The following is a 94,544-nucleotide window of genomic DNA, read 5'->3' as shown; positions in this document are numbered from 1 at the left end:
ACACTTTCAGGCCATTTTTCGGGCCATTTTGGACATAAACGCAGTCAGTAACTCGCATCGCCCCCACCGCCGCCAGCCATAAACGCAGTCAGTAACTCGCATTGGATCAACACAGCACCGCGGGAGCCGAGCTGGCGTGAAGTCTTCTTACGCAGATGCGCGCATATTAAACTCCGCCTGAGAGTTCAACCAGTACTCCGGCTCGGTGTCAAAGTAGTCGGACAGTCGATTTGCGAGGTCAGTGGTGACCGCAGTGCGGCCGGTGCGAAAGCGCTCCAGAGTTGAGCTTGGCACGCCGATGGCAAGAGCCAGTCGGTAGATAGAGAGGTGTCGCGGCTCGAGGAAATTATCGTTCAAGATAGAACCAGGGTGCACAGGATGCGTGCTCAAAATGTTTACTCCTTATTTCATCGCTTCACTGGCATACGTTGTTTCCGCTTTGCCCTTCGCTTGAGCTCGAAAGCTCGAACGACCAGTTACCGCCGTTCGTCGAAAAGTATAAGGAGCGCCCGCTCAAAATGCATCCGGACATTTAACCTCCCAAAACATGTGGTTTTCAGGGGTACAGACACCCCCACTGTCCGAACACTCCATAAATATTCCTATTTCTGTGGACATTTCCACATTGTCGGAAGCCACATGTACTCGGCTAGAACCGCAGGTACCGCAGCCTCTATGGAGCTCAATCCGCCATCGGCGCTACCATCTAGTGCATGACTACGACCACGCCATCCTCCGAGCCCGCTGTCGTCTTCGAGCTCACCGGCGACACGGTGACTATTACCGCAGATGGGCTCCACCTTACCCACACCATCAACACGGCTAGCACCGCCCCCGCGAAGCCCCTCCCGCTTGCCGACGTTGCCGAGGTCGCATCGGCAAGTAAAAACGGTGTCTACACTCCGGCCAACCGCTTCTTCCCCGGCACGGTAGACCTCGGAGTAGCTTTGCCAAAGGCCCGTGTGATGTCTCATCGCCAGGCAGCAGCGCAGTTGCTGGCAGATCTCATGGCGGAGATGGCCAAGAATCCGGAGTTCTACAGTTCAGCTGATGCTTTTACTTCCACGTTGATGCCGTGGGTGGCACAGCGCGCGGCGGTCACCGAAGGCGTGAGTGTGGTTGAGGGCGCGGGCGACGTCGTAAAGCGCTCTGTGCCTTTTGCGCCGCTTCCTTCGGGGGATGCGGTTGCGGTGTCGGACATCGCACCGTTTGCGGCGTTCGATGTAGAGACAGCGAACGAAGACACCGGTTCGATTGTTCAGCTTGGCGTTGCGGTCGTGCGTGGCGGGAAGGTGACGGAGCGTTATTCCTGGATGTGCCGTCCGCCAAAGGGGTTGGAGTATTTTGATGAAGCCAATGTCGCGATTCATGGCATCACGGCGGCAGATGTGGCCGGTGATCCGTCATTTCCGGAGCAGCTGGCGAAGTTTGTTGACGTCGTCGGGGATTTGGACGTAGTTGCTCACAATGCGCGGTTTGATTTCACAGCCCTGTCGCGAGCGTGCCGGGCGGAAGGCATTCCAGCACCGAAGTTGAATTTTGCGTGTACTTATATGTGGGCTCGGCAGATGCAGTTGGGGCTGCCCAACTTGAAGCTGCCGACGTTGGCGGAGGCCGCGGGAGCGTCACTGGAGAATCATCATGATGCGACGGCGGATGCGGTCGCATGTGCTGAGGTAGCGCTGTGGTTGATGGAGCAGCAGCGCGCGACATCGGTGGCTGATTTGAGCAAGAAGGTCTCGCTGAGCTTGGGCCAGATTGGCAGTGGACGAGTACGGATGGTGCGCTATGACCCGTCTGGTGTCGCCAGCGCTGGAGCCGGAACCAACGCGGGCACTGGTGCTAGTGCTGGTGCGCAGTCCGGCAGTTCCGCGCCGTCACGTCGGCCGCGTCGCAATGCGAAATGGGATGCAGCCAAGACACCGGACACCATTCCAGACCCGAATCCGGACGCGGATCCAAGCGGCCTTCTGTACCAGCAGCGTGTGACGCTGACGGGCGATTTTGCACCGTATGACAAGGGTTTTCTGTGGGACAAGATTGCCTTTGCAGGTGCGAATATCAATAAGGGTGTTACGAAGAAAACAACCATATTGGTCGCCGGTCCGTGGGATTCGGTGACGTCGAAGGAGAAGAGGGCTCGACAGCTGCAGGCCGAAGGCCAGGAAATCCAGATTTGGAGCGAGAAGGAGCTCTTTACTGCACTCGGGCTGAATCCGGAAGAGGATGGCGCGTCCGAAACAGGAGACACTGCGGAAGGGACACCTAGCGCCAGCGACGGAAACAACTCCAGTGAGTCGGTTCCGTTGTTTGGTTCCACTTCCCTGCCCGGCGATGACGGAATGCCGCCCTTCTAGGCCACGTTCACGGAAAGAAATTCGCATTCGGACGGCGGGCGCAGGCTCTGGGTCTAGCTGCTGCCACAGCGGTCAGGCAGCAGCTTTTCCTGGTGGGCGGTATAAAGGGGAACATGAGTCGCCGACCAATTACGTCCACCTACCGTCTCCAACTCCGTGGCCCCAAGGCCGATCCAAACGGGCGCGCTTTCACGTTCGCTGACGCGGCTGAACAGGTCGGCTACTTGGCAGACCTCGGAATTTCACACCTGTATCTGTCGCCTATCCTCACTTCCGTGCCGGAGTCGAACCATGGCTACGATGTCATCGATCCGACGACTGTGAACCCGGAGCTCGGCGGCATGGAAGAGCTGCAGAAGCTCGCGCAGGTGGCGCACAAGGCCGGTCTGGGCATCATTATCGACCTGGTACCGAACCACCTCGGTGTGGAGGAGCCCAAGCTCAATGCCTGGTGGTGGGACGTTCTGACCTATGGCAAGGATTCTCAGTTCGAGCCCTACTTCGACATCGACTGGCACGAGGACAACGGTGCCAACGGCAAGATGGGGTTGCCGATTCTGGGCTCCCCGGAAGATATCGACAAGCTGGAGCTCGACACCTCTGGCGACGAGCCACTTCTGCGCTACTACGACAACACATTCCCGGTGCGCCCTGGCACCGAGGACGGCACCCCGCAGGAAGTACATGATCGCCAGGCCTATCGTCTGATGTACTGGAAGGACGGGGTCATTGGCTACCGTCGATTCTTCAGCGTCAACGGTCTGGCCGGCATCCGCCAGGAAAACCCGGTGGTATTCGAGCACACACACCGCATCATCCGCGAGCTGCTAGCTGCGGACATCATTGACGGTGTCCGCATTGACCACCCGGATGGCCTCAGCAACCCATTCGGATACCTCAGTGAGCTGCGCCGTCTACTCGGCGATGACAAGTGGCTGGTTATCGAGAAGATTCTGGGTGCCGAAGAGCCACTGGATCCGAGGCTCCAGGTTGACGGCACCACGGGTTACGACGCCCTGCGTGAGTTCGACAATGTCTTCGTCAACCGCGACTCCCGAGACGCCATGAGCATGTTGGCTCTGCAGCAGTCCGGCTCAACCTGGGACAAGACTGCCGTGCAAGCAACCGCACAGGCTCTCAAGCACGATGTCGCTGCTCACGAGCTGGCTGCGGAGGTCCGTCGTCTAGCGCGTGCCCTGCGCCGCGATAACTGGTCTATCAGCGGTACCAGCGTCAGCGATGAGGTACTTATCGACACCATCTGCAAGCTGGTCGCGGCCATGCCTGTCTACCGTTCGGACTATGTCTCCCTGTCGCGAGTGGCTTCCACGGTCATTGGCGAAATGGCAGCGCGTTTCCCCTCGCGTGTCTTTGCTCTCGACCTCATTTCGGCAGGTTTGGTAGCCGGTGGTGAGGCCGCCACGCGGTTCGCGCAGGTCTGTGGCGCGGTCATGGCAAAGGGTGTCGAAGACACCACCTTCTACCGCGCCTGTCGCCTGATCAGCCTAAACGAAGTTGGCGGTGATCTCGGTCGCTACGGTATGTCGGCAGCGGAATTCCACCTGTTGCAGTCGGAACGTGCTCGCCTCTGGCCACGAACCATGACCACGCTGTCCACGCACGACACCAAGCGCGGCGAAGATGTCCGAGCCCGCATTCTCCAGCTCTCCGATGTCTCCGGCGACTGGGCTGAAAATGTTCGCAACTGGATGGCCATCACCCCCGCCCCGGACGATGCCACCGGCTACTTCCTGCTGCAGAACATCATCGGAGTCTGGCCGACCGACGGCGTAATTACCGATGAACTGCGCGAACGCCTCCACGACTACGCCATCAAGGCTATCCGCGAGGCAGATGTGCACACCTCCTGGACGGAGCCGGTCGAGGAGTTCGAACTCGGCATCCGCAGCTGGATTGACGCGCTTCTCGACGGCCCCCTGACCGACTCCATCACAGAGTTCGTCCGCTCCATTGCGCCAGCTGCCCTGACCACGTCTCTGTCGCGCAAGCTCCTCCAGCTTGTCGGCCCCGGCATCCCCGATACCTACCAGGGGACGGAGTTCACCGAGGACTCCCTGGTTGATCCCGACAACCGCCGCTTCGTCGACTACGATGCGCGCGTCGCGGCGCTGGATAAGGTTGCCCGCGATGAGGTCACGTCGGTGACTAAGAGTCCAGAGCACCCAGCTGAGCTGCCGGAGGACTTTACGGATGCCGATGCGGACGTCGCAAAGCTGATGGTGACTCACCACGGCGTGAAGCTGCGTGCGGAGCGCCCGGAGTCCTTCGTCGGCGGTGCCTACCAGCCAGTATTCGCCGTTGGTGTGGGCGAGCGTCACCTGGTCGGTGCAGCACGTGGACCGAAGGGCGAGCCGGAAGATGTTATCGCGCTGGTGACGCGCCGTCCGCTGGGGCTGCAGCGCGAAGGCGGTTGGGGCGACACTACAGTGACACTTCCCAAGGGATTCTGGACCGACCGTTTCACCGGCCATACCTGGTCGGGCACCATCGCCGTGGCTTCTCTGTTCAGCTCCTTCCCAGTAGCACTGCTGGTACGCGAGGACGATGACGACTAATCGGATGAAGGATTCGCTTGCCGACGATTCCCGCGAGCAGACCCGCAAGGCTCAGTTGGCGGAGGATCGAGAGGTTACACGTGCGCTGCAGTCGAAGTACGACTCGTGGGCAACTCGGCACCCCACTGCCGCACAGGACTTTGTCGATGCGATTAAAGAGATTCTCTCCGATGCCGGTTTGGCCTTTGACAATGTCACGGCGCGGGTGAAGTCTTTCCGCTCATTGCGGCAGAAGGCCCTGCGTCGTGAAGCGGACGGCAGCTACGTCTACCCTGACCCGTGGCACGATATCCACGACATCATCGGCGTGCGTGTAACCACGTACCATTCGACGGAGATTCCCGCGATTATGGATGCGCTGGGAGATTCGCTGACTGTGCTGCGCACGATCGACAAGACCGCGGAGACACGAATCAGCGGCCGGTTGGGATACGGCTCCCAGCACTTGATCTGCAAGGTGTCGACGGCGGCGCCGTCAGAGCTAGCTCCATATGCGGATATGCAGTTTGAGGTGCAACTGCGCACTGTGCTGCAGCATGCGTGGGCGGAGTTTGAGCACGATATTCGTTACAAGGCCCCTGAGGGAGCGACAGACCCGCGGATTGATAGAGCTTTTGCGCTGGCCGCTGGCCTTATTGAGCTCGCGGATCAGCAGTTCGACCAAGTCGTTGCCGTGCTGGAGGAATCTACGCCAGACGATTCCGCGCAAGGAGAGGGCGAACAGCCCTCAGTTCCGGCAAAGACCACAGCCGATGACATTGTGGTGACTGAGGAAACCCTACCCGGAGTGCTGACGATGTTGCTTCCCGATGCACCCCGCTCGAAATCAGAGCATTACGGCTGGGCAGAAGAACTGCTGGAGCGCAATGGCATTCGCACTGTCGGGCAGCTGCGAGAGCTACTTAATCCGCAGCGTCTCAGCGCGGTAAGCAAGGCCATGAAGTACCGCTTTAACCCAGGTCATGTGCGTGTTATCGATGACCTGCTACTAGCGGCTCGCGGCGACAAGCACATCAAGGCCACTGCGGATACCAGCCATAACCCGAAGCGCCGACCAGCTCGTTTGCGCGCACGATTGCAGCAACTAGCTGAGGCCGGGATGCCTATGAGCGACGTCCCCGGAGACGATCGAGCTGACGGCGATCGCGCTTCGTAGGCCGCCCGGCACCGCGGTCGCGCATCGGCATCGATGCGAGAATCTCCCTCGGAGGCGGTGGCGGAGAGTGGTCGATATAGCACTGCCTGGACACCGGAGCTCCGACCCGCTTCTTCACAGTCTTGGTGACCTCAACAATGTGTTCGCGGTGGTTTGCCCACAATCGCACTCTGTCCCCTGGGACGACTAGAACTGAGGGCTTTACGGCCTCGCCGTTGACTTTGACGTGGCCGCCACGGCACGCATCTGCGGCCAATGAGCGAGTTTTCAGCAACCTGACCGCCCAAATCCAGGCATCGATACGCACTGGTTCGGTAGACAATTGCTGCTGAGCAGGCATTTACTGCGGATCCTTGTAGTTGACAATCCGCTGAACCTTTTGCCAATTGAGAAAACCACCGACCAGGCCGACTACTGCCAGGATGAGGAATAGCGACATGCTTCCGGCTAGAAGTCCGAGCACTGCACCGCCGACGACACCGCTGCCTGCCCATACAACGGCATTGCGGGAGTACTTTCGCACCGCGTTCTTGCGGAGCTCAATGGGGTTCTGAGGTTGGGGCTGAAGATAGCTCATGGAGTACATATTAGAGCGTTCTGGTCGCCCTGACGCATCGCATAGGTCGATAGGGCGTACAATTCGGGAAAAATCCCGACAGATATAGCAAGCCTGCTAAATATTCCTATTTGAGTAGGTAATTAATACAATGGCGTAGCTAGGTTGCTAGAGTTAGCGCTATGACAGAAACTGTCCGCCCCCGCCACCGTATGGTCGACCGCGTTGCGGCGATCCTCGAACTCGTTGCGCGCTCTAACGAAGGTCTAACCCTCACAGACATCGCCCACACGTTGAACTATCCGCTCAGTACCACGCAGGGCCTTGTCAACGGTCTGACTGTGACAGGTTACCTTGACGAGTCCAACAAGCGTTACACGCTCGGCATGGCACCGTTTCTGCTCAATGTCATGGCCGGTCGTCGCATGGTCCATGTTCCGACGGCCGAGCTTGAGGCGATTCACAACGAAACTGGCTTGATTACCGTGCTGGCACTGCCGGTTGGTGGCAAGCTTTTCTACCTCAAAACCGTCGGTGAATCCATGCGCTACCAGTACCTGACGGAGAACTTCCTGCCACGCTCGCTGCTGCGCACCTCTGCAGGTTGGGTTTTGATGAGTCGGTTTGAAAAGCGCGAACTGTGGTCCTACCTGAACTCCGCGCGACCGGAAGACCAGGTTTATGTGGATGATTTCCTCCGCCAGGCCGGGGAAATCGCAGAGACCGGCGTCTGTGCTGCCCCGGGTATTGCCGAAGGCGGTGGCGTCGATGGTGTCTCTATCGCAGTGGAGGAAGACGGCGCTACTGTGGCTGCGGTCTGTGTCTTCGGTCGGCCGGAAAAGATTGCGGAAAACAAGGACGAACTGGTGGAAATTCTCAAGCGTCATCGCGGCGCACACAACGGCGAGGAGTCCCCGAACCAGGGTTAGTGGCTGTTAGGCGCGCAGCTCCCACCAGATTTCGCCACCGTCCGTAGACGGCTCGCTAGCTCCCTTAGTCAGCGCCTGCATTTCGCCGTCAAGCTGGGCAATCCCATCGGCAGTCACTGCGATGGAAAACTCCACGTTCTGCCCCCACCGCGTATCCACAATCTCATAGCCGCGAGCACGCAATTCCGCCTCGATGCGACCGGCATCTGCTGCGGAGACACTCACTACTCTTAAGGCTCTTTGCACTCGACGCATGCGCGTGACTTTTTCTAGACACTCTGAGACCGAATCCGAATAAGCCCTTACAAGCCCGCCCGTGCCCAATTTGATGCCGCCAAAATAGCGGATTACTACGGCGGTGACATTCGTCATTCCAGAGCCTTGGAGCACATCGAGCATCGGGCGCCCTGCCGTGCCACCAGGTTCACCGTCATCTGAGGATCGCTCCACCCGATTTCCTCCGACGACCTCATGAATGTATGCGCTGCAGTGGTGGCGAGCATCCGGGTACTCCGCCTTGGCCAAATTAATGACCTCTCGGGCGCTATCTTCGTCGTCGGCACGCGCAATCCACGTAATGAAGCGCGATTTCTTAATCTCGATTTCATTCGTGACGATGTCACCGTCGGCGGGGACAATCAGCTCGATGTCACGCTGATTCTGCGTCGCTTCGGTCGAAGTGGATGGCTCGGTGGTCATAGTGTCCATTGTTGCGTATGGGCTTCGTGCACACCCAATCACCGTCCCTCGCTACTGTCTCGACCTCGCCCTACTATTTCGACCTCACCTTGGGCTCACCTCAAATCCGCAGTGTTCGAAAAAGTTTCACTGTGCCAATCCGCTGACTGACCTACCATGGTGCTCATGAGCAACTACCGAGTCTGGGCCCCGTACGCTTCCGAAGTCCGTCTGTTGTTGGGCAATCCTGACGCTCCTGCGATTTTTGATATGCATCCAATCGCTGATGCCACCCATGGCTACGGCGCCAACTCTGGTTGGTTCGAAGCTGATGTGGCTCGAACACCGGGGGATCGCTACGCCTTCTCGCTGCGGGCACATGCGGGATACGGCGCGCCTGATGGCGAATCGGGGGACGGCTCCTCCCCCGCTGTCGGTGACTGGACAATACCGCTGCCGGATCCGCGTTCACAGTCCCAGCCGGATGGTCCGCATGGTTTCTCCGAGGTCGTTGACTTGAGTGCCTATAAGTGGAAGGACTCGGCCTGGTCGGGTCGGATTCTGCCAGGAGGTCTGATTTATGAGCTGCATGTGGGTACCTTCAGCGATTCTGGCGATTTCGAAGGTTTGGTGGAACATCTAGACCATCTGATTGAGCTGGGAGTGACACACATTGAGCTGATGCCAGTACAGCCTTTCGGCGGTGACCGTAATTGGGGCTATGACGGTGTGTCCTGGCACAGTGTGCACGAGGGCTACGGTGGCCCGCGGGGCCTACAAAAGCTGATTGATACGTGCCATCGCAAGGGGTTGGCCGTCATTTTGGATGTGGTCTATAACCACTTCGGTCCAGACGGCAACTATGTGGGATTTTTCGGGCCCTACACCGCTGGTGGTTCGACGGGTTGGGGTGAGGTTGTCAATCTCACCGGCGACAACTCTGATGAGGTGCGTGCGTACATTTTGGATGCAGTGCGCCAATGGTTGGTGGATTACCACGTCGACGGTCTGCGCCTGGACGCAGTCCATGCTCTGCATGATGAGGGGGCATTCCACATTCTGGAGCAGATGCAGGTTGTCGCAGACACTGTCGCAGCCGAGACTGGTATTCCGCGTTCCTTGATTGCAGAGTCCGATCAAAATGATCCGCGCTTGGTCCGCCCGCGGGCTGCCGGTGGCTTTGGCCTCAACGCTCAGTGGGATGATGACGTCCACCATGCGCTGCACACGTTGATCTCTGGCGAAGACCACGCCTACTACTCGGACTTTGGTTCGGTGGAAGCGCTGGCTAGCGCTTTGGAAACCGGCTTCTGGCACACGGGCACAATGTCGACATTCCGCGGTCGTACTCACGGCCGCCCCTTTAACCTGTCTGTCCAGCCCATGCATGCTTTTGTGACGTACACAACCACGCATGATCAAACGGGTAACCGCGCTGTCGGTGACCGTCCGTCGATGAACCTCACCCCGGCGCAGCAGGTTTTAAAGGCAGCAGTTATCGCATGCAGTCCTTTCACCCCGATGCTCTTCCAAGGTGAGGAGTGGGGTGCCTCTACCCCATTTGCTTTCTTCTGCTCCCATGAAGATCCGGAGCTGCAGCGGCTCACGCGCGAGGGACGCCTACGTGAGTTTGCCCGTGCCGGGTGGGATCCGAAGGAGGTATTCGATCCATCGGATCCAGAGACCTTTAATCGCTCGAAGCTCAATTGGCAGGAGGTCTCGGAGGGCTCGCACGCCACTATTCTGTCGGCCTACCGCGATCTCTTCGCGCTGCGGAAGTCTCACCCGTCGCTTCGCACTCCGTGGTCAGCATCTGTAGTGACCGAGTATGACGAGGACAATCGGTGCCTTGTTGTTGTGCGCAGTCAGGATGAGCGCGAAATGGGTGCCCGAGGCTCAGATGCCTTTGAAACTGTCGCTTTGGTCGCGAACTTCTCAGACGCCGAAACCAGCGTCAACTTGGATTCCGAGTTCGGTTCCGCCCACCTGCTGCACACTTTTGAAGACGCAGCAGCCAGCATCGTCAATGACGAAGCTGCTGGTCCCGAAATCTCGCTTCCAGCGTGGGGCTACGCTGTCGTCTCGCTCAGCTAGTCAAACAGGCTAGTCCTCCGCGTCAGCCGTGCCTTCAGGATTCGCGTCGGCCGCAGCGTCAGCATCAGCTTCGACATCAGCACCCGACTCGGATGCTGGCCACGGCAGCTCGGTGACATCACCGTGGAGGGCGTGAGCCACCAACGCGTCTGCGATGAGAATATCGCTCATCACCAACGTCGGAACCAGGTCCGCCAGCTGAGCCCACATCGGAATCAGCTCACGGACAGCGGCGACACTGGCATCAGAATTCTCAGCCTGAGTGCGGGCCAATACGCGGGCAGCCACTGCAATAAGCAGTGACGTTCCCGGCACCAGAGTCCAGTGCAGCGAAGGATCATCCGCATCGATGCCATCGAGCTTGTGGAAGCGCACATTGACCGCCTTGCGCAGTCGTGGAGACGCCTTCGACACCGTCTTAAACAACACCCGAGAGGCAGCGGCAAGCTGGGTCATCACACCGGGTTCCACAATCTCAGCGCGATTGCGTACCACTTCGTAAATTGCGGTGAAGCGAGCGTCATCGTCGGTCAGCGGACCCGGGACCATGCGGTAGGAATCAAAGACCTGCGATAAAATAGCGCTGGCCTGCGCTTCCGGCAGCGAGGTAATCTGCACCGAGCTCTGGTCGATAGTGGCGGACTCCAGAGTGGTGTCCTGGCCGCTGGCGGCAATGTCCAGCAGTCCCTGGCCACCAGTCGTACGTAGGTAATCCAGCTGACGAGAACGGTCCACGCTCTCATCAGTGAGATCCGCCAATGCTGCCAAGGCACCGAGCCACGGCACACGGCGACGCCCCGGCACTGGCTTAGTAGCGCTGAAGTCTCCCAGAACGAGTCCGGAGGCGATAAACATACCCGGCTGATCGTCCAACGCGATGACTGAGCGGTTCAACGCTGCCAGACCAGCGCGTGGTTCAGCACACAAGATCGCACCCAACCTAGGCGCGGCCAGCAGCGGATTCGCCTGCGCCATGTCGGTTGCACGACCGGCGCGCAAGGTCGCCAGTAGCGTCCACAAACGTGCGAGCTGATCCTGATTTAGCTCGCCCCACAGTTCCTGCGCGCGAGCAACGGAATCGGTGTCCTCGCCATCAAGGTCGACAGCCTCGGCATCATCAACATGATGCAAAATGGTCGACCCGGCCGCCGGCCACTGCGGGTGGCGTTCCTTCTCCACACCGAAAGTCACCTGCGCGACGAATGGGCCAAGGCCGCGGAGCTCGTCGGGAAGCTCGCATTCACCCTCCACGACTTCCAGGGCGACGGGTTCGCGCCACGGCTGACCGGCGGCCCAGAGCCACAGGGTCATCGGCAAATGCGAAACATCGTCAGCGACATCAACCTCGATGATGTCAGTGGCTTCATCGTTGAAGGCAATCTGACGGATGGCATCGCGGGAGGAAGCCTCCACCAGCGGTACAGACAGGCGCTTACGTCCCGTCACACGAGTCCAGTCCAAGCTGATACGCAAGGCCTTCAGCAGAGAGATACGGTCGGCAAACTTGCCGAACTCCGCGTAGCCAGTATCGCCGAAACGCTTGATGGGGACGCGACAGATGTCGCGCTCACCGCTGGAAACTGCAACATGCGCATGGCGCAGCTCGCCCGGGGCATTGACGACAATCTTGCCGAAGGCATCGACACGCTTCGGGCGGGTGACCAAGGTAGTGGTGCGGCGGGCGACGGATTCGTCGGCAAGCGGAACCTCAAACTGCAGAGTGCCTGGCGTGACCTGCAACTGCAGCCATGCGCCCTCGTCGGTGGAAAGCTCGACGGTACCTGTGACTTCGTCCGCCCCGAGGCGCACGATAGCGGGCTCGGCGTCGAGCGGCTTGTCACCGGAGACAACGCGAATGTCAGCGGGGCTCAGACCATCGATGGTCGGGATGCGGAAGCCGTCACCACCACCGCTGTAAGTGATAGTGAGGTCAGCCTGCTCCGCAATGGCGAAGTGCTTCTGGAAGCTGCGGCCACGCGGATTGACCAGGCGAACCACGAACTCGCCGACCCACGGGTAATCATCATCGGTAAGGATCTCAACCTCGCCACCCGCGGCGGGTACCTCGAGGTCATAGACCATGACGGAATCCGTGGTAAACGCACCGTAACCGCCAAAATCGGTGACGATGGCACGCCAGGACTCATCCTTCCCGGACAGCGTCGGCGGAAACACGGCAACCGGACCGCCAGCGTAAACCGGGGTGCCGTAGGCAGACACCGTGCCGTCGAGTCGCGCGTGGGGCATGGTCATTCGCGGTTGACGCTGCGGTGACGCCGACCGAACCTCGCCAGCCGCCCCGGACCGACGAACCTGAACTGCATGAACATCGCGAAGATCGATCTCAGCGACTTGCCACAGCTCCCAGTTGAATGGGCGTGGGTCCGATAGCAATGGCACCTCAGCACCGGTGACGGGGTCAACGAGTGTGGCATCAACCGGGTAGACCACCGTGGCGGAAGTCGAGTGCAGCGAGACCTTGTCTGTGACCGACTGACCGTCGGCACCGAAAATGAGAATCGGGTCCTCAGTGCTAATCGCCGGGACTCGCCAGTGCTTCTCATCGCCGATTTCCACCAGCACATCGCGCACCGGCTCATCAATGGTCACCACCGGACGTGGCAGCGAATCCTGCAGGCCCACCACCGGCGTCGTTGCTACCGTGCCGCCGAAGGTGACGCGCCAGGTCCGCCCCGCCGGGTCCAGCGGCGTCGGTAGCTGTACGCCAACGGTCTGTGTCAGCTCATCGAAGTACAGCTGTGGGCGACCGGTCGTTGCCACCACGCCCACGGCTTCACGACGGTTCGCAGTACCCGCCGGACGCATACGCAGCTCTTCACGCGCAGCGGCCACCAGTATGGGCGGCAGCCCCGCGTCGAGCTGGCCCAGCTCTTCCCGAGCTTCCCAGTTGGCCGGATCAGCGGCGGTGGCAATGGCGTAACCGAGGGTTGCCTTAAACAACTTGTGTGCCTGGCGGGGTGCCGTCCTGGCCAACTGACGCAGCGCCAGCGGGTAGGCACCATCTTCCGCCTCCGCGATTTCGGTCAGCAGCCCCTCGAGCAGCGGATGTACCTTCGACAACGCCTGTACCAGGTCATTGGCCGAAGGATTGGTCAGCTCCGATACGCCCGCAAGCTCCTCACAGCGCTCGATAATCAATGGCATCACTGACAGCTGAACTCCCGCGTGCAGCAAAAGCACCTGTGCCGCTTGCTGCAGCTCATCCGAGTCGGCCTGGTTGCTGTCGACGTCGTTAGGCAAACCGGCATTGGCTAGCATTGTCGGCACTGCGGCGGCGAGGTGCGAGATGAGCGCGCCGGTGGCATCGGCGTCTGGATTCAGCTGCAGAGCCGCCGGCCAGTCCAGCCACATTTCGCTTGCCGACGCAACACGCGCGGCGCGCCCTACCAGCGAGGCGAGGGTGACCAGCGGGTGATTGTCAACGACGCTCTTCGCAGCATCAATATCGGCAGCGGTACCACCAGCCAGATGATGGGCCAGGAGCGTTCCCAAGAAGCGGTCGATACGCTCAACCTCGTCCATCGACAGCCCTGACCAGACAAACAATGGCTCAACTTTGGCCTGTGTGGCAGATTCCAGCAGCCCTGGAATCCGGGTGGCCAGATCCTGCTCTGCGGCAGCCAGCCACATTTCGACAATCACGGTATTTTCCACTCGGACACCCTGGTCGACACTGCTTGCCCCAGTCATTATGGGTGGACGCTCCCTTTCGCTACAAAGCTTGCTCGAAAAGATTCATTTAATTAATGGACCTGGGAGGACTCCCTCGGAAGTTTCCCAGCTGGACCCAGCAAGTCTAGGTCAAAAAGTCATACTCTGGTGTGCCGGGCACTAGTCGGCGGCACTTCAGCGGCGAGGCATCCATGCGTGCCAGCAATTCCTCGAGGTCAGAAGCATGACGCAGCTCAATACCGACGAGCGCCGCGCCAGTTTCGCGGTTGTTCCGCTTGAGGTACTCGAACTGCGAGATGTCGTCATCCGGGCCGAGAACCTCGCTGAGGAACATACGCAGCTGGCCGGGCTTCTGCGGGAAGTTCACCAGGAAGTAGTGCTTGAGGCCGCGGTAGACCAGCGAGCGCTCCATGATCTCGGCATAGCGCAGCACGTCGTTGTTGCCACCCGAGATGATGCAGACAACAACCTCGTCTGGCTCGAACTGCATCTGCTCCAGAGCTGCCACAGACAGCGCACCGGCCGGCTCAGCGATAATCCCTTCGTTCTGGTAGAGATCCAGCTGCGCCTCACAGACCGCGCCCTCTGGCGCAATCATCGGATGGACACGATTGCGGTTGGCCTCCAGGATGTGCCATGGCAGATCACCAAAGCGGGCCACCGCGGCGCCATCGACGAACGGGTCGGTGTGCCCCAGCGTGATCGGGCCGTTGTTCTCCAGGGCTGCTCGCATACAAGCTGCGCCCGCAGGTTCCACGCCCATGACCTGGGTGTTCGGCGACATATCCGACAGGTACGAGGTGACACCGCTGAGCAGACCACCGCCGCCGACCGGTACGCAGATGGTATCCAGAGTCAACCCCTGACCGGAGAGCTGCGCAATGATTTCAGCTGCGACAGTGCCTTGTCCGACGATGGTGTTGAAAGAGTCGAATGGCTCCACCATGGTGGCACCAGTGCGCTGTGCGTCGGCACGAGCAGCAGCGGCGGCCTCATCGAAGGAGTCTCCGACAACGACAATCTCAACGGCATCGCGGCCGTGGTATGCGATACGGTCGCGCTTCTGCTTCGGCGTGGCATTGGGCACATAGATGCGCCCCTTAATACCCAGCTGACGGCATGCGTAGGCCACGCCTTGAGCGTGGTTTCCTGCAGATGCCGCAACGACGCCTGCTGCCCGCTCTTCGTCGGTGACTTGGACCATGGCGTTGTAGGCACCGCGAATCTTGTACGAGCGCACGTCCTGGAGGTCTTCCCGCTTGAGGAATACCTTAGCGCCGGTAATTTCGGAAAGACGTGGGCTGAACTGCAGCGGAGTGGCCGCAATAACCGAAGAAATTCGTGCCTGCGCAATCTGAATATCGGCCGCGTGGACAAGTCGGCGTTCGGTCTGGGAAGCAGGCACAGAATTCTCACTCATGAGCTATGACTCTACTCGGTCATACAATCGGTTGCGACAATCAGGGCCGCGATAAGCTACCCCAAAATACTGGCCCCAATCGTCGCCTTCAAATCACCAATCAAGCTGGCGTCCCGGTCGACCCGCAAGTGCTCGCCGAGAACCAAAGTGGTGTGGGAATCGCCGTCGACAAGCTTGAGATAAACGTCGGAGTCGCCGGGGTTATCCAACAGGACTGACTTCAGCTTGGCAATCATCTCCGGCGTGCACTGATCAGTGCGCATGGTCAGACGCAGCGGCGCCGAAGTGGAGCCATTGCGGCCAAGATCCGGCAGCTTCAGGTCATCACAGACCACACTCATGCGGTCATCGCGGTACTGAACGCGAGCACGAATAAGCACGATGGCATCTTCAGCAATGCTGGTGGCAATCATCGCGTAGGTTCTCGCAAAAGCCATAACCTCCACGCGCGCGCCGTTGTGGTCCTCAATACCGATAATCGCCCAGGGCTGACCGTTCTTATTCACGCGACGGTCAACGCTGGAGACAATGCCACCAATAGTGATTTCGGTGTTGTTAGCGACCTCCCCACCGACGACCGTGGTCAAAGCGGTATCGGTCTGCGCGGCCAGCGATTCTTCGAACCCATCGAGTGGATGACCGGAGACATAGAGGCCCAGCATTTCTCGTTCCAGGGTCAGCTCGTGCTTGCGATCCCAATTTTCATCCGGCACACGGATTTCAAAGATGCTCTCCGAACCGGTGTCCTCTTCCCCACCGAAGCCCGCAAACAGGTCGAACTGTCCCTTGTCTGCAGCCTTCTTGGTCGACAGCACCGAGTCAATGGCTTCTTCGTGAATGAGCGCAAGGCCCTTTCGTGGGTGCCCAAGCGAGTCGAAAGCGCCAGCCTTAATCAGCGACTCGGTGATGCGCTTGTTACATGGCAGCGTTTCAATCTTGTCCAGGTAGTCCGAGAACGACGTGAACTTGCCCTTCTCCTCGCGCGTCTTCACAATCGACGCGACCACATCATGGCCAACGTTACGGATAGCGCCGAGGCCGAAGCGAATATCTTCACCGACCGGCTCAAAATCCATACCCGACTCATTGACATCCGGCGGCAGCACCTTAATGCCAAGGTGGCGACAGTCCGACAGATAAATAGCCAGCTTGTTCTTATCATCCGCCACCGAGGTCAACAGCGCCGCCATGTACTCAGCGGTGTAGTTGGCCTTCAGATACGCGGTCCAGTAGGACACTAGGCCATAGCCCGCCGCGTGGGACTTGTTAAACGCGTACGAGGCGAAGGGCAGAATAATGTCCCACAGCTTCTGGACAGCATCCTTGGAGAAACCATTTTCCAACATGCCGCCTTCGAAGTTCACGAACTCCTTGGCCAACACCTCGGGCTTCTTCTTACCCATGGCCTTACGGAAACCATCTGCTTGACCCGCCGTGTAGTTCGCCAGCTTCTGCGAGATCTTCATGATCTGCTCCTGGTACACGATCAGGCCGTGCGTTTCTTCCAGGATGTCCTTCAGCTGCTCATCCAGCTCCGGATGGATGGCGTTGTAGGGCTTGCGGCCATTCTTAATATCTGCGTAGTCAAAGTGCGCGTTCACGCCCATCGGACCCGGACGGTATAGCGCCAGCGATGCCACGATGTCGTCGAAGCCCGTTGGCTGCATTCGTTTAAGCAGCTCACGCATGCCGCCACCATCGAGCTGGAACACACCGAGGGTGTCACCGCGCGACAGCAGCTCATAAACCTTCGGATCATCGGTCTGAAGATCATCGAGCATAATTGTCTCGTCCCGGTTGGACTTGATGTGCTCAATGCAGTCACCGATAACCGTCAGGTTTCGAAGACCCAGGAAGTCCATCTTCAACAGACCAATGGCTTCACATGCCGGGTAGTCCCAGCCAGTGATGATCGCGCCGTCAGCCTGTCGCTTCCACATCGGGATGTGATCCAAGAGCGGCACCGACGCCATCACCACGGCACACGCGTGCACGCCGGTCTGCCTAACGACGCCTTCGAGACCACGAGCTGTCTCGTAAATTCGAGCCACATCCGGGTCGGTTTCAATAAGCTGTCGGACCTCGGCTGCCTCGCCGTAGCGTGGATGCTCCGGGTCGACGATGCCGCTCAGCGGAATGTCCTTAGCCATAATCGCAGGTGGCAGCGCCTTAGTAATGCGGTCTGCAATCTGGTAACCCGGCTGACCGAACTGCACACGCGCCGAGTCCTTCAGAGCCTGCTTGGTCTTCACCGTACCGAAGGTGACCACCTGCGCCACCTTATCTTCGCCCCAGCGATCGGCAGCGTAGCGAATCATTTCATCGCGGCGGCGGTCATCGAAGTCGATATCGATATCCGGCGCGGACGGACGTTCTGGGTTCAGGAATCGCTCGAAGAGCAAACCGTGTTCAATCGGGTCAATATTCGTAATCCACGTCGCATACGCGACCAGGGAACCGGCAGCGGAACCACGCCCCGGACCGACCTTGATGCCCACCTCGCGGGCATGACGAATCAGCTCCGCCACGATGAGGAAGTACGACGGGTATCCCTTACCGTCAATGACCTCAATCTCATACTCCGCGCGCCGGATGTACTCCTCCGGTACTTCGCGCCCCTCAAAGCGCTTGCGCAGCCCCTCCATCACGTTGTGATGCAGCCATGTCGTCGGCGTTTCCCCTTCCGGAACGTCCGCCTTCGGCATGCGGTCGTGCGGGTGCTCTTCCCACAGCTCGTCGTAATCCTCGACGCGCTCGGCGATGAGCAGCGTGTTATCACAGGCACCCGGGACTAGATGATCCCAGGTCGCGCGCATTTCTTCAGCGGACTTAATAAAGTAGCCATCACCGTCGAACTTAAAACGGTCCGGGTCATTGAGCGTCTTACCCGTCTGCACGCAGAGCATAGCCTCGTGAGCCTTGGCCTGGTCACGGGTGACATAGTGGCAGTCATTCGTAACCAACGGCGGCAGGTTCAGCTTCCGCCCAATCTCCAGCAGCTCACTGCGCACACGGGTCTCAATATCCAACCCGTGATCCATCAGCTCAAGGAAGTAGTTTTCCTTGCCGTAGATGTCCTGCCACATACCGGCGGCCTGCAGAGCCTCGTCGAACTGCCCCAGGCGCAGACGAGTCTGCACATCACCCGACGGGCACCCAGTGGTGGCGATAATGCCCTCGGCGCGTTCCGCCACTAACTCGGCATCCATACGCGGGTACTTACTAATCTGCCCCTCATACGACGCCATCGACGACAGGTAGAACAGGTTCCGCAGACCCTGCGCATTCGCTGCCAACATGGTCTGGTGCAAGTAGGAACCGCGACCCGAGACGTCATCGCGACGCTGATGCGGTTCACCCCACTGAATGCGCTTTTTATTAAAACGACTCTCCGGTGCCATATAGGCCTCAATGCCGATAATCGGCTTGATGCCCTTGGACTTCATCTGCCGATAGAAAGCATTTGAGCCAAACATATTGCCGTGGTCGGTGACACCGACCGCAGGCATTCCCTGTCGCGCAACCTCGTCGGCAAGCAAATCAATCTTCGCCATACCGTCGAGCATGGAGTACTCGGTGTGATTGTGGAGGTGCACGAAGGAGGAGTTAGCCATGAGTCCAGATTGTAGACAATCGCCCGGACTGAACACGATTCCTTCGAACACTCAAAATGAAGCAGCCCCTTATGTCTGCACAGTTATGGCTAAAGATGTGTTTAACATCACCGCAGCACTTCCTTTACTTTTCAAAACCAGTTGACAATACTCGACACCACGGTTTGTGAGGAAGTCCTCATATTTCCTCGCGACCATAGAGAAACGCACTGCCCTCGAGCAAAGAACCAAAGGAGCAATACAGTGTTCGCACCACTTTCCGATGGCCACTTCACCTACTTCCCCAAGCCCGAGCTTGACGAGGTTCTTGCAACCATCGACCGCCGCCCCGTTGCTGCCGGCTACCTCGTCGATGGCGATGTCATCACCTCCAACATGGATGCCGCCCGCTACAGCTGGCTGGTCTAATAAAGCACAGACCCGGGAAATTCTGACTTTCTTTTCAAAATCAAAGACAGTACAGGTTTCCAATGATTACGTTTTAGGGCATGAAACTTTCTCGAGCTTCTGCCCCGGAGTCCTCAGGCACATCCCGCCCGGCTCCGACATCGATGTCTCACCTGCCTGAGGCGCTGCCGCCGCAGATGCCCCAGACAGCCCGCCCGCCACTAGCTACCGACACGCTGCTTAACTGCACTTCCCTTCCTGCAGTCGTCGTCGACCTCGCGGCGGTCGAAGCCAATGCCCGCGATTTGCTCCGCCGTGCAAACGGGATGCCTATCCGCGTGGCCTCGAAATCGATTCGCATTCCACAGCTTATTTCGCACGTCCTGGCCTTCCCCGGTTTCCAGGGCGTGCTGGCATATTCGCTGGCAGAGGCGCTGTACCTATTTCGAGAAGGCATTAGTGACGACATCGTCGTCGCCTACCCAACGCTTGACGCCCGCGCTATCTCAGAGCTTGCCGACGATGATGCAGCGCGTGCCGCCATCTGCGTAATGGTTGACCGTCCCGAGCATCTGGAGGCGCTGGCGTCGTCGGCAAGCGAAAATGCGCCAATCCGCGTGTGCATGGACGTCGATGCGTCCTTTCGCCCCCTCCCCGGCGTGCATATCGGTACGCTGCGCTCCAGCCTGTTCTCGCCGAAGCAGGCAGCGGCGTTTGCCAAGCAGATCATTGCCCGTCCGGAGCTGCAGCTGGCGGGAATCATGATGTATGAGGGGCACATTGCCGGGGTGGGCGATGCCGGAAACTCGCCGCGTGCGCGCGCAATTCGAGTGATGCAGGCCGTCTCAAAGAAGGAGTTGGCGAAGCGCCGCGCGAAGGTTGTCGCTGCAGTCGAGAAAGTGGCGGGACCACTGGAGTTTGTCAACGGCGGTGGCACGGGGTCGTTGGAGTCGACGTGCGCCGAAGCCGCAGTAACCGAGGCAGCGGCGGGGTCGGGATTCCTGGCACCAACACTGTTCGATAACTATCGCGCATTCAATCTGCGCCCGGCGTCCTGGTTTGTGTTGCCGGCGACGCGACGCCCTAAGAAGGGCGTGGTCACGGTGTCCGGCGGTGGTCGAATTGCCTCTGGGCCGGCGGGAGATGACCGGCTGCCAATTCCCTGGTACCCCACTGGCTTGCGCTACGCGACAGAGGAAGGCCCCGGTGAGGTGCAGACTCCGTTGCTCGGCAAGAGCGCCGATGCACTTTCGCTGGGAGATCCCGTGTGGTTCCGCCACGCCAAGGCCGGCGAAATAGCCGAGCACGCACAAGAAGTCATTGCAGTTCGAGATGGCGCCATCATCGCCCACTGGCCCACGTACCGAGGAAAGGGATTGATCTTCACATGAGCAATTCACGCAACAACGCCCGCTTCACAGTCTCCACAGTTGAGTCCCGCGTACCACGCGTACGTCGGCGTGCGCAGGCGAAAGCTGCTGCCAACTCGCGGTGGAACAATTGGGCTCACACTCAGTCGTGCACCCCGTCCTATATGCATCAGCCGCACGATGACGAGGGCGTCATCTCGGTAATTAAGGCAGCGAAGACCGACGGCACTACGGTGCGTCCGCTGGGAGCCGGTCATTCCTTTACGTCCGTGGCCACCACCGATGGGCATCGCATTCAACTCGACCGCTGCGCTGGCCTGGTCGAACTGGACGCGGCCAACCAAACCGCCACGCTGCGTGCCGGCACTCGCCTGCGCGACACTCCAGGTATTCTGCGCCCACTCGGTTGGGCGCTTCCCAACCAGGGCGACGTCGATCCACAGTCGCTGGCCGGCGCTATCTCTACTGGCACGCACGGCACCGGCCTTGGGTTCACCGGCTTCGCAGGCACCGTTAAGGGATTCAAGATTGTCACCGCGGATGGCGTCGTCAGGCACTGTCATCCGGACGCTGAGGGAATCGACGGCGAGCTCTACCGCCTCGGACGGCTGGGGCTGGGTGTCTTCGGCGTGCTCACGGAGGTCACGATGTCCGTTGTACCGGCGTTTGATCTGCATGCCGACGAGCATCGCGAAGAGTTTGACTCCCTGCGCAAGAGCTTCGCCGAGCGTTGCAAAGAAGCTGACCACCTGGAGTTTTTCTGGTTCCCGGGACAGCGCGAGACGCTGGTCAAGCACAATACTCGCATCGAACCGCAGCGCCACCGCCGCCCGAGCCGCAATAGCCTGAAGCAGCGCCTGGGCAGCGCGCGCACGTATCTTAACGACGAAGTCGTCAACAACATGGGGCTTTTGGCATGCTGCGAAATTGCCAAGGCCATTCCCGCCACGACGAATACGATCAACCGCATTGCCACCAACACCGTGCCCGAGCGCCGCTACTCCAATGAGGCACACAAGGTCTTTGTCTCGCCGCGCCGCGTGCGTTTCTCCGAGATGGAGTACTCCGTCCCGCTCGAAGCCGCTTCCGATGTCCTCGGGGAGATTCGCGACGCAATTGCCCGCAAGAGAATGAAGATCTCCTTCCCCATCGAGGTGCGCTCCGCCAAGGCCGATGATGTCGCTCTGTCCACGGCGTACGGTCGCGACAGCGCCTACATCGCCATCCACCGCTACTGGAAGGAAAACTACCGAGAGTACTTCAACCTCATTGAGCCGATTTTCAAGGCCCACGAAGGTCGCCCGCACTGGGGCAAATTGCACACGCTCCGCGCGGAGGATTTCGCAGAACGCTATCCACTCTTCGGCGAGGTCCAGGCGTTACGCGAAAAGGTCGACCCGCAGGGAATCTTCCTCAACGAGCACCTGCGCGACCTTTTCTGCTAACTGTCTGCCGGCTTTACGACGTCCCGGGTAACCGCCCCATCCGTCTGGTCGGCGACATCGCCGGGAACCGTGGCCGATTCAATGCCAGCCTTGCGGAGTTCTCGGCGTACCCGACGCTGACGGCGCATCTTCAGGATGAGGTCGCAGATGAACAGCGCGACGGCACCCCAGATGATGAAGAAGCCAATCCAGCGCTCCGGCTCGAGCTCCTCGCCGAGCACGGTGACTGCCAAAGTGATCTGGAGAACCGGCGTGATGTACTGCATCAGGCCCAAGGTGGCTAGTGGCAGGCGCTTGGCACCTTCGCCGAAGAGCAGCAACGGAATGGCGGTAGCAACACCGGCGCTCATCATGAGCAGCGTGTGGCCGGTTCCTTCGGAGGTAAAGGTGCTCTGCCCGTTGGAGCTCAACCAGAAGATGTAGGCCAGCGCGATCGGTGTGATTACAGCGGACTCGGCCGTCAGCGACGCTGCCGAGGAAAGCGATACCCGCTTCTTCATTAGTCCGTAAAAACCGAAACTGAACGCCAGCGCCAGCGCACCCAACGGCGGATGTCCCACACCGATAGTGAGAACAATGACCGCAATGGTTGCCAAGATGACACTGCCGAGCTGCAACCGCGAGATGCTTTCACGGAAGAAAATCATCGCCAACAAAACGCTGACCAGCGGGTTAATGAAGTAGCCGAGTGCGGCCTCCGCCACCTGCCCATTGTTGACCAGGTAGACGTACACGCCCCAGTTGACGGAGATCAACAGTGCGGCAATAAAAATAGTGCCCCACGTCTTGGCGCTCGCGGCCTTCAGCTCTGGCCATGCGCGCATGAAGCTGAGGGCAATGGCCATAAAGACAAGCGTCCAGACGAATCGATGCACCAAAATCTCCACGGCCCCCGCCGGCTCCAGCAGCGGAAAGTAGAGCGGAAACAGCGCCCACAAAAGGTACGCACCGAATGCCTGAATCACTGTTGACTGACTCCTTTTCGTTCTCGTTGAAACTGACTGCGTACTGGCGGCGTACTGACGGCAGAGTTCTAGCCGCTTCACCCTAGTCTTTTGGATTTGGGCACTTAGTTCTGGCTTCTATTAGTTCTGGCTCAGCCCCGGCGCAAAAAGCGGATCTTTATCCGTGAAACCGGAACTCAGCACCGGTCGGATACCAAAACGGCCGCGTGCCGCATCTGATGGCAGCGCCTCGACTGCTTTAACAGCAGGCAGTTTCTTGACATTCATCAACGCCTCAGCGTCTCCATAGACCAGTAAACCGTTGAAGCCGAGCCGTTCGTCGTCAATCGCGACGTCTGCGTAGGCAGCCGCTAACTCCAGTTGATCTTGCAGCAGCTTTTCTTCACTCGCCGTTTTGCTCGGCTGCGGCAAATACCGGGTACTCACGCCACCGATGATTGCAGTCGATACTCGCAGAGAGGGCTCTTTTTCATAGACCTGTGCCGCTTCTTGCGCATCGAGCAGCCGGTCAAAAGTCACCATCGCCCAGAACTTCGGGTCCTCCACGACTGGCTGGCCGTTCTTTAGCTGATAGTCTTCCTTCTTCATATTCTCGAGGGACTCGTCGGCACGCTCTACGTACTGCTCGGTTGCTTCCCACGGGTCTGGACCGAGCGCATCGCCGTTGATATTCTGCGGCTTGCTCACGCGATCGGATGTCGAAGCGACTGCTAAAACAATCACCAATACGACAACACAGAAACCTGAGATTAGTGCCATCACTGGCGAAATACTGCCGTCACCGGTGCTTTTCGCACGAGTTTCGGGGCGCGCTCGATTCTTGGATCCCAATGGAGTCTGCGTCATGCGCCCTGCCTCAAAACTTCCAATGCGTGGTTCAAATCATCTGGGTATGGACATTCGATTTCCATCCAGCGACCATCTGCCGGATGGTGGAAACCAAGCGAGACAGCATGAAGCCACTGGCGGTTGAGCCCAAGCCGCTGGGCCAATGCCGGATCGGAACCGTACATGGGATCGCCACAACATGGGTGATTCAGCGCAGAGAAGTGCACACGAATCTGGTGCGTGCGCCCAGTTTCTAGATTCACCTTCAACAGCGTTGCTGGGGCGAAGGCCTCAAGCGTTTCGTAGTGCGTCACAGCATTTTTGCCATCCTGACGGACGGCAAAGCGCCACCCCGCCGAAGGATGACGGCCAATCGGAGCATCAATTGTCCCCGACAGCGGATCCGGATGCCCCTGAACCAGAGCGTGATAGGTCTTCGACACCTCACGGTTTTTGAACGCCCGCTTGAGCACGGAGTAGCCCCGCTCTGAGCAGGCGACAACCATCACGCCAGAGGTGCCAACATCCAAGCGATGCACGATACCTTTTCGCTCGGGCGGACCGGAGGTAGAAATGCGGAAACCAGCAGCCGCCAGCCCGCCGATAACCGTTGGACCTTCCCAACCGACCGACGGATGCGCAGCCACGCCAACAGGCTTGTGAACAGCTACCAAATCGGAGTCGTGGTAGAGCACGTCCATGCCCTCGACGAGTTCCTCTTTGGGAACCAATGGCTTTTCCACCGGCGGTAACAACACGGAGAGGAAAGCGTTTTCTTCCAGGCGGTCAGACTTGCCAACGCTCACACCATCAACCGTGATGTCCCCAGCCGCTGCCAAATCAGCCACCGCTGTGCGCGAGAGCCCCAGCAACTTAGCCACACCGGCATCTACCCGCATTCCGGCTAAGCCCGGTGGAACGGGCATCTGCCGGGTTTCTCGGTCGGGCTGGTGCGCTCCCCCGAGTGCTGCACCGCTATTTAGTGCATTGTCGTTCACTGCTGTCCTCCCTCCGCCAACTGCTTCTGATTCTTCTGAGCAGATTTCTTCTCCGCTGCAATCTGATCAGCGAAGAGATCCGGCTCCTTGGAAAAAACCATCCAGATAACGAGGATAATAACGCCCACAGTAATCGCGGAGTCCGCGATATTAAATACGGCAAAACCCTTCACCGACAGGAAATCGACAACGTGGCCGACATAGAAACCGGGCTCCCGAAATAGCCTATCGATGAGGTTGCCCAGCGCACCACCAGCAATAAGCCCCGCCACAGTCGCCGATATAGGACTGCGCAGCCAATGGGAAAAGCACATCACAGCCAGGATGTAAACCAGCTGCAACGTGGTAAAAACCCAGGTGGCGTTCGTGCCAAAGGAGAAGGCTGCACCGGGGTTAAAAACGAGCCGCAACTCGAAGAGATCGCCAAGCACCTGCACCGCAGGACGGCCATCGAGAGTCTTCAAAGCGATAATCTTGGTCAGCTGATCAATAATCGCAACTGACACAATAACCGCGGCGAGAATCCCCCGCCGTGGGAAATATGTCCTCGTTTTCTTCTTAGTCACTGTCCCATAATGGCCTAACAAACCCATATTCAGCCAACTGACACCGCCCGGGTGGTTCCTATCCACCAAGAAACCGGTACGCTAACCGGTGTGACTCGACGTTTCCAATCTCAGTTTGTTCCGGCCCCTTCCGCTTTACGACGTGTAGGAGACACAACCCCCTCGTGGTTCCGTCGACCTAGCTACAGCGACCGAGCTGGTCACACCAAGCGTGGCCTGCTGGCAAGGGTCGGCACCGCAGTTGTTGCCGCTACTACTGTGGTGTCACTGGCCGCGTGCTCGTCGGAAAGCTCGGTGGAAACACAACCCGTGGACGTTGCACAACCCAAGATCGAATTGACCAGTGCTGGCAGCGGTGAGCTGGCGAGTGTGCGCTGGAAGGACGACGGTGCAGAGCAGGAGTCGACCGCGGCGGTGACACAGGGCTTCGCACAGCGTGGCGGAAACGCCGATAGCGACCAGACTTTCCCAGACACCCGCCTGGAAATCCCCCTGACCAGCACTGTTACCAGTGATAACGATACTCGTGCGGTGACGTCAGAGGTGGGTAAACCCCACGGCTCCAACGATGAGCTGAATGAGGATATCGCTACCGCGCAGGGATTTATCTCTGATTCGTCAACAACAGCCACAGGTGAGGTCAAGGAACTCAAGCTGGGAGCGCCGGAGAAGGCCACCGACACCGCTCGCGCTGGTGTGGAGATGGCGCTGCAGCAGCTGCATTCCGTACCTATCGTCTTCCCCTCCGAGGACATCGGAAAGGATGCGACCTGGACGGTCGAAAGCGAGGTCGAAGGCCAGACCAAGATGACGCAGAAGGTGACCTATACCCTGCTCAGCCGTGCGGGCGACATTGTTAATTTGAAGGTCGATGTCAAGCAGGTGCCGACCGTTACGGAGTTGGACACTGGCGGCGAGGGTGCACTGAAGGTTGTCGAGGCCACGACTGAAATGCTTGCCGACCGCGTCACCATCGACCTGACCAAGCCCCTTCCGGTGAAGGGCAACATCGATTTTGTTACCTCGGTGACCTACGGCGACGGCAACTCCGATGTGCGCATCACTCAGCAGACGCATCGCGGGCTGGAGTTTAAGGACGGCGACGGCTCGAGGAAGTAGCCCAGAAGATTAGCTCGTACCACCGCAAGGTTAGAAGACGAGAAAGTGTCTAGGTTTATGTCACTTTTCTGCCCAAAAAATGGGCGGAACTGTCATAAACCTAGACACTTTCTTTTGTGTGGCCAGTGCACCCGACCGGACTAGGCCGTAACGCCTGGTCCGACGGCACCTAAGCCGGTGGTGGCGGAGGCGGTGCATCCTCAGCCGGCGGCGGCGGTGGCGGTGGCGGAGCCTCTTCAGCCGGTGGTTCAGGCGCGGGAGGCGGCGGAGGCGGCACTTCCTCGACCGGCGCTTCGGGCTCCGCAGCCGGAGCTGGCTCCTCGACCGGAGCTGGGGCCTCCTCAACCGGGGTTTCTTCAACCGGGGTTTCTTCCTCTTCTGGCTCAGGTGGCGGCGGAGGAGTCTCGCCGGGCGCGAGGCAGAATCCAGGCTTGTGCTCCGGATCAAGTGTCGATGCCAGGTTGCAGGCCCATTCCTTGCTCAGCATCCAACGACCATCCCGGTGGATAAAGTCCACCTGCTCCACGAGCATCGGATCTTCCTCCGGACGGAGGATATTGACACCGGCTACGGCCTGCTTAGTAGTAAATCCAGGCGTGACCGGGTCAATGACATCAAAGCTGATTTCCTGCTCATTGGCACTGTGGGTGACAATGTCGAAGAAATCGCCGGCAGTATCGCCGTCCTCGATGGTCAGCGCCTTTTCCTCGATAGGTAGATCGGGGTTGATGAGGCGTGCGAGGACGTCGTTAAGCTCTGCGCGCGTCGGCAGCATGATGACGGGTTCCGCCGAGCTGGATGTCTTCGATTCGGTCGTCGGCGCTGCAGTATTGCCACCACCGCAGGCAGCGAGCCCAAGTGCGCTGACCGAGACCATCGCCGCTACTGTCACACCACGCGCTGTGCGCCAACGCATTCCGCTAACGCGCTGGTTGCAGGGGACTTTCATATGTGCACTACTCCAATAAAATCTGCATGAAGATTCGCTGGCTTCACGCCTTCCATAATCCTACACAAGGCCAAAACATCGCCTGGGTAAGATGGTGGACATGTCGACTCAGGATCATTCCCCGGCTAGCTCGGCCTCGTCTACTCCGGCCTCCCCTCGCCGAATCGTTGTCATCACCACCGGCGGCACCATCGCCTGCACCACGGATCGCAGCGGTGCACTAAGCCCGACCATCTCGGGCGCGGAGCTCGTCGCGGCGGTCGCGCAGCGTTATCCAGAGGGCATGTTAGAGCTGGAAGTTCGTGAGCTCGGGATGCTGGACTCGTCGAATCTCGCGTTCACCGATGTTGACCGTATTCTCGCCGCTATTCACGAAGTGCTTGACGACGACTCCGTGGACGGTGTCGTCGTAACTCATGGCACGGACACGATGGAAGAAACGGCCATGGCTGCCGATATTTTCCATGCTGACTCGCGTCCGGTTGTCTTTACTGGTGCACAGCTTCCCTATGATCATCCCGAAACCGACGGACCGGGGAACCTCTTTGAGGCCGTGACCATTGCTTCCGATGCCTCTGCGCAGGGAATTGGCGTTCTTATTGTCTTTGGCCACGCAGTCTTGCCGGTGCGAGGTGCGACAAAGTGGCACACGACCGATCCTTTGGCTTTTGCCACTAACGCCCCGGAGGAGCCGGTTCGTCCAGATCCGCTGCCGCTGGCCGCCTTGGCGGGCTCGAAGGTAGAGATTATCCCCGCCTACTTAGGTGCAGATGGATCACAGCTGGATTCGGCCGTCGCCGCCGGTGCACACGGCATTGTCGTAGAAGGCCTGGGGTCAGGCAATGTCTCCGATGAGTTTGCCGCCGCCATTGACCGGGCCATTGCCGCTGATGTGACCGTCGTGATGGCAACGCGCGTCCCGCGTGGTGATGTCCACGCCGCCTACGGTGGTGCCGGTGGCGGTGCGACGCTGGCTCGGCACGGTGTGATTAGCGCTGGTTGCGTGCATGCACCGCAGGCGCGCATCATTCTCGCTGCCGCGCTGGCTGCGAATGTGCACCCGCAGACGCTGTTCTAATTCACGCCTCGATGATGCGGATGATTTTCGCCGGATTTCCAGCCACGACTACGCCCGCGGGAACGTCCTTAGTCACCACCGCACCCGCGGCGACCACGGAATCGTCGCCGACATAAACACCGCCCAGGATGATGGCTCCACCACCGATCCAAGCATTGCGCCCGATGATGATTTCATCACCGGACTCTAGATAAGCGGCGCGGGCCTCAGCTCCCAGTGGGTGTACTGGTGGAAGCAGCTGCACATTGGGCCCGAGCTGCGCGTAGTCGCAGATTGTCACCTTCACCACGTCAAGTGCGGTGAGCCCAAAGTTGATGAAAACGTTGTCGCCGATGTGGATGTTATCGCCGTAGTCCAGGTAGATCGGCGGGCGGACGGTGCTGTCCTCTCCGAAAGACCCCAGTGCCGGTGCCAGCACTTGCTGTGCTGCCTGCTGGTCTTCGCGAAATGCGACCTCAAATTCCGCGGCCACCTGGCCAATTCGCGCGTTCAGAGCCTGCGATTCCGGATGATCGGCGATATACCACTGACCGTTCAGCATGCGCTGGCGGTTATCCAGACCGTCGTCAGGAAGTGTGGTCGACGGATTCGGATCTCGATCGGTGTTGCGCAACGAGGCGCGGCGAGCTGCCTCGAGCTCTGCAATGCGGGATTCGGTAGTCATAGTGGCCCAGTTTACGGTCAGCGCATAAACAGGGAGCCGCGAACGGCACCGAGGATAACGGCCACGTCAGGCAGCCGCATCAAGCATCCGCATCGGGGCCAACCTCATCTTCACTTTCCCGCTCAGGTTGCGGCAAGTCAAGAGCTGCAGCTTCGTCGGAAGCCAGCCACTCCGGCCAGTCCAAACTGCACACCGCAGAGCACGGGCGCAGCTCCGGGTCGTCTTCCTTCAGCGTGATCATGCGCCCGGGGCCACTGGTGCGGCTTTCAAAACGGACAGTCACAATCCCGTGCCCCGACCCCTGTACCCAACCATGTCCATACTCGCTGTGGTGTACGTCCGAGGTGGGTGCCCACTTGGAGTCGGAAAGCCGAACGGTCGGCAACGCACCGGTTCCAGATAGCTCGACCAGGCCGGCGGGAGCGTCGGAAAGCGTAGGGGCCGGCACTCGATCTTCGACGGTGATAGCGCGGTCGAGCTCAGGAAACAGGACTTCTTGTATGTGCGAATCCAGCCCGGAGAAACCGACGCCCACCAGTCGCACTGGGCCAACCTCCGCGGGTGTGAACGCGATTCGGTGAGCGACAGCCATGAGGGTGTCGAAGTCCTGTGTGGCGTAGGCGAGCGTCTCAGATCGGGTATGGATGCTCAAGTCGGACAGACGCACCTTGCAAGTGATGGTGCGGGCACCACGGCCATCTTTTTTGAGCCGTCGAAAAGCGGACTCACCTGCGCGATCGATGGCGGCGTGGAGTTGGGCCTGCGACTCCAGATCCTCGGGATAGGTGTACTCCGCCGATACAGACTTGGCGACATCGCGTTCCTTAACCGGCCGGTCATCTGTCCCCTGCGCCAGCTGCCACAGCATCACACCGGTTTTGGATGTCAGCGAAACCTCGACATCGCGCTGGGACATGGCGGCGAAATCGCCGATTGTCTCCACGCCCATCGTGTGCAGCTTCGCAGCGGTGACAGGGCCAATGCCCCAGAGCTTCTCTACCGGCAATGGGTGTAGTAGCTCGTGATTGCGTGCGGGGTCCAGCACATACACGCCGTCGGGTTTCGCCAGGCCGGACGCAATTTTCGCGTACTGCTTGCCCGCACCCGCGCCTATCGACGAGGCCAAACCGGTCTCCCGCCGAATATCTGCCCGCAGTTGCTCCGCCCAGGCAATGACCTGCTCCTTCGAGGCTCCCTGAAGCTCTTCGGGTTCCATGAAAGCCTCGTCGACACTGAGCTGCTCGACCACGGGCACGCGCTCGCGGATTACAGAGAACACGCGGCGCGACACCGGCCCGTAGATGCCCTTGCGCGCGCTGACCGTCACTGCGTTCGGTGGCATGAGCCGACGTGCGCGGGCCATCGGCATAGCCGAGTGCGCGCCGTACGCGCGGGCCTCATAGGAGGCACCGGCGACCACACCTCGACCACCCAGTCCGCCGACGAGAACTGGCCGCCCGCGCAGAGTCGGGCGGGTGAGCTGCTCGACGGACGCGAAGAACGCGTCCATGTCGATGTGCAGGACCCACCGCCCGGAAGTCGGCATTGAGATTACTCTCCCCTACTGCTTGGCAATATCCGCCGAGCAGCCGTCCGCCACGTCGTAGCTCAGTGGCTCTCCGCCAGCGACGACGTCGAAGGCGGTTGCGAGAACCTCGCGGGCGATGAGGTCAGCGTGGCGGTTGGCCCATTCCTCACGCTCGGCCGGCACCTGCAACTTCACCGAAATGCGATCGGTGACCTCGAGGCCAGCGTTCTTGCGGGCATCCTGCAGACCACGGATACGGTCAGCGGCCCAGCCACGGGACTCCAGGTCCTCGTCGAGCTCGGTGTCGAGCACAACCAGACCATTGACACCGTCGACCTCAGCGGTGGAATCCGGCGAGATCGCGACCAGGTTGCGGGTGTACTCGCCCTCCTGCAGCGGAATGCCATCGGCGACAACCGCGCCGTCGACAACCTCGTAGTTGCCAGACTTCACAGCCTTGATGACCTTCTGGACATCCTTACCCAGGCGCGGACCGGCCACGCGAGCGTTGACGGAGACCTCGAAACGTCCCACCGAGTCCACGTCGGAGGTGAATTCCACCTTGTCGACGTTGACCTCAGAGGAAACGATGTCGGTGTAATCACGCAGACGTTCGGCATCCGGGAATGCCAGGGTTAGCTTCTTCAGCGGCAGGCGGTTACGCAGCTGGTTGGCCTTGCGGATGCGCGATGTTGCCGAGCAGACATTGCGGACAATGTCCATGGACTCAACGAGTTCGTCATCGGTCGGCAGCTTGTCGACGTCCGGCCAATCCTCCAGGTGCACCGAGCGGCCGCCAGTGAGCGAGCGCCAGATGACCTCGGTGGCCATCGGCAGCAGCGGAGCAGCCACGCGGGTGAGAACCTCCAGCACCGTGTACAGGGTGTTGAACGCCTCTGGGTGCTTAACGTCGCCGGCCCAGAAGCGGTCGCGGGAGCGGCGCACGTACCAGTTGGTCAGTGCGTCACAGAACTGACGGACCTCATCGGTGGCAGCAGCAATGTCGGTGTTGTCCAGGCACTCAGTGACAGCACGGACAGTTGCTGCAAGCTTGGCCAGGATGTACTTGTCCAGGATGTTGTCGGAGTCCACCGACCACTCGGCCGGCTTGGAGGCGTAGAGCTGCAGGAACGAGTATGCGTTCCACATTGGCAGCAGCGCCTGGCGCACGCCCTCGCGAATACCCTGCTCGGTGACAATCAGATTGCCACCGCGCAGAATCGGGCTGGACATGAGGAACCAGCGCATGGCGTCGGAGCCGTCGCGGTCGAAGACCTCGTTGACATCCGGGTAGTTGCGCTTGGACTTACTCATCTTGTTGCCGTCATCACCCAGCACGATGCCGTGGGCGACGACCTTCTTGAACGCCGGGCGGTCAAACAGTGCAACCGACAGGACGTGAAGCAGGTAGAACCAGCCGCGGGACTGGCCGATGTACTCCACAATGAAGTCGGCCGGTGCGTGGGACTCGAACCACTCCTTGTTCTCGAACGGGTAGTGGAACTGCGCAAACGGCATGGAACCGGAGTCGAACCAGACATCCAGGACGTCCGGGACGCGGCGCATCATGGACTTGCCGGTCGGGTCGTCCGGGTTCGGGCGCACCAGCTCGTCAATCTCCGGGCGGTGCAGTGTGGTCGGGCGAACGCCGAAGTCCGCCTCCAGCTCATCGAGGGAACCGTAGACGTCGACACGCGGGTACTCGTCGTTGTCGGAAACCCACACCGGAATAGGCGAACCCCAGTAGCGGGTACGGGAGATATTCCAGTCACGTGCACCCTCGAGCCACTTGCCGAACTGACCGTCGCGGACGTGCTCCGGCATCCACTCAATCTCGTTGTGGTTGAGCTCCACCATGCGCTCGCGGATCTTGGTAACGGACACGAACCAACTTGGCAGTGCCATGTAGATTAGCGGCTCGCCCGAACGCCAGGAGTGCGGGTAGGAGTGCTCGATGGTGCGGTGCTGGACGACGCGGCCAGCGGCCTTCAGGTCACGGATAATGTCCTTGTTAGCGTCGAAGACCAACTTGCCCTGGTACTCCGGCACCTGGGAAGTGAACTTACCGTCCATGTCCACCGGAATGATGACATCGATGCCGTATTCATTACAGGTGTTCATATCGTCTTCACCGAATGCCGGTGCCTGGTGGACCACACCAGTACCGTCCTCGGTGGTGACATAGTCGGCCACCATGATCTGGAAAGCGTTCGGGTGATCTGCGAAGTAGTCGAAGATCGGCTGGTAGGTCAGACCTTCCAGGTCAGCACCAGCGAAGGTAGCCACGATCTCGTGTTCCTTGCCCAATTCCTTGGCGTAGGCGCCAATCAGTGCTTCTGCCAGCAGGAAGGTCTTACCTGCAAACTCCGGCACGGAGGAATCCTCGCCGACCTTAACTACGGCGTAGGTGACCTTCGGGTTCACGGCCAGACCAAGGTTGGACGGCAGCGTCCACGGCGTGGTGGTCCAAGCGATAGCCGCAGTATCAGCAAGCACCGGGTTGTCCGCTAGCGTCTTCTCCGCTGCAGAGCCGGCCTTGGCGCCGGTGAACGGGAAGGTCACGGTCAGGGTCGGGTCCTGCCGCATCTTGTAGGAGTCATCCAGGCGGGTCTCCTGGTTGGACAGCGGGGTGTGCTCTGCCCAGGAGTACGGCAGCACGCGGAACCCCTGATATACCAGGCCCTTGTTATAGAGCTCCTTGAAGGCCCAGATCACGGACTCCATGTAACTCATGTCCATGGTCTTGTATCCGCCGTCAAAATCAACCCAACGAGCTTGACGAGTGACATATTCCTTCCACTCGCCCGCATACCGCAGCACCGACTCGGCGCAGTACTTGTTGAAGTTAGCCAGACCCATTTCCTCGATCTGACCCTTGTCCTTAATACCGAGCTGCTTCTCTGCCTCCAGCTCAGCCGGCAGACCATGGCAGTCCCAGCCAAAGACACGGCCAACCTGGTAGCCACGCATGGTCTTGTAACGCGGAACGATGTCCTTGACGTAACCGGTCAGCAGGTGACCGTAGTGCGGTAGACCGTTGGCGAACGGAGGGCCGTCATAAAAGACGTATTCGTCAGCACCATCACGCTGATCGATAGAGGCCTGGAAAGTGCTGTCCTTACCCCAGTAGTCCAGGACCTTTTCTTCCAGTTCCGGGAACTTCGGGCTCGAGGTGTACTTACCAAAGTCAGCAGTGCGCGGATATGCGCCACCTGCCGGAGTGGCCTCAGCAGAGGCATTTACATCGTTCGAATTAGACACCGTTTTTACGTCGCTTCCGTGGTCGAACATCATTAATACTCACCACGGGGACGCGTGCCTAGCCCCTTCGGCGTTGTTACTGGTGACGCTGAAAAGGAGTCTCGCGCGGTACCACCCCGCTTGGCATCACGCTTTACGACGGTTCTTGCGACCAAGAACCATGCGGTTTCACGCGATAGCCCGCTTATTTGATAAGGCTTTGTAACGGTGCCAAACCGTTCGGTTCTACTGGGCCCATTTTCTGCTGAACCGTTCTTCCGAAACGCTCCCCGGTGATGGCCGGCTCATTGCGCGTATGGGTGTCAGTATAGCAGTGTCTCAGGCAACTACTACAACCCTGACCGGAACAAAGAATGCGCTTGGTTCGCAGGGAACGATAACAGAAAACCACCGCACTCTGCCTCCCCTCCCTGGGGAGCCGAGCGTGGTGGTTTTCTACGTGCTGGCTACGTAATTAGTTGTTGTAGCCGTCGGCCGGGGCAGCCGACTCGCGAGAGTTCAGGTCGTCCAGCTGGGACTCCAGGAAGGTCTTCAGGCGGGTGCGGTACTCGCGCTCGAAGATGTGCAGCTCCTCGATGCGACCCTCCAGAGCGGTCTGCTGCTCCTTGACGGTGGTCATGATCTCGTGGTGCTTGCGCTCTGCATCATCCTGCAGCGCGGTTGCCTTCTGCTGCGCTGCGGTGATGGTGGCGTTAGAGCGAGCGTCTGCGTCGCTGATCATCTGCTCGCTGCGCTGGCGAGCGTCAGTGAGGGTCGACTCAGACTCGTTGCGGGCATCAGCCAGCAGCTGCTCACTGCGCTCCTTGGCATCAGCCAAAGTTGCGTCTGCCTCGTTGCGAGCGTTGGTGATAGTGCGCTCGGCCTCTTCATTGGCCTCTGCCACGGTGCGGTCAGCGTTCTCACGAGCCTCGGTGACAAGCTTGTTGGCCTCAGCGTAGGCGTCAGTGGTGACGCGATCAGCGGTGTCCTGAGCAGCCTGCAGGATACGAGCAGCGCGGAGGCTAACTTCCTGCGACTCAGTGCCGGTGCTTGCTGCAACTGCCTGCGGCTGCTCCGCAGATGCGGAGGAAGCCTGCTGTGCAGAAGCCTCTGCCTCAGAAGCACGCTTCTCGAGAGCATCCAGACGATCCTGGTAGTGAGCCTCAATCTCCTGCTGCTGAGCGCTCAGGCGCTCGTTGTACTCAGCGCGCAGTTCCTGCTCAATTTCCTTGCGCAGCTTGTCCTCATCGACAGCCGGTGTCGCAGCGACAGCACCGGAAGCGGCATAGTCTGCGCCGCCACCCTGCTCTAGCTGACCTTCAAGGTCCTCAACGCGCTGGCGCAGCTCAGCGTTTTCATCCTGGAGCTCACCCAGTGCGTCCTCCACGAGGTCGAGGAACTGATCGACCTCGTCCTCGTTGTAACCACGCTTGCCAATCGGAGGCTTGCTGAAAGCCACATTATGCACATCAGCCGGAGTCAACGGCATGGTGAGTTCCCCTAACACTTTGAGCGGACAGTTCTTAAGAAATCTTAAGAGAATTATTTCCAGTAGTACTGTTTACCCGGCCAATCCTACCTGCTCTAGTCACAGTCCTCACCCCATTTATTTTGGGCAGGACTCTATCCCCCACGTTCTAACCAGTGGCAAAGTTCTAGTAAAACATTAAACCTCGCCCTTACCCTGCACCTTTAGCCACAGAACTTTACCCCCGACACAACAAAAACCCGTTGGGGATTACATTCCCCAACGGGTTCCTATTATTGCCCCCGATTAACACCCCCGGCAGCAATTCAATGCCCGAGAACATCACATTCGGGACAGCCAAAACAACACAGCTCCACCGAAATCCACATTGTGGACACCAAGCAAACAGTTAGCGATATTTACGCCACTGCGCCGAGAGCTACCTGCAGCACCATTCGCAGAATCATAAGGATGAAGAACAAAACAAGCACAGACATGTCCACCATCACGTTGCCCATCGGCATAGGCGGGATGAGTCGGCGCAACAGCTTCACCGGCGGGGCGGTGATGACAAAGACAATTTCGCCAATCGACGAAAACACCCTGCCTGGTCGCCAGGAGCGAGAAAATGACTGAATCATTTCAATCACAATGCGAGCCAACAGCAGATAGGTGAAAAGCTTCAGCAGGATTAGCAGAACTAGCAGTAGTGAAGACACGAATAAACAGTCTAGCTAATTGATCGAAATACGAAACACTAACAAGTCATGCGAGCCGGCTGACTAGCCGGACATCCGGTCGAACTGCCCCTCGTTGACATCGCAGCCGTGCGGGTACAGGGTAAACACGGAGCCGTCAGCCTTGATCCGGCCGCGCAGACCGAAAACCAGTCCAGCAACGAAGTCGACGTAGCGCTTAGCCTCAGATGGGTCGAGCCCACTCAGATCGAAGGTGACGATGTCACCGTCGCGGAAGTGTGAACCGATGTCCGGAGCCTTGGAGTACTTGTCCTGGAAACCACTTTCCGGCTTGATAAAGACCTGCTCTGGTTCCTTGGTCTCAGCAACGGAGTGCAGGTTGCCATAGCGGTAGTCCTCCTCGCGGGAGTTCACACTTGCAGCCTCACGTGGAGCCTCTTCACGCAGCTCGTAGCGGTGGCGCTCTGCACGACGCGAGTCGGCATAGGAGTCATCAAAACGCTCCTCGTCACGGCGGTCAAACTCGTCGTAGTGCTCGTCGTAAGCCGCGTCATCAGTCGGGGTAAGACCGAAGAAATTTGAAACCCCACGGAAGAAATCAGCCATCTTCTGCTACGTCCTTCTTAGTGTGCGAATTTAAGTCTGTGCTACCCACAACCTACCGGCTGGGTCAGCAATATCGCATAGACACGCGCAAATTTGGCGAGCCAAAATTACAACTTTGAAACTTAGCCCCGCTCAGGCAGGATCACGATGCCCGCCTGACGGCCAGTTTTCCCCTCCCGCCGGTAGGAAAAGTACTGCTCATTGTCAATAGTGCAGTTGGGCTCGACGTTGACATGCCGCACACCGAGGCTATAAAGCTGCCTCATCAAGCCGGCGCGCACGTCAACACCGGCAGTCCCCTGCTTCGTTCGCGTCTTCGCTCCGGGCAAGTGCTTATCGACGTCATCGGCCATCGACTCAGGCACCTCGTAATTGTGACCAGAAGCCGCTGCACCGAGAAGCGCATGGATATTCTCGGGCGTGGCACCGAGCTCAATCATCTTTTCGACAGATTTACGAACGATCCCGTTGCGGGCACCGGTCCGCCCCGCGTGTACCGCAGCGGCGACACCCGCATGATCGTCGGAAAGCAAGACCGGAACGCAATCGGCAACGAGCACTACCAGCGCGAGACCCGGCGTGGTCGTGACGATGGCGTCAGTAGCCGGGACAGGCTCGGTTTGTGGTTCGTTGACGACGGTGACCGTGTTGGTGTGAAGCTGCTCCATGTAGACGAAGCGGGCGCGGTCGATTCCCAGAGAATCGGCCAACCGCTGGCGGTTGCGTTCGACTGCGGACGGGTCATCGCCGACATGATCTCCAAGATTGAAGGAATCATATGGTGGCAGCGAAAACCCGCCGCGCCGATTCGTCAGAATTTTTCGGCTGCGGCGGGATTCAGTCATGATTTCTTAGAAGCCCCACTCCGGCAGGTCACTGGAGGCCTGGTAGCCGCCACGACGATCATCGTGGTCATCGCGATCCTTGTAACGGTGAGCACCACGGTAATTGCGGCTTTCCTGCGTACGCGGTGTCGGGTTGTCGGTGAACAGACCACCGCTGTTCGGATTGGTGCGCGGGACAAAGCGGTCGCGGTCCTCACGCTCGCGCGGCTGTGCGACCGGACGCTCTTCCTCCGCACGCGGAGCCGGAGTGCCGAGGTTGTCACCGCCCGGCAGTGCGCTGCCCTGGCGCGGCGCCTGCTCAGCGGCCGAACGTGCCTCGGCATCCTGTGCAGCCGGACGTGCAGCGGCACCTGCAGCTGGCTTATCCAGCGGGTTGCCATTACCCTGCTCAAAACCGGTAGCAATCACAGTGACACGAACTTCGTCACCGAGGTTGTCGTCGATAATGGTACCGAAGATGATGTTGGCATCCGGGTCAGCCTTTTCCTCCACGATGGACGCGGCAGCGTTGACCTCCATCAGGCCGAGGTCGGAGCCACCGGCGACGGAAATAAGCACACCCTGTGCACCATCCATGGTGGACTCCAGCAGCGGGGAGTTAATGGCCTGAGTAGCGGCGTTCATCACACGGTCATCGCCACGTGCGGAGCCAACGCCCATCAGAGCCGAGCCAGCCTCCGCCATTACCGAGCGGACGTCGGCGAAGTCGACGTTAATCATGCCCGGAATGGTAATCAGGTCAGTAATACCCTGGACACCGTTGTACAGAATCTCGTCGGCAAAGCGGAACGCGTCCATCATGGACAGATCCTGCTCACCAATCTGCAGCAGACGCTGGTTCGGAATGGTGATAAGGGTGTCACAGACCTCCTTGAGGGTTTCAATGCCCTCGGCGGCCTGGCGCGCACGGCGCTTGCCCTCGAAGTCGAACGGCTTGGTTACTACGCCGACGGTCAGGGCGCCGGACTTCTTGGCGATGCTCGCGACAACCGGAGCTGCACCAGTACCGGTGCCACCGCCCTCACCTGCGGTAACGAAGACCATATCGGCGCCCTTGAGGGTCTCTTCAATCTCATCCTTGTGGTCTTCCGCAGAAGTGCGGCCAACCTCGGGGTTAGCGCCAGCTCCCAGACCACGAGTTGCCTCACGCCCGATGTCGAGCTTGACATCAGCGTCGGAGAACATCAGGGCCTGCGAGTCGGTGTTGACTGCGATAAATTCGACACCCTTCAGCCCCTCCTCGATCATGCGGTTGACAGCATTGACGCCACCGCCGCCGACACCGACGACTTTGATAACGGCGAGGTAGTTATTCGGGGAGGTCATTGCGCGTTTCTCGCCCTTTCCTATAGGTCCTAAATAATTTCATCTAGCCACGTTGCACATGGGCCGCACGACAGCATTGGCACCGCCGGGCAGTACAGCTCTCCATGACACCGCACGGAAGAAGTGCATCATGGCCGAAAAGCTGTTGACCCCATTGTGGTCGAAAACTGCAAATAATTCAGCGACCTTTTAGCGCGTGTCGCTACCTTAAACCTGCACTTGAGGGATAGTGTTTAGCCACAGAAATCACTCCAGACACCACCATTCTCTACTCTCCCTTTGCAGCGGGTAGTCGGGGGTTGGAGACATTCCAAATCTTCTCGCCACGGTTCAGGACAATCTCCGTCGCACGCGCTTTTTCTGCCGCATTATCCGAGGACCCGAAGTACACCTCGTATCCATCGGTCAGAAATAGCTTGATTTCTGCCTCGGAAGGCGCGCTAATCCGCTCCACACGGTGTGCGACGGGCTCCGGCAACGCCTTGACGACGTTCAAAACCGCCTTGATAACGCGCGGTTCGGGGTCAACTTTGCCGTCTGTTGGCTCATCCACGCGAGGTGCATCAACAACTTCGATGACACCCGGAGGCGGGGCTGCCGTGACGAACTCCTGCCCATTTGCGGAAAACAGATGCTCTCCGTCAGTGGCACGGACAAACACCACTGGGGTGAATTCCCGTACCGAAATAGTCACGCTCTGCGGCCATGAACGACTGACGGTCACGCTATCGACCCACGGCTGCCCCGCCACGGAGCGCGCTGAGGCATCCGTGTCCAAGCGAATGAGCTTTTGATTCTCGGAGATACCACTGGCGTCGACAATCGCGTCTTTATCACCGTGGACGACGCCTTCAACATCAATGTTTTTCACAACCAGCCACGGCGAAAACCACACCACCGCTGCAACGATGGCGATAATCGCGACCAGGCCACCGCCGATGAGCCAGCCGCGTCGCGGGGCGCGCGCTGAACGCTGTCGCCGCGACACGGCTGTGCCCTGGTCTGCACCGTCGGTCTGCTGAGATTGCTTTCGGCTGGTTTTCACAGTGCTACGACTCCACCTGTTCGTCGTTGTCTCCGCTGAGCTCGCGCACGATTTCGTCGGCAAGCATCGTCACAGAGCCAGCACCGATGGTCAAGATGACATCGTGCGGTTCGGCGATTTCGCGGACGCGAGCCGGGACGCTGGTGAAATGCGGCTCATACGTCACAGGGATGGTCATTTTGTTGGCGATGAGCGCACCGTCGACGCCCGGCAGTGGCTCCTCGCGGGCACCGAAGACATCGAGCAAAACAGCCTTGTCCGCCAGCGACAGGGCTGCAGCGAACTCGTCGGCAAAGTTGCGAGTACGCGAGTACAAGTGCGGCTGGAAAACAGCGATGACATTGCCACGACCGGCCTCGGTGACCAATTCCCGAGCTGCGCCGAGAACTGCGGAGACCTCGGTCGGGTGATGCGCGTAGTCGTCGTAGATACGAGCGCCAACAAATGGCCCCTCGCCGATACTGCCGTGATAGTCGAAGCGACGACGGACACCGGTGAATTCACCAAGACCGCGCGCCATACGCCCCAGATCTGCCCCGACGCAGTCGCCACCAACCATTGCGGCCAGCGCGTTGAGCGCCATGTGACGGCCGGGCTGATGCAGTTCAAACCTCACCGATGTCGAGCCAACGGTGGCCTCCACACGGGCGCCACCACCGACGGGAGTCCAGCCGTGCAAAACGGCACCAACCGGCAGCGTCGGGTGTTTAGCCAAGGCTTCTTCCCCACCATAAGCCAGCACGTTAATGCCGCGTTCCACCGCGCGCTCGCCCAATGCGGCCGCATGCGGATCCTCAGCACAGACGACCAGATGACCGCTGTCTTTAATGCGCTCTGCAAAAGCGTCAAAGACGGCGTAGTAGGTCTCGTCGTCCCCGAAAAAGTCAAGGTGATCGGGCTCGATGTTGGTAATTACGGCCACTTCCGGCTGGTAAGTCAACAACGAGGCATCCGACTCATCGGCCTCAGCAACAAAGACGTCACCACTGCCCTGGTGAGCATTGACGCCGGCCTTGCTCATTAGACCGCCAACAGCAAAAGACGGATCCAAACCAGCTGCCTGCAAAGCGGCGACGGTCATCGACGTAGTAGAGGTTTTGCCGTGAGTACCGGCAATCAGAAGGGCCCTGGAGTCCTGCATCAACAGCGCTAGCACATCGGAACGCTTGAGCACCGGAATGTCCAGCCCATGTGCACCGGCCAGCTCCGGATTCGTCTTCGGAATAGCTGCGAAGGAAATGACCACTGCCTCCGGGAACTCTCCCTCACCGGCCAGCTCGAGATTCGCACGGTCATGGCCAATGGCGATGGTGGCTCCCATCGCACGCAGTCCCACCACCGCGCGGGACTCCTTGACATCGGAACCGGTAACACGAATGCCACGCGCCAACAGGATGCGAGCGATACCGGACATGCCGGCACCGCCAATGCCAATCATGTGGACACTTGCGGGCAGCTCTCCCGTTACCGGCTGAAAGCCATCGAAATTAACGTTCATGTTTATGCTCGCTTTACTTCTTAGAGTTCACAGCCGCAGACAGCACCCGACGGGCGATGTTCTCCGCAGCGTTACCATGTCCGATATTGGCCAGGGCGCGGCGCCCGTCGGCAAGCTTTTCAGGGGACGTGACCAGCGGAATTACGATATCCGAAACTGATGCCGCAGTCAGCGACTCGTCGGCGATGAGAATGCCGCCGCCAGCATCGATGACATCGGTGGCGTTGAGTGCCTGTTCCCCATTTCCGTGTGGCAGCGGTACATACACCGCAGGCAGGCCGACAGCTGAGACTTCAGCTACCGTCATCGCACCGGAACGGCACAAAATCAGGTCAGCGGCGGAGTACGCCAGATCCATCCGGTCGATGTACGGGACAGCGACATAGGGGGCGTCCTCGCGGATGGACTCGACCTCGACGTGATTCTTCTTTCCGTAGGCATGCAGTACGGATACACCGGCCTGGGCGAGCTCTGCGGCTGCACCGCTGACAGCTTCGTTGATGGAACGCGCCCCCTGCGAACCACCGGTGACAAAGAGCACCGGTCCCTCCTGCGGTAAACCGAAGAACTCGCGGGCTTCGGCACGCTTGGCGTCGCGGTCCAGCGCCGCGAGGCTGGCACGCACGGGATTGCCGACGACCTCGGCCTTCAGACCTGAACCGGTCACAGCGGCCAGGCCGACGCCGCCGAGTGCGACACCGAGCTTATTGGCCAGACCCGCACGGGCGTTGGCCTCGTGAACCAGGAACGGAATCTTCTTCCCCGCACGACACGCCATGTAGGCAGGTGCCGATACGTAGCCGCCAAAACCGATGACCGCATCAGCGTCAATACGCTTGAAAACCTTGCGGGTCTCACGCACCGCGCGAGCGACGTTGAGAGGCAGCTTGAACAAATCCGCAGTCGGCTTGCGCGGCACCGGCACTGGCGGAATCAGTTCCAGGTCATAGCCTCGCGCCGGTACGAGGGTCGACTCCAACCCCCGATTCGTACCGAGTGCAATGACGCGGGCCTCCGGCTGCAGGTTCAAAATCGCATCCGCCACTGCCAGTGCGGGTTCGATATGGCCAGCCGTACCACCGCCGGCCACCACAATGGTCGGAGCAGAGCCATCTTCCTTGAGAAACTGCTCAGACTCCGAAGCGCCTTTCGCCCCAGCGGCTGCGCCCAGATTCTTGTCTGCCATGGTGTTATCGATTCCTCCTCCGCGGTGCTGAACCGCCATTCCTATTGTTTCGGCCCGGGCGCTGGCGCGAACGCGACTGTCCGCCACGGCCTTCGCCCCGAATCCTACTGCCCCGACCTGAGCTTGACGACGACCAGGAGCCCTGTGACCGTCCAGCCCGCGGCGACCTCGCTGTAAATCCCCAAGCCCGTCCGTTGTCACTACGAGAGGAATAATCCACTTCGCGGCCACGAACGCTGCCCGAGTTTCCGGAGCTGCCGGAGGTTCGGGAGCCACGCTGCGGAGCTGCACCTCGACCACTGCGGCTGCCTCCACTACGGCCGGCCCGATTGAATCGGTCAGCTCGACCGCTGTAGGTTTCCCGCACCTGCGCCCCCTCGCCGCGTGGAGTACGCGCACCACTGGTCACCACGGGAGGGCCGAAGCGTTGCGGATCGCGATGGGCACGCACCTTCGGCGCGTGGCGACGCGATTCGTCATACGGAATCGGCTCCGGAATACCCAGGAACCTATCCAGCGCCGGACGGCCCGAAGTCTGCATTGCAGAGACTGCTTCCGATTCGTGGCGGGCACATGTGGCCAGCAGCCCCATCGAGAACAACGTCACCATCGCCGATGTACCACCGGCGGAAATCAGCGGCAGCTGCAGACCAGTCACTGGCAACGCACCAACGACGTAGCCAATGTTGATGAAAGCCTGCACCACGGTTGCAGCAGTAATCGTGCCCGCGAGCAAACGGAGAAACGGATCGTTCTGGCGACCGGCGATACGAAGTCCCACCCAGCCGAGCGCTGCATAGAGCAAAATAACCATCAGCGCGCCGAGGAAACCAGTCTCCTCACCGATAATGGCAAAAATGAAGTCATTCTTCGCCTCCGGTAGGTATCCCCACTTCGCGCTCGACTGACCGAGACCGACACCGGTGAGAGATCCGTCGGCAAGCGAAAGAAAGCCCTGGTAAGACTGGTAGGCATCGCCCTGCACGTCGTTGAAGTTACCGAGCAGCGAGTCCAAGTAGACCCTGATTCGCGCCGAACGGAAACCCGCGGTGACGGTGAAAATCACCATGGCAAAAGCCGCTGCAGCAAGAAGCCCGGTGATAAAGACTCGCGGCAAGCCAGCAAACCACGCCAACGCCACCACGACGAACGCCATGGAAGCAACCATGCCGAGGTCACGCTGTAGCATCACCAGTGCCAATATCACGAAGCTGACCGCGCCAAACAGCCCAAACAAATCGGTGTAGGACACAGCAGTGCGGACCTTCTCAGCCAGTAGCTTCGAGCCCCACAATGCCAGCGCAATTTTCGCGATTTCTGATGGCTGCATGGTGATACCACCAATACTCAGCCACGAACGCGCACCGGTTTCCTCCAGGCCAATGCCGATGCCAGGAATAATCACCAAAACCAGAAGCACAAAGGACAGAATCAGCGCTGCCGTCGATAGCGAGCGAATCAGCTCCACCCGCATTCGCAGCACGATCCACATGGAGATGAGACCCGCCACCACCATGACCAGCTGGCGGATAAACACCGACCACACGTTGCCCGAGTCGTTACCCGCGCTGGCCATGGATGCCGACAGCACCATCACCAGGCCGATAGACGTCAGCAGTGCGACGATAATCATCAGCAGGTGGTAGTCGAACAGCGGGCGCGACTTCCAGTCGTTAAAACGCTCCACCCACGCCGGCCGCTCTCGAGCACTAGTGCTTGACGACGAGGGCTGTTGTGACTTGGTAGCCTTCGTCCCCTTTTGTGCTGTCGCGGCGCTAGCGCTTAAATTACGAGCCTTGCGGGAGTTATCCATCAGTTGATGTCACCTTCTGCGCCCATTGCGCGAACAAGTCGCCGCGTTCAGCCATACCGGAGTACATGTCCAAGCTGGCGGCAGCTGGTGCCAATAGCACCACGTCCCCCGGATTGGCATATTCACTAGCTGCCATACAGACCTTCGCCATGGCATCGACCTTGTCGGTGTCATCGATGACAACGACCGGCACAGCAGGTGCGATGCGGGAGAGCGCATCGCTGACTAGTTGCCTATCGACGCCCAGAACCACGGCGGCCTGCAGGCGATGAGCATGCTTTGCCACTAGCGGCGAGATTTCCGCGCCCTTGAGCTGGCCACCGACAATCCAAACAACACGTTCATGGCCGGACAGTGCCGCGTCGGCAGCGTGGGGATTGGTGGCCTTGGAGTCATCAATCCACACGACATCATTTGTCTTATGGACGATCTGACCGCGGTGTGCGCGGACTTCGAAAGTCTCCAGCGCCGCTGCAATTTGCTCCGGTGATGTACCGATACTGCGCGCCATCGCGGTGGCGGCCACCGCATCGAGAACACCTGCCCGGCCGGGAGGAGAAATTCCCGCTACCGGTGCGATGACAATGCCCGGCTCAGAGTCGTCATCTGCGGCATCGCCACCGCCAAAAGCGCGGTCGACAATCATGCCATCGCGAACTCCGACCTGGTGTGCCTCCGGGGGACCATCGGTGAAGCCCACGACGGAGTTGCCGAGCTCATCGTTTTTCAGCATCTTTTCCACGTGCTCGACGACATCGGCGTCATCCGCGCCGTAGATTGCGACAGCACCACGCAGCGCACGGGTCTTGTCCAGACCGTAGTTTTCGTAAGAACCGTGCCAGTCGATGTGGTCTTCCGCCAGGTTCAGCAGTACTCCCGCATCTGGGCGAATATTCGGCGCCCAGTGCAGTTGGAAGCTGGACAGCTCTGCGGCCAACACCTCGATACGAGGCTCAGCGGTCAGTGCATCGTACAGAGCCACGCCAATGTTGCCCACAGCAGCGCCCTGCTCCCCGAGCATGGCGGCCAGCATGGAGGTAGTTGTGGTCTTGCCATTAGTGCCGGTGACTACCAACCAGGTACGTTTCGGCCCCCACAGCTGGGCACAGTCACCAGCGAAAGCCAGCGCCACATCACCGAATACCGGGACACCGGCCTCAGCGGCAGCGTCGAACAGCGGACTGGTCGGACGCCACCCCGGGGAGGTCACAATCGCAACCGCGTCGGCAAGCTCGTCGCGAGCGTCTGCAGTCGTGACATGCCGAACCGAAAAGTCAGCGGCAACCAGTGCGCCGAGAGCGGAGTCGTCTACGACGACAACTTCCGGACAGCCGTTGTCCTTGAGCATCGCAATGGCACCGCGACCGGAAACCCCGGCTCCTGCCACCAGAACTCGACCAGAGCGCACCGTAGCGACTAAGTCGAGGTTTCGGATATCGGTGAGGTTGGTCGGGTCTGGTGAGTTAATCATTGAAATACGCCTACCTGAGAGAGCCAGTCACTGTAGAAGATGGCTGCACCAATCATGTTGAAAATGCCTGCGAGTAGCCAGAAGCGAACGACAACAGTTGTCTCTGCCCAACCTCCGTTTTCGAAGTGGTGATGGAGAGGAGCCATGCGGAATACGCGCTTGCCAGTCGTCTGGAAAACCGCAATCTGGATTGCCACGGAAGCAACTTCCATCACGAAGATGAAGCCAATGATAACCATCAGCAGCTCAGTCTTGGTGACAAATGACAGACCCGCTACCAAACCGCCAAGAGCCAACGAACCGGTATCTCCCATGAAGATCTTTGCCGGCGCTGCATTCCACCACAGGAAGCCCAAGCAGGCGCCCAGACCCGCGACGGAAATAACGGCGATATCCAGTGGATCGCGAACGTCATAGCAGCCGCTACCCAGCGAAGCCTCGCAGGAGTTACGGAACTGCCAGAAGGAAATCAGCGTGTAGGTGGCCAGCAGCAGCGCGGTGGCACCAGCGGCCAGGCCGTCAAGGCCATCAGTGAGATTGACGGCATTTGTCCATGCGGCAATGACAATGAAGACAAATACCAGGAAGACAATCATGCCGAACCACACCGGCCCCGGAGCCAGATTCAGGAACGGAATATCTCGAATCAGCGACAAGTTCGTCGTACCCGGCGTCAAGCCTGACGCATCCGGGAACTGCAGCAACAGCACGCCAAAAATCAACGCTGCCGCCAGCTGCCCCACTAGCTTCGCTGTCTTGTTCAACCCCAGGTTGCGGCCCTTATAGAGTTTGATGAAGTCATCGGCAAAACCCAATGCGCCCATCGCCAGAACCAGGAACATGACCAACAGACCGGAGGCGGACGGCCCCACGCCAGTCTGGATATACGTAACGAGGTGAGAGAGGAAATAGCCAGCGACGATTGCGGCGATGATGGCGATGCCGCCCATGGTCGGAGTTCCCCGCTTGCGCAGGTGGCTCTTCGGCCCTTCTTCACGAATCTCCTGGCCAAGACCTTCAGCAGAGAATTTGCGAATAAGCACTGGTGTTAAAAAGACACTCACCAGGAATGCAATCGCACCACTGAGAATAAGTTGAATCACTTACTTTTCCTCTCCGCTTTCACTTTCGGGCGCAGTTCCAACCTTGGCAGCTAGCGAGTCCGCGACCCGCCACATACCGTCCGCGTAGGAGGCCTTGACTAACACAACATCGTTCGGACGCACCTCAGCCGCCACCAACTCCGCGGCAGCGGATGTATCCGGCACCCTAGAAGTATTTAACCCCAACTCTTCCGCTTTGTCGGCCAAGGCATGCACATTAGAACTCTCTCCGACTGCAATTAGTCGATCGATGCCGCGGCCCACAAGGTACTCGCCCAGTGACGAGTGCTCATTCTCAGCGGAATCGCCAAGCTCACCCATCTGTCCCAGCACCGCCCACGATGAGGCGTCCTGGTGCGTTGGGCCAGCTGCTGTACGAGCCAGAGCATCAATCCCCGCACGCATCGAATCAGGGTTGGCATTGTAGGAGTCGTTAATAACGACGATATTGCCAGTGAGCTGCTGGACATCCATGCGCCGCTCCGAGGCTGCCACATGCGCGGCCATCGCCTTTGCGACTTGCTCAGCATCAATACCGGACTCCACTGCCACCGCAATCGCCGCCAGGGCATTGGCCACTTGGTGCGCACCATAGACCTGCAGTTGGATCGGGAATGTACGCCCATCCGGTATATGCAGGTCGAAGGACGCACGAGCAAAATCGTCGAGCTGCACATTCGTGGCGCGGTAATCCGCGGTTGCGTGGCGTTCGGAGTTCTCATCGGCAGAGAAGAACACCACCTTCGCCTGGGTACGCGGAGCCATGCCAGTGACGTAGTCATCGTCGGCATTGAGTACGGCCACGCCGCCCTGCTCCGCAGCCGGCAGCGCTTCCACGAGCTCGCCCTTAGCCTGCGCGATTGCCTCGCGCGAGCCAAACTCGCCAAGGTGCGCCGTACCAACATTGAGCACCGCACCGATCGTCGGTGGTGCGATGCGCGCCAGGTGAGCCACATGCCCAATTCCGCGCGCACTCATCTCCGCCACCAGGTACTTCGTCTCCGGAGTACACTGCAGCACCGTGTACGGATGCCCAATTTCGTTATTAAACGACCCCTTCGGTGCCACCGTCGGACCGTCGGTACGCAGCAGCGTCGCCATCATGTCCTTCGTCGACGTCTTTCCCGCTGACCCCGTGACACCGACGACATGCAGCTGATCCTTCTTCAGCTCGTCGACGACGTAACGCGCCAACTTACCAAGCGCTTCCAGCACCGCCGCCCCGGACCCATCCGGATCGTGTGCAAATGCGTCGGCATTGGAGTCCTGCTTACCAAGGGGCTTGACGACGACCGCAGGTTGCCCAACATCTCGTGCCGCCAGTGCCATCGTCGCTCCAGCTGCAACAGCCTGATCGATGAAGTCGTGGCCGTCGACCCGCGCGCCCGGCAGGGCTAGGAAGAGCGAGCCTTCGCGGATCTTTCGGGAGTCGAATTCTGCGGGTTGAGTCACTGTGGCGTCATCATCGACGTGGACGAGTTCACCTCCCACGATGTGAGCGATTTCCGCAGCGGTCAGGGCAATCATGATGTCTATAGTCCTTGTTGGTTAGAGTTCCAGGCGCCTAGTAAAGGATGATTTCTTGATTTTATTCGCCTACCGCGAGTGGTTCGCGGTAGGCATGTCAGGTGGTGCGCTTCCTCAGCGATTTCGGCAATCTCAATCAGCGAATCCTTCCAGTCGCTGTGTGAGTGCTTCGGCCAGCTGTTCACGGTCATCGAACGGGTGAATCACGCCACCGATATCCTGGCCGGTTTCGTGTCCCTTGCCTGCCACCACGATGCTGTCGCCGCTGCGGGCGAGCTCGACGACACGGCGAATTGCCTGGCCACGACCGCCAATTTCCTCAACAACCGTGTCAGAACTGGCCTTGCCGCTGGCAACGGCTTCCTTCGCACCAGCGACCACGGCCGCACGGATTTCAGAGGGTACCTCAGAGCGTGGATTGTCATCGGTGATGATGACGACATCGGCACCGCAAGCAGCCTCAGCTCCCATAATTGGACGCTTGGCGCTATCGCGGTCGCCACCGGCGCCGACGACAACCAACACGCGACCTTCGGTCTGTGCACGCAATGTGGCCAACACCTCAGCTACTGCGGCTGGCTTGTGGGCATAGTCCACTACAGCCAGGAAGTCCTGTCCGCGATCGATGCGCTCCATCCGACCCGGCACACGAACCTGTGCCAGGCCGCTCTTGGCCGCGTCATTGGCATGCCCAATCGCATCGAGAACAGACCACGCAACTGCGGCATTGGCAACGTTAAAGGCGCCAGGAAGAGGAACTTCCACCTCAACTGTGTCAGTGTTATTTCGCGTTAGCTCCACATGCTGGACACCGTTAGTGGTGACGGTCGCTGCAGCGGCGTGCCATTCTGCAAAGACCTCGGCAGCTGGCATCTTGTCGGTTACGCGATGCTGAGTATGGACAGTGGTGACTTGGACATCCGGGTCGCCGGCAGCGATATCCGCCATGCGGACACCCCAGTCGTCGTCGATGCACACGACAGCCTTCGGTGCATGTGTCGGACCTGCGGGATCAAAGAGCTTGGCCTTGGCTTGGAAATACTCTTCCAAGGTCTTGTGGAAGTCCAGATGATCCTGCGAGAGGTTGAGGAAACATCCGACGTTGAAACTGACGCCGTCGACACGCCCCAACGACAGTGCGTGAGAAGAAACCTCCATGACAACGTGCGTCACGCCTTCAGAGAGCATCTGGTGGAACAGGCGCTGGAGGGCCGGAGCCTCTGGGGTAGTCAGGCTCGACGGAACGGCACGGCCATTGATGCGCGTGCCGGTAGTACCAATGATGCCTGTCGAGCATCCAGCTGCCAGCAGCGCGCCCTCCAGCATGTAGGTCGTGGTGGTCTTGCCAGAGGTGCCGGTAACTCCAATGATGGTCAGTGAATCCGAGGGGTGATCGTAGATTTCTGCAGCAACGTGCCCCATGACAGCCCGGACATCGTCGACGACCAGGACTGGGCGAGTCTCCCCGGCTTCCCGCAGGATTTTCAGACCTTCCTCATCAGTCAGAATCGCTGTAGCAGCCGACTGCTGCGCGTAACGCGCACCGTGCGTGCGAGTACCTGGGACGGCAGCAAACATTCCGCCTTCAGGTACGTCGGCAGCGTTGAGTTCGATTGCGGCGATATCCGTTCCTGCCGCCGCGGATTCGGTAATGCCGTCAAGTCGGCCATGCGCGAGGTTACACAATTTCGCAAGGGTGGCGGTCATTGGCTGTTCCCTCTTTCAAGTCAGTCGTTGGTGTACAACAGGTTGGAAAAATTCAAGAGATTCACTTTGCAGAAACCAAAGTAATAAAAGTCTGTGTATTAGTGCTGTCGCTGTAACTTCATTGTGGTGGTGACCTCGTTACGGCTGCAGCAACAACTTGCCCTCGCGGGGTGGCGACGGCGGTACGTTGTAGCGATTGAGCGCCCAGGCGGCAATGTCCTTAAACAGTGGGGCTGCCGACTGGCCACCTTCGCCATGGACACCGCGCTGGGGTTCATCAAGCATGATGCCAATGACAAAACGGGGATCGTCGGCAGGCGCGATACCTGCAAATGTGATGTGGTACTTGGAATTCGAGTACGCGCCGGTGTCGGGGTCGACCTTCTGCGCCGTACCTGTCTTGCCTGTGAGCGAGTATCCCTCAATACTATTGCCGGCAGCGGTACCCGACTGCTGCCCCGTGGGATCAGACTGCATAACGCCTTCAAACATGGCGCGCACAGTTTGGGCCGTCTCCGGGCTAACCACACGCACTGTTTCCGGGCGCTCTGTTGCCGTCTTCGTGCCGTCCGGGGAAATTGTCGAGCGAATCATACGCGGCGGGATGCGCTCGCCATCGTTGGCGATAGCCTGGAAAACTCCTGTCATCTGCAGCAGTGTCATGGCCATACCCTGACCAATGGGCAGGTTCGCAAACGTACCGCCGGACCACTGCGGACGCTGCGGCACCAAGCCGGAAGATTCACTGGGCAACTCGATACCCGTGGACTGCCCCAGCCCGAAGAGGTGCAGCATCTCAGCGAAGCGGTCCTGACCCAAACGCTCTGCCAGCATTAGGGTGCCGACGTTGGAAGACTTGCCGAATACACCGGTCGTCGTGAAAGCTTCCGTTCCGTGGTCCCATGCATCGCGCACCGTGACACCCGCCATATCAATAGTGCCCGGGACCTGCAGAACCTCATCGGGTGTGGTCTTGCCGTCTTCGATAGCGGCCGCGGCGGTAATGATCTTTGCTACAGAGCCGGGCTCAAATGGGTTCGATACCGCGGAGTTTCCGATAGTGCGACCCTCTTCGAGCTCGGCCCCCATATCCTTATTCGGGTTAGCCGTGTCCGCCTGCGCCATTGCTAGCACTTCGCCGGTCTTCGCGTCGAGCACAACTGCCGACGCATCTTTCGCTCCCGAGTTGGCCTTCGCCTGGTTGACCTGCTGCTGGACAAAGTACTGCATGTCTAGGTCCAGGGTCAGCTCGTATGTCGTACCGTCCACAGCCGCGTGAACATCGCGCGTGGATCCCGGGATTGCCACGCCGTTGGAGGCGATATCAATGGTCTTGCCACCGTTAATACCCTGCAAAGTGGCATCACGAGAGGCTTCAAAGCCGAACTGGCCGACGCCATCCATGCCAATCTTGCCGATGACGTTAGCCGCCGTCGCCCCATTCGGGTACTGGCGAATATCCTGACGCTCCGCCACCAGTTCCGGATACTTTTCCACGATGGCGGCGGCCTTGTCCGGATCGACATTACGCACGAGCACCTCGTAGGTGCTGTCCTCATTGCGCAGCTTCTCTAGAATGTCCTTCGAGCTCACCCGGGACGGCGCGCTCATCACCGAGTTCTCCTCGGTTTCGGGTTCCGCTTGACGACGGCGACTGCTTCCCGACTTCTCCGCGTCGATGTCGGCCACGTCGAGTAGCTTCGGCAAATCCTTGGCGATCTGCTCGAGGCGTTCATCGTAGGCAGCGACATCATCCGGGCGCTGCTTATGTGCGTCCCCAATCCACTTGCGCAAAGTGTTCGGGTGCACGGTAATACTGCGTGCCTCCATCGTGAAGGCAAGCTGAGCTCCATTACGGTCGAGAATCGCACCGCGCCGAGCTGCATCAACAACTTCCACCGTGCGCTGATTCTGTGCCGCCGCAGAAAGGTCAGGACCTGCGACGAGCTGCACCCAAGCCAAACGGGAGACCAGCACTACGACTGCGATAGCGCCTATAAACTGCAGCCAGTTGCGACGCCGGATGAAGTCCTTATTACTAATGCGCATTTTTTCGCGCGGGGGCACGCTTCGGTTGGTATTAGCATCGAGCCTCCGGCTGCGCTGACCATCCCGAACTCGACTTTGGTCTCTGCGCTCACGGGATGTAATTCGGTAAGCACGTTCGCCGAAGTCATACCCCCCTCCACGGTTGGGGTAGTCGTCTTCAGATCGAATCATGCGCTAGTGCTTTCTACTAAGTCGATTCTCCCGCGCGCGATAACGTTAGGCGGTATTCCCTGCCATCGCGAGTACTGAATTAATTAGTCTACAGTCGCCTGACCAGAAACAGTGGAACCGCCAGAATATCGGACAGTTGGCCAGTTTGGCCGTGTTTAGTTTCTAAGTTCCTACGGTGCTGGAGCTGGCTCGGGTGCCGGTGCTTCCGGTACTTCCGGCACCGAGGCTGGCGCTTCGGGCGCTTCCGGAGCTGGCGCTGGAGCTTCAGCCTCAGGCGCGGGTGCCGGAGCCGGAGCCGGAGCCGGCGCAGGTGCTGGTGCGGGTGCGGGTGCGGGTGCGTGGTTCTGCGGCGCATACGGAGCAGTAGCCGGCAACCCGTTCGGACGTGGATGCGCTTCCTCAATAGCCGGTGCCTGCATCCCCGGAACATTCTCGGTGTCCTTCGGGTTCGACGACGGCGCATGCGGATTATTCGGCGACTCACTGTTGAGGTCGATAATCTTCTGCTGCTTCTCATCGCCCGGTCGCACTTCCACGACCTTGCCTTCCGGGTCAGTAGTTAAAACGGCAGGCTGCTCCGGATTAACCATGCCCTCTTCCACGGCGCGCTGAGCGATAGCTCCAGTGGACTTCATGTACGCCACGTCGCGCTCGAGCACCTCCAGCTGGTTACGCAGCTCCTTTTCCTTGGTCTGCGCAGCATCCAGCTGCAAGGATGTCGAGGTCGAAATACCAGACAGGAACATTGCCATCACGATGCCCGCGACAACGAGAAAAATCATTAGAGCCGCACCGGCAAACTTGTGGCTATCCCTCGAGGACGTCGTAACGCGACGCCCCCGCACCGAGATGACCTGCTGAGAACCTGTGCGCCCAAACCGCCGACGCTGATAAAGATCCTTTTCCGTGCGGGCGCTGCGACCGCGCTGACGAGTCTTCGTCTTGGCACCGGCGACGGTTGCAGACGCGCCGCGGGAGGTGCGCCGGGTGGGGGCGTGCTCCGTGATTGTCGTTGCCATGCTCGAAAGTTCTCCCAGTACTTAGATTGTGAAGGGTTCGTTTGGTGCGGTTGGAAAGGGTTGGGTCAGTCGGCTCGAATTCGCTCGATACAGCGAACTCGTACCGGCGCGGCTCGGGGGTTGTCTTCGATCTCGCTTGCCGACGCCTTCTCCGCACCTCTCGTGATGAGAGCGAAGTGCGGTTCATGCCCCGGAAGCTCCATCGGGAGCCCCGGTGGGGTTGTCGACTTCACACGCTCCGCAAAGTCCTTCTTAACGATGCGGTCTTCCAGACTCTGGTAGCTCATGAACACTGCACGCCCATCGACTGCGAGTGCATCGCAGACCTGCGGCAGCACATTTTCTAGAGCTTCAAGCTCACGATTTACCTCGATACGAAGAGCCTGGAACGTACGTTTGGCCGGGTGTCCGCCCTTACGGCGAGATGCCGCCGGAATGGTTTCATAGAGCAGCTCAACCAGACGGCCGGAGGTGGTAAACGGTTCCTTTTCCCGCTCACGCAGGATTGCCGAGGCAATCTTGCCGGCGAAGCGCTCGTCGCCGTAAGTCGATAGGATGCGCGCGATATCACCGTGCGAATAGGTATTGAGCACATCCGCTGCGGTAATCCCCTGGCTTGCATCCATGCGCATGTCCAGCGGGGCGTCGACTCGGTAGGCGAATCCACGATTGACCTGATCAAGCTGCATCGAGGAAACACCGAGATCGAAAAGCGCACCTGCGATACCCTTCTCAGCGGCGCGGGCAAGAATGTTCTCCGCGCCACTTCCACCAGCGGCTGCAGGAATCTCACCACTGAGCACCTCGGCGAGCGAATCGAAACGCACACGGAACCCTGCAAAGCGATCACCGAAACGCGCGAGACGCTCTTCTGCCCCGCGCAATGCATTGCCATCGCGATCGAGTCCAACAACGCAGAGCTTCGGGAACTGCTCCAACAGATATTCCGTGTGCCCACCGGCACCAAGAGTGCCGTCGACAACTACTGCGTCGTCACCCAGCGCCTCGATGCCCGGGCGCAACAAATCAGTTACTCGATGAAGCAAAACGGGGACATGACCAAACTCGCCGGACTTGCGATCATCCGCAGGCGTCGATCCGTTCATTTCCCCTCCTCACCGGGTATGTTTGCACTGGTCAGAGAATCTATCGAGTGTATTCCCGGTTTGCTTGACGACGAGTGCCGCGCCAGCAACCAGACCGCACCTCATGTGCACTACTGGGAATGCTGCTATCGGTGCTTAAACAAAAAGCGGGGATGTTCACAGGGCCCCGCCTGACAGAACCTGGTATCGGGGAAGTACACCAGGGGCTATCAGGCAGAGTCCATGCGGACATTCCCTCTTTTCGGTTATTCCAAGCGGTTTATAAAACGCCGAACAGCGAGTCATCCTCACCTTCGGAGAAATCAGCTTCATGCTCCGCTTGGTAGGCCTCCCAGGACTCTTTGTCCCAGATCTCCAGAAAGTCAATAGAACCGATAACCACACACTCTTTGGAGAGATTCGCGTACCGACGGTGATCCATCGATAACGTGATTCGCCCGGAACCATCGGGGCGCTGCTCATCGGTGCTCGCCGCAAGATTTCGAATGAAAGCTCGCGCCTTGGCATTCGTACGAGAGGCCTTAGTGGCCCGCTGAGCTAGTTTGACGAACTCCTCTTTCGGATACACCGCCAGAGAATGATCCTGCCCTTTAGTGACCATCAGGCCACCTGCGAGATCCTCGCGGAACTTCGCCGGCAACGTCAGGCGCCCTTTGTCATCAAGTTTCGGAGTATAGGTGCCCAGAAACATGCGTCACTGGCCTCCTATCCCCGTGTCAACCTCAATGTCAACGCACAAACGCTTACCGAATCCGGGGATTTAGGCATTGCCTTCAAGCAGAGCCGGAGGGCCGTGCTTTTCCCGCCGTGCCAAAATCTCGCCAAACTTTAAGCGCAAATCGGATATTCACTTCTGCAATGTTGACCAACCTCAATCAACATCACGCCCCACTTTACCCCACTATCTGCCACTATCAACATAAGAAGGAGAAAAATAGCCACAATATCAGCGCAACCCCACCGCTGCGACATCTGATTTAACCCAGTTGACATGGGCTTTTAAAGAAAATCGTCGACAATTAAAGTGTGAACAAAAAGTGGGGCACCCACCCGCAACCCCACAGATAACGACGCCACACCAACCACATAGTTAACAACAGGCGCCCTGCACCCCAATACACACCACTTACCTACTAAAAACTATCCAGATTCAACCTGGTCGCCGGACTTAGCCCGCTGAACTGCAACTTTGTTTCGCCGGAGCCAAACTTTCAGGAATGCCGGCAACGACTGCAGATAAGAATTCCTCCATCCCAATGGCTAAGTGGGGGAAAGTGGGGACTCGTGGTGGGGCAAAGTGGGTGAGATCTTGTGGAGACGATTCGCGTCTAGAAAAACAAAAAAGTGAGGGCAAGCCACCGCTGGCTTGCCCTCACTTTTTATCTTTAAGGCCTGTCCCCTAACGCCCCTCGAAGCGGCCACGGAAACGCGATTCCAACGTGGAGTCACCAGAGGAACCACGACCACCCGAGGCTCCTCGACGACTCTTTGCCGCCCCGGACTTAGACTTTCCAAAGTTCAGCCCCGAAGCAGAACTAGACTTCTCCTGCCTACCGGCGCCAGTCAGAGCCCAAACGCCGGAACCGAACATAAGACCAAAGCCGGCTACCGACAACACAATGAACCAATTGCTCACAGAGAAAAGAGCGACGCCGCCAATCAGCATCAGCAGACCAAGGAGCATGAGCGCAAAAACCTGGATCGAAAACCCACGGGGGGCGCTGTTTTTCTCCGGAAAGCTGAACGCATTTCCGGCCATCGTCGAACTAAATTTAGGATCCTCAGCGTAGAGTGCAGACTCGATTTCGTCGAGCATCCGCTGTTCGTGCTCAGATAGTCCCACAATTCCTCCATCGCCTACTTGAGCATTGCCCACCGCGATACTGGCGAGCCTCGACCCTTCAACTAACAGTGCCGGTACAGCAAAGTTAATCACAGGCCACCTGCTGCTAACGCGGCGTCCGTTAGCTTCATTCTTACCCCTTCAACGGGTGACTCACCCCTATTGTTCCATGAATCCCAACAATCCCCCATTTATTTAGGAAAGCAACGCTCTAACACGCTCCCACCGGCTTACGCAGCCGCGGGCAGAACACCCAGCTCGGCCCGGACAGCCCCCAAGAATGCACAACTTAAATCCCACAACTCCTGTGCCCGCCGCGAGTCAATGCGACGCGAAATACCTAACCGGACTTCCTCACGCAGCGCGGTGAACTGCTCGAATTTGGTGACCCAGCTATCAAATTCGGGCTGCTCTTTCCTTAAACGCAACCAGGCACTCTGTGTTGCCGAACGACGACGCCTAACTGCTGAGCCCGAACGAGAGCCCGAGCCAGAACCCCCAGCCACCGATGCATCGTCGCGATTCAACAGCGCGCCTGCGCAGCGCAGTGCCGCACAGTAGGAAAGCTCCAGCATCTCATCAGAGCCAGCATTCCGAGCATTCACTAGCAGAGCCTCTGCCCGCCCCAGCAGCTCCAGCGATTGCTTTGAGACACCGACCGGGGCGACCGAACCCGACTGCGAAATCGCCCTAAACTCCACCACGTTCGACCTTGCCACCGCCCTGCTTCTCCTTTCACACAGCATTCACATGAGCACAGATTTTCCGCTTCTCCTTAGCGGGATTGACTGCAATTTATCCCCAACCCCGGACTGCGCCAGACACAGTTTCGAACACCTGTTCGACCCGATGTTATTGCAGTAATCTCACAACTAAGTTCGTCTAAGTCGCTAATCTGGTCACTGTGAAATACAGCGTGGTTCCGATGACAGCAGGAGACTTCAATCTCCGCCTGCAAGAAGCAGTGGCTCTCTACATCACCGCGATGCAGTACAACCCCGCAATCTTGCCCGGTCGTCTCCATGAATGGCAGAAGCAAACCACTCAACCCGGCTTCATGGCTGCTGCAGCCATAGCTCACCCCGAAGAGCTCTCCCCTGCCCAGGCTCTCCGCGACCCGCGCTGCAGGTTGGTTGGCATCGGCTACTGCCGCACAGGATTGGACACGCACTGGTGGTATCGCCAGGTAAGAGATGGACTGCTCATGGACGGGCGCTCGCTACCGGACGTCGTCAAGCTCTTGGGAAACTACGCCGAACTGTCTGAGATTCACATACATCCCAGCTTTCAGGGACGGGGACTCGGTAAACGGCTGCTCCGCGAGTTGGTCGATTCCCGCCCAGAGACGCGAGTTCTGTTGTCAACGCCGGAATACCCGAATGAGGCCAATAGGGCATGGCAGCTCTACCGCCAATTTGGTTTCAAGGATGTTTTAAGGAACTTTTATTTCACAGGGGACTCCCGTCCCTTTGCAGTTCTAGGAGTAGATCTTCCCCGTGACATCATTACCGAGTGAACCTTCCACACCACGTCGACGGCTTTCGCCTCTGCGCATTGCCACAGCAATGGCAGGGATTGCCGCCGTCCTGCCGCTCAGCGGCTGCTTTGACGCGCAGGCTGGCATTACCATTTCCGGCGATGACAGGGTCTCGGGCACAATTCACGTAACGCCCACGGAGGAAGTCCGTTCCCAATTTGAGCAGTGGCAAGTGCCGGAAGATCTCTCCGACCGCGTCTCACAGGGAGAAATCGACTCCTCCACGGGAAAGATGGAAGTCTCATTCAACGAGCTGCACTTCATTGAACTCACCGATACGCTCCGACAGCTTTCCGACGATCGCATAGACATCGACCTAGACCGTACCGGTGGCGGCAAGATTTCGATGAACGGTCACATGGATTTGACTCACCTGCCCGGCGCGAAGGTTGATTTCGTCGTCGCGTTCCCGGAGCAGGTTACTGACTCCAATGGCCGCCAGACCGAACCGAACAAGGTGGAGTGGCAGCTCGCCAGTGGCGAGAACCATAATGTATGGGCTTCGTCGCCGGCTGGATCCACCAAGCGGAATCAATTCCTCTTGTTTGCCGGTGTGACCACAGCCGCCGGTGTCCTGGCTTCAGTACTAGGCGTCCTGTGGGCGCGAAGAATCCGCGACATGCAGGACTTTTAGCAATTAAAAACCGCCGCGCAGCATATCCTGGCCGGTGCCCCATGCGGGTGCCATGCCGAGGTTGTGCAAAACCTCCTGGGAGGCGCGGGCGAAGTTCATAGTCATAAAGTGCAGCCCCGGCACGCCTTCGGCGATGAGACGCTCTGCCATGTTGGTCGAAAACTCGATACCAATCTTGCGAATCTCATCCTTATTGGCCTGCTCGTCACCATCTGCTGCCTTAATCAGGCGTTCCTCCAAATCGGATGGCAACTGAGCCCCTGAGAGCTCAACCTGCCTGCGCACTGAGCGCAGCGACGTAATCGGCATCAGCCCCGGAATGATGGGCTTGGCACCGTGCACTGGGTCGGCTTCCACCAGGCGGTCTCGAAGGCGCAAGTAGTGCTCAATATCGAAGAACATCTGAGTAATCGAGTATTCGGCTCCCGCGCGCAGCTTGGCCAGCGTGTACTGCGTGTCATGGTCCAAATCTGGCGAGCGGTAGTGTCCTTCCGGGAACGACGCAATGCCGATTTCAAATTTTTCGAACTCCGGCTCGGCCTTAATCAGCTCAATCAGCTCGCTGGCGTAGTGCAGACCACCCTCGGTCTCCATCCAAGGACCGAGGGGGTCTCCCGGCGGATCGCCACGCAGAACGAGCAGATTCGTCAGCCCCGCGCTGAGGTAAGAACGCAGGATTTCTCGCAGCTCGTCGACGGTGTGCTCTACCAATGTCAGGTGCACAAGCGTTGTAAGCGGCTGCTTCGAAACGCGCTGGGCGATTCGCAGGGTGCGGTCGCGGCTAGAACCACCGGCGCCGTATGTCACCGATGCAAAGGAGGCGCCAAGATCATGGAAAGCCTCAGCTGCTCGGAGAAGACGTTCCTCGGCCGCGTCGTCACGCGGAGGCATGAACTCGACCGAGAAGGGAATACTGCCCGCGCTCGGCATTGAAAGAGCCTGGCGGATCGTCACTTGGCGGCCTGGCGACAGTGGCATTGTTGAGGACATAGTCACTCATACTAAGCGGTGTCCTATTCTTGAGTCAGCATTACCCGTCATCGACGAGAGGCTCACATGAGCGAAGAACTGGATTTGGCCGCGCTGCAGCCCCGCGAAGTACCAGCTGCTGTTACCAAAACGCTGGAGAATTACCTCAAAAGCCGTGGCGACGATGTCGCGTCGGTCGATGCGGTGTACACCGAGGCCATAGATTCGCTCCACTCCTTCGTCCTCAATGGGGGCAAGCGCGTGCGTCCAGCCTTCGCCTGGCAGGGGTGGTTGGGAGCAGGCGGACTCGAAGGCCGTTTCTCCCCAGCAGAGGATTCCCAGGCTGTGATGAACGCGGTGAGTGCCCTGGAGCTCATTCAAGCCTGCGCACTCATTCATGACGACATCATCGATGACGCTGATACGCGCCGTGGCGCACCGACTATCCACAAGGTATTCGAGGCCAAGCACGAGGCCAATAGCTGGAATGGAGCCGCCGACCGCTTCGGTATTTCGGCCGCAATTCTCATTGGCGATGTCGCTTTGACCTGGGCTGATGACATGATGCACTCTTCAGGTCTCAGCTCGGAGGCACTAACCCGCGCACTTGTCCCCTGGCGGGCTATGCGCACTGAAGTACTTGGCGGCCAACTGCTCGATATCACGGCCGAAGCCAGCCGGGACAGTCGCGTCGAGACCGCTGAGAAAATCAATCTGTTCAAGACCGCCGCCTACACCATCGAGCGGCCTCTCCACATTGGTGCCGCGATTGCCGGCGCGCCAGCGGAATTGGTTGAGGCCTACCGCAGCTTCGGCCGCGATATCGGCGTGGCATTCCAGCTCCGCGACGATCAGCTTGGCGTTTTCGGTGATCCCGAAGTCACGGGCAAGCCCGCCGGCGATGACCTCCGCGAGGGCAAGCGAACCGTCCTGGTCGGCCAGGCTTTGAGCCTCTACCGCGATTCCGCACCTGAAAAGGCCCGCTTTATCGATGAACGCCTGGGAACAGTCTCGTCTGCTGCAGAAATCGATGAGCTACGCAATCTTATCGCTGAATCCGGAGCTGCCGATGCCGTCGAACGTGAAATTGACCGCCTGACCAGCCGCGCTTTCTCCACTATCGAGAATGCAGACCTGCCTGCAACCTCGCGCGAGAACCTCATTGCTATGGGCGTTCGCGCCACCGCTCGTCAGCATTAGACCAGGTGTTGCGTAGTCATGCCCGCTGCTTCCCCCACTCGTGCCCTCAGTAATTCCCCGCGTCTGCGACGTGCGATCACTCGTCCTCATAAGGGCGCCAAACCACGACTGACCATCATCGGCGCAGGCCTGTCCGGACTTACCGCCGCGCTCTACGCCATCGCCGATGGCTACGATGTCACCGTTGTCGAGCGGGAAAGTTTCGTCGGCGGACGCTGCGCCAGTGAACCCGTCACCGTCGACATCGACGAGCAATCGCTCATCGCAGTCTTCGACACTGGCGCAACTGTATGGACCATGCCCTCGCTTGTCGACGATGCCCTCGCCGCCGTCGGCCTCTACGCGCGCGATATCGACCCGGGTTTTTCGGCCTCCCCAATCACGCCCACCTACCGTGCGGAATTTGCCACCCGCGGCGGGCTCGACGTGTTTTCCAACGAAGACATGATGGCCGATGAGCTCGCCCGCTTCGGCGCCTCTGACTCCACCGTCACCGGCTACCGCAAACTCCGCGCATGGCTGCAAAGTCTCTTCAATGCCTGCTTCGACAACTTCATGTCCCGCAGCTTTGACCGCGTTACGGACCTATTCACCGGGCCCGGCGCGCTTCGCGACCTCACTACGCTCCTCCGACTCGGTGCCTTCGGCGCCCTCGAACCTAAGATTCGTGCCTTCCTCGGAGATAATGATCTCGCTCGCGTTTTCAGCTTCCAGGCGCTTTACGCAGGTGTACCTCCTGCTAAGGCCCGTGCGGTCTACGGCTGCATTTCCCACATGGATACCTCGATGGGGGTTTACTATCCGCACTCCCCCGCATTTGGTTCGGGTATAGGCGCCGTCAGCGAGTTGCTCGCCGAGGCCGTCCGTCGAGCTGGCGGCACCATCGACTTCGGCGTTGATGTCACTGGGCTGAAGCTCGACGAGGCAGGCTTTGTCTCCGCCGTCACCACGGCAACTGGCGAGCGTCCCGCCGATGCCGTCATCGCTACTACCGATTTACCTGTGGTGCAGAGCTGGCTTCACGACGCGACTACCTCTGCCGCCAGTAGCTCATCGAAGTGGCGAGGCCTTCGGAGCGTCGTAAAGCGGACAGGAGCGCGGCGGCTGTTCCCGGTTCGATTTTCCCCATCGGCGGTGGTGGCGCACGGACTGATTCCGGTTTCGGAGACGACGACGTGGCCGAAACGGCATCACCTGATTTCGTTTGGCGAAAAGTGGAACGAGACCTTTGAAGAAATCTCGTCACCGCGTCATGGAAAGCTAATGTCGGACCCGTCATTGCTGGTCACCCGGCCTGCGGTGAGCGCGCCGGAGCGTATCGTCACAGATGCGAACGGCGTGCAGTGGGAGCCTGTCAGCGTGCTCGCGCCGTGCCCCAACTTGCAGTCGGCCAATCTGATTTGGTCGCGAATCGGTGGGGACTACGTCGCGAAAATAACCGCTGAGCTGGAGCGGCGCGGACTGACCGGGATCTCTACGAAGTGGCGAGTCGGTCGGATCGATACCCCTCAACAGTGGCAAGAACGTGACATGGGCGTTGGCTCGCCGTTTGGGCTGGCGCATCTGTTCCGACAGACGGGGCCATTCCGTCCCCGCAACTTCTCTCCGAAGATGCCAAAGAATCTGACGCTGGCGGGATCGACGACGGTGCCGGGAGTTGGCGTGCCGACGGTCATGATTTCTGGACGACTTGCGGCACAGCGGTTTGAAACGCCTTAGCTCCTGAATGTCTCCCGGATGTCTGCCGGTGGTCACTGACCAACTAGGATTAATGCATCAGCAATGTATCGATTGTTTAGGTTGACATGAATTTATCGCGGAGTGCTCAGCTGGGTGTCTACGGTGGCATCCTCATTGCTCTGGGCTCCTACGGTTCCGGTGCGAACCGCTACCGTGGCGGCCTTGTCCACGCTCTGGGACTCGACTGGATCACCTACGGTCACGGTCAGATTTTCTGTGAGATTGTGATTTGGGTAGGTATCGCCCTGCTGCTTATTTCGTGGCTGCGCATCGGGCGGAAACTGCTGTTCTCGAAGGGGACTATCCGGGACATTGTGGCCGGTTCTGCCCATTCTGGAGCCACAGCAGATGCTATGGCGTCAGCGCACGCTGGCGGCGATGAGTCCACGTTGCGTCGGTTTAATTCAATCCTGTTGGCCTGGGCAATTCCCCTCGCGCTGGCCGCACCGCTGTTCTCTCGCGATGTCTATTCGTATCTCATGCAGGGTGCGATGGTCCGCGATGGGTTTGATCCCTACACCGAGGGAGCTGCAGCTAATCCAGGGCCGATGCTGCTGGAGGTATCCGCAGACTGGCGGAACACCACCACCCCGTATGGCCCGCTGCATCTGGGAATTGGAGAGGTCATCACGCGGATTGTCGGCGACAACATCACCGTCGGCGTGATTCTCTACCGCATTGTGTGCCTGCTGGGCTTCGCCGCCATTGTCTGGTCGATCCCGCGAATCGCCCGGGAGCTTGGAGCAAATCCGGCTTTCGCACAGTGGCTCGGAGTACTCAATCCACTGGTGCTACTGCATCTGATTGCGGGTATGCACAACGAAGCACTGATGGTCGGCTTGGTCAGCTTGGCGCTCGTCGCCGCACTGCGCATGGAGCACATGCGGGGTGGCCTGGTCGCCGCTGTCCTCATCGGAATCGGCGTCGCGCTGAAGGCCACCGCCATCCTGGCGCTGCCCTTCGTCGTGTGGATTGTGTTGACCAGGCGCGAGCCCATCGCCACAGTTCAAGAAATGCTGCGCAAGATTCCGGCGATTGCCGGTGTGGGCATCGCGTTGGTCGCAGTCTGCGTCGGCACGCTTGCAGTGGTGACGTGGCTGACCGGCTCGAGCTGGGGCTGGATCTCTGAGATCAGTGGCAACACCAAGGTGATTAACCCCCTGGCAGCACCGTCAGCGGTAGCTGGTGTGGTCTCCGGTGTCATGGCGTGGTTCAACGACGACATCGGTTTCAACGTCATCGTCAGCCACACACGCGTGGTCTCCTCCGTCATCATGCTGGTGGGGCTCGTTATTTCCTGGTTCTACTTCCGAGCCACCCCTCGTAACAATGTCGCTGGCATGATTGCCGCATATGTGGTGGCCTGCGTCTTTAATGCCGTGGCACTGCCCTGGTACTACGCCAGCTTGCTGACTCCCATGGGAACGATTCGCCCGCCACGATGGGTGATTCAAGGCACCGTGTTGTTCACATTCATCCTGTCGCTGTCGTTCGCCGGCGGCGGCAACCACCGCTTCTACGACGTGCCCTGGATGGCCATCATCACCGTTCTCGGCTGGTTGGCCGTCAGCTGGCTGACCACTGGAAAATTCAGCTGGAAATACCCGTGGCGCGACGATAAAACCACCGCAGACACGGATTCCACGGTAGCGCCCCTGCCGCGGTCGACCGAGGTCGCATAGTTGTCCATGCCCACCCCACAGCCTCTCTCGACCATCGCGCTGCCACAGTCCTACGAGCTCTGCCGCGATATTATGACCTCCCACGGTCGCACGTATTCCCTGGCCACGAGGCTTTTGACACCCCGCCAACAGCGTGCGGTGTGGTCCCTCTACGCCTGGGCCCGCATCGTCGATGACTACGTCGACTGCCCCGCCGATGCCGACCGCTCGCCCACGCACATCGAAGCCACGGTCACACGCTTAAGCGAGCTTTTCCACTCAGCTGTCGTCATCGGTTCGCTTGACGACGTCCACCGCGACCGCGACCGTGCCGTCATCTCGGCGGCCGCACAGACTTTTCGCGACTACGACATCGATCCACAGCTCTCTGCGGATTTTGTTCACTCCATGCTGATGGACGTGCCCGACACATCCTGCCATATTGCGCATTTTGAAACATGGGAGCAGCTCGACTCGTATATGTGGGGCTCCGCAGCAGTCATCGGCCTTGAGATGATGCCCATCCTAGGCACCCGCACAGGGGTCTCCTGTGAGGAAGCCACCCCCTACGCAGAGTGCCTGGGAAAAGCCTTTCAGGTGACAAATTTCCTCCGCGACATCGCCGAGGATTTTCGCCGTGGCCGTATTTACCTACCGCTGAATGAGTGGGAGGCCTTCGGAGTGGGTACCGAGGAAATCGGCTACTGCGCCGCCACGGGACAGACGACCCCGGCGGTACGTCAGGCATTGGCCTACTTCATCGCTCGCAACCGCGCGCTCTATGCCGAAGCCAGCAGCGGCGTGGACATGTTGGGGGTGCCAGGGCGTCAGGCTATCCGTGCCGCGGAGATTCTCTACTCTGATATTCTCGGCGAAATTGAGCGCATGAACTACAACGTCTTTGCGCAACGCGCTCACGTGGGACGCGCTCGAAAAGCAAAAATCGCCCTCCCACTGCTTTTCACAGCAGTGGCCGGGCGATTACGACAGGAGCTATCGGGGGCGTAGGGCGCGGGCGTAGGACGCCGTCCGGGTTTTACAACGCCATAGCCTGTGCGCGGCGCATTACTTCGCGTGCGAGGTGACCGTGCAAGGCATCCACCGGACGCCCAGGCAGAGATTCATCTTCGGTGAATAGCCACTCCAGCGTTTCTTCTCGCGTATAGCCGCCGTCGGCAAGCAATGCGAGTGCGCCGGGAACAAAACGAGCGACTTCGTCGCCCTCGAAGAAGCGAGCGGGAATTTGTGGGATGCCATCGCGGTTGACTGCAATAAGGCGCCCCTCCTGCAGCAATGCGTGAATACGGGTGACAGCGACACCAATGAGGTCGGCGGCATCGGGCAGCGCAAGAGTGGGTTCGTCGGCGCTGAGGACATCGTGGCAAGTTGGAATCTTTCTCACACTGGTCACTTTAGCGCGTTGGCTTCGCGGTAGGTACGTCCCCATATACTTGTTGGAAACAACTGATTGGAATAGGGAAGGCTGGTTTATGTCGCAGCTTGTCGAGGGGCAGATTCTCGATGGTCGCTACCGTATTGGAGCCACCATCGCACACGGTGGGATGAGCACCGTGTACTGCGCCACCGATTTGCGGCTCGATCGCAGGGTGGCCGCGAAGGTCATGGATCCGCGCTTTGTCAACGACGAGTCCTTCCGTATCCGCTTCGAACGCGAGGCCCGCGCGGTTGCGCACCTCGATGATGAGTCACTGGTCAATGTCTACGACCAGGGCACAGACCCGGCTGGACACGTATTCCTCATTATGGAGTTCATCGACGGCGGCACACTGCGCGAGCTGCTCCGTGAGCGCGGCCCAATGCCACCGCATGCAGCTGCCGTCGTGATGCGCTCAGTTCTGCGTGCCCTGTCGGTGGCACATTCCCGTGGTATGGTGCACCGCGATATCAAGCCGGAAAACGTTTTAATTTCCTTCTACGGTCGCGTGAAGCTGGCGGACTTCGGTCTGGTACGCGCGGCTGCTGATGCCAAGGTGACCTCTAACTCGGTCATCGTCGGTACCGTGGCTTATCTCGCCCCAGAGCAGGTCACGGGCGAATCCATCTCCCCCGCCTCCGACGTGTACTCCGCCGGTATCTTGCTCTTTGAGCTGCTGACCGGCACTACCCCGTTTATCGCCGATACTTCACTCGGTGTCGCTATGAAGCGCCTGAACGAAGATGTCCCTCCGCCTTCCGAACTCATCGACGGCGTTCCAGAGGAGTTCGACGAGTTGGTCGCCCGAGCCTGTGCTCGCAGGCCGGAGGACCGCTTTGAAAGCGCCGAGGAATTCGCCGATGCGCTCGAAGATATTGTGTACGAATTGGACTTGCCGCCGTTCCGAGTACCTTCCCCTGTGAATTCGGCTGCCGCCAACGCCGTCGCTATCGAGGACCCCATCCCGGACATTCGCCGTCCAGTCCCCCGGGACAACGACCAGGTGGATGACCACCACGACACCGCAGAGACGACACCCGAGCGCTTCGGTCACGTTGATTATGCTGGCTACGGCTTGTCGACGGACACCCCCGGCTACCCAGAAGCTCCTCCGCCACCGGGACCACCGAACATCTTCGCCGATTTCGACGACCCAGATGCGGGGCGGACACGCACTTTTGACCGCCATGATGGGTACAACCCCACTGGTTGGGAATCCCCGGAGCCGTCTGGTGGAGCTCTCGTACCAGCCGACGTCCCGGGTGCTCCGGAATATCCGCTGCCGCCGGACACTCAGGGCGCACAGCACCCGCAGCATCCGCAGCCGCGATCTGCTCAGACTCAGACGCCGAAGAGCCGTCGAGCTACCCGACAGCGGACGCGCCGTGGATGTGCATTGTGGCTGATTATCGCCCTGGTTGCCACGTTGGGCATGGGGCTTGGCGCATGGTGGCTGGGCTCTGGCCGTTACGGCGAAGTGCCTTCTATCACTGGGCTGTCACAACCACAGGCGATGACCGCAATCAGTGAGGCGGGCTTTGAACCGGTGGTTGATGAGCGCTACGACAACGATGTCGCAGTGTCCCAGATTATTGGCTCGGACCCTCTGGCTGGAGCGCGGGTTGTCCGAGGTGATGATGTTCGCGTACTGGTCAGCCTTGGCCGCCCGACTGTGCCCGCATATCCCGCGAACCACTCAAAGGAAGTGTTCAGCGCTGCCCTAGCTAAGCGGACGTTGAAAGAAGAGGTCGGAGACCCCGTCTTTTCCGATGATGTCTCCACGGGCGGCTTGGTCTTTGCGGTTCCTGCTCCAGGACAGACCGTCGAAGTTGGCTCAGTTGTGACTGTGCATTACTCCAAGGGGCCAGCACCGGTGAAGGTGCCAAAGATCGTGGGGCTTCAAGAGGATGAAGCTCGTGAGCTGTTGAGCAAGGCCGGGCTGGAAGTCCGGGAGGTATCGGCGGAGTTTTCCTCCTCTGCTGAGCCGGACGAGGTTCTTTCCGTGTCTCCTGAGGAAGGCACTGGCCTCGAACGCGGTAGTTCTGTGACGTTGACCATTAACAACGGCATCGAAGTGCCCAATGTAGTGGGCAAGTCGGAGGATACTGCTCGTCAAATTCTGCAGCGTGAGGGCATTGAGGTAAGCGAAGTAAAGGACGCGTCCTCCTCCTCGCGCGACTACGGCCGTGTTGACGCAGTCTCACCGAGTGCAGGTCGTCTGGTTAACCCTAATGATGCGACTGTCACGCTGACCGTGTCCAGAGCAGTGAAGGTTCCGCAGCTGCTAGGTAAAACTGTTGCGCAGGCACGTCGTGAAGCGGAGAAACAGCATCTTCAGCTCGACATCGACGGCTCTGCGAACGATGACGATCGCATCGTATTGCAGTCACCCCGACCGGGCGCTAAGGCCACGGCGGGTGACAGCATTTCGGTCAGCACTCTGTAAAAAATGCGGCGCTCTACTGAGTGCGGTGCTGCACTAGCTGGGCTAGTTGTACCTAGCTGAGCTGGTTGCAACTAGTTGCGCAGCATCTCGGCAACCAGGAAGGCCAGCTCCAGCGACTGCTGAGTGTTCAAACGCGGATCACAGGCAGATGCGTAACGGCCTGGCAGATCGACATCGGAAATGTCCTGCGCGCCACCGAGGCACTCAGTGACGTCTTCTCCGGTCAGCTCCACGTGGATACCACCCGGGTGCGAGCCGATCGAGCGGTGCACCTCGAAGAAGCCCTGAACCTCGTCGACAATGCGGTCGAAGTGGCGGGTCTTGTAACCATTGGAGGCCGAGTAAGTGTTGCCGTGCATCGGATCGCACTGCCAAATGACCTTGTGACCAGAAGCTTCGACAGCCTCAACGATGGGAGGCAGCACGGAGCGAACCTTGTCATTGCCCAGACGCGAAGTCAGGGTCAGGCGACCAGGCTGGAAGAACGGGTCGAGCTTGTCGGCGTAAGCGACAGCCTCCTCCGGCGTGGTGGTCGGGCCAATCTTCACACCGACGGGGTTGCCAATCATGGCAGCCAGGTTGATGTGGAAGTCCTCAATACCACGGGTGCGCTCACCAATCCACAGCTGATGCGCGGAGAGGTTGAACAGCTCCTGATTGCCATCGTTTTCAGACAGGCGCAGCATAGCGCGCTCGTAGTCAACAACCAGTGCCTCATGCGAGCAGTAAATCTGCGCGGTCTGCAGGTTCGAGTCCGCAACACCACAGGCAGCCATGAACTGCAGTGCGTGATCAATCTCGCGTGCCAGGTCCTCGTAGCGGGCACCAGCCGGCGAGTTGCTGACGAACTCACGGTTCCACTCGTGCAGACGATGTAGGTCAGCGGTGCCCGAACCTGTCAGTGCACGTACCAGGTTCATCGCCGCAGAGGCATTGGCGTAAGCACGCACCATTCGAGCTGGGTCGTGAACTCGAGCTTCTTCAGTCGGCTCAACGCCGTTGACCATGTCGCCGCGGTAGCTAAGCAAGCCGTCGCCGTCGATGTCCTTCGAGCGCGGCTTGGCGTACTGGCCAGCGATACGAGCCATCTTTACGACCGGGGTGGATGCGCCGTAGGTCAGCACAACGGCCATCTGCAGCAAGGTCTTCACATTGGCGCGAATGTGCGGCTCAGTATTGGACTCAAAGGTCTCCGCACAATCACCGCCCTGCAGCAGGAAGGCCTTACCATTAGCGACGTCGGCAAGCTCCTGACGAAGCTTACGAACCTCAGGCGCGACCACAATTGGAGGCACCGATTCGAGAATGCGACGCACGTTAGCAGCGGCGCGGGCATCCCAGCTTGGCTGCTGTAGGGCTTGGCGGGATACGACATCAGCAAAGCGCTCAGCCATGTCGCCGGGAAGCGGTGGCAGATCGGGCAGGTCATCTACAGGGAGATCAATAGTCCAACTCACAGAAGTTCATTGTAGTGCCCCTGCCAGAAGGGTGTTAGTCAGGTCACCAAATATTCGCATTCCGCTGCTTAATCAAGCGGCAACTTCTGGGCAATCTTTTGAAACTTCAGCAGATTGTGCTGGGCATCTGCCAGCGCATCGTGCTTACCTGCAGTCTGTTTTGGCAACCGTGGCTTGCCCGCCATCTCCCAGTACTGCTTGAGTTCACGGGTATAGCGCGGCATGAACTGCGGCAGCTTGGTCATATCGCCCCAAAGCTGCACCAACGCAATGTGGTCGTAGGCGCCTACCCAGGCCCACAGCTCTGGACTGCCCGTACCGGGTTCGGTGAAAAATGCCAGCAGTTCCTCGCGGATCGTGTCCCGGTTCTTCCACAGCGGAGATGAGGGATTGGGCAGCTGATTGAGCACATTGGCCCGCACCCACGGCCCAGCCTTGCTCTCATTGAACTCGGTAGACACCGCGTAGTACTCGCGGCCGTCCTCAGCTACGACACCGATGGAGACAAGATCAATAGTCTTGCCGTCTTCAATAAACTCGGTGTCATAAAAATAACGCACGGTGTGGAATCCTCTCCAGCCTCGGCCTCGCGTCGGCTACCTCGCGACCAAAAGACCGTGGAGCCCTACCGAGCAAATCTTCCCCATGCACCGAATCGCCTTAGGAAGTGTGCAGCCCCACTGTCGCGAAAACTATCTGCGCCTTATTATTCTAGCGAGCGCGTCGGAACCAGCGACGAGGGGTCGGCTTCGGCCCCGGGGCCGGAACAGTCAGCTCTCCACCCGGCTCGGTTCCCGCTGGATAGCCGTTGCCGGCCTCCAAGGACTTCTTCACATCAGTCGCATAGGCATTGACATATTCCTGACCCGAAAGCTTCTGAATTTCCTTAATCAGGTCATCCGTCAGTGCCCTGGCCGCTTCATACTCATCGCTGTACTTGGCCTTGTACTCCGACGGATCAATCGGATCGCCGATAATCGTGCCCACCTTCACCGGACGAGGAATCCACGAGCCAATCGGGTTGGCCTTCTCCGTATCAATCATCGCCATTGGGAACACCGGCACACCGGCCTCCAGTGCTACACGCGCCGCACCGGTTTTCCCGCGGTACAGTCGACCATCCGGACTACGAGTGCCCTCCAAAGAAATGCCCAGCAGGTCACCGCGTGACAGCACCTTCAAGCCGGCATTCAGCGCATCGCGAGCTGCATCACCAGAGGTACGGTCAATCGGCACCTGCCCCACCGAGGAGAAGAAGAACTTCTGGATACCGCCGACAAAGCCCGGCGTGGTGAAGTACTCTGCCTTCGCCAGGAACGTCAGCTGACGGCGGCAGACCAGTGGGAAGAAAAAGTGATCCATCACAGCAAGGTGGTTCGACGCCATCAGCGCTGGACCTTCCTGAGGAATCTTCTCACCACCGATGTAATACGGGCGATTATAGATCCGCAGCCAAGGGCCAATGAGGATGTACTTAAAGAACTTGTACCAGCGATTATTCACAGTTTAAAACTATACAGGTTCACGTGGCCCGGCGATCCATCTCCGCAGCCATTCCCCCACCTTTTCGCGGGCGAATTCCCCTACAATCCCCCCCCCAATTGACGCTTTACGACGATGCCGCACCCTCGGCAGCCACGACGCTGCGCGCAATATCCGCTGCACCAATCAACCCGGCATCGGCACCCAGTTCAGCGACCCGCACATCCGCTACCGGACGATAGCCAGCACCGGTGAGATTGCGGGCAAACTCGGCCTTGGCCTTGTCCAGGTATAAATCAGACGCCGAGGCAACACCGCCACCGATGACAATCAACTCCGGATCAAAGACATCGCCCACCATCGACAGACCACGCCCGAGCCAGGTAGCAAAGTCATCAATCGCAGCCAGAGCCAATTCATCTCCCTGCCGAGCAGCCGAGACGACATCGGTACCAGTTACCGAGCCGGCCACGAGCCCGTCGGTAAGCCGCGAGAAGTAGCGACCGGATTCAGAGAGCTCCTGAGCTGTGGTAACCAGCGCCGTACCCGAGCAGTAACGTTCCAAGCAACCACGCTTTCCGCAGGAGCAGGGACGCCCCTCCGGCACAACGGTGAGGTGGCCGAATTCCGGCGCTGTGCCGTACGCGCCACGGTAAATCTCACCACCCTGCATCATCGCGCCACCGATTCCCGTACCCAGCGCAAACAGCACCCAATTATCCGCACCGCGAGCCGCACCAAAGCGATACTCGCCCCAGGCGGCCGAGTTGGCATCGTGCTCAAGCTGCAGAGGGCACGGGAGAAGCAAGGATAAACGCTTGACGACGTTCGCATCGCGCCACGGCAGATGCGGGGCGAACCGAACCGTCTGGCGGTCAGAATCCAAAAAACCAGCTACAGCTAAACCGATGGCGCTGACATCTGGAAAACGTTCAACCAAGCGCTCGGATGTCTGAACAATGCCACGTTCAATGGCATCCACACTGCCGTCAGAACTAGTCTGTACTCGATACAACACCTGCCCATCAGCGCTGATCACTGCAGCGCGCAGGTTTGTTCCACCAATATCAAAACCGATAGCCGGGCAATCAGCGGCGGCGGACTCGTCTGAGCTCGGATGAATCGGAATATCGGTGGACATAACAGTTGATTATAAAGGGATTGCGCAGGTTCGGAGAATTCGGCGAGCCCGAGCAGCCATGACCTCCCAGGTCCACGACTGCACAACATGCTCCCGACCACAGGCTCCCATCGCCGCCGCACGCTCCGGATCATCCAAAATTTCAACCAGCCCGGTGGCGACGCTGCGCTGCGAGGCCCCATCGACAACGATGCCAGTTTCGCCATCGATAACTGTCTCCGGGGCGCCACCAGACTTGCCAGCTATGACAGGGACACCGCAGGCCTGTGCTTCCAAGTAGACAATGCCGAGGCCTTCTACATCGAGTCCACGGCCTCGGGTTCGGGCGGGCATGGCGAAAACGCTGGCTGCATTGTAATAGGCGGGGAGATCATCATAGGAGACCTTGCCGGCAAAAATGACCTGCTCGGAGACCCCAAGCTTTGCTGCCAGCTTTTCCAACTCTCGATTCAACGGACCGACGCCCACAATCAGCAATCTGGCACCTGGGTGCTGCTCAAGAACCTTAGGCATGCTGCGAATCAGCATATCTTGCCCTTTGCGGCGCACTAGCCGGGAAATACAGACGATAAGCGGCTGGGACTCACCGATTCCGTGGTGCTGCCGGATCTTCTGTCCCGCCTCGGGGTCCGGGGAAAACCTCTCGATATCGACACCAGAAGGCAGGTGTTCAAACGCTGTTTGCGGGCCAAAGGCTGTAGCAAAACGACCACGGGTGTAGCGGGAAATATAGGTCACAACATCGGAACTCTTACCAATTCGCCCGAGCATCTGGCGGGCCAATGGCAGCATCGACCAGCCCACTTCATGTCCGTGAGTGGTAGCAACGATGCGGGTAGCACCTGCGCGACGGCATGCGTCGGCAAGCAAACCAAGTGGCGCGGCGGCACCAAACCAGACGGTGTCAATGCGTTCGGTGCGAATAATCTGAGCGGCGCGACGAGCTACGTGCGGCAGTGGCAGCAGCACGGAATCACGCATGCGGTAAACACGGTACGGTAGCGACTCGTCGTAGGCGTGGAGCTTTTCTTTGGAAGCTCTCGAGGATGCGAGGACTACGAGGTTCTCTGGATCCAAACGAGCACAGAAATCACGCAGGTAGGACTCGATTCCACCATCGCGAGGCGGGAAGTCATTCGTAATGAGCAGTACGCGCGCAGACATGGAGTCGAGTTTATCTACCTTGACTAAAAAGACGCGAAGTTACCTGCCGCTAGTTAGAAGCGGACAGCGCCTTGGTACGGGCCGCCCTGGTCGATGGAAACGACCTGGACCGGAATACCGTAGTCGGAAGCATGGACAATCTGACCATTGCCGATGTACATGCCTACGTGGGTAATGCCCGGGTAGTAACCGATGATGTCACCTGGCTGCAGCTGGTCACGGCTTACCGGGGTGCCACCGGCGAGCTGTGCCTGCGAAGTACGCGGAATGGACTTACCAATCTGCTGGTACGCCCAGTACATCAGACCGGAGCAGTCGAATGCGGAGGGACCAGCAGCTCCCCACGAGTACGGGGAACCCAGCTTCGACATCGCGGCATCAACTGCGGCGGAAGATCCGAGCAGTTTATCCAGCCCTTCGGTAATTGGGTTGTTCTTGGAAATCCAGATTTCCCGCTGTTCGGGGCTCAGCGCATCAACCATGGACTTGACATGCTCGGCGCGCTCATCAAATTCAGCGCTGCGCTTGTCCAAATCATCGCGACGCTTAGCCAGACCATCGAGCTGCTTGCGGATATCTCCCTGCAGACGCAGCGCATTGGCCTTACCCTCCTCGGCATCCTTACGGGCTTGCACCGCACGGCTGACGACTTCATCGTTGTCGCGGAACATCTTATTGATGTAACCGGTACGGTCGATAGCGTCCTGAGCACTGGCAGATCCCAGTGCGGCCGACAACGGGTCGACGATTTCACCACGCATCCGCTTCTTCGCGAAGTAGGAAATCTCGCCAGAGAGCGCCTTGAGGTCATCCTGTGCTCGGAGAACCTGATCCTCAGAGCGCTTCAGCTCCCCCTCGGCGTGCCGGAGTTCCTCTTCCTTGGCCTGAACCTGAGAATCCAGCTCGGTAACTTCCTCCGAAATCGCTTCGGTATCCCGAGAAATCTTCTCCAGCTCTGCAATAATGCCGTCGGCAGTAGCCAAATCCGGGGCTGGCTGTTCATCCTGCGCAGACGCAATTGGCGCCAAACCTACGGAGCCAAAGGTTAGCCCAGTCACGACCGTCAGCCCGACTACACCGCGACGAGAGTTGTGGCGACGGCGAGAGGCACGGTGACGCGACAAATCCAAACCCTTTTCAAGTTGTGTATTCAAATTTCTTCCCCGAAAAACAAAACATCAAACCACTTGACGCATTCGAGCAAATTGTAGCAGCCTTGCCGCGGAACAACACACCGACAAACCGCCAGCACAAAGGGGTATCCAAAGGGAGTAACCAGGATAGCCCTTCGACTTCACGCATTGCGTAACCACAGGGCAAAAACAAAAATGAGGCGAGCGCCCCCCATAGTGCTTTACGACGCACATAGCGTCAGCACCCGGGCGCTCGCCTCAGTGCCCCCTCATTAAAAAAGAGCCAAGACTCTGCGGGGCATCTAAGCCCCGCAGGTTGTCATCCGTTCAAACAGATTAGAAGCGGACGAAGTTGTGAACCGGCATGTAGTTCATCGGAGCTTCCTTGACGACATCGCCGGACTGCGGAGCGTGAATCACATTGCCGTTACCGGAGAAGATGCCGACGTGGGTAGCGCCAGAGTAGAAGGAAACGATGTCACCCAGTGCCGGGCTGGAGACCGCGGCGCCCTGGGAAGCCTGCGCCTGGGAGGTGCGCGGAATCGACTTACCGACCTGCTGGTATGCCCAGGAGGTCAGACCGGAGCAGTCGAAAGAGTTCGGACCGGTAGCGCCCCACACGTACGGGGAACCGATCTTGGAACGTGCAGCGGAGACGATAGCCGAACCAGTGGACGGTGCTGCAACGTTTGCAACGCTTCCGGAGGTAACCTCACCTGCGACATCATTGAACTTGCCAACAACATCCTGCAGACCTGCAACCTGCGGGGTATCGAAGCCGTTCAGTGCGCCCTGGATGTCGTTCAGCGGGTTAGCGTTAGCGGTCGGAACTGCGAGAGCGGTAACGCCGGCGACGGTTGCGCCAAATGCGACTGCGTTGCGTGCAAAGTTAGAACGGCGGTGGTGCTTGCCCATTGTTTTGAAACTCCAAAATCTTCCTGTTTAGCCGACCGGGTTAGCTGACGGGTTCGGAAGAATGGAAGACTTCCTACCCTCCGGGATTTCCCTTTGGGATTCACCCCATGGTTCGAGGTGGGTCCCCGGCTCGAATCCCCTGAGGTTCTCACTACTTAGCCCCTCAGGACCTTCGATAAGGCTCTGTGTTTTCTTATCAATGACCGGCACCAACTCAGTGGCCCCGTTTCAATGTCTCGATAAGGTTACGAAATGGCATCAAGTTTTGTCTAGCCGCTTGGTAAGAAAACCGCTCAAGGCCCGGTTGTTACCATCGATAGAACTAAACCGTTACCAAGCTGTTACAACTAGACACTCCCCTTATGGCGGAATAATAACAGTTTGATAAACGTGCCACTACCTGGCATTTTGAAGTCCGCCGAGAACTTTACACTTAACGCCTTAAGGTCGGAACATTTTTATCGGGGACTCAAAACGTGTTTTATATCACACTCCAGCTTGTAGCAGCTCAATTTGCTCAAGTTTCACAGTTTTAACACCACTAGGAGCGCTCAGAATAGGATTATTGACGTGAATTCAGGACAACAGCACTTCCCTCTCGAAGGCTCCGTCGATGATTCTCTTTTCAACACCACCTTTGTCGTCGTAGACCTAGAAACGACTGGACTAAAGGCCAAGAACGACCACATCATTGAAATTGGGGCCATCAAAACCCGTGGCGGCAAGAGAATTGGCACCTTTTCCAGCTTCATCGACCCCGGCATGGAGATTCCCGACCACATCACATCTCTCACCGGCATCACTACCGCCGATGTTGAAACTGCCCCACAGCTCGGCACAGTTATTACTCAGTTCCTCGAATTTGCCCGGGGAAGCGTCTGGGTTGCGCATAACGCCAAGTTCGATATTGGATTCCTCCGCCAGGCTTGCACAGATTTGGGCCTAGATTGGCCAAGCCCCAGTGTCGTAGACACTCTCACGTTGGCGCGTCGCGTCCTTGACCGCTCACAAGTTGGCAGTTTCAAGCTCTCACAGCTCGCACGGTACGTCGGTTCTCCGAATCGCCCCACCCACCGGGCGCTTGACGACGCAATCGCAACCGTCGACGTCCTTCACTACCTCATGGAGAGACTAGCTGGCGATGAAGTACAAACAGCGTCCGAGCTAGTGCATTACTCGCCGACCGTCGCTCCGGAGGTTCGTGCTAAACGACATCTTGCCGATGGAGCTCCGCACACCCCTGGTGTCTATGTTTTTCGGTCAAGAAATGACGACCCCTTATATATAGGTACAGCTCTCGATTTGCGACGTAGACTTCTGCAGTATTTCAACGGCACTGATTCTCGTCGCAAGATTACGGAAATGGTCTCTCTAGCCGAACGCGTCGAAATCATCGAATGCCCGCACGGCTTCGCTGCAGAAATCCGCGAGGCTCGTCTGATCTCTGCACTCCGTCCGCCCTACAACCGACAACGTACCGAACCGACCCGAGGCTGGTACATCGTCCCCGCTAGCCCCGGTCGGCCTGCCAAGATTAGCCGAACAGTCACCGACGCCCGCAGCCTAGGTCCTTTCCGCACGCGCGACACCGCTACTGCCATCCGCGACAGGTTCTCCGCACTTAACGACGACTTTGCGATAACAAACGCCCAGATCTCCACCACCGGCGCAGACGAGATCGCGGACATGATTGCTGAGATATCAGCACTTGCCGAAGCACACCGCTTCCAACGCGCGGCAGTGCAGCGTGACCGCACCGCGGAGTTCATTATCAGCTTGGATAAGCAGCAGCGCCTGAGCATGCTTGCCGCCATCCCATCTCTGCAAGCCGCTTTCCCCGATGGCAATGGAGGCTGGCACCTAGCGGAAATTCGCTATGGCAGGTTGGCGGGCGCCAGCACCGCACCGCGTGGCGCGGATATGAACTACATCATCGACCTCATGGAGAGTTCAGCCCAAACAGTCACTCCAGATGACTCCTTATATAAAGGAGCATCAATTGATGAACTCAGTATTGTCTGGAAATGGTTGCAGCGCCCGGAGGTACGAATAAAGCCCACCGGAGGCGAGTTTTCCTACCCCAGGTTGGGCGCAGGAAAATACCTTCAGTGGGCAATTGACGCGCAGCAAGCACGTCGTGAAGCGCGACGCGAACCTTAACCCTTCATCGCCGCGGTAACGATGTCCAGGCACAGCCCCGACTGGAGCGTTTCCTTGACCTCTTCAATGGAGTCGGCCATAGCTTCCTTTAGCGGACGGCCACCCAGACCACGCGAGATGGCGATTGCGGCGGCGGAGTTAAGTATGACTGCATCGCGAATCGGACCTTCGAGTTCGCCAGCCCAAATGCGACGTGCAACATCAGCGTTGTACGCGGGGTCACCGCCACGCAGCGCGTCAATTTCGGAGTACTCCATGCCATAGTCATGTGGATCGATGACATCTTCGGCAACTTCACCGTTTTCCACAATGAAGACCTTGGTGGGGCCAGTAACGGTAATCTCGTCGAGACCATCGCTTCCGCGTACCACCAACGCGCGCTGACCACGGCGGGCGAAGGTGTCCGCCATCGTCTCCATCTGATCTTCGAAGGCACAGCCAATCAAGCTTGCCTGCGGGCGTGCTGGATTCGTCAGCGGCCCCAGCAGGTTGAAGACTGTCGGAACCGCTAGCTCCTTACGCACCGGTCCAGCGAAGCGCATGGCCGGATGAAAGCGAGCGGCAAAGAGGAAGCGCACGTAGAAATCCGGATGTTCCGGAGAAGTAACGAGACCGTTCTCAATGTCGATGCCAAAGGCCTCCAGCATGTCAGCTCCGCCCGACTTCGAGGAAGCCGCGCGGTTACCGTGCTTGAGCACCGGCACGCCACTGGCCGCGATAACAATCATGGACATCGTGGAGATGTTGACGGTATTTGCGCCATCACCACCGGTGCCGACGATATCGACTGCACCGCGCTCAATAACACCGGCGAGCTGTGGATCATGAACTGGGCGGGCAAATGAAAGCATGCCCTCAGCCGCAGCATCGAGCTCGGCAGCCGTAATCCCCTTGGCGAGGAGACCGAAAGCAAACGTTGCGGTCTGCACGTCTCCGGAAGCACCTGACATGATCTGATCCATGGCGAATCGAATGCCCTCACCGGAAACTTCGCGGCCAGCGCCAATCGTGGAAAGAACATGGCGCCAGTTTTCGACCGCCCTCTTATCGCCGATCTCGCTCATCGCCACTCCCTTCCACTAGATAGTCAAGTCTGTACTCGTACTCTATTAATACAAATGCACCTAGGTACTGCTGGTGATTCCGCCCACCAGGTGCACCACATCACGGGGCTTTCTGGAAAATCCCACCGTGATGTACGTAATAAGACAAGATACCTCCCCCATATATCCAGCGCATCACCAGGTCCACTTTTTGCGTTCGCCGAAAATCTCACCCCCATTGGGGCAACTGGAAAAATACGATATTAAATAGAGCCGAACCTGCGATAAACTAACCGACAGCCGATGCCGCAGTATCGCTAACCCAGGTTCGCCGAAGGTGAACCTGGCAGTCCAGGGGGGATGGACTCCGCGCACCGCGGCACAACAAAACCCTCGAATTCACCCGCGTCGGATAAAGACACCGGAAAGTTCCCAACAGGGGAAAAATTAGTGAAATTCTCAGAAACCTTTCCTTGCGACCTGGGATTTTAGGAATTTTTATACAAAAACGGGGGTTGCAACGTGACTACTCCTTAAGAACAGTACATACTGTTAGTTGTGACGAGCGCAGTTGAAAATCAAGGTATGACAGCACCACGTCGTGCTGCGACACTGAACCGACCGAATATGGTCAGTGTCGGCACGATTGTGTTCCTGTCTCAGGAATTAATGTTCTTCGCCGGTCTGTTCGCGATGTACTTCGTGTCACGCGCGAACGGCCAGGGCGATTCGTGGGATTGGGGTACCGGCCACCTCAATGTCCCGTACGCACTATTGATCACCGTGATCCTAGTGTCGTCTTCGTTCACTGCCCAGTGGGGCGTGTTCGCGGCCGAGCGTGGCGACGTTTTCGCACTCCGTAAGTGGTACGCACTGTCTACCGCCCTGGGTGCAATCTTCCTCGTCGGCCAGGCTTACGAGTACTTCACCCTGGTTAGCCACGGTCTGACCATTCAGAACTCCATTTACGGTTCGGTCTTCTTCATCACCACCGGATTCCACGCAGCCCACGTCCTCGCGGGTGTGCTGGCTTTCGTTGTGGTGCTTATCCGTACCTCCAAGGCGAAGTTCACCCCGGCACAGGCCACTGCTGCCATTGTGGTCTCGTACTACTGGCACTTCGTCGACGTCGTGTGGATTGGCCTGTTCATCACCATCTACTTCATCCAGTAGGCCGTATTGGCCGTCCTTTGTTTAGTACGGCCTACAGCCCATCCACTTTCCACGAACAGTCTTAAAGGGAAAAAGATGGAAAACACTACCTCCGAAACCAAGGACACCACGTCCTTGGCTGCGGCCCCGAAGTCAAAGGGCCGCCGCAAGATGCGCCGTACTGCCTCCGGCATTATGGCTATGGCTCTCGCCCTCACCGGCGCGGGCTTCCTCGCTAATGCTCTGACCCCTGATGCACAGACGGCTACTGCTCAGCAGGATGAAGCCGCAATGATTCAGCAGGGCAAGGAGCTTTACGACGTTGCTTGTATTACTTGCCACGGCGCCAACCTCCAGGGCGTTAAGGACCGCGGTAAGTCGCTGATTGGCGTCGGCGAGGGCTCGGTTTACTTCCAGGTTCACTCCGGTCGTATGCCGATGCTCCGCAATGAGGCTCAGGCAGCACGTAAGACCCCGCGTTACTCCGAAGAGCAGACGCTGGCTATCGCAGCCTACGTCCAGGCTAATGGTGGCGGCGCAGGCATTGTCCGCGACGAAGACGGCTCCATTGCTATGGAGTCGCTGCGCGGTAAGAACGCCGGCCCGAACGGTGAGCTTGACAAGGCTGACGTTGCTCGCGGTTCCGAACTGTTCCGCCTGAACTGTGCCTCCTGCCACAACTTCACCGGTCGTGGCGGCGCACTGTCCAGCGGTAAGTACGCACCGGTCCTGGATCCTGCAAATGAGCAGGAAATCTACCAGGCCATGCTGACCGGCCCGCAGAATATGCCGAAGTTCTCTGACCGCCAGCTGTCTGCTGACGAGAAGAAGGACATCATCGCCTACATCAAGAACTCCAAGGAAACTCCGACCCCAGGTGGTTGGGGCATTGGTGGCATCGGCCCAGTTGCTGAGGGCCTTGTCATGTGGATTGTAGGCATTGTCGCTCTCGTAGCGGCCGCTCTTTGGATTGGATCCCGCCGATGAGTAATAACGAAAACAAGAAGTACAGCTCCGAGGAGCTGTCGAAGATGAGCAATGCGGATCTCGCTCGTCTGGGTGCTGAACTCGATGACGTGACCATTGCTTACCGCAAGGAACGCTTCCCGATTGCCAACGACCCGGCTGAAAAGCGCGCGGCCCGTGGTATCACCATCTGGCTGGCACTGTCGGTCATTCTTGGCCTGGCATTCATCGCCATCTACCTGTTCTACCCGTGGCACTACAAGGGTCACGGCGAAGAGGGTCTGTGGCTGTACACCATGTACACCCCACTGCTGGGTATCACCATCGGTGGCTGCATCGTCACCTTGGGTATTGGTGCAGTTAAGTTCACCAAGCGCTTCATTCCGGAAGAGATTTCGGTTCAGCGCCGCCACGATGGTCCGTCCGAAGAGGTCGACCAGAAGACCATTGTTGCCCTGCTGAACGATTCTTGGCAGACCTCCACCTTGGGTCGTCGCTCCGCTATCAAGGGCCTCCTTGGTACCGGCGCCGTCCTGGCTGGTATCGGCATGATCCTTCCGCTTGGCGGCATGATTAAGAACCCGTGGAAGCCACGCCACGACGTTGACGTCACTGGTGACGGAACTCTGTGGACCACCGGTTGGACTCTTGTCGAGCAGGGCCACAAGGTTTACCTGGGCCGCGACACCGGTGCTATCGCTGAAGAGGGTGCACACGGCTACACCACCAAGGGCGTTTCCCGTCTGGTTCGCCTCCGCCCAGAGGACCTGTCAGCAGGTTCTATGGAGACTGTCTTCCCGCTTCCGGAAGAGGACGTCAACGACGGCGACAAGTACTCCAAGGATGCTGATGTCTACGAGGCACACATGCACTCGATTCACGGCTCCCGCAACTCGGTCATGCTGATTCGTCTGCGTTCCCAGGACGCTGAAAAGGCAATCCTGCGCAAGGATCAGGAAGACTTCCACTACGGCGACTACTTCGCCTACTCGAAGATTTGTACACACATTGGTTGCCCGACTTCTCTGTACGAACAGCAGACGAACCGTATTCTCTGCCCATGCCACCAGTCGCAGTTCGATGCACTGCACTACGGCAAGCCGGTCTTCGGTCCAGCTGCTCGCGCTCTTCCGCAGCTGCCGATCAGCGTTGATGAAGAAGGCTACATGTACGCAGAGGGCAACTTCGTTGAGCCCGTCGGTCCGGCATTCTGGGAGCGTCAATCATGAGTAATCCAACGAAACTAGCAACCGCTGCTAAAAATATGGATGACCGCTACACCCTGTCTGGCGGCATGCGTAAGCAGCTCAATAAGGTATTCCCTACCCACTGGTCCTTCCTGCTGGGTGAGATTGCACTCTACTCCTTCGTAGTCCTGCTCTTCTCGGGTGTTTACCTGACTCTGTTCTTCGACCCGTCGATGTCGAAGGTCATTTACGACGGTGCCTACGCGCCACTCAACGGTGTCGAGATGTCTCGCGCCTACGAGACCGCCCTGCAGATCTCCTTCGAGGTTCGCGGTGGTCTGTTCATTCGCCAGATCCACCACTGGGGTGCTCTCCTGTTCGCCGTGTCCATCATGGCGCACATGTTCCGCATCTTCTTCACCGGCGCATTCCGCAAGCCGCGTGAGGCTAACTGGGTCATCGGTTCCATCCTCCTGCTGCTGTCCGTGGCAGAGGGCTTCATGGGTTACTCCCTGCCGGACGACCTGCTTTCCGGTGTTGGTCTGCGTATTATGTCCGCAATCATCATCGGTCTGCCGATTATCGGCACCTGGCTGCACTGGATGATGTTCAACGGCGACTTCCCGGGTGACATGATTATCCCACGCCTGTACATTGCACACGTGCTGATTCTCCCTGCTCTGCTGCTCGGTCTGATTGCCGCTCACCTGGCTCTGGTCTGGTACCAGAAGCACACCCAGTTCCCCGGCGCAGGTCGTACCGAGAACAACGTCGTCGGCGTTCGTATCCTCCCGATCTTCGCGGTCAAGTCCGTTTCCTTCGGTCTGATTACCTTCGGCTTCTTGGCGCTGTTCGCTGGTATCTTCCAGATCAACGCAATTTGGAACCTTGGCCCGTACAACCCAGCGCAGGTTTCCGCCGGTTCCCAGCCGGATATCTACATGCTGTGGACTGACGGTGCTGCCCGTGTCATGCCGCCGTGGGAGCTCTACCTGGGCTCCTACACGATCCCGGCAGTCTTCTGGGTCGCCCTGCTCTGTGGTATTTTGGTTGTCCTGCTCTTCGCTTACCCGTTCATCGAGGCGAAGATCACCGGCGATAACGCCCACCACAACCTGCTGCAGCGTCCGCGCGACGTGCCGGTTCGCTCCGGCCTGGGTGCCATGGCTCTGGTCTTCTACACCCTGTTGACTCTGTCCGGTGGTAACGACCTGATTGCATACCATTTCCAGATCTCGCTGAACGTGATGACCTGGGTTGGCCGTATCGGTCTGATTATCCTGCCGCCGATCGCTTACTTTGTCACTTACCGAATCTGCATCGGCCTGCAGCGCTCTGACCGCGCTGTCCTGGAGCACGGCATTGAGACGGGCATCATCAACCAGCTGCCTGATGGTTCCTTCATCGAGGTCCACCAGCCACTGGGTCCGGTCGACGAGCACGGCCACGCCGTTCCGCTCGAGTACCAGGGTGCTTACGTCCCGAAGACCATGAACGAACTGGGCGCCGCTGGTCACCCGGGTCGCGGTAGCTTCTTCTCCCCGGACTCCCCAGAGATCGCCGAAGAGGCAGCTCGTATCGAGCACGAGAACCACGAGCAGCAGGCTCAGATGTTCCGTAACCTCGAAGCGCAGAACGCTGAAGAGCGTCGCCAGCTCGAGCAGTAAAACTCCGCGGTAGGTTTTCTACTGCGCTCAAATAAGACCACCCCGGTCCGCATCCACTTCGGATGTCGACCGGGGTGGTTTTTGTTCCCCGGATTCCTGCGCGCTCGTCTTGCACCCCACATATGTCAGATAACAAATCTGCTGTCTACCAGTACTAAAATGGACATATGTCTACCAGTCCCTCCCCCACCACCGACCTTTCGAACAACGCCACACAGCTTGTCGCCAACGGTGTCAACTTCGACTACGAGGCCACGCCTGTTCTGCGCGATGTCTCGCTCACGCTTTCCGACGGCGATGTCCTCGGATTGGTTGGAGACAACGGAGCCGGCAAATCCACTTTTCTTTGGCTGCTGTCGGGTCGTCGTCGGCCCACGAGCGGTACGGTGACTCATATTGGCACGCGTGTGCTCGGCTCTCAGGAGTTGGAAGCTCCTTTCGACTCCACGGTGCAAATGCTTATCGATGAGGCTCTCGGCCCCTCGAAACGTCGTCTAGCGGAGTTGGAAGAGGCAGCTGAGGCGATGTCCTTAGCAGAGACCCCAGATGAGTCTGAGGCGGCAGAGAAAGCGTACTCGAAGGTCTTCTCGGACGTCATAGCTCACGATGACTGGAACGCCGAACATAACGCAGAGATTGTGCTCGACCACCTCGGCCTGACCGGTACTGCTCCCGACGGCGCTCCCCTGATAGAGCAACTAACCACGGAGATTTCCGGCGGGCAGCGGGCGCGACTGGGGCTCGCGATTACGCTGATTCGAAAGCCAGAGATTTTGCTTCTCGATGAGCCCACCAACCATCTCGATGAACGCGGTCGCCAGCTCGTAATTGACACCATTCAGAACCACCCTGGAGTGGTTGTGGTGGCAACACATGACCGCGACTTCCTAGATGCCGTTTGTACTGTAATTGGAGACTTGGTGCCGGGGCGCCCTGGTATTGGGCTGTTCCGTGGTAATTACTCCGACTACGCAAAGCACCGTCGCCACCAGCGTGAGCTATGGGAGCACCAGTGGCGCTCCGAGGAGCATGAACGCAATCGGTTGGAAGACACCATCGAGAATGGCGCCCGTGAGGTTTCACCAGGTCGGGCAATGACCGACAATAACAAGATGGCTTATGACCGGCGTGGCGGTCGTGTAGAGCGGCAGATCGCCCGCCGCGTGCGTTCGGCTAAGCAGCGACTGGATGAGCTGACCGAGGAAGGTGTGGAGCGTCCGCCGGCGCTACTGGGCTTTGATGCCCCGTTGACGGCGCCCCTACCGACCAAGCGCGCTGCTTCGGGAAGCGATGAGGATTTTCACCTCAAGATGCGCGGTGTGGTCGTCCCAGATCGAATTCGAGTTGGTTCACTGACTATTCGACCCGGAGACAAGGTCGTTATCACAGGCCCTAATGGGGCCGGCAAATCTACCTTGTTTAAGACCATCATGGGGCAAGTTGAGACGCAGGCTGGCGAGGTGCGTATCGGCGAGAACTGTCGAGTAGCCATGCTGGCTCAGGAACAAGACTGGGAAAACCCAAACAAGTCCGCCCGTGAGTTGTACGACCTTGCTCCCGATGCCCGCGTGCCTCTCGACGACTTTGGATTGCTTAGCCCCGAGGATGCCAATCGCCCGGTAGGAAGCCTCTCCATCGGCCAGCAACGACGTGTGGCGTTAGCGTTGGTCGTAGCCAACCCGCCGGAGATCTTGCTGCTCGACGAGCCTACCAACCATCTGAGTGTGGATCTGATTGAGCAGGTCCAAGACGCAATCGCATCTGCAGAGGGCACAATTATTTTGATTACCCACGATCACCGCATGATTAACTCGCTCGAAGCGCGTCATCTGCAGGTGACTGATGGTGAGGTCATCGAACTGCCTAAGGGGCAGAAACCCGTCGAATTCGCTTGATACGGAATCACATACTTACCACTCACCTACCGACTGCGGAGCCTAACCGGCAAAGTAACGCCGGTTGGGATCTCTCTCCCCCACTTGCCCAAACAAAAAAGTCTCTCCCACTAACGCCCTTGTTAGTGGGAGAGACTTTTCGGTTATCTACGACTGTGGTTCAGTCTGATTGCACTCGGACTAGTGCTTCTCCGGCGGAGTGATGTACTGAGTGTTGAGCTTGGTGCCGGAGACGATCAGAATTACCGCGCCAAGGACAATCAGCCAGTAGGCCATGAATGCGATGCCGTAGCCCATGAGGAGGATGCCCATGGTCATCACGAACGGCCAAATCGAGCTAGCGGAGAAGAAACCGAGGGTACCTGCACCGTCGGCAATCTCTGCCTCTTCGAAGTCGGCCGGGGTGATGTCGGAGCGGCGCTCAGTGAAGTGGAAGTATCCACCGAGCATCAGAGTCATCAGAGCTGCGAGGACCAGGCCGGTTGCGCCAGCCCACTCGAGGCGACCCTGGCTTTCGTTGATGACGTTACCGGTGTCCTGGAGGTACTGAGTGCCGAAGATGTAGACGACAGCCATGAACCCCAGGAACACGGTAAGTCCGTAGAAGAGCTTTGCTGCAGACTTCATTTGAGAACTTCCTTTAAGTAAGAATCTTGCTGGGTTTACTTGGCGGTCGCGTTCAGGTCAATGGTGTTAGCACCACGATCACCCATGTCGCGGGTGTCGACACGACCGGAGTTGAACGGCGAAGTGGAGACTGCGAATGCCGGCTCACCGATGTGCTTCAGAGCATCAGCGTTAGTAGCTTCTGGGTTCTCCTGGCGGAACTTGATGTACTCGGTGAATGCCTCACGGGAGACAGCACGAATCTCGAAGTTCATCATTGCGTGGTAGGTACCACACATCTCGGCACAACGGCCAACGAATGCGTTCTTGACCTTGTCGCTCGGGTTGTCCTCTGGTCGGTTGGCAATCTTGTCCGAGTCAATCTTTTCGATCTGGAAGACACGGTTGGACTTGTTAGCCTCCGGGTGCGGGAACACGTCGCGCTTGAAGAGGAACTCCGGAACCCAGAAGGAGTGAATCACGTCAGCGGACGCGAGGTCGAACTGGATTGCAGTGTCTTCCGGAACAACGAGGACCGGAACCTCTTCGGTGGTACCGAGGGTCTCAATCTCGTCGTAGTGCAGGTAGTCGAGGCTCTCCTTGGAGCGTCCGTGAACCGGGTGCTCCTTCTGCTTTGCGCGATCCTCAGCGGACGGAACCTCGTGGCCGCCCTCGGTGAAGAACTGCTCATCAGCCGGCTTCTCAATACGGCCGTTGTATTCCTCGCCGCCCATCAGGTCAGCGGAAATGTTGGCGTAACCGAACTTCCAGTTCCACTGGAAACCGGTGACGTCGACGGTAACTTCCGGATCCTTATCCAGGGCAGTGACCTTGTCCTGAGTCTGAACCGTGAAGAAGAACAGAGTCATCACGATCAGAATCGGGAGAATGGTCAGAGACAACTCAACCGGAACGTTGTATGCAGTCTGGCGCGGGAACTCGCCCTTGCCCTTCTTTTCAGCCTTCTTAGCTGTGAAGTTTGCCATCGAGTAAAGGGTAACGCCCCAAACGATGATGCCGATAATCCAAGCTGCAACCCAGGTCCAAACCCAGAAGTTACCCATGGACTGTGCTTCCGGGGTCACACCTTCCGGCCAACCAAAGCGGAGCAGCTTGAAGAAGCCGTTCTCCGGAGGATTAACATCGCAGCCGGCAAGCAAGGCTGCGCTACCGGTGGCAACGCCGAGGACGCCGAGCTTACGGGCGACTCCGAACTTTCTACGCTGATTCACGTGTGTCTGCCTTCCTGATCCACACAATTTTCGATAACCGATTAAGGTTTCGTCCTACCCAAGCAGAGTAGTCGATTCTTAAGCTTTCTCCACAATAAATATGGCTGTGGGGTGCCTTTGAGTATATCTGCCCTAATAAAATACTGAGAAAGACCCGCCTATCGGGGGTGGCATTCTCACCAGTTACACCCTGTTGACGCTCCTAAGTCTATGAATTTTTTAGTGTTTGTGCCACGCGCTGACGCACACACCGTCCCGCGCAACCTTGCCCCGAGCCCTAGACACGGCAAACTCAGACATTCTCGCTTTTCCCCAAAAGGCATTAAAGTAGGTGCAGCATTTCTATGTGGCGCCAATCTGGGGTTCAACCCAGCTACTCAGCCACGCGGCGGTCCTTCACGGCCACCGGTTAAGGCGACAACCAGTCGCGCTGAGCCGCTAGCTACGGAGCTGTCGAAAATCCATTAAGTGACACTAAGCGAAAGGTGCGCGCACGAAGCATGTGTGGTCTTCTCGGAATCCTGGCTGCAAATTCTGACGCAGCGGAGCTCGTTCCCGTTGTCGAAAGGGCCCTGCCCTGCATGCGGCACCGCGGCCCTGACGATGCAGGCACGTGGCACGATGAGGACGCAGTTTTCGGCTTCAACCGCCTATCCATTATTGATATTGCCCACAGCCACCAACCGCTGCAGTGGGGACCAGAGAATCAGCCGAATCGTTACTCCATGACCTTCAACGGCGAAATCTACAATTTCGTCGAACTTCGCGAGCAGCTGGAGAAGAAAGGCTATGCTTTTAATACCTCCGGCGATGGTGAACCTATCGTCGTTGGGTTCCACCACTGGGGAGCGGACGTCGTAAAGCACTTGCGCGGCATGTTCGGCATTGCCATTTGGGACAGCGTCGAGCGCAAGCTTTTCCTGGCGCGCGATCCGTTCGGCATTAAGCCGCTCTACTACGCCACCACAGAGCGTGGCACAATTTTCGGTTCTGAGAAGAAGTCCCTGCTCGAAGCTGCGCCGGAGATGGGCATCGATGCGAAGAAGCTGAATAAGCGCGCACTAGAGCACTACGTCGATCTGCAGTACGTTCCGGAGCCGGAGTCGCTGCACACTGACATTGTTCGTCTGGAGTCGGGTTGCACTGCCATCGTTACGCCTGGTGGCGAAGTTAAGCAGACCCGCTACTTCAAGCCAAATTTCCCGATTCAGCAAGTGGCCAAGGGCACTGAGCAGGACGTTTTTGACCGCATTGCCCGTGCGCTGGAGGACAGCGTCGAGAAGCATATGCGTGCCGACGTCACGGTGGGCTCGTTCCTGTCGGGAGGTATCGACTCCACTGCGATTGCAACTTTGGCCAAACGCCACAACCCGAACCTGCTGACGTTTACCACCGGCTTCGAGCGCGAGGGCTTCTCCGAGGTCGATGTGGCTGCCGAGTCCGCCGCCGCCATTGGCGTCGAGCACATTGTGAAGGTCGTCTCGCCGGAGGAGTTCGCCGGGGCGATTCCGAAGATTATGTGGTACCTCGATGACCCGGTAGCTGACCCTGCACTGGTGCCGCTGTACTTCGTGGCCGCAGAGGCTCGTAAGCACGTTAAGGTCGTACTGTCCGGTGAGGGCGCAGATGAGCTCTTTGGTGGTTACACCATTTATAAGGAGCCGCTGTCGCTGAAACCGTTCGACAAGGTTCCCTCTCCCCTGCTGCGAGGTCTGGCTAAGGTCGGCGAAGCTCTGCCAGAAGGTATGCGCGGCAAGTCGCTGCTGCAGCGAGGCACTACTCCGCTGGAGCAGCGCTACTACGGCAATGCTCGTTCCTTTAACTTTGAGCAGCTGCAGGAAGTCCTGCCGTGGGCCAAGCAGGAATGGGACCACAGCGATGTCACGGCACCGATTTACGCGCAGTCTGAAGGCTGGGACCCGGTGACTCGGATGCAGCACTTGGATCTGTTCACCTGGTTGCGTGGCGACATTCTGGTCAAGGCCGACAAGATTACCATGGCCAACTCCCTGGAGCTGCGCGTGCCGTTCCTCGACCGTGTGGTCTTCGACGTTGCACAGACGCTGCCGGTGGACATGCGTGTTTCTCACGGCACCACCAAGTACGCACTGCGTCGCGCCATGGAGCAGATTGTTCCGGAGCACGTCCTCAACCGCCGCAAACTGGGCTTCCCGGTGCCGATTCGCCACTGGCTGGCAGGCGACGAACTGCACGGCTGGGCCGAGGACATCATCCGCGAGTCCCAGACCGATGAGTTCATTAATAAGGACGCCGTGCTCAAGATGCTCGCCGAGCACCACCCAACCGAGCGCGATCACTCCCGCCGCCTCTGGACCATCCTGGCCTTCATGGTCTGGCACGGCATCTTCATCGAAGACCGCATCACTCCGGACATCGAGCAGCGCGACTACCCCGTCGAGCTCTAGTTCGCTTTACGACGGTTCCCGCGCCCCCATCCTGCCCCGGCAGGCTGCCACCGTAGCCTGCGCAACCAAAAGAAAAGGCTCGGACCTCACTCATTTAACAAGAGTGAGGTCCGAGCCTTTTACTATCCGACGCTTTTCACAGCGTCTGCTGACAGCTCTGCTCAGCTAATGACTTAGTTGAAGGAGTCACCGCAAGCGCAGGAGCCAGTGGCATTCGGGTTATCGATGGTGAAGCCCTGCTGCTCAATAGTGTCCGCGAAGTCGATAGTGGCGCCGGACAGGTACGGAACCGACTGGCGATCAACGACCAGCTTGACGCCACCGAAGACCTCGGCGACATCGCCGTCGAGGCTGCGGTCATCGAAGTAGAGCTGGTAGCGCAGGCCGGCGCAGCCGCCCGGAGCCACGGAAATACGCAGTGCCAGGTCGGTGGCACCTTCTTGGTCCAGAAGTGCCTTTGCCTTGGCAGCCGCAGCTTCGGTCAGGGTAACGCCAGTGCTCTGAGCAGTAGTCATAGCGCGTGTCCTCCTTGTTGAAGTGTTTAAGTATGCGAGTCGACCCCAAGGTCGGCTACGTCATTATTTATCACAACCATACCGACCAGTCTTTAATTCCCAATTCTGGGTACTCTTTTTCTTTCTCTTTTTCTGAAGTCTCTTCTTGCCGCCACCTCGCAACCGCACCACGGCTTCCCACGCCGAAACCGCACTCTCTCCCCTCCCACCCCACGCGGCGGCCACGCACAAAACCACGCCCCTTGCCCAGCCCCTGGCCCTCAACCTGCAACCTAATTAGGGAAGCACCTTGAAGACCTTATAATCTGGGGTCGTGAATCTACCGTGGAAAAAGAATGACAAAAACTCCAAGGCAGCTGACGCAACTAAAGCTGACGCAACTAACGCCGGAGACGTAGCCACCGACGCGACCGCATCCAGCGGAGCCAAGGACACCGCTTCGGAGTCTCAGCAGCCCGAGAAGAAGCACAGCGGTGCTTTTACTCCCAAGAAGGGGCGCCCTACTCCGAAGCGCAACGAGGTTGAGCGCGCACGCGGCATCCGCCGTGGCCCGGTCGAGGCGCCGCTGACTGCTAAGGAAGCTCGCCAGCGCCGCAAGGAGCTCAAGGCCTCCATGTCCAAGGAAGAGCTCAAGGCCGCCAAGGCACGCGAGCGAGCAGAGCGACGTGAGCAGCGGCGCATTGCCGACGAGCGCATGGCCGCCGGTGATCCGCGCTACATGCTGCCGCGTGACCAGGGCGCTGAGCGCAAGTTTGTCCGCGACTGGGTTGATTCCCGTCGCTTCCTCGCTAACGTGTTCCTCCCGTTCGCACTGATTCTGCTGCTGATTATGATGATTGGCACTTCCCTGCCAAAGCTGGCCAACATCGCATCTCTCATCGCGATGGTTCTCATCATCGCCCTGATTATCGAAGGTATCTACATCGGCCGCCGTGCCATCAAGCTGACGCGTGAGCGCTTCCCGAAGACCACCGAGGGAGCCTGGGGGCTGGGCTTCTACGCTTACTCCCGCGCTTCTCAGCCGCGTCGTCTGCGTACTCCGCGTCCGCAGGTCAACATCGGCGACGAGATCAAGTAGCCTCCATCTGCCATGCGCACTCTGGTTCTCGGTGGCGCCCGCTCAGGCAAGTCCTCATGGGCTGAGCACGAGCTGCTGGCCACCGCCGCAGCCTCAACCGACTGTGCCTCAGATGCCGCAGCCTCAGCGGTGTTGCACTACATCGCAACTGCACGGCCCTGGCCCGGTGATAGCGACTTTCACTCCAGGGTCGAGGAGCACCGCATTCGTCGTCAAGCACAGGCACGAGAGCACGGAGTGGCCTGGCACACGGTTGATGACGTCGATGCGGTGGATGCTCTCGCGTCGCCGAAGCGGCGCATGCTGCTCGACGACGTCGGCACCTGGCTGACGCACATCATCGACGCGCAAGGGCTGTGGGAGGCGCCGAGGGGCAGCGTCGCGCCGTGGACGCACTCGCTTGTCGACGCCGTGCGCAACCTCCCCGCCGATTCCGACCTGTTCATTGTGTCGCCCGAAGTGGGCTTCGGTGTCATTCCCGAGCACCGCTCAGGGCGGCTTTTCCGTGATGAAATTGGTCTTCTCAACCAGCAGCTCGCAGCTGTCTGTGATCGTGTTGTCTTAGTTGTGGCGGGCTGCCCTATGGAAGTCAAGGCGGCGAGCTAGATTCATTCCACGCCTCTCCTCCTATGACGGTCTGCCTAGCAATGCGAATAACTATGTACCAATGGTCGGTACACAAATCGTTTTCGGGTAGCGTTTGAGAGTATGAACGCGGATTATTTTGGACCGGTAGCACGCCCTGACGAAGAGACTGAACGGGCCGCCCGCGCGCGCCATGAGCAGTTGACTAAACCCGCGGGGTCACTCGGCCGGTTGGAAGAACTCGGCATTTGGATTTCGGCGTGCCAGGGAGAATGCCCTCCGCATGACCTGGACGATTGTCGCGTTTATGTCTTCGCTGGTGACCACGGTGTTGCCCAGGGTGGGGTGTCCGCGTACCCGTCCGAGGTGTCTATCCAGATGCTTGCCAATATCGAGGCAAAGGGTGCCGGCGTGAACGCTATCGCTGACATCGCGGGAGCCACAGTTACCGGTGTGGACATTTCCCTCGACCACGATGCCGAAGGGCCATACCGTATCCGTCGCAGCTGCGGTTCTATCGACCGCGAGGATGCGATGAGCGAGGAGGAGGTCGATAAGGCCATCCGCACGGGCATCGCTATTGCCGACGCCGCCGTTGATGAAGGCGCTGACCTGCTCATTGCCGGCGACCTGGGCATCGGAAACACCACTCCAGCCGCAGCGCTGATTGGTGCCGTGACCAACTCCGAACCAGTTGTCGTCGTCGGCCGAGGCACTGGCATTGATGACGAGGGCTGGAAGCTCAAGGTCGCTGCCGTGCGCGATGCCATGTTCCGCGTGCGTCGCCTTCGCAATGACCCGGTTGAGGTGCTCCGCCGTATTTCCTCGCCAGATATGACCGTGATGGCCGCATTCTTGGCACAAGCAGCGGTGCGTCGCACTCCTGTGATTTTGGACGGAGTGGTTGTCACATCCGCGGCTCTGCTGGCTGACCAGCTCGCTCCGGGCGCCCGCGATTGGTGGGTCGCCGGCCACAAGTCGGCAGAGCCCGCGCACGCGCTTGCCCTTCGACACCTGGATAAGGAACCACTTCTCGAATACGGGATGCGTCTTGGCGAAGGCTCCGGCGCCGTCGCTGCCCTACCGCTGGTCAAATCCGGCGTATCCGTCCTGCGCAACATGGCTACCTTCGCCGACGCAGGCGTAAGCACCAAGGACTAATCGACTTGTCCGACAAAGCCGGCCCGTCTCACCAGGATAATCTCGACGGTGATCCCTCCGCTCACGGCAATGCCGTCACTGAGGCCATCACCACTGCCCTGTCTTGGCTCACTGTCCTGCCTTTCAAAGGCGCGAGCGTGTTCGACCGCATTACCGGCCGCCGCGCCATCGCTGCACTGCCAGTAGCTGGGCTCGTTCCTGCCGCGGGTGCAGTTCTCATCACGGCGGGGCTGTTCGCAACGTCGTCGTCACGCACGCCCACGCTTTACGACGTCACCCCGATCCTCGGCGGCGCCCTGATTATGGTGGCGGCACAGATGTTGACCCGCGCCATGCACCTGGATGGGCTGGCGGATGTGGCAGATGCCCTCGGCTCGTATAAACCGCCGGAGGGGGCGCGCGAGGTGCTGCGCGATCCGAGCACCGGCCCAATGGGCGTGGGCTCCATCGTGCTGACGATGTTGACGACGACGACTGCTTTTGCCGTGATTGTGGCTAGTGTGCTGTCACATTGGTCTGCTGGCCAGATGTGGCCTGGCGTGGTTGTGCTGTGCTTGCCTTTTGTGGCCTCTCGCGCGGCGGCAACGACTGCCTGCTGGCGTGGCTTTCCGCCTTTTTCGAACAGCGGCTTCGGCTCCCTGACGGCTGGTACACAGTCCACCGTGACGGTGGCCTGCTGGTGGACACTGCTACTAGCTGTGTCGGGCGGGCTGATTGGGCTCGTGGGCGTAGTCGCTTGTGCACTGAGCTTTGGCGTTACACTGCTGCTGACGCGGCACTGCGTGAAGAGGTTTGGCGGAGTCAACGGCGACGTGTTTGGCGCAATCATTGAGATAACGTGCGCTGTCTGTGCCGTGATACTTGCCATAGGGTTCTAGCAGGGAAAATGCGCGCATTGCCCCCGTTGGGGTTTTCTTTAAAAAGAACTATTGACGGTCACTTTGACGCGGACGTATTCTGAGGGCACACCGCCGGGAAGGCGGAGTACAGGAGGCTCGTTTCGGGGCTCGCCCAAATTATTTTGCGCCGACCGTTTGCCGGGGCGCCAAGAACGAGCACACCTTCTAGCCTCCCAGCTAATTAAAAAAAGCGCGTCCCGTCGCAGCAATGCACGGGATGCGCTTTTCTATGTTGGGGTGATACTCCCAGGTTTGGGTTCTGTGGGGTTTGGGTTCTGTGGGGTTTGGGTTCTGTGGGGGGGCTAGTGACTGCGGTTATACTAGCGACGGCGGACCGATGCGAGTTACTGACTGCGTTTATGACAAA

General features: G+C 59.0%; 75 protein-coding genes and 1 riboswitch. Of the genes, 28 read left to right on the top strand and 47 right to left on the bottom strand.

What is annotated here, in order from left to right:
• Nucleotides 1–147: 147 nt before the first annotated feature.
• Nucleotides 148–390 carry a HigA family addiction module antitoxin gene (locus HMPREF3042_RS05805; protein WP_005510305.1) on the bottom strand — a complete coding sequence of 81 codons (243 nt, stop codon included), beginning with the start codon at nucleotides 388–390 and terminating at the stop codon, nucleotides 148–150.
• 323 nt (nucleotides 391–713) lie between these two features.
• Between HMPREF3042_RS05805 and HMPREF3042_RS05800 the strand changes: the two genes are divergently transcribed.
• The 3 genes from HMPREF3042_RS05800 (at nucleotide 714) to HMPREF3042_RS05790 (ending at nucleotide 6,089) form a co-directional block, all read left to right on the top strand.
• Nucleotides 714–2,357 carry an exonuclease domain-containing protein gene (locus HMPREF3042_RS05800; protein WP_070856481.1) on the top strand — a complete coding sequence of 548 codons (1,644 nt, stop codon included), beginning with the start codon at nucleotides 714–716 and terminating at the stop codon, nucleotides 2,355–2,357.
• Between the two features lie 113 nt (nucleotides 2,358–2,470).
• Nucleotides 2,471–4,933, top strand: coding sequence for a malto-oligosyltrehalose synthase (treY, locus tag HMPREF3042_RS05795; protein ID WP_070605618.1), 2,463 nt, complete (start codon nucleotides 2,471–2,473; stop codon nucleotides 4,931–4,933).
• On the top strand, nucleotides 4,923–6,089 hold the full coding sequence (locus HMPREF3042_RS05790) for a GTP pyrophosphokinase (RefSeq protein ID WP_070856479.1): 1,167 nt from the start codon (nucleotides 4,923–4,925) through the stop codon (nucleotides 6,087–6,089). Before treY ends, HMPREF3042_RS05790 begins: the two co-directional genes overlap by 11 nt.
• On the opposite strand, the gene HMPREF3042_RS10640 is transcribed toward HMPREF3042_RS05790, so the two are convergent.
• Nucleotides 6,037–6,429 (bottom strand): RNA-binding S4 domain-containing protein, encoded by a 393-nt coding sequence (locus HMPREF3042_RS10640; protein ID WP_083327431.1) that lies wholly within the window; start codon nucleotides 6,427–6,429, stop codon nucleotides 6,037–6,039. The two genes, HMPREF3042_RS05790 and HMPREF3042_RS10640, sit on opposite strands and share 53 nt — an antisense overlap.
• Nucleotides 6,430–6,675 (bottom strand): hypothetical protein, encoded by a 246-nt coding sequence (locus HMPREF3042_RS05785; RefSeq protein ID WP_005510313.1) that lies wholly within the window; start codon nucleotides 6,673–6,675, stop codon nucleotides 6,430–6,432.
• A gap of 152 nt (nucleotides 6,676–6,827) precedes the next feature.
• Between HMPREF3042_RS05785 and HMPREF3042_RS05780 the strand changes: the two genes are divergently transcribed.
• Nucleotides 6,828–7,574, top strand: a complete 747-nt coding sequence (locus tag HMPREF3042_RS05780) for a helix-turn-helix domain-containing protein (RefSeq protein WP_048734728.1) — start codon at nucleotides 6,828–6,830, stop codon at nucleotides 7,572–7,574.
• 6 nt (nucleotides 7,575–7,580) lie between these two features.
• Here HMPREF3042_RS05780 and HMPREF3042_RS05775 read toward each other — a convergent pair whose 3' ends face one another.
• Nucleotides 7,581–8,282 (bottom strand): YigZ family protein, encoded by a 702-nt coding sequence (locus HMPREF3042_RS05775; protein WP_193388714.1) that lies wholly within the window; start codon nucleotides 8,280–8,282, stop codon nucleotides 7,581–7,583.
• Nucleotides 8,283–8,429: 147 nt separating this feature from the next.
• On the opposite strand from HMPREF3042_RS05775, the gene treZ reads away from it, so the two are divergent.
• A complete protein-coding gene (gene treZ, locus HMPREF3042_RS05770) occupies nucleotides 8,430–10,346 on the top strand; it encodes a malto-oligosyltrehalose trehalohydrolase (RefSeq protein WP_070856476.1) in 1,917 nt (638 codons plus the stop codon).
• 9 nt (nucleotides 10,347–10,355) lie between these two features.
• On the opposite strand, the gene HMPREF3042_RS05765 is transcribed toward treZ, so the two are convergent.
• The 3 genes from HMPREF3042_RS05765 to dnaE all read right to left on the bottom strand — a co-directional run bounded on the left by HMPREF3042_RS05765 (nucleotide 10,356) and on the right by dnaE (nucleotide 19,073).
• Entirely contained in the window at nucleotides 10,356–14,057 is a 3,702-nt protein-coding gene (locus tag HMPREF3042_RS05765) for a hypothetical protein (protein ID WP_070856474.1), read from the bottom strand.
• A 106-nt stretch (nucleotides 14,058–14,163) separates the two neighbouring features.
• The gene (gene ilvA / locus HMPREF3042_RS05760; RefSeq protein ID WP_070856473.1) at nucleotides 14,164–15,459 is read right to left on the bottom strand and encodes a threonine ammonia-lyase IlvA; all 1,296 of its coding nucleotides are present in this window, start codon (nucleotides 15,457–15,459) and stop codon (nucleotides 14,164–14,166) included.
• Nucleotides 15,460–15,515: 56 nt separating this feature from the next.
• On the bottom strand, nucleotides 15,516–19,073 hold the full coding sequence (gene dnaE / locus HMPREF3042_RS05755) for a DNA polymerase III subunit alpha (RefSeq protein WP_070856471.1): 3,558 nt from the start codon (nucleotides 19,071–19,073) through the stop codon (nucleotides 15,516–15,518).
• A 243-nt stretch (nucleotides 19,074–19,316) separates the two neighbouring features.
• Between dnaE and HMPREF3042_RS10860 the strand changes: the two genes are divergently transcribed.
• The 3 genes from HMPREF3042_RS10860 to HMPREF3042_RS05745 all read left to right on the top strand — a co-directional run bounded on the left by HMPREF3042_RS10860 (nucleotide 19,317) and on the right by HMPREF3042_RS05745 (nucleotide 22,275).
• Nucleotides 19,317–19,481, top strand: a complete 165-nt coding sequence (locus tag HMPREF3042_RS10860; RefSeq protein ID WP_005510327.1) for a hypothetical protein — start codon at nucleotides 19,317–19,319, stop codon at nucleotides 19,479–19,481.
• An 80-nt stretch (nucleotides 19,482–19,561) separates the two neighbouring features.
• Nucleotides 19,562–20,851: an alanine racemase gene (locus tag HMPREF3042_RS05750; protein WP_070856469.1), complete on the top strand. Its 1,290-nt coding sequence runs from the start codon at nucleotides 19,562–19,564 to the stop codon at nucleotides 20,849–20,851.
• Nucleotides 20,848–22,275, top strand: coding sequence for a D-arabinono-1,4-lactone oxidase (locus tag HMPREF3042_RS05745; RefSeq protein ID WP_070856467.1), 1,428 nt, complete (start codon nucleotides 20,848–20,850; stop codon nucleotides 22,273–22,275). Before HMPREF3042_RS05750 ends, HMPREF3042_RS05745 begins: the two co-directional genes overlap by 4 nt.
• Here HMPREF3042_RS05745 and rarD read toward each other — a convergent pair.
• The 4 genes from rarD to lspA all read right to left on the bottom strand — a co-directional run bounded on the left by rarD (nucleotide 22,272) and on the right by lspA (nucleotide 25,632).
• Complete coding sequence (gene rarD, locus HMPREF3042_RS05740) at nucleotides 22,272–23,240, bottom strand: EamA family transporter RarD (protein ID WP_070856465.1); 969 nt, start codon at nucleotides 23,238–23,240, stop codon at nucleotides 22,272–22,274. The two genes, HMPREF3042_RS05745 and rarD, sit on opposite strands and share 4 nt — an antisense overlap.
• A gap of 120 nt (nucleotides 23,241–23,360) precedes the next feature.
• Complete coding sequence (locus tag HMPREF3042_RS05735) at nucleotides 23,361–24,086, bottom strand: hypothetical protein (RefSeq protein ID WP_038625766.1); 726 nt, start codon at nucleotides 24,084–24,086, stop codon at nucleotides 23,361–23,363.
• Nucleotides 24,083–24,994 (bottom strand): RluA family pseudouridine synthase, encoded by a 912-nt coding sequence (locus HMPREF3042_RS05730; protein WP_038629067.1) that lies wholly within the window; start codon nucleotides 24,992–24,994, stop codon nucleotides 24,083–24,085. Before HMPREF3042_RS05730 ends, HMPREF3042_RS05735 begins: the two co-directional genes overlap by 4 nt.
• A 68-nt stretch (nucleotides 24,995–25,062) precedes the next feature.
• Nucleotides 25,063–25,632 carry a signal peptidase II gene (gene lspA / locus HMPREF3042_RS05725; protein WP_070856558.1) on the bottom strand — a complete coding sequence of 190 codons (570 nt, stop codon included), beginning with the start codon at nucleotides 25,630–25,632 and terminating at the stop codon, nucleotides 25,063–25,065.
• Between the two features lie 90 nt (nucleotides 25,633–25,722).
• On the opposite strand from lspA, the gene HMPREF3042_RS05720 reads away from it, so the two are divergent.
• A complete protein-coding gene (locus tag HMPREF3042_RS05720) occupies nucleotides 25,723–26,751 on the top strand; it encodes a hypothetical protein (protein ID WP_246822344.1) in 1,029 nt (342 codons plus the stop codon).
• A 169-nt stretch (nucleotides 26,752–26,920) separates the two neighbouring features.
• Here HMPREF3042_RS05720 and HMPREF3042_RS05715 read toward each other — a convergent pair whose 3' ends face one another.
• Nucleotides 26,921–27,700: a WKL family lipoprotein gene (locus tag HMPREF3042_RS05715; protein WP_070856461.1), complete on the bottom strand. Its 780-nt coding sequence runs from the start codon at nucleotides 27,698–27,700 to the stop codon at nucleotides 26,921–26,923.
• A 91-nt stretch (nucleotides 27,701–27,791) separates the two neighbouring features.
• Between HMPREF3042_RS05715 and HMPREF3042_RS05710 the strand changes: the two genes are divergently transcribed.
• Entirely contained in the window at nucleotides 27,792–28,778 is a 987-nt protein-coding gene (locus HMPREF3042_RS05710) for an asparaginase (RefSeq protein WP_070856460.1), read from the top strand.
• A 1-nt stretch (nucleotide 28,779) separates the two neighbouring features.
• Here the strand turns inward: HMPREF3042_RS05710 and HMPREF3042_RS05705 are convergent, their stop codons facing one another.
• The 22 genes from HMPREF3042_RS05705 to HMPREF3042_RS05600 form a co-directional block, all read right to left on the bottom strand.
• Nucleotides 28,780–29,442 (bottom strand): DapH/DapD/GlmU-related protein, encoded by a 663-nt coding sequence (locus HMPREF3042_RS05705; protein ID WP_080985586.1) that lies wholly within the window; start codon nucleotides 29,440–29,442, stop codon nucleotides 28,780–28,782.
• Nucleotides 29,443–29,521: 79 nt separating this feature from the next.
• On the bottom strand, nucleotides 29,522–30,988 hold the full coding sequence (locus HMPREF3042_RS05700) for a DNA polymerase IV (protein WP_070856458.1): 1,467 nt from the start codon (nucleotides 30,986–30,988) through the stop codon (nucleotides 29,522–29,524).
• A 15-nt stretch (nucleotides 30,989–31,003) separates the two neighbouring features.
• Nucleotides 31,004–34,264, bottom strand: coding sequence for an isoleucine--tRNA ligase (gene ileS, locus HMPREF3042_RS05695; RefSeq protein WP_083327430.1), 3,261 nt, complete (start codon nucleotides 34,262–34,264; stop codon nucleotides 31,004–31,006).
• A 421-nt stretch (nucleotides 34,265–34,685) separates the two neighbouring features.
• On the bottom strand, nucleotides 34,686–35,699 hold the full coding sequence (locus tag HMPREF3042_RS05690; RefSeq protein WP_070856456.1) for a DivIVA domain-containing protein: 1,014 nt from the start codon (nucleotides 35,697–35,699) through the stop codon (nucleotides 34,686–34,688).
• Between the two features lie 398 nt (nucleotides 35,700–36,097).
• Nucleotides 36,098–36,397, bottom strand: coding sequence for a YggT family protein (locus tag HMPREF3042_RS05685; RefSeq protein ID WP_070607018.1), 300 nt, complete (start codon nucleotides 36,395–36,397; stop codon nucleotides 36,098–36,100).
• A 63-nt stretch (nucleotides 36,398–36,460) separates the two neighbouring features.
• Complete coding sequence (gene sepF, locus HMPREF3042_RS05680; protein ID WP_070605634.1) at nucleotides 36,461–36,982, bottom strand: cell division protein SepF; 522 nt, start codon at nucleotides 36,980–36,982, stop codon at nucleotides 36,461–36,463.
• Between the two features lie 122 nt (nucleotides 36,983–37,104).
• The gene (gene pgeF, locus HMPREF3042_RS05675) at nucleotides 37,105–37,827 is read right to left on the bottom strand and encodes a peptidoglycan editing factor PgeF (RefSeq protein ID WP_070605636.1); all 723 of its coding nucleotides are present in this window, start codon (nucleotides 37,825–37,827) and stop codon (nucleotides 37,105–37,107) included.
• A 6-nt stretch (nucleotides 37,828–37,833) separates the two neighbouring features.
• A complete protein-coding gene (gene ftsZ, locus HMPREF3042_RS05670; protein WP_070856454.1) occupies nucleotides 37,834–39,153 on the bottom strand; it encodes a cell division protein FtsZ in 1,320 nt (439 codons plus the stop codon).
• A 268-nt stretch (nucleotides 39,154–39,421) separates the two neighbouring features.
• On the bottom strand, nucleotides 39,422–40,198 hold the full coding sequence (locus HMPREF3042_RS05665) for a cell division protein FtsQ/DivIB (protein ID WP_070628880.1): 777 nt from the start codon (nucleotides 40,196–40,198) through the stop codon (nucleotides 39,422–39,424).
• A 4-nt stretch (nucleotides 40,199–40,202) separates the two neighbouring features.
• Nucleotides 40,203–41,696: a UDP-N-acetylmuramate--L-alanine ligase gene (murC, locus tag HMPREF3042_RS05660; RefSeq protein ID WP_049182131.1), complete on the bottom strand. Its 1,494-nt coding sequence runs from the start codon at nucleotides 41,694–41,696 to the stop codon at nucleotides 40,203–40,205.
• Nucleotides 41,697–41,709: 13 nt separating this feature from the next.
• Nucleotides 41,710–42,882 (bottom strand): undecaprenyldiphospho-muramoylpentapeptide beta-N-acetylglucosaminyltransferase, encoded by a 1,173-nt coding sequence (gene murG, locus HMPREF3042_RS05655; RefSeq protein ID WP_049182132.1) that lies wholly within the window; start codon nucleotides 42,880–42,882, stop codon nucleotides 41,710–41,712.
• Between the two features lie 4 nt (nucleotides 42,883–42,886).
• A complete protein-coding gene (gene ftsW, locus HMPREF3042_RS05650; RefSeq protein ID WP_070856452.1) occupies nucleotides 42,887–44,695 on the bottom strand; it encodes a putative lipid II flippase FtsW in 1,809 nt (602 codons plus the stop codon).
• The gene (murD, locus tag HMPREF3042_RS05645) at nucleotides 44,688–46,166 is read right to left on the bottom strand and encodes a UDP-N-acetylmuramoyl-L-alanine--D-glutamate ligase (RefSeq protein WP_070856450.1); all 1,479 of its coding nucleotides are present in this window, start codon (nucleotides 46,164–46,166) and stop codon (nucleotides 44,688–44,690) included. The genes ftsW and murD overlap by 8 nt, the downstream gene beginning before the upstream one ends.
• Nucleotides 46,163–47,269, bottom strand: coding sequence for a phospho-N-acetylmuramoyl-pentapeptide-transferase (mraY, locus tag HMPREF3042_RS05640; RefSeq protein ID WP_070600864.1), 1,107 nt, complete (start codon nucleotides 47,267–47,269; stop codon nucleotides 46,163–46,165). The genes murD and mraY overlap by 4 nt, the downstream gene beginning before the upstream one ends.
• On the bottom strand, nucleotides 47,270–48,796 hold the full coding sequence (gene murF / locus HMPREF3042_RS05635) for a UDP-N-acetylmuramoyl-tripeptide--D-alanyl-D-alanine ligase (protein ID WP_070856447.1): 1,527 nt from the start codon (nucleotides 48,794–48,796) through the stop codon (nucleotides 47,270–47,272). It lies immediately after the preceding gene.
• Nucleotides 48,797–48,928: 132 nt separating this feature from the next.
• A complete protein-coding gene (locus HMPREF3042_RS05630; RefSeq protein ID WP_070856445.1) occupies nucleotides 48,929–50,503 on the bottom strand; it encodes a UDP-N-acetylmuramoyl-L-alanyl-D-glutamate--2,6-diaminopimelate ligase in 1,575 nt (524 codons plus the stop codon).
• 138 nt (nucleotides 50,504–50,641) lie between these two features.
• The gene (locus tag HMPREF3042_RS05625) at nucleotides 50,642–52,723 is read right to left on the bottom strand and encodes a peptidoglycan D,D-transpeptidase FtsI family protein (protein WP_080972917.1); all 2,082 of its coding nucleotides are present in this window, start codon (nucleotides 52,721–52,723) and stop codon (nucleotides 50,642–50,644) included.
• 170 nt (nucleotides 52,724–52,893) lie between these two features.
• On the bottom strand, nucleotides 52,894–53,742 hold the full coding sequence (locus tag HMPREF3042_RS05620) for a cell division protein FtsL (protein ID WP_070856444.1): 849 nt from the start codon (nucleotides 53,740–53,742) through the stop codon (nucleotides 52,894–52,896).
• A gap of 65 nt (nucleotides 53,743–53,807) precedes the next feature.
• Nucleotides 53,808–54,848: a 16S rRNA (cytosine(1402)-N(4))-methyltransferase RsmH gene (rsmH, locus tag HMPREF3042_RS05615; protein WP_070856442.1), complete on the bottom strand. Its 1,041-nt coding sequence runs from the start codon at nucleotides 54,846–54,848 to the stop codon at nucleotides 53,808–53,810.
• A 259-nt stretch (nucleotides 54,849–55,107) separates the two neighbouring features.
• Complete coding sequence (gene mraZ / locus HMPREF3042_RS05610; RefSeq protein WP_005510286.1) at nucleotides 55,108–55,539, bottom strand: division/cell wall cluster transcriptional repressor MraZ; 432 nt, start codon at nucleotides 55,537–55,539, stop codon at nucleotides 55,108–55,110.
• A 708-nt stretch (nucleotides 55,540–56,247) separates the two neighbouring features.
• Nucleotides 56,248–56,691, bottom strand: a complete 444-nt coding sequence (locus tag HMPREF3042_RS05605; RefSeq protein WP_049192945.1) for a DUF3040 domain-containing protein — start codon at nucleotides 56,689–56,691, stop codon at nucleotides 56,248–56,250.
• A 230-nt stretch (nucleotides 56,692–56,921) separates the two neighbouring features.
• The gene (locus HMPREF3042_RS05600) at nucleotides 56,922–57,410 is read right to left on the bottom strand and encodes an SAV_6107 family HEPN domain-containing protein (RefSeq protein ID WP_049192944.1); all 489 of its coding nucleotides are present in this window, start codon (nucleotides 57,408–57,410) and stop codon (nucleotides 56,922–56,924) included.
• Nucleotides 57,411–57,616: 206 nt separating this feature from the next.
• Between HMPREF3042_RS05600 and HMPREF3042_RS05595 the strand changes: the two genes are divergently transcribed.
• Nucleotides 57,617–58,207, top strand: a complete 591-nt coding sequence (locus HMPREF3042_RS05595; protein WP_049182147.1) for a GNAT family N-acetyltransferase — start codon at nucleotides 57,617–57,619, stop codon at nucleotides 58,205–58,207.
• Nucleotides 58,188–58,862, top strand: a complete 675-nt coding sequence (locus HMPREF3042_RS05590; RefSeq protein ID WP_210403436.1) for an LppM family (lipo)protein — start codon at nucleotides 58,188–58,190, stop codon at nucleotides 58,860–58,862. The genes HMPREF3042_RS05595 and HMPREF3042_RS05590 overlap by 20 nt, the downstream gene beginning before the upstream one ends.
• A 3-nt stretch (nucleotides 58,863–58,865) precedes the next feature.
• On the opposite strand, the gene metF is transcribed toward HMPREF3042_RS05590, so the two are convergent.
• Nucleotides 58,866–59,852, bottom strand: a complete 987-nt coding sequence (metF, locus tag HMPREF3042_RS05585) for a methylenetetrahydrofolate reductase [NAD(P)H] (RefSeq protein WP_049192942.1) — start codon at nucleotides 59,850–59,852, stop codon at nucleotides 58,866–58,868.
• A gap of 66 nt (nucleotides 59,853–59,918) precedes the next feature.
• Between metF and HMPREF3042_RS05580 the strand changes: the two genes are divergently transcribed.
• From HMPREF3042_RS05580 to HMPREF3042_RS05565, 4 genes are all read left to right on the top strand, one after another.
• Nucleotides 59,919–61,031 (top strand): polyprenyl synthetase family protein, encoded by a 1,113-nt coding sequence (locus tag HMPREF3042_RS05580; protein ID WP_049182151.1) that lies wholly within the window; start codon nucleotides 59,919–59,921, stop codon nucleotides 61,029–61,031.
• A gap of 18 nt (nucleotides 61,032–61,049) precedes the next feature.
• A complete protein-coding gene (gene crtI, locus HMPREF3042_RS05575) occupies nucleotides 61,050–62,750 on the top strand; it encodes a phytoene desaturase family protein (protein ID WP_070856440.1) in 1,701 nt (566 codons plus the stop codon).
• A gap of 86 nt (nucleotides 62,751–62,836) precedes the next feature.
• On the top strand, nucleotides 62,837–64,453 hold the full coding sequence (locus tag HMPREF3042_RS05570; protein ID WP_070856438.1) for an alpha-(1->6)-mannopyranosyltransferase A: 1,617 nt from the start codon (nucleotides 62,837–62,839) through the stop codon (nucleotides 64,451–64,453).
• A 6-nt stretch (nucleotides 64,454–64,459) separates the two neighbouring features.
• Complete coding sequence (locus HMPREF3042_RS05565; RefSeq protein WP_070856436.1) at nucleotides 64,460–65,440, top strand: phytoene/squalene synthase family protein; 981 nt, start codon at nucleotides 64,460–64,462, stop codon at nucleotides 65,438–65,440.
• 28 nt (nucleotides 65,441–65,468) lie between these two features.
• Here HMPREF3042_RS05565 and HMPREF3042_RS05560 read toward each other — a convergent pair whose 3' ends face one another.
• On the bottom strand, nucleotides 65,469–65,843 hold the full coding sequence (locus HMPREF3042_RS05560) for an Rv2175c family DNA-binding protein (protein WP_070856434.1): 375 nt from the start codon (nucleotides 65,841–65,843) through the stop codon (nucleotides 65,469–65,471).
• Between the two features lie 79 nt (nucleotides 65,844–65,922).
• On the opposite strand from HMPREF3042_RS05560, the gene HMPREF3042_RS05555 reads away from it, so the two are divergent.
• A complete protein-coding gene (locus HMPREF3042_RS05555; RefSeq protein WP_070856432.1) occupies nucleotides 65,923–68,313 on the top strand; it encodes a Stk1 family PASTA domain-containing Ser/Thr kinase in 2,391 nt (796 codons plus the stop codon).
• A gap of 71 nt (nucleotides 68,314–68,384) precedes the next feature.
• Here the strand turns inward: HMPREF3042_RS05555 and HMPREF3042_RS05550 are convergent, their stop codons facing one another.
• From HMPREF3042_RS05550 to HMPREF3042_RS05520, 7 genes are all read right to left on the bottom strand, one after another.
• Nucleotides 68,385–69,770, bottom strand: coding sequence for a class II 3-deoxy-7-phosphoheptulonate synthase (locus HMPREF3042_RS05550; RefSeq protein ID WP_005510339.1), 1,386 nt, complete (start codon nucleotides 69,768–69,770; stop codon nucleotides 68,385–68,387).
• 68 nt (nucleotides 69,771–69,838) lie between these two features.
• On the bottom strand, nucleotides 69,839–70,330 hold the full coding sequence (locus HMPREF3042_RS05545) for a polyadenylate-specific 3'-exoribonuclease AS (protein ID WP_016423018.1): 492 nt from the start codon (nucleotides 70,328–70,330) through the stop codon (nucleotides 69,839–69,841).
• Nucleotides 70,331–70,481: 151 nt separating this feature from the next.
• Nucleotides 70,482–71,273 carry a lysophospholipid acyltransferase family protein gene (locus tag HMPREF3042_RS05540; RefSeq protein WP_070856430.1) on the bottom strand — a complete coding sequence of 264 codons (792 nt, stop codon included), beginning with the start codon at nucleotides 71,271–71,273 and terminating at the stop codon, nucleotides 70,482–70,484.
• A 106-nt stretch (nucleotides 71,274–71,379) separates the two neighbouring features.
• Nucleotides 71,380–72,393, bottom strand: coding sequence for an ROK family glucokinase (locus tag HMPREF3042_RS05535; RefSeq protein WP_070856429.1), 1,014 nt, complete (start codon nucleotides 72,391–72,393; stop codon nucleotides 71,380–71,382).
• Between the two features lie 9 nt (nucleotides 72,394–72,402).
• Nucleotides 72,403–73,557 (bottom strand): glycosyltransferase family 4 protein, encoded by a 1,155-nt coding sequence (locus tag HMPREF3042_RS05530; RefSeq protein WP_070856427.1) that lies wholly within the window; start codon nucleotides 73,555–73,557, stop codon nucleotides 72,403–72,405.
• A gap of 53 nt (nucleotides 73,558–73,610) precedes the next feature.
• Nucleotides 73,611–74,681 (bottom strand): NlpC/P60 family protein, encoded by a 1,071-nt coding sequence (locus tag HMPREF3042_RS05525; RefSeq protein ID WP_371440722.1) that lies wholly within the window; start codon nucleotides 74,679–74,681, stop codon nucleotides 73,611–73,613.
• A gap of 345 nt (nucleotides 74,682–75,026) precedes the next feature.
• Nucleotides 75,027–75,605 (bottom strand): C40 family peptidase, encoded by a 579-nt coding sequence (locus tag HMPREF3042_RS05520; protein ID WP_070856422.1) that lies wholly within the window; start codon nucleotides 75,603–75,605, stop codon nucleotides 75,027–75,029.
• A gap of 14 nt (nucleotides 75,606–75,619) precedes the next feature.
• Nucleotides 75,620–75,762: riboswitch (cyclic di-AMP (ydaO/yuaA leader) on the bottom strand.
• Nucleotides 75,763–76,175: 413 nt separating this feature from the next.
• On the opposite strand from HMPREF3042_RS05520, the gene HMPREF3042_RS05515 reads away from it, so the two are divergent.
• Nucleotides 76,176–77,765 (top strand): DEDD exonuclease domain-containing protein, encoded by a 1,590-nt coding sequence (locus tag HMPREF3042_RS05515; protein ID WP_070856552.1) that lies wholly within the window; start codon nucleotides 76,176–76,178, stop codon nucleotides 77,763–77,765.
• Here HMPREF3042_RS05515 and trpD read toward each other — a convergent pair.
• A complete protein-coding gene (gene trpD / locus HMPREF3042_RS05510) occupies nucleotides 77,762–78,829 on the bottom strand; it encodes an anthranilate phosphoribosyltransferase (RefSeq protein WP_070851383.1) in 1,068 nt (355 codons plus the stop codon). The genes HMPREF3042_RS05515 and trpD overlap by 4 nt on opposite strands.
• A gap of 537 nt (nucleotides 78,830–79,366) precedes the next feature.
• Here trpD and HMPREF3042_RS05505 point away from each other — a divergent pair.
• The 5 genes from HMPREF3042_RS05505 (at nucleotide 79,367) to HMPREF3042_RS05485 (ending at nucleotide 85,675) form a co-directional block, all read left to right on the top strand.
• Complete coding sequence (locus tag HMPREF3042_RS05505; RefSeq protein WP_088611596.1) at nucleotides 79,367–79,981, top strand: aa3-type cytochrome oxidase subunit III; 615 nt, start codon at nucleotides 79,367–79,369, stop codon at nucleotides 79,979–79,981.
• Between the two features lie 75 nt (nucleotides 79,982–80,056).
• Nucleotides 80,057–80,947, top strand: coding sequence for a cytochrome bc1 complex diheme cytochrome c subunit (locus HMPREF3042_RS05500; RefSeq protein ID WP_048759010.1), 891 nt, complete (start codon nucleotides 80,057–80,059; stop codon nucleotides 80,945–80,947).
• On the top strand, nucleotides 80,944–82,155 hold the full coding sequence (locus HMPREF3042_RS05495; RefSeq protein ID WP_070856420.1) for a cytochrome bc1 complex Rieske iron-sulfur subunit: 1,212 nt from the start codon (nucleotides 80,944–80,946) through the stop codon (nucleotides 82,153–82,155). Before HMPREF3042_RS05500 ends, HMPREF3042_RS05495 begins: the two co-directional genes overlap by 4 nt.
• Nucleotides 82,152–83,780: a cytochrome bc1 complex cytochrome b subunit gene (locus HMPREF3042_RS05490; protein ID WP_070856418.1), complete on the top strand. Its 1,629-nt coding sequence runs from the start codon at nucleotides 82,152–82,154 to the stop codon at nucleotides 83,778–83,780. The genes HMPREF3042_RS05495 and HMPREF3042_RS05490 overlap by 4 nt, the downstream gene beginning before the upstream one ends.
• Nucleotides 83,781–83,947: 167 nt before the next feature.
• The gene (locus tag HMPREF3042_RS05485) at nucleotides 83,948–85,675 is read left to right on the top strand and encodes an ABC-F family ATP-binding cassette domain-containing protein (protein WP_070605652.1); all 1,728 of its coding nucleotides are present in this window, start codon (nucleotides 83,948–83,950) and stop codon (nucleotides 85,673–85,675) included.
• Between the two features lie 180 nt (nucleotides 85,676–85,855).
• Here HMPREF3042_RS05485 and HMPREF3042_RS05480 read toward each other — a convergent pair whose 3' ends face one another.
• Together HMPREF3042_RS05480 and HMPREF3042_RS05475 are read right to left on the bottom strand one after the other, a co-directional pair.
• Nucleotides 85,856–86,302, bottom strand: coding sequence for an aa3-type cytochrome oxidase subunit IV (locus tag HMPREF3042_RS05480; protein WP_016423031.1), 447 nt, complete (start codon nucleotides 86,300–86,302; stop codon nucleotides 85,856–85,858).
• A gap of 35 nt (nucleotides 86,303–86,337) precedes the next feature.
• Entirely contained in the window at nucleotides 86,338–87,513 is a 1,176-nt protein-coding gene (locus HMPREF3042_RS05475; RefSeq protein WP_049190506.1) for an aa3-type cytochrome oxidase subunit II, read from the bottom strand.
• Between the two features lie 500 nt (nucleotides 87,514–88,013).
• On the opposite strand from HMPREF3042_RS05475, the gene asnB reads away from it, so the two are divergent.
• The gene (asnB, locus tag HMPREF3042_RS05470) at nucleotides 88,014–89,939 is read left to right on the top strand and encodes an asparagine synthase (glutamine-hydrolyzing) (RefSeq protein ID WP_070605654.1); all 1,926 of its coding nucleotides are present in this window, start codon (nucleotides 88,014–88,016) and stop codon (nucleotides 89,937–89,939) included.
• Between the two features lie 173 nt (nucleotides 89,940–90,112).
• Here asnB and HMPREF3042_RS05465 read toward each other — a convergent pair whose 3' ends face one another.
• Nucleotides 90,113–90,454 carry a HesB/IscA family protein gene (locus tag HMPREF3042_RS05465; protein WP_005512007.1) on the bottom strand — a complete coding sequence of 114 codons (342 nt, stop codon included), beginning with the start codon at nucleotides 90,452–90,454 and terminating at the stop codon, nucleotides 90,113–90,115.
• Nucleotides 90,455–90,767: 313 nt separating this feature from the next.
• On the opposite strand from HMPREF3042_RS05465, the gene HMPREF3042_RS05460 reads away from it, so the two are divergent.
• From HMPREF3042_RS05460 to HMPREF3042_RS05445, 4 genes are all read left to right on the top strand, one after another.
• A complete protein-coding gene (locus HMPREF3042_RS05460; protein ID WP_070856416.1) occupies nucleotides 90,768–91,532 on the top strand; it encodes a DUF3043 domain-containing protein in 765 nt (254 codons plus the stop codon).
• Nucleotides 91,533–91,544: 12 nt separating this feature from the next.
• Nucleotides 91,545–92,138 (top strand): bifunctional adenosylcobinamide kinase/adenosylcobinamide-phosphate guanylyltransferase, encoded by a 594-nt coding sequence (locus tag HMPREF3042_RS05455; RefSeq protein WP_070856414.1) that lies wholly within the window; start codon nucleotides 91,545–91,547, stop codon nucleotides 92,136–92,138.
• Between the two features lie 102 nt (nucleotides 92,139–92,240).
• On the top strand, nucleotides 92,241–93,278 hold the full coding sequence (gene cobT, locus HMPREF3042_RS05450) for a nicotinate-nucleotide--dimethylbenzimidazole phosphoribosyltransferase (RefSeq protein WP_070856412.1): 1,038 nt from the start codon (nucleotides 92,241–92,243) through the stop codon (nucleotides 93,276–93,278).
• A gap of 5 nt (nucleotides 93,279–93,283) precedes the next feature.
• The gene (locus HMPREF3042_RS05445) at nucleotides 93,284–94,156 is read left to right on the top strand and encodes an adenosylcobinamide-GDP ribazoletransferase (RefSeq protein WP_070856410.1); all 873 of its coding nucleotides are present in this window, start codon (nucleotides 93,284–93,286) and stop codon (nucleotides 94,154–94,156) included.
• The last annotated feature ends 388 nt before the right edge of the window (nucleotides 94,157–94,544 follow it).

Source organism: Corynebacterium sp. HMSC074C05, assembly GCF_001838325.1.
In the GTDB taxonomy this organism is placed as follows: domain Bacteria; phylum Actinomycetota; class Actinomycetes; order Mycobacteriales; family Mycobacteriaceae; genus Corynebacterium; species Corynebacterium amycolatum.
The sequence above is the reverse complement of the archived record's forward strand: the minus strand, read 5'-3'. Positions and strand labels throughout refer to the sequence as shown.

Coding starts and splice junctions, on each gene's coding strand:
- HMPREF3042_RS05800 (WP_070856481.1), top strand. CDS start 714: ATGACTACGACCACGCCATCCTCCGAGCCCGCTGTCGTCTTCGAGCTC.
- treY (WP_070605618.1), top strand. CDS start 2,471: ATGAGTCGCCGACCAATTACGTCCACCTACCGTCTCCAACTCCGTGGC.
- HMPREF3042_RS05790 (WP_070856479.1), top strand. CDS start 4,923: ATGACGACTAATCGGATGAAGGATTCGCTTGCCGACGATTCCCGCGAG.
- HMPREF3042_RS10640 (WP_083327431.1), bottom strand. CDS start 6,429: ATGCCTGCTCAGCAGCAATTGTCTACCGAACCAGTGCGTATCGATGCC.
- HMPREF3042_RS05785 (WP_005510313.1), bottom strand. CDS start 6,675: ATGTACTCCATGAGCTATCTTCAGCCCCAACCTCAGAACCCCATTGAG.
- HMPREF3042_RS05780 (WP_048734728.1), top strand. CDS start 6,828: ATGACAGAAACTGTCCGCCCCCGCCACCGTATGGTCGACCGCGTTGCG.
- HMPREF3042_RS05775 (WP_193388714.1), bottom strand. CDS start 8,282: ATGGACACTATGACCACCGAGCCATCCACTTCGACCGAAGCGACGCAG.
- treZ (WP_070856476.1), top strand. CDS start 8,430: ATGGTGCTCATGAGCAACTACCGAGTCTGGGCCCCGTACGCTTCCGAA.
- HMPREF3042_RS05765 (WP_070856474.1), bottom strand. CDS start 14,057: ATGACTGGGGCAAGCAGTGTCGACCAGGGTGTCCGAGTGGAAAATACC.
- ilvA (WP_070856473.1), bottom strand. CDS start 15,459: ATGAGTGAGAATTCTGTGCCTGCTTCCCAGACCGAACGCCGACTTGTC.
- dnaE (WP_070856471.1), bottom strand. CDS start 19,073: ATGGCTAACTCCTCCTTCGTGCACCTCCACAATCACACCGAGTACTCC.
- HMPREF3042_RS05750 (WP_070856469.1), top strand. CDS start 19,562: ATGAAACTTTCTCGAGCTTCTGCCCCGGAGTCCTCAGGCACATCCCGC.
- HMPREF3042_RS05745 (WP_070856467.1), top strand. CDS start 20,848: ATGAGCAATTCACGCAACAACGCCCGCTTCACAGTCTCCACAGTTGAG.
- HMPREF3042_RS05735 (WP_038625766.1), bottom strand. CDS start 24,086: ATGACGCAGACTCCATTGGGATCCAAGAATCGAGCGCGCCCCGAAACT.
- HMPREF3042_RS05730 (WP_038629067.1), bottom strand. CDS start 24,994: ATGCCCGTTCCACCGGGCTTAGCCGGAATGCGGGTAGATGCCGGTGTG.
- HMPREF3042_RS05715 (WP_070856461.1), bottom strand. CDS start 27,700: ATGAAAGTCCCCTGCAACCAGCGCGTTAGCGGAATGCGTTGGCGCACA.
- HMPREF3042_RS05710 (WP_070856460.1), top strand. CDS start 27,792: ATGGTGGACATGTCGACTCAGGATCATTCCCCGGCTAGCTCGGCCTCG.
- HMPREF3042_RS05705 (WP_080985586.1), bottom strand. CDS start 29,442: ATGACTACCGAATCCCGCATTGCAGAGCTCGAGGCAGCTCGCCGCGCC.
- HMPREF3042_RS05700 (WP_070856458.1), bottom strand. CDS start 30,988: ATGCCGACTTCCGGGCGGTGGGTCCTGCACATCGACATGGACGCGTTC.
- ileS (WP_083327430.1), bottom strand. CDS start 34,264: ATGATGTTCGACCACGGAAGCGACGTAAAAACGGTGTCTAATTCGAAC.
- HMPREF3042_RS05690 (WP_070856456.1), bottom strand. CDS start 35,699: ATGCCGTTGACTCCGGCTGATGTGCATAATGTGGCTTTCAGCAAGCCT.
- sepF (WP_070605634.1), bottom strand. CDS start 36,982: ATGGCTGATTTCTTCCGTGGGGTTTCAAATTTCTTCGGTCTTACCCCG.
- pgeF (WP_070605636.1), bottom strand. CDS start 37,827: ATGACTGAATCCCGCCGCAGCCGAAAAATTCTGACGAATCGGCGCGGC.
- ftsZ (WP_070856454.1), bottom strand. CDS start 39,153: ATGACCTCCCCGAATAACTACCTCGCCGTTATCAAAGTCGTCGGTGTC.
- murC (WP_049182131.1), bottom strand. CDS start 41,696: ATGAACGTTAATTTCGATGGCTTTCAGCCGGTAACGGGAGAGCTGCCC.
- murG (WP_049182132.1), bottom strand. CDS start 42,882: ATGGCAGACAAGAATCTGGGCGCAGCCGCTGGGGCGAAAGGCGCTTCG.
- ftsW (WP_070856452.1), bottom strand. CDS start 44,695: ATGGATAACTCCCGCAAGGCTCGTAATTTAAGCGCTAGCGCCGCGACA.
- murD (WP_070856450.1), bottom strand. CDS start 46,166: ATGATTAACTCACCAGACCCGACCAACCTCACCGATATCCGAAACCTC.
- murF (WP_070856447.1), bottom strand. CDS start 48,796: ATGATTGCCCTGACCGCTGCGGAAATCGCTCACATCGTGGGAGGTGAA.
- HMPREF3042_RS05630 (WP_070856445.1), bottom strand. CDS start 50,503: ATGACCGCCACCCTTGCGAAATTGTGTAACCTCGCGCATGGCCGACTT.
- HMPREF3042_RS05625 (WP_080972917.1), bottom strand. CDS start 52,723: ATGATTCGATCTGAAGACGACTACCCCAACCGTGGAGGGGGGTATGAC.
- HMPREF3042_RS05620 (WP_070856444.1), bottom strand. CDS start 53,742: ATGGCAACGACAATCACGGAGCACGCCCCCACCCGGCGCACCTCCCGC.
- rsmH (WP_070856442.1), bottom strand. CDS start 54,848: ATGAACGGATCGACGCCTGCGGATGATCGCAAGTCCGGCGAGTTTGGT.
- mraZ (WP_005510286.1), bottom strand. CDS start 55,539: ATGTTTCTGGGCACCTATACTCCGAAACTTGATGACAAAGGGCGCCTG.
- HMPREF3042_RS05595 (WP_049182147.1), top strand. CDS start 57,617: ATGACAGCAGGAGACTTCAATCTCCGCCTGCAAGAAGCAGTGGCTCTC.
- metF (WP_049192942.1), bottom strand. CDS start 59,852: ATGTCCTCAACAATGCCACTGTCGCCAGGCCGCCAAGTGACGATCCGC.
- HMPREF3042_RS05580 (WP_049182151.1), top strand. CDS start 59,919: ATGAGCGAAGAACTGGATTTGGCCGCGCTGCAGCCCCGCGAAGTACCA.
- crtI (WP_070856440.1), top strand. CDS start 61,050: ATGCCCGCTGCTTCCCCCACTCGTGCCCTCAGTAATTCCCCGCGTCTG.
- HMPREF3042_RS05570 (WP_070856438.1), top strand. CDS start 62,837: ATGAATTTATCGCGGAGTGCTCAGCTGGGTGTCTACGGTGGCATCCTC.
- HMPREF3042_RS05565 (WP_070856436.1), top strand. CDS start 64,460: ATGCCCACCCCACAGCCTCTCTCGACCATCGCGCTGCCACAGTCCTAC.
- HMPREF3042_RS05555 (WP_070856432.1), top strand. CDS start 65,923: ATGTCGCAGCTTGTCGAGGGGCAGATTCTCGATGGTCGCTACCGTATT.
- HMPREF3042_RS05535 (WP_070856429.1), bottom strand. CDS start 72,393: ATGTCCACCGATATTCCGATTCATCCGAGCTCAGACGAGTCCGCCGCC.
- HMPREF3042_RS05530 (WP_070856427.1), bottom strand. CDS start 73,557: ATGTCTGCGCGCGTACTGCTCATTACGAATGACTTCCCGCCTCGCGAT.
- HMPREF3042_RS05520 (WP_070856422.1), bottom strand. CDS start 75,605: ATGGGCAAGCACCACCGCCGTTCTAACTTTGCACGCAACGCAGTCGCA.
- trpD (WP_070851383.1), bottom strand. CDS start 78,829: ATGAGCGAGATCGGCGATAAGAGGGCGGTCGAAAACTGGCGCCATGTT.
- HMPREF3042_RS05500 (WP_048759010.1), top strand. CDS start 80,057: ATGGAAAACACTACCTCCGAAACCAAGGACACCACGTCCTTGGCTGCG.
- HMPREF3042_RS05495 (WP_070856420.1), top strand. CDS start 80,944: ATGAGTAATAACGAAAACAAGAAGTACAGCTCCGAGGAGCTGTCGAAG.
- HMPREF3042_RS05490 (WP_070856418.1), top strand. CDS start 82,152: ATGAGTAATCCAACGAAACTAGCAACCGCTGCTAAAAATATGGATGAC.
- HMPREF3042_RS05485 (WP_070605652.1), top strand. CDS start 83,948: ATGTCTACCAGTCCCTCCCCCACCACCGACCTTTCGAACAACGCCACA.
- HMPREF3042_RS05480 (WP_016423031.1), bottom strand. CDS start 86,302: ATGAAGTCTGCAGCAAAGCTCTTCTACGGACTTACCGTGTTCCTGGGG.
- asnB (WP_070605654.1), top strand. CDS start 88,014: ATGTGTGGTCTTCTCGGAATCCTGGCTGCAAATTCTGACGCAGCGGAG.
- HMPREF3042_RS05465 (WP_005512007.1), bottom strand. CDS start 90,454: ATGACTACTGCTCAGAGCACTGGCGTTACCCTGACCGAAGCTGCGGCT.
- HMPREF3042_RS05455 (WP_070856414.1), top strand. CDS start 91,545: ATGCGCACTCTGGTTCTCGGTGGCGCCCGCTCAGGCAAGTCCTCATGG.
- cobT (WP_070856412.1), top strand. CDS start 92,241: ATGAACGCGGATTATTTTGGACCGGTAGCACGCCCTGACGAAGAGACT.